Annotated in this window: 102 protein-coding genes and 8 pseudogenes (2 of these 110 only partly in view); 65 read left to right on the top strand and 45 right to left on the bottom strand. The window is 68.2% G+C overall.

Features of this window, described 5'->3' with window-relative positions:
- From fahA to Prum_RS06800, 8 genes and pseudogenes are all read right to left on the bottom strand, one after another.
- Nucleotides 1-94, bottom strand: partial view of a fumarylacetoacetase gene (gene fahA, locus Prum_RS06830; RefSeq protein WP_173074916.1) — the start only. 1,115 nt of this gene lie to the left of the window's left edge; only the first 94 of its 1,209 coding nucleotides appear in the window; it begins with the start codon at nt 92-94; its stop codon lies beyond the left edge, outside the window.
- A complete protein-coding gene (locus tag Prum_RS06825; protein ID WP_218577121.1) occupies nt 91-870 on the bottom strand; it encodes a hypothetical protein in 780 nt (259 codons plus the stop codon). The genes fahA and Prum_RS06825 overlap by 4 nt, the downstream gene beginning before the upstream one ends.
- Nucleotides 871-938: 68 nt before the next feature.
- Nucleotides 939-2,158, bottom strand: a pseudogene (locus Prum_RS06820) (homogentisate 1,2-dioxygenase).
- Between the two features lie 28 nt (nt 2,159-2,186).
- On the bottom strand, nt 2,187-3,809 hold the full coding sequence (locus tag Prum_RS06815) for an FAD-dependent monooxygenase (protein ID WP_173074912.1): 1,623 nt from the start codon (nt 3,807-3,809) through the stop codon (nt 2,187-2,189).
- 5 nt (nt 3,810-3,814) lie between these two features.
- Nucleotides 3,815-4,039, bottom strand: coding sequence for a hypothetical protein (locus Prum_RS49320; RefSeq protein ID WP_218577120.1), 225 nt, complete (start codon nt 4,037-4,039; stop codon nt 3,815-3,817).
- A complete protein-coding gene (locus tag Prum_RS06810) occupies nt 4,039-4,776 on the bottom strand; it encodes an MBL fold metallo-hydrolase (protein WP_218577119.1) in 738 nt (245 codons plus the stop codon). Before Prum_RS06810 ends, Prum_RS49320 begins: the two co-directional genes overlap by 1 nt.
- A gap of 47 nt (nt 4,777-4,823) precedes the next feature.
- Complete coding sequence (locus tag Prum_RS06805; protein WP_173074876.1) at nt 4,824-6,041, bottom strand: acetyl-CoA C-acetyltransferase; 1,218 nt, start codon at nt 6,039-6,041, stop codon at nt 4,824-4,826.
- 32 nt (nt 6,042-6,073) lie between these two features.
- Nucleotides 6,074-6,940 (bottom strand): ABC transporter substrate-binding protein, encoded by an 867-nt coding sequence (locus Prum_RS06800; RefSeq protein WP_173074874.1) that lies wholly within the window; start codon nt 6,938-6,940, stop codon nt 6,074-6,076.
- A gap of 140 nt (nt 6,941-7,080) precedes the next feature.
- Between Prum_RS06800 and Prum_RS53645 the strand changes: the two genes are divergently transcribed.
- The 3 genes from Prum_RS53645 to Prum_RS06785 are packed head-to-tail and all read left to right on the top strand — an operon-like array spanning nt 7,081 to nt 9,556.
- Nucleotides 7,081-7,731: an FAD-dependent monooxygenase gene (locus tag Prum_RS53645; protein WP_173074872.1), complete on the top strand. Its 651-nt coding sequence runs from the start codon at nt 7,081-7,083 to the stop codon at nt 7,729-7,731.
- Between the two features lie 23 nt (nt 7,732-7,754).
- Nucleotides 7,755-8,603, top strand: a complete 849-nt coding sequence (locus Prum_RS53640) for an FAD-dependent monooxygenase (RefSeq protein ID WP_173074870.1) — start codon at nt 7,755-7,757, stop codon at nt 8,601-8,603.
- A gap of 14 nt (nt 8,604-8,617) precedes the next feature.
- Complete coding sequence (locus Prum_RS06785) at nt 8,618-9,556, top strand: VOC family protein (protein ID WP_173074868.1); 939 nt, start codon at nt 8,618-8,620, stop codon at nt 9,554-9,556.
- 9 nt (nt 9,557-9,565) lie between these two features.
- Here Prum_RS06785 and Prum_RS06780 read toward each other — a convergent pair whose 3' ends face one another.
- The 10 genes and pseudogenes from Prum_RS06780 to Prum_RS49300 form a co-directional block, all read right to left on the bottom strand.
- Nucleotides 9,566-10,585 carry a dihydrodipicolinate synthase family protein gene (locus Prum_RS06780; RefSeq protein WP_173074866.1) on the bottom strand — a complete coding sequence of 340 codons (1,020 nt, stop codon included), beginning with the start codon at nt 10,583-10,585 and terminating at the stop codon, nt 9,566-9,568.
- A gap of 17 nt (nt 10,586-10,602) precedes the next feature.
- A pseudogene (locus Prum_RS06775) lies at nt 10,603-12,083 on the bottom strand (NAD-dependent succinate-semialdehyde dehydrogenase).
- 7 nt (nt 12,084-12,090) lie between these two features.
- On the bottom strand, nt 12,091-13,068 hold the full coding sequence (locus tag Prum_RS06770) for an ornithine cyclodeaminase family protein (protein ID WP_173074864.1): 978 nt from the start codon (nt 13,066-13,068) through the stop codon (nt 12,091-12,093).
- Nucleotides 13,065-14,033 carry a fumarylacetoacetate hydrolase family protein gene (locus tag Prum_RS06765; RefSeq protein WP_173074862.1) on the bottom strand — a complete coding sequence of 323 codons (969 nt, stop codon included), beginning with the start codon at nt 14,031-14,033 and terminating at the stop codon, nt 13,065-13,067. The genes Prum_RS06770 and Prum_RS06765 overlap by 4 nt, the downstream gene beginning before the upstream one ends.
- Before the next feature lie 21 nt (nt 14,034-14,054).
- Nucleotides 14,055-14,489 (bottom strand): hotdog fold thioesterase, encoded by a 435-nt coding sequence (locus Prum_RS06760; RefSeq protein ID WP_173074860.1) that lies wholly within the window; start codon nt 14,487-14,489, stop codon nt 14,055-14,057.
- A complete protein-coding gene (locus tag Prum_RS53635) occupies nt 14,486-15,628 on the bottom strand; it encodes an AMP-binding protein (RefSeq protein ID WP_218577118.1) in 1,143 nt (380 codons plus the stop codon). The genes Prum_RS06760 and Prum_RS53635 overlap by 4 nt, the downstream gene beginning before the upstream one ends.
- Nucleotides 15,577-16,464, bottom strand: coding sequence for an AMP-binding protein (locus tag Prum_RS53630; RefSeq protein WP_218577114.1), 888 nt, complete (start codon nt 16,462-16,464; stop codon nt 15,577-15,579). The genes Prum_RS53635 and Prum_RS53630 overlap by 52 nt, the downstream gene beginning before the upstream one ends.
- The gene (locus Prum_RS06750; RefSeq protein WP_173074858.1) at nt 16,452-17,066 is read right to left on the bottom strand and encodes a cupin domain-containing protein; all 615 of its coding nucleotides are present in this window, start codon (nt 17,064-17,066) and stop codon (nt 16,452-16,454) included. Before Prum_RS06750 ends, Prum_RS53630 begins: the two co-directional genes overlap by 13 nt.
- Nucleotides 17,063-17,671 (bottom strand): fumarylacetoacetate hydrolase family protein, encoded by a 609-nt coding sequence (locus Prum_RS49305; RefSeq protein WP_218577113.1) that lies wholly within the window; start codon nt 17,669-17,671, stop codon nt 17,063-17,065. The genes Prum_RS06750 and Prum_RS49305 overlap by 4 nt, the downstream gene beginning before the upstream one ends.
- On the bottom strand, nt 17,569-18,096 hold the full coding sequence (locus Prum_RS49300) for a hypothetical protein (RefSeq protein ID WP_218577112.1): 528 nt from the start codon (nt 18,094-18,096) through the stop codon (nt 17,569-17,571). The genes Prum_RS49305 and Prum_RS49300 overlap by 103 nt, the downstream gene beginning before the upstream one ends.
- 127 nt (nt 18,097-18,223) lie before the next feature.
- Between Prum_RS49300 and Prum_RS06740 the strand changes: the two genes are divergently transcribed.
- From Prum_RS06740 to Prum_RS06710, 7 genes are all read left to right on the top strand, one after another.
- Nucleotides 18,224-18,877 carry a TetR/AcrR family transcriptional regulator gene (locus Prum_RS06740; protein ID WP_173074856.1) on the top strand — a complete coding sequence of 218 codons (654 nt, stop codon included), beginning with the start codon at nt 18,224-18,226 and terminating at the stop codon, nt 18,875-18,877.
- Between the two features lie 168 nt (nt 18,878-19,045).
- Complete coding sequence (locus Prum_RS06735; protein ID WP_173074854.1) at nt 19,046-20,308, top strand: substrate-binding domain-containing protein; 1,263 nt, start codon at nt 19,046-19,048, stop codon at nt 20,306-20,308.
- Nucleotides 20,305-21,141 (top strand): ATP-binding cassette domain-containing protein, encoded by an 837-nt coding sequence (locus tag Prum_RS06730; protein ID WP_173074852.1) that lies wholly within the window; start codon nt 20,305-20,307, stop codon nt 21,139-21,141. The genes Prum_RS06735 and Prum_RS06730 overlap by 4 nt, the downstream gene beginning before the upstream one ends.
- Nucleotides 21,123-21,275 (top strand): hypothetical protein, encoded by a 153-nt coding sequence (locus Prum_RS06725; protein WP_173074850.1) that lies wholly within the window; start codon nt 21,123-21,125, stop codon nt 21,273-21,275. The genes Prum_RS06730 and Prum_RS06725 overlap by 19 nt, the downstream gene beginning before the upstream one ends.
- Before the next feature lie 319 nt (nt 21,276-21,594).
- The gene (locus tag Prum_RS06720) at nt 21,595-21,795 is read left to right on the top strand and encodes a hypothetical protein (RefSeq protein ID WP_173074848.1); all 201 of its coding nucleotides are present in this window, start codon (nt 21,595-21,597) and stop codon (nt 21,793-21,795) included.
- A gap of 78 nt (nt 21,796-21,873) precedes the next feature.
- Complete coding sequence (locus Prum_RS06715; RefSeq protein WP_173074846.1) at nt 21,874-22,881, top strand: ABC transporter permease; 1,008 nt, start codon at nt 21,874-21,876, stop codon at nt 22,879-22,881.
- Nucleotides 22,882-22,955: 74 nt separating this feature from the next.
- The gene (locus tag Prum_RS06710; RefSeq protein WP_173074844.1) at nt 22,956-23,912 is read left to right on the top strand and encodes an ABC transporter permease; all 957 of its coding nucleotides are present in this window, start codon (nt 22,956-22,958) and stop codon (nt 23,910-23,912) included.
- Nucleotides 23,913-23,922: 10 nt separating this feature from the next.
- Here Prum_RS06710 and Prum_RS06705 read toward each other — a convergent pair whose 3' ends face one another.
- Nucleotides 23,923-24,684 (bottom strand): TetR/AcrR family transcriptional regulator, encoded by a 762-nt coding sequence (locus Prum_RS06705; RefSeq protein WP_173074842.1) that lies wholly within the window; start codon nt 24,682-24,684, stop codon nt 23,923-23,925.
- Nucleotides 24,685-24,713: 29 nt separating this feature from the next.
- Complete coding sequence (locus Prum_RS06700; protein WP_246277678.1) at nt 24,714-25,289, bottom strand: TetR/AcrR family transcriptional regulator; 576 nt, start codon at nt 25,287-25,289, stop codon at nt 24,714-24,716.
- A gap of 76 nt (nt 25,290-25,365) precedes the next feature.
- Here Prum_RS06700 and Prum_RS06695 point away from each other — a divergent pair, with 76 nt between their 5' ends.
- Nucleotides 25,366-25,692, top strand: a complete 327-nt coding sequence (locus Prum_RS06695; RefSeq protein ID WP_173074660.1) for a rhodanese-like domain-containing protein — start codon at nt 25,366-25,368, stop codon at nt 25,690-25,692.
- A 96-nt stretch (nt 25,693-25,788) separates the two neighbouring features.
- Here Prum_RS06695 and Prum_RS06690 read toward each other — a convergent pair whose 3' ends face one another.
- Both Prum_RS06690 and Prum_RS06685 read right to left on the bottom strand, forming a co-directional pair.
- A complete protein-coding gene (locus Prum_RS06690) occupies nt 25,789-26,535 on the bottom strand; it encodes an SDR family NAD(P)-dependent oxidoreductase (RefSeq protein WP_173074840.1) in 747 nt (248 codons plus the stop codon).
- A 114-nt stretch (nt 26,536-26,649) separates the two neighbouring features.
- Nucleotides 26,650-27,114: a MarR family winged helix-turn-helix transcriptional regulator gene (locus Prum_RS06685; protein ID WP_173074838.1), complete on the bottom strand. Its 465-nt coding sequence runs from the start codon at nt 27,112-27,114 to the stop codon at nt 26,650-26,652.
- 96 nt (nt 27,115-27,210) lie between these two features.
- On the opposite strand from Prum_RS06685, the gene Prum_RS51050 reads away from it, so the two are divergent.
- The 5 genes from Prum_RS51050 (at nt 27,211) to Prum_RS49295 (ending at nt 31,676) form a co-directional block, all read left to right on the top strand.
- A complete protein-coding gene (locus tag Prum_RS51050) occupies nt 27,211-27,471 on the top strand; it encodes a hypothetical protein (RefSeq protein ID WP_246277700.1) in 261 nt (86 codons plus the stop codon).
- A gap of 8 nt (nt 27,472-27,479) precedes the next feature.
- A complete protein-coding gene (locus tag Prum_RS06680) occupies nt 27,480-28,355 on the top strand; it encodes an ABC transporter substrate-binding protein (protein WP_308785340.1) in 876 nt (291 codons plus the stop codon).
- A gap of 34 nt (nt 28,356-28,389) precedes the next feature.
- Nucleotides 28,390-29,457 (top strand): lipocalin-like domain-containing protein, encoded by a 1,068-nt coding sequence (locus tag Prum_RS06675; protein ID WP_173074836.1) that lies wholly within the window; start codon nt 28,390-28,392, stop codon nt 29,455-29,457.
- Between the two features lie 239 nt (nt 29,458-29,696).
- Complete coding sequence (locus tag Prum_RS06670; RefSeq protein ID WP_173074834.1) at nt 29,697-31,406, top strand: MFS transporter; 1,710 nt, start codon at nt 29,697-29,699, stop codon at nt 31,404-31,406.
- Nucleotides 31,407-31,430: 24 nt separating this feature from the next.
- Nucleotides 31,431-31,676 (top strand): hypothetical protein, encoded by a 246-nt coding sequence (locus Prum_RS49295; RefSeq protein WP_218577110.1) that lies wholly within the window; start codon nt 31,431-31,433, stop codon nt 31,674-31,676.
- Between the two features lie 174 nt (nt 31,677-31,850).
- Here the strand turns inward: Prum_RS49295 and Prum_RS06660 are convergent, their stop codons facing one another.
- Nucleotides 31,851-32,579: an IclR family transcriptional regulator gene (locus Prum_RS06660; RefSeq protein WP_218577109.1), complete on the bottom strand. Its 729-nt coding sequence runs from the start codon at nt 32,577-32,579 to the stop codon at nt 31,851-31,853.
- A gap of 127 nt (nt 32,580-32,706) precedes the next feature.
- Between Prum_RS06660 and Prum_RS06655 the strand changes: the two genes are divergently transcribed.
- Nucleotides 32,707-33,927 (top strand): FAD-dependent monooxygenase, encoded by a 1,221-nt coding sequence (locus Prum_RS06655; RefSeq protein ID WP_218577108.1) that lies wholly within the window; start codon nt 32,707-32,709, stop codon nt 33,925-33,927.
- A gap of 15 nt (nt 33,928-33,942) precedes the next feature.
- A pseudogene (locus Prum_RS06650) lies at nt 33,943-35,493 on the top strand (thiamine pyrophosphate-binding protein); the annotation flags it as partial.
- Here the strand turns inward: Prum_RS06650 and Prum_RS53625 are convergent.
- The 7 genes and pseudogenes from Prum_RS53625 to Prum_RS06615 form a co-directional block, all read right to left on the bottom strand.
- A complete protein-coding gene (locus tag Prum_RS53625; protein WP_281368853.1) occupies nt 35,436-36,596 on the bottom strand; it encodes a hydroxyquinol 1,2-dioxygenase in 1,161 nt (386 codons plus the stop codon). The pseudogene Prum_RS06650 and the gene Prum_RS53625 overlap by 58 nt on opposite strands.
- Before the next feature lie 11 nt (nt 36,597-36,607).
- Nucleotides 36,608-37,675, bottom strand: coding sequence for a maleylacetate reductase (locus tag Prum_RS06640; protein ID WP_173074828.1), 1,068 nt, complete (start codon nt 37,673-37,675; stop codon nt 36,608-36,610).
- A 2-nt stretch (nt 37,676-37,677) separates the two neighbouring features.
- On the bottom strand, nt 37,678-38,274 hold the full coding sequence (locus tag Prum_RS06635; RefSeq protein WP_173074826.1) for a nuclear transport factor 2 family protein: 597 nt from the start codon (nt 38,272-38,274) through the stop codon (nt 37,678-37,680).
- Between the two features lie 40 nt (nt 38,275-38,314).
- Nucleotides 38,315-39,786: pseudogene (locus Prum_RS06630) on the bottom strand (aldehyde dehydrogenase).
- Nucleotides 39,787-39,899: 113 nt separating this feature from the next.
- A complete protein-coding gene (locus Prum_RS06625) occupies nt 39,900-40,304 on the bottom strand; it encodes a nuclear transport factor 2 family protein (RefSeq protein WP_173074824.1) in 405 nt (134 codons plus the stop codon).
- Nucleotides 40,301-41,263 carry a PDR/VanB family oxidoreductase gene (locus Prum_RS06620; protein WP_173074822.1) on the bottom strand — a complete coding sequence of 321 codons (963 nt, stop codon included), beginning with the start codon at nt 41,261-41,263 and terminating at the stop codon, nt 40,301-40,303. The genes Prum_RS06625 and Prum_RS06620 overlap by 4 nt, the downstream gene beginning before the upstream one ends.
- 9 nt (nt 41,264-41,272) lie before the next feature.
- Nucleotides 41,273-42,568 (bottom strand): Rieske 2Fe-2S domain-containing protein, encoded by a 1,296-nt coding sequence (locus Prum_RS06615; RefSeq protein WP_173074820.1) that lies wholly within the window; start codon nt 42,566-42,568, stop codon nt 41,273-41,275.
- 284 nt (nt 42,569-42,852) lie between these two features.
- Between Prum_RS06615 and Prum_RS06610 the strand changes: the two genes are divergently transcribed.
- From Prum_RS06610 to Prum_RS55720, 7 genes are all read left to right on the top strand, one after another.
- Nucleotides 42,853-43,494: a TetR/AcrR family transcriptional regulator gene (locus tag Prum_RS06610; RefSeq protein ID WP_173074818.1), complete on the top strand. Its 642-nt coding sequence runs from the start codon at nt 42,853-42,855 to the stop codon at nt 43,492-43,494.
- Nucleotides 43,495-43,587: 93 nt separating this feature from the next.
- The gene (locus tag Prum_RS06605; RefSeq protein ID WP_173074816.1) at nt 43,588-44,010 is read left to right on the top strand and encodes a GlcG/HbpS family heme-binding protein; all 423 of its coding nucleotides are present in this window, start codon (nt 43,588-43,590) and stop codon (nt 44,008-44,010) included.
- Between the two features lie 6 nt (nt 44,011-44,016).
- Nucleotides 44,017-44,796 (top strand): thiolase family protein, encoded by a 780-nt coding sequence (locus Prum_RS54430; RefSeq protein ID WP_308785339.1) that lies wholly within the window; start codon nt 44,017-44,019, stop codon nt 44,794-44,796.
- On the top strand, nt 44,679-45,221 hold the full coding sequence (locus Prum_RS54425; RefSeq protein WP_308785426.1) for a thiolase family protein: 543 nt from the start codon (nt 44,679-44,681) through the stop codon (nt 45,219-45,221). Before Prum_RS54430 ends, Prum_RS54425 begins: the two co-directional genes overlap by 118 nt.
- The gene (locus tag Prum_RS06595) at nt 45,218-45,913 is read left to right on the top strand and encodes a 3-oxoacid CoA-transferase subunit A (protein WP_173074814.1); all 696 of its coding nucleotides are present in this window, start codon (nt 45,218-45,220) and stop codon (nt 45,911-45,913) included. Before Prum_RS54425 ends, Prum_RS06595 begins: the two co-directional genes overlap by 4 nt.
- Nucleotides 45,910-46,350, top strand: a complete 441-nt coding sequence (locus tag Prum_RS54965; protein WP_443094359.1) for a CoA-transferase — start codon at nt 45,910-45,912, stop codon at nt 46,348-46,350. Before Prum_RS06595 ends, Prum_RS54965 begins: the two co-directional genes overlap by 4 nt.
- A complete protein-coding gene (locus tag Prum_RS55720; protein ID WP_443094358.1) occupies nt 46,314-46,547 on the top strand; it encodes a sugar phosphate isomerase family in 234 nt (77 codons plus the stop codon). Before Prum_RS54965 ends, Prum_RS55720 begins: the two co-directional genes overlap by 37 nt.
- 155 nt (nt 46,548-46,702) lie before the next feature.
- On the opposite strand, the gene Prum_RS06585 is transcribed toward Prum_RS55720, so the two are convergent.
- The 9 genes and pseudogenes from Prum_RS06585 to Prum_RS06545 form a co-directional block, all read right to left on the bottom strand.
- On the bottom strand, nt 46,703-47,470 hold the full coding sequence (locus Prum_RS06585; RefSeq protein WP_173074812.1) for an enoyl-CoA hydratase: 768 nt from the start codon (nt 47,468-47,470) through the stop codon (nt 46,703-46,705).
- 17 nt (nt 47,471-47,487) lie between these two features.
- Nucleotides 47,488-47,894 (bottom strand): annotated as a pseudogene (locus tag Prum_RS55860) (FNR domain-containing protein).
- A 953-nt stretch (nt 47,895-48,847) separates the two neighbouring features.
- Complete coding sequence (locus Prum_RS06575) at nt 48,848-50,449, bottom strand: amino acid adenylation domain-containing protein (protein WP_173074810.1); 1,602 nt, start codon at nt 50,447-50,449, stop codon at nt 48,848-48,850.
- Entirely contained in the window at nt 50,376-51,365 is a 990-nt protein-coding gene (locus tag Prum_RS06570; protein ID WP_173074808.1) for a sensor histidine kinase, read from the bottom strand. Before Prum_RS06570 ends, Prum_RS06575 begins: the two co-directional genes overlap by 74 nt.
- 53 nt (nt 51,366-51,418) lie before the next feature.
- Nucleotides 51,419-52,057, bottom strand: a complete 639-nt coding sequence (locus tag Prum_RS06565; protein WP_246277698.1) for a response regulator transcription factor — start codon at nt 52,055-52,057, stop codon at nt 51,419-51,421.
- Nucleotides 52,058-52,330: 273 nt separating this feature from the next.
- The gene (locus Prum_RS54960; RefSeq protein ID WP_371871358.1) at nt 52,331-52,489 is read right to left on the bottom strand and encodes a CGNR zinc finger domain-containing protein; all 159 of its coding nucleotides are present in this window, start codon (nt 52,487-52,489) and stop codon (nt 52,331-52,333) included.
- 95 nt (nt 52,490-52,584) lie between these two features.
- The gene (gene dgoD, locus Prum_RS06555) at nt 52,585-53,580 is read right to left on the bottom strand and encodes a galactonate dehydratase (protein WP_246277697.1); all 996 of its coding nucleotides are present in this window, start codon (nt 53,578-53,580) and stop codon (nt 52,585-52,587) included.
- Nucleotides 53,581-53,681: 101 nt separating this feature from the next.
- Nucleotides 53,682-54,428: an SDR family NAD(P)-dependent oxidoreductase gene (locus Prum_RS06550; RefSeq protein WP_173074804.1), complete on the bottom strand. Its 747-nt coding sequence runs from the start codon at nt 54,426-54,428 to the stop codon at nt 53,682-53,684.
- Entirely contained in the window at nt 54,425-55,639 is a 1,215-nt protein-coding gene (locus Prum_RS06545; RefSeq protein ID WP_173074802.1) for an ROK family transcriptional regulator, read from the bottom strand. The genes Prum_RS06550 and Prum_RS06545 overlap by 4 nt, the downstream gene beginning before the upstream one ends.
- Before the next feature lie 119 nt (nt 55,640-55,758).
- On the opposite strand from Prum_RS06545, the gene Prum_RS06540 reads away from it, so the two are divergent.
- The 6 genes from Prum_RS06540 to Prum_RS06515 are packed head-to-tail and all read left to right on the top strand — an operon-like array spanning nt 55,759 to nt 64,035.
- Complete coding sequence (locus tag Prum_RS06540; protein ID WP_173074800.1) at nt 55,759-57,120, top strand: extracellular solute-binding protein; 1,362 nt, start codon at nt 55,759-55,761, stop codon at nt 57,118-57,120.
- Complete coding sequence (locus Prum_RS06535; RefSeq protein ID WP_218577105.1) at nt 57,117-58,118, top strand: carbohydrate ABC transporter permease; 1,002 nt, start codon at nt 57,117-57,119, stop codon at nt 58,116-58,118. Before Prum_RS06540 ends, Prum_RS06535 begins: the two co-directional genes overlap by 4 nt.
- Complete coding sequence (locus Prum_RS06530; RefSeq protein ID WP_173074798.1) at nt 58,115-58,927, top strand: carbohydrate ABC transporter permease; 813 nt, start codon at nt 58,115-58,117, stop codon at nt 58,925-58,927. The genes Prum_RS06535 and Prum_RS06530 overlap by 4 nt, the downstream gene beginning before the upstream one ends.
- A gap of 2 nt (nt 58,928-58,929) precedes the next feature.
- Nucleotides 58,930-60,444 carry an arabinosylfuranosidase ArfA gene (gene arfA / locus Prum_RS06525; protein WP_173074796.1) on the top strand — a complete coding sequence of 505 codons (1,515 nt, stop codon included), beginning with the start codon at nt 58,930-58,932 and terminating at the stop codon, nt 60,442-60,444.
- Complete coding sequence (locus tag Prum_RS06520) at nt 60,437-61,369, top strand: glycoside hydrolase family protein (protein ID WP_173074794.1); 933 nt, start codon at nt 60,437-60,439, stop codon at nt 61,367-61,369. Before arfA ends, Prum_RS06520 begins: the two co-directional genes overlap by 8 nt.
- Nucleotides 61,366-64,035: a beta-L-arabinofuranosidase domain-containing protein gene (locus Prum_RS06515; protein ID WP_218577104.1), complete on the top strand. Its 2,670-nt coding sequence runs from the start codon at nt 61,366-61,368 to the stop codon at nt 64,033-64,035. The genes Prum_RS06520 and Prum_RS06515 overlap by 4 nt, the downstream gene beginning before the upstream one ends.
- A gap of 554 nt (nt 64,036-64,589) precedes the next feature.
- On the opposite strand, the gene Prum_RS06510 is transcribed toward Prum_RS06515, so the two are convergent.
- Both Prum_RS06510 and Prum_RS06505 read right to left on the bottom strand, forming a co-directional pair.
- Entirely contained in the window at nt 64,590-66,101 is a 1,512-nt protein-coding gene (locus tag Prum_RS06510; RefSeq protein WP_173074792.1) for an arabinofuranosidase catalytic domain-containing protein, read from the bottom strand.
- Between the two features lie 81 nt (nt 66,102-66,182).
- The gene (locus Prum_RS06505; RefSeq protein WP_173074790.1) at nt 66,183-69,731 is read right to left on the bottom strand and encodes a ThuA domain-containing protein; all 3,549 of its coding nucleotides are present in this window, start codon (nt 69,729-69,731) and stop codon (nt 66,183-66,185) included.
- 374 nt (nt 69,732-70,105) lie between these two features.
- Between Prum_RS06505 and Prum_RS06500 the strand changes: the two genes are divergently transcribed.
- The 10 genes from Prum_RS06500 (at nt 70,106) to Prum_RS06465 (ending at nt 81,379) form a co-directional block, all read left to right on the top strand.
- A complete protein-coding gene (locus tag Prum_RS06500; RefSeq protein ID WP_173074788.1) occupies nt 70,106-71,617 on the top strand; it encodes a sugar ABC transporter ATP-binding protein in 1,512 nt (503 codons plus the stop codon).
- A complete protein-coding gene (locus Prum_RS06495) occupies nt 71,614-72,588 on the top strand; it encodes an ABC transporter permease (RefSeq protein WP_173074786.1) in 975 nt (324 codons plus the stop codon). Before Prum_RS06500 ends, Prum_RS06495 begins: the two co-directional genes overlap by 4 nt.
- A gap of 26 nt (nt 72,589-72,614) precedes the next feature.
- On the top strand, nt 72,615-73,562 hold the full coding sequence (locus Prum_RS06490) for an ABC transporter permease (protein WP_246277696.1): 948 nt from the start codon (nt 72,615-72,617) through the stop codon (nt 73,560-73,562).
- Between the two features lie 10 nt (nt 73,563-73,572).
- A complete protein-coding gene (locus Prum_RS06485) occupies nt 73,573-74,757 on the top strand; it encodes a substrate-binding domain-containing protein (protein ID WP_246277695.1) in 1,185 nt (394 codons plus the stop codon).
- 4 nt (nt 74,758-74,761) lie between these two features.
- Nucleotides 74,762-75,199, top strand: coding sequence for a sugar phosphate isomerase/epimerase family protein (locus Prum_RS53610; protein WP_281368851.1), 438 nt, complete (start codon nt 74,762-74,764; stop codon nt 75,197-75,199).
- Nucleotides 75,196-75,321 (top strand): hypothetical protein, encoded by a 126-nt coding sequence (locus Prum_RS53605; protein WP_281368850.1) that lies wholly within the window; start codon nt 75,196-75,198, stop codon nt 75,319-75,321. The genes Prum_RS53610 and Prum_RS53605 overlap by 4 nt, the downstream gene beginning before the upstream one ends.
- Nucleotides 75,300-75,653: a sugar phosphate isomerase/epimerase family protein gene (locus Prum_RS53600; protein WP_281368849.1), complete on the top strand. Its 354-nt coding sequence runs from the start codon at nt 75,300-75,302 to the stop codon at nt 75,651-75,653. Before Prum_RS53605 ends, Prum_RS53600 begins: the two co-directional genes overlap by 22 nt.
- Before the next feature lie 133 nt (nt 75,654-75,786).
- A complete protein-coding gene (locus Prum_RS06475) occupies nt 75,787-78,147 on the top strand; it encodes an RICIN domain-containing protein (protein ID WP_218577103.1) in 2,361 nt (786 codons plus the stop codon).
- A 261-nt stretch (nt 78,148-78,408) separates the two neighbouring features.
- Entirely contained in the window at nt 78,409-80,154 is a 1,746-nt protein-coding gene (locus tag Prum_RS06470) for a glycoside hydrolase family 6 protein (protein WP_173083465.1), read from the top strand.
- Nucleotides 80,155-80,296: 142 nt separating this feature from the next.
- A complete protein-coding gene (locus Prum_RS06465; protein WP_173074782.1) occupies nt 80,297-81,379 on the top strand; it encodes a glycoside hydrolase family 11 protein in 1,083 nt (360 codons plus the stop codon).
- A 12-nt stretch (nt 81,380-81,391) separates the two neighbouring features.
- On the opposite strand, the gene Prum_RS06460 is transcribed toward Prum_RS06465, so the two are convergent.
- On the bottom strand, nt 81,392-82,162 hold the full coding sequence (locus tag Prum_RS06460) for a FadR/GntR family transcriptional regulator (protein ID WP_173074780.1): 771 nt from the start codon (nt 82,160-82,162) through the stop codon (nt 81,392-81,394).
- A 136-nt stretch (nt 82,163-82,298) separates the two neighbouring features.
- Between Prum_RS06460 and Prum_RS06455 the strand changes: the two genes are divergently transcribed.
- The 11 genes from Prum_RS06455 (at nt 82,299) to Prum_RS06410 (ending at nt 93,816) form a co-directional block, all read left to right on the top strand.
- Entirely contained in the window at nt 82,299-83,570 is a 1,272-nt protein-coding gene (locus Prum_RS06455; protein WP_173074779.1) for an ABC transporter substrate-binding protein, read from the top strand.
- Nucleotides 83,571-83,726: 156 nt separating this feature from the next.
- Entirely contained in the window at nt 83,727-84,554 is an 828-nt protein-coding gene (locus Prum_RS06450) for a carbohydrate ABC transporter permease (RefSeq protein ID WP_246277694.1), read from the top strand.
- On the top strand, nt 84,554-85,381 hold the full coding sequence (locus Prum_RS06445; RefSeq protein WP_173074777.1) for a carbohydrate ABC transporter permease: 828 nt from the start codon (nt 84,554-84,556) through the stop codon (nt 85,379-85,381). The genes Prum_RS06450 and Prum_RS06445 overlap by 1 nt, the downstream gene beginning before the upstream one ends.
- A gap of 1 nt (nt 85,382) precedes the next feature.
- Complete coding sequence (locus Prum_RS06440) at nt 85,383-86,558, top strand: mandelate racemase/muconate lactonizing enzyme family protein (protein WP_173074775.1); 1,176 nt, start codon at nt 85,383-85,385, stop codon at nt 86,556-86,558.
- Between the two features lie 35 nt (nt 86,559-86,593).
- Complete coding sequence (locus Prum_RS06435) at nt 86,594-87,094, top strand: hypothetical protein (RefSeq protein ID WP_173074773.1); 501 nt, start codon at nt 86,594-86,596, stop codon at nt 87,092-87,094.
- Between the two features lie 82 nt (nt 87,095-87,176).
- Complete coding sequence (locus Prum_RS51040; RefSeq protein WP_246277693.1) at nt 87,177-87,392, top strand: hypothetical protein; 216 nt, start codon at nt 87,177-87,179, stop codon at nt 87,390-87,392.
- On the top strand, nt 87,389-88,567 hold the full coding sequence (locus Prum_RS06430; RefSeq protein WP_246277692.1) for an RNA polymerase sigma factor: 1,179 nt from the start codon (nt 87,389-87,391) through the stop codon (nt 88,565-88,567). Before Prum_RS51040 ends, Prum_RS06430 begins: the two co-directional genes overlap by 4 nt.
- Nucleotides 88,567-88,956 (top strand): AbfB domain-containing protein, encoded by a 390-nt coding sequence (locus Prum_RS51035; protein WP_246277691.1) that lies wholly within the window; start codon nt 88,567-88,569, stop codon nt 88,954-88,956. The genes Prum_RS06430 and Prum_RS51035 overlap by 1 nt, the downstream gene beginning before the upstream one ends.
- A gap of 286 nt (nt 88,957-89,242) precedes the next feature.
- Complete coding sequence (locus tag Prum_RS06420) at nt 89,243-90,658, top strand: endo-1,4-beta-xylanase (protein ID WP_173074770.1); 1,416 nt, start codon at nt 89,243-89,245, stop codon at nt 90,656-90,658.
- 254 nt (nt 90,659-90,912) lie between these two features.
- Nucleotides 90,913-92,205, top strand: a complete 1,293-nt coding sequence (locus Prum_RS06415; protein ID WP_173074768.1) for a CE1 family esterase — start codon at nt 90,913-90,915, stop codon at nt 92,203-92,205.
- A 99-nt stretch (nt 92,206-92,304) separates the two neighbouring features.
- The gene (locus tag Prum_RS06410) at nt 92,305-93,816 is read left to right on the top strand and encodes a non-reducing end alpha-L-arabinofuranosidase family hydrolase (RefSeq protein WP_173083461.1); all 1,512 of its coding nucleotides are present in this window, start codon (nt 92,305-92,307) and stop codon (nt 93,814-93,816) included.
- Here Prum_RS06410 and Prum_RS06405 read toward each other — a convergent pair.
- On the bottom strand, nt 93,800-94,024 hold the full coding sequence (locus Prum_RS06405) for an RICIN domain-containing protein (protein WP_173074766.1): 225 nt from the start codon (nt 94,022-94,024) through the stop codon (nt 93,800-93,802). The genes Prum_RS06410 and Prum_RS06405 overlap by 17 nt on opposite strands.
- Here Prum_RS06405 and Prum_RS06400 point away from each other — a divergent pair.
- From Prum_RS06400 to Prum_RS06370, 7 genes and pseudogenes are all read left to right on the top strand, one after another.
- Entirely contained in the window at nt 93,978-94,127 is a 150-nt protein-coding gene (locus Prum_RS06400) for a hypothetical protein (protein WP_173074764.1), read from the top strand. The genes Prum_RS06405 and Prum_RS06400 overlap by 47 nt on opposite strands.
- A gap of 439 nt (nt 94,128-94,566) precedes the next feature.
- Nucleotides 94,567-95,028 (top strand): cellulose binding domain-containing protein, encoded by a 462-nt coding sequence (locus tag Prum_RS54420; RefSeq protein ID WP_173074762.1) that lies wholly within the window; start codon nt 94,567-94,569, stop codon nt 95,026-95,028.
- Between the two features lie 22 nt (nt 95,029-95,050).
- A pseudogene (locus Prum_RS06390) lies at nt 95,051-97,899 on the top strand (glycosyl hydrolase family 95 catalytic domain-containing protein).
- A 27-nt stretch (nt 97,900-97,926) separates the two neighbouring features.
- Nucleotides 97,927-99,552, top strand: coding sequence for a cellulose binding domain-containing protein (locus Prum_RS06385; RefSeq protein WP_173074760.1), 1,626 nt, complete (start codon nt 97,927-97,929; stop codon nt 99,550-99,552).
- 32 nt (nt 99,553-99,584) lie between these two features.
- Complete coding sequence (locus Prum_RS06380; protein WP_173074758.1) at nt 99,585-100,817, top strand: poly(ethylene terephthalate) hydrolase family protein; 1,233 nt, start codon at nt 99,585-99,587, stop codon at nt 100,815-100,817.
- A gap of 101 nt (nt 100,818-100,918) precedes the next feature.
- Nucleotides 100,919-102,948, top strand: a pseudogene (locus tag Prum_RS06375) (family 43 glycosylhydrolase).
- A 15-nt stretch (nt 102,949-102,963) separates the two neighbouring features.
- The gene (locus Prum_RS06370; protein ID WP_173074756.1) at nt 102,964-104,328 is read left to right on the top strand and encodes a glycoside hydrolase family 10 protein; all 1,365 of its coding nucleotides are present in this window, start codon (nt 102,964-102,966) and stop codon (nt 104,326-104,328) included.
- A gap of 62 nt (nt 104,329-104,390) precedes the next feature.
- Here the strand turns inward: Prum_RS06370 and Prum_RS06365 are convergent, their stop codons facing one another.
- Both Prum_RS06365 and Prum_RS06360 read right to left on the bottom strand, forming a co-directional pair.
- The gene (locus tag Prum_RS06365; protein WP_173074754.1) at nt 104,391-104,756 is read right to left on the bottom strand and encodes an STAS domain-containing protein; all 366 of its coding nucleotides are present in this window, start codon (nt 104,754-104,756) and stop codon (nt 104,391-104,393) included.
- Between the two features lie 141 nt (nt 104,757-104,897).
- Nucleotides 104,898-105,608 carry a FadR/GntR family transcriptional regulator gene (locus Prum_RS06360; protein WP_173074753.1) on the bottom strand — a complete coding sequence of 237 codons (711 nt, stop codon included), beginning with the start codon at nt 105,606-105,608 and terminating at the stop codon, nt 104,898-104,900.
- Between the two features lie 212 nt (nt 105,609-105,820).
- Here Prum_RS06360 and Prum_RS06355 point away from each other — a divergent pair, with 212 nt between their 5' ends.
- The 6 genes and pseudogenes from Prum_RS06355 to Prum_RS53595 all read left to right on the top strand — a co-directional run.
- Entirely contained in the window at nt 105,821-107,116 is a 1,296-nt protein-coding gene (locus Prum_RS06355) for an alpha-L-fucosidase (RefSeq protein ID WP_371871196.1), read from the top strand.
- A gap of 333 nt (nt 107,117-107,449) precedes the next feature.
- On the top strand, nt 107,450-109,150 hold the full coding sequence (locus tag Prum_RS06350) for a ThuA domain-containing protein (protein ID WP_173074751.1): 1,701 nt from the start codon (nt 107,450-107,452) through the stop codon (nt 109,148-109,150).
- 45 nt (nt 109,151-109,195) lie between these two features.
- The gene (locus Prum_RS06345; protein ID WP_173074749.1) at nt 109,196-111,889 is read left to right on the top strand and encodes a ricin-type beta-trefoil lectin domain protein; all 2,694 of its coding nucleotides are present in this window, start codon (nt 109,196-109,198) and stop codon (nt 111,887-111,889) included.
- A gap of 158 nt (nt 111,890-112,047) precedes the next feature.
- Nucleotides 112,048-113,312, top strand: a pseudogene (locus Prum_RS06340) (ricin-type beta-trefoil lectin domain protein).
- A 118-nt stretch (nt 113,313-113,430) separates the two neighbouring features.
- Nucleotides 113,431-115,206 carry a family 43 glycosylhydrolase gene (locus Prum_RS06330; protein WP_173083457.1) on the top strand — a complete coding sequence of 592 codons (1,776 nt, stop codon included), beginning with the start codon at nt 113,431-113,433 and terminating at the stop codon, nt 115,204-115,206.
- Between the two features lie 24 nt (nt 115,207-115,230).
- On the top strand, nt 115,231-115,343 hold the 5' portion of the coding sequence (locus tag Prum_RS53595) for a hypothetical protein (protein ID WP_281368848.1). Its footprint extends 19 nt past the window's final position; only the first 113 of its 132 coding nucleotides appear in the window; the start codon lies at nt 115,231-115,233; the stop codon falls past the right edge of the window.

The raw sequence follows: 115,343 nt of genomic DNA, 5'->3' as shown, positions 1-115,343 counted from the left end.
CCACCCGCGGTGCGCGGCCGTCGGCGGAGAACACACCGTAGGGCAGGTTCTCGACCGGAAAGTCGGAGCCTGGTGGGACCGACGCCCACGTCATGCGAGCCTCGATTCGAGGAGTCCGAGGCCAGCGAGGTCATCGACGGGCTCGGATGTGCTGCACGATCCGTATGCGACGAAGAGTTGCCGGGCTCGTGTCGCGGTATGGTCGGGAACGCCGCGCGCCCGTGCCGCCAGCGTCGGGCCGTCGTCGATGAGCAGCGCGGCCTCAACCTCCTTCGGGTCGGCGCCTTCCACCGCGTGGCAGACCGCCACCAGTAGGTTGAGGAACCCGTGGTGCTTGAATCCGGTGACCGGATCCTGGTAACGCACCGCGTGGTGCAGTCCGGCGGTTGCTTTGAACGGCACAGCGAGTCCTACCGCGGCGAGGAGGAATCCGGCTAGTTGCGCGGCGGTGGGGAAGGCGGCCGCTGTCGTGCCGCCGCAGCGGATCTTTGCCCCGAAGCCCCGGTCGGCGCATGCGGCAAGCGTGTCCGGAACCGCCGGGGAAGCTGGGGCTAACTCGAGGTAGGTGGATGCGTCGGTTGAACCAAGGGGTGCGCGCGCCGCGTCAACCGCATGCGCCGGCCGATCTTTGCCCGGCAGGCGCAGTTCCACCGTTTCCAGTTCGAGCCGGGTATCGTGTGCCACCGCGTCGAGGACGTGTGGTAGGTCGCTCAGCTCGACGTCGACGATGAGCCCGAGCCGCCACGGCTCCTGCGGGCGGAGGCGGTCACGCAGGTTGGACACCGCGCTCGCTGGGCACAGGAACCGGTGCGTCAACACCGGTTCTCCGGCTTTCCCGTCGGCTCGATGCCGGTTCATCGCGGCCAGCATCGGTAGCTGCATTGGAGGAAACAGCCCTGCGTCGTCGACAAGCGCTGCAAACAAGCCGCCGCGGGTCGTCACTGCGTCGGCTCCGCGGGAGCGCGTCCTGACCAGCTCCAGGCATACGAGGTGTCCTCGCAGGCGAAGGCCGGCTCGCACAGTTCCAGTGGTCGAAATGTATCGATCATGATGGCGTACTCGGTGGTGCCCTCTTCGCCGATGCTGGCTTCTACCGAACCTGGCTGGGGACCGTGGATGAACCCGGCGGGGTGAAGGGTGACGGAGCCCATCTCGATGCCGGCGCCCTTGCGGGACATGAAGTCGCCGCCGACATAGAACAGGATCTCGTCGCTGTCCACGTTGGCGTGGTTATACGGGGCCGGGATCGCCTGCGGGTGGTAGTCGAACTTGCGGGGAACGAACGCGCATATCACCGCACCCGGCAGCTCGAAGGCCTGGTGCACCGGCGGCGGCTGGTGGATGCGCCCGGTGATCGGCTCGAAGTCGGCGATGTTGAACGCGTACGGGTAGTTGTTTCCGTCCCACCCGACGACGTCGAAGGGGTGCGTGGCGTAGGTGAACACCGTCCAGCCGTGCCGGTGCTGCACGTATACCTCCACGTCGGTACCCTCCACGAGGTGCGACTGGGTCGGGGCGCGCAGGTCCCGCTCGCAGTAGGGGGCGTGCTCCAGGAACTGCCCGTGCCGGGACAGATATCGCTTCGGCGGGTTGATGTGTCCGCCGCCGGCGGCCTCAACCACCAGCGTCCGCAGCGGCTCACCCGCTGTCGGCACCCACCGGTGGGTCGCCGACGCCGGGATCAGCACGTGGTCGCCCGGCCCGACGTTGATCGACCGAGCTGGATCCGCACGTCCTGGGCGGCCTCCGAAGATCGTCTCCAGAGTGGCCGCGCCCGATTCGATGTAGACACACTCGTCGCCAATGGCGTTGCGGTACAACGGCGAGGGCCGGTCGGCGGCCGCGTACGAGATGCGGAGGTCGGAGTTGGCCAACAGGTGCCGGCGGCCGAGCACCGGGTCGGTATTGCGGCCGTCCAGCTTGTGCGTTTTGAAATGCCGGGGCTTCAGCGGCTTGTTCCCGCTCCGCGGCCAGGCCGGACCGTCGAAGGCGACGCTGTCGACGATGGCCGTGGGCGGGTTGAGGTGGTACAGGAGGGCGGAGTCGTCGGAGAACCCCTCCTCTCCATCAGCTCCTCGTGGTACAGGGCTCCGTCCGGACGCCGGAACTGGGTGTGTCGCTTGCGGGGGATGTCGCCGACGGTGCGGTAGTGCGGCATGTGTCTCTCCTCGTGGACCTGGCTGAACTCAGGTGCGGATGGTCACGGGGCTGCCCAGGCATCGCTTGACCGCAGCGTGGAGGATGTCGGGCGTCGCGACTACGGCGGCTGCGATGTGGGCGTCGGGGCGAATGAGCCAGACCTCGCCCGGCTTCGCCTCGATCACGTCGGCGAGCGTGCCGTCGTCGATGTCGGCCAGCGGCAGCACGCGAAATGGCGCCGACGTGGCGGCGCCGATCACCGCAGACACCTCCGAGACGTCCACGCCGTTAGTGGTCAGCGCCAGTAGGCCGTCCCGGGCTATCTCGCGGGTACGGGAGATCCGCGCTGATCCCGGGATCCGGATGGGCACGTCGGGGAGGATGACCCCAGGCGCGATCGCCGGCGCCTGGCCGCGTGGCGGCCGCCCCGGAAACCGCCGTTCCGGGTTGGGGGTGGTCAACGGCGAGTCGACGTACCAGAACGGCTCGGCGAGCCGGCCGGAGTCGACAAGTGCGCGGGCGGACGGATCGTCGACCGCCCGCTCGAGCACGTTGCGCCGGTACGACCACGACTCGGTGCTCTGTGGGACGAGGAAGTCCATCGTGTCGCTGGTGACGTTGATGTTTTCGATCGCGGCGGCGAGCCGCTCGTCGTGGTAGCTCTCCAGTAGTCCGTCATCGGCCCAGCCGTTGAGCACAAAGGCGATTTTCCAGGCCGCGTTTTCGGCGTCCTGCACACCGGAGTTCAGCCCGCGGGCGCCGAACGGCGACACCAGGTGCGCGCAGTCGCCGGCCACGAGGACCCGCTCGATTCGCATCCGGTCGACGTGCCGGGCGTGGAACCGGTACACCGAGTGCCACACGAGCTGATAGTCGCGGTCTCCGATGACGTGCCGGATCCGGCGATCGAGGCCCCCGTTGGTCTCCTCGCGGGCCAGGTCGAAGTCGGGCGGCACCTGCCAGTCGATCCGAAACACCGAATCAGGGCACGGGTGGATCAGCACCTGCCGGCCCGGGTTCCACTCCGGGTCGAAGTAGAACCGGCGCTCCCGCTCCCAGCCCGGAAGCTCGGTGCGGATGTCGCAGATGAGGAAGTGGTCCTCGAAGGTACGGCCGGGGAACCGCAGGCCGAGCGCGGCGCGTAACGGGTCGCTGCGGGGGCCGCCACAGGCCACCACGAACGGCGCCCGGATGGTCTGCACCCCGTCCGGTGCCTGACAGGTGAGCGTCACGCCCGCGTCGTGTTGCGAGACACCGGTGACCTCCGTTGCCCACCGCGACTTGATCAGCGGCTCGGCGGCGATCCGCTCGTCGAGGATCTCCTCGGTTCGGCTCTGCGAGATGTTGACGAAAGGCGGGAAGGTCGACCGTCCCGGGTCGCGAAACTCCAGACAGAACAGCTCATGGTTCCTGTAGAAGGTGCGGGCGCGGGTCCAGGTGAGGCCCTCGGCGGCGATGTGGCGCCCCGCCCCGACGGACTCCCAGACGTCGAGGACGTCACGCTGCTGAACGATGGCCTTGGAGCCGACCGCCGACCGGGCCGGCCGGACATCGAGCAGCACGACCGGGATCCCCCAACGGGCGAGCAACAACGCCGTTGTCTGGCCGACCGGTCCATTCCCGATGACGGCCACTGCCTCACCGGCGTATCCGCCGGCCTTCTCTGCCATGCCCGTCACCCCTGCAGCTGGTCCCAGACCTCGCGGTCGCGCTGCGCGGTCCAGATCCGCGGCCAGTCGATTCCGTCGAGCTCGTCCCACAGACGCTGCACGTCGAACGGCAGGCAGTGCTCGAAGATCGGCCACTTGCCGTACTTCGGTGCGAGGGCTTCATGGGTCGCGGTGAAGGCGTCCTTCAGCGTGCCACCGCTGCCGTGGACGTCACCGACGATCCGGCGCATCACCAGCAGGAAGTCACGGGTCTGCTCGATCGCCGCGTCGACCGTGTCCCGCCCGCGGGCCACATCGCCCCGACCACCGACGAGGGCATCGGCGCCGAACGCCTTGACCCGGTCGAGCGTGCCGGTCGACCAGTCGGCGTGGAACGCGTCCCCCGTGTAGAGCGCGGCGTGCGCCTCCACCAGATCGCCGGCGAACAACACCCCTGGGACGGCAGCCAGGCGACCAGGTCGCCGGCGGTGTGGCCGCGCCCGCAGTGCTGCAACACCAGCTCGCCGCGGTTGCCGCCGAGGTCGATGGTCAACCGGTCGGAGAAGGTGAGGTCGGGCCAGGTCAGCCCCGGAATGGTGTCGGCGCCCTTGAACAACCGCGGCATGCGGGCTGCCTCGGAGTCCCAATCCTCCTTGCCCCGCTCGGCGATCAGCCTGCGCGTCGCCTCATGTGCGATGATCACGTCGGCGTCGAAGGCGGCCGCGCCCAGCACCCGCACCGCGTGGTAGTGCGACAGCACCAGGTACTTGACCGGCTTGTCGGTGTGCTCCCGCAATTTGTCCAGCCATTGCCGGGCCATCACCGGGGTGGCCCTGGCCTCGAACGCGACGACGAACTCTTCGCCCTCGATGGCGCCGACGTTGGGGTCGCCCTCCGCGGTCAGCGCATAGACGCCGTCGGCCAACACCTCCAGCGTTTCGGTCTTCACGCCGGTGTCGGCGGCAGAAGCGAACGGCTTCGCATTCATCGCGATGCGCCTCCTGATCAAGGATCTATTAGATGTCATCCGTTGTGTTAAGAGAGCCGCTCGATGACCATGGCCATGCCTTGCCCTCCGCCCACGCACATCGTCTCGAGGCCGAACTGGCCGTCCCGCTCCTGGAGGGCGTGGATGAGTGTGGTCGCGATGCGAACTCCGGTCATCCCGAAGGGATGCCCGAGGGCGATCGCGCCCCCGTACACGTTGAGCCGCTCCTCGTCGATGCCGAGTCGGCGCGCCGACGGGACGACCTGAGCCGCGAACGCCTCGTTCATCTCCACGAGATCGACGTCTGCGATTGACAAGCCGGCTCTGTCGAGAGCCCGCCTCGTCGCCTCTATCGGGCCCAGCCCCATGATCTCCGGCGATAGGGCGGACTGCCCGGTGCTGATGATCCGGGCGAGTGGCGTGATGCCGAGCTGCGCGGCCTTCGTGTCCGACATGACAATGACCGCCGCCGCGCCGTCGCTCACGGGGCACGCGTTGCCGGCCGTCACCGTCCCGTTCGCGCGGAACGCGGGCTTGAGCTGCGCGACCGATTTCAGGGTCACACCCGGCCGCGGGCTGTCGTCGCGGCAGACCACGGTGCCGTCCGGCAGCCTGACGGGTGTGAGGTCGCGCTCCCAGAACCCGTCGGCGATGCCCTTCTCGGCCCGGTTCTGGCTCCGGACAGCGAACTCGTCCTGTGCCTCCCGGCTGACGCCTTCGAGCTCGGCCACGTTCTCCGCAGTCTGGCCCATGGCCATGTAGATGTCCGGCAGTTCGCCGCTGTCCCGCGGGTCGGACCAAGCCCGGACCCCGGCCGCTAGCTGCCCGGTTCGCGCCTTCGCCGCGATGAAGGCCGGGTTGTCGGTATCTGGGTGGCTGTCGGCGTTGCCCTTGACGTATCGGCTCACCGCCTCCACGCCCGCGGCGACGAAGACGTCGCCCTCACCGGATTTGATCGCGTGGAACGCCATCCGGATCGCCTGCAGGCCTGACGCGCAGAAGCGGTTGACGGTGGTCCCCGACAGATGGTCCATCCCGGCGAGTACGGCAACGACCCGGGCGAGGTTGAACCCGGCCTCACCCCCCGGCTGGGCGCAGCCGACCATCAGGTCGTCGATGTCGCGTCGGTCGAGTTGGGGCACCTTGGCCAGTGCCGCTCGCAGCATCTGGACGGCGAGGTCGTCCGGCCGCATCTGGATCAGCGACCCCTTGTGGGCGCGGCCGATGGGTGAGCGGGCGGTCGCGACGATGACGGCCTCGGGCATGGCATCTCCTGGGGTTGGGCTTGCAGAGGGTTTCAGGAGGCCGGCACGAGGCCGGCGACCCGTAGCGGCCGCAGCTCCACGAAGTCGGCGGCGTCGGGCGCGCCCGCGACGGTCATGTCGAGCTCCTCGCGCAGTCTCGTCAACGCCTTGAGGCCGTCATCGGACGGCACCAAGCTGGTTGGCGCGGTCGCCAGTGCGGAGGCGACGGTGGAGGGCCCGAAACCCGCGGACCCGAGCTCGCGTGCGACCTCGTCCCTCGGCGCCTCGCGCAGCCAACGCCGTGCCGCGTCCAGCGCGTGCAGATAGGCCGCCACCTCGTCGAGGCGCGCCTCGAGCCTCGACCGGCTGGCCACCACGCCGAGGCCCGGATACGACGGCGTCAACTGATGGACACGAATGGCCACGGTCATCCCGCGCCCGCGACCGAGTTCGTCCAATGGCGGAGCAAGCAGCGAGGCGTCGACGGTCCCCTGGGTGAGCGCCTCGAACCGCTCGCGCACCCCGCCGACCTCGACCACCTCGTACTGCGCTGGCACGCGGCCCAGGCGGGACATCATCGCGTACGCCACGATCGCGAAACCGTTGGCAGGGGCGTCCACCGCCAGTCGGACGGGGTCGAGGTCGTCAAGCGAGGGCAAGCCCGGCCGGAGCATCAGCGCCAGATCTGTCGTCGTCTCGATCTGGGCCACCAGCGCGATGTCGGAACCGGCCGCGTTCCAGGCGAATAGGTTGTCGGTGGCCGTGATCGCCAGATCGACCCGGCCGTCGTCGAGATCCTGCTGCTGCGCGTGAGAGGAGGCGACGATCGCGGTGGTCACATCGATCCCGGCGGCCGTGAACAGGGCGCGGCGGCGGGCCACCTCCACGACTGCGGGGATAAGGAACACCGCCTGGCGCACGTTCAACACCGCACCTTCCTCGTGAAGCGGGCGGCGCCCCTACGAAGGCTCCGGGGATTGTGCAACGTCGCCGCTGGTCCTTATAGTAGAGCGGTCCAATACGATACGTCTAGTATAGGACCGGCTGAATCGGAGTTCAGGTGACCCGAAACTATGAAGTGGTTGTCATCGGGGGTGGGCCGGTCGGCACGGTGGCCCTGGCCCTGCTCGGCCACGCCGGCATCCACGCGGTCGGGATCGAGCGCGACGTGGACCTGTGGTCGCAGGCCCGTGCCGTACATTTCGACGGCGAAACCATGCGCGCCCTGCAGGGCATCGGCATCGGTGATCAGGTGCTCGCCCGGTGCCGGCCGATGACCAACGTGCGGATGGAGAACGAGGCCGGCGAGACGCTGATGGCACAGCCGACCGGTCAGCGCGGTCCGCAGGCATGGCATGACGACGTGATGTTCCACCAGCCGGAGGTGGACGCGCTGCTGCGCGCCGAGGTGGAGCGGCTGCCCGGCGTCGAGCTGCGACTGGGCACCACCCTGGTGGGGCTCGAGCAGGACGACCGGCGTGCGCACTGCCGTGTGCAGAACGCCGACGGCACCTCGGAGGTGCTCGCCGCGCGGTGGGTCATCGGATGCGACGGCGCGTGGTCGACGGTGCGTGGTCTGCTCGGTATCCCCTCGAGAGCCTGGGCACGGATGATCCGTGGCTGGTCGTCGACGGTTGTCTGCGCGACAGCCCCGGGATCCCCGGCGACATGGTCTTCCTCGGCCACTACACGCGCCCTGCCCTGTGGGTGAGGCTTACCGGTGACCGGGTTCGCATGGAGTTCAAGATCATGCCGGGCGACGACCGCAAGGAGATCGTGACGCCGGCGGCGATCGCACGGATCAGCCGCGGCGTGCTGACCCCGGAGAACTTCACCCCGGACCGGACGGCGGTCTACACCTTCCGCGCCCTCGTGGCCGAGCGATGGCGGGTCGGCAATGTCTTCCTCGCCGGGGACGCCAGCCACCAGGCGCCGCCGCTGTTCGGGCAGGGGCTGTGCGCCGGACTGCGAGACGTGGTCAATCTCGCCTGGAAGCTGCGGCTGGTAGCCACCGGCCGGGCGAGCGAGGACCTGCTCGACACCTACGAGAGCGAACGCCGCCCGCACGCCCGGTACTGGGTGGAGCGGGCGGCGACGATGGCCGGCCTCATACAGACCACCGACCCGGATACGGCCGCCGGCCGCGACGCCCACCTGCGCGCCAACCCGGCGGCCGCCGCGCCGCCGCCGGCACCCCCGCTCGGCCCTGGGCTGCACACTGGCGCCCGGGATGAGCGCGCAGGGCGCCTCTCGATACAACCCGTGCTCGCGGACGGGCAGCGCCTCGACGACCTGGTCGGCGTCCGCTTCCTGTTGGCGACCTCTCCGCAGCTGCTCGACGGGCTGGCACCCGACACGCGAGCCGCCGTCGAGGCCGACCCGGAGACCGTGGTCCTCACCGCGCCGAAACAGGTCGGCCAGCTGCTCGCCTCGGTCGAGGCCCCAGCCGTCGTGGTCCGTCCGGACCGTTACATCCTCGGCGTGGCGGACACGGCGGCCGACCTGGAGTCGCTGCTTCGGCTCCTGCCCATGACGTCGCCGCGAGGCGACGCGGCGGCCGTCCCCGTTCCACCGAGCCGGTAGTCCAAGGAGTTCCCGTGTCCGAACGTCCCATCACTCACCTGCGTCACGTCGACATCGCCGTCCCGGACTATGACAAGCAGGTCGCCTTCTACTCCCAGAAGTGGGGCCTGGCCGAGGTCGGCCGCGACAGTGGGGTGACGTACTTCGCCGCCGTCGGTTCCCCTGAGCAGTACATCGTGCGGGTCCGCCGCGCGCCGGAGAAGCGCCTGGACCTGGTCGCCTTCGGCGCAGCCGACCGGCAGGCGGTCGACGGCCTCGCCGCCCGCCTGGCGAGCGACGGTGTCCGGCTGGTCAATGAGCCCGGAAGCCTGCAGACTCCGGGCGGCGGCTACGGCTTCCGCTTCTTCGACGTCGAAGGACGCACCATCGAGGTCTCGACCGAGGTCGAGGACCGGGCACACCGCAGGGTCGAGGAGAGGGAGGATGTCCCCGTGCGCCTGTCGCACGTCGTCCTCAACTCGCCGGAACCGGAGAAGATGCTGGCCTGGTACGACAAGCACCTCAGCTTCCGGCTCTCCGACACCCTCGTTCACCCGCACCTCGGCGGGCTGATGTGGTTCATGCGGTGCAATCCGCAGCACCACAGCCTGGCCGTCGCCCGATGCCCGCACCCGGCTCTGCACCACATCTCGTTCGAGCTGCGTGGCATCGACGAGTACATGCGGGGCAGCGGACGCCTGATGCGGGACGGAATCCCGAAGATCTGGGGCCCGGGACGTCACCTCGCCGGCGACAACACGTTCACGTACTTCCACGACCCCAACGGCAACACGATGGAGTACACCACCGCACTCGAGGTCATCGACGAGGACACCTGGCACCCCAGTCTCCACGACACCAGCCGGCCCGAGGTCGCGGACCAATGGGGCACCGCCAACCCTATGAACGAGTTCGTCAGCAAGCAGATGTTCAACGACCCGGACAAGGGACTCTTCGCCGCTCCACCGGTCTAACCACGCGCGTCACGCCGGATTGCGACCGATGAAGAACTCGCGGAAAGGGTCCATGCTCGGCTCGAGCCGGGCGTCGACGAGGCACTTGCGCAGCGCGGCCATCTGGTTGTCCTGCAGGCGCATGGTTGGTTGACGGAGCGGGCCGCCGTTGTACCCCTGGAGCCAGCCCTGGAACTTCCATGCCTGGCGGTTGAGGACGGACCCGCCGTGCAGCCCCGGGAAGAGGGCGGCCTTGACCTTGCGGGCCGGGTGCAGCTGCCAGTAGATCTCGGTCGCGTCGTCGAACTTTCCGTCCCGGAGCAACCGCATGACGCGCGGGATCATCGGGCCGTAGAACTCGTGGTCGCTGGTAGCCGAGAGCTGGATGGGCATCACCTGCGACAACGGAATCAGGTCGCCCTCGATCGGCACCGAGATGACGACCTCGTTCCCGAAGAGCCGGTTGCATTCCACGGCGCTCTGGATATTGGGGTAGCCGCCTTCGGCCTTGATGACCGCGACGTTGGGTATGTCGTCGATCAGTCGACGGATCAGCCGGGTCGGGATGTCGGAGGGGTGGATGCGAGCACTGAAGTTCCAGATCGTCATCGGGAAGAGGATGATCCCGAGGCTCGTTGCGTCGCAGACGGCCTTCGTGTACCCGTAGACCTCCGGCTCGGACTCCGGGTAGAAGTTCGGCGGATAGGCGAGCAACACCAGGTCCGCCCCCGCCTCCTCGGCGCCACGGACCGCTTCGAGGTTCTGCTCCAGGTCGTTCCAGCTCGCGTGATGGACGACGTAGAAGTCCTCACCCGCCTCCTCCTTGCAGATCCGTAGGAACTCCAGGTACTCGGGCAGGCTGATGCTGACCTCCGACACGCCGAGGGTGCCGATGAAGCCGTGCTTTTTGGCGAGGCGGATGTCGTGGCGGATGGCCCTCTCGTTCATGCCCCGCAGGTCGTTGGTGAACGAGGGGATGGTGCAGTTAACGGCCCCGACGAGCTTCTCGCGCGCCCACTCACGGGCCTCGGCGCGGCTATACGCGGACATTCCAGTTCCTTTCGATGTCAGATGAGAGCGCCTTCCCAGGACAGGTACTTCATCTCCAGGTATTCGTCGATGCCGTAGACGGAGCCCTCGCGTCCGAGGCCGGACTGCTTGACGCCGCCGAAGGGGGCGACCTCGTTGGAGATCAGCCCGGAGTTGATGCCGACCATGCCGGCCTCGATCGCGGCGGCGACCCGCCAGATCCGCTGGGCGTCGCGGCTGAACAGGTACGCCGCGAGCCCGTACTCGGTGTCGTTGGCCATGCGGATCGCGTCTGCCTCGTCCTCGAAGCGGATGAGCGGGGCGATCGGCCCGAAAGTCTCCTCCCGGGTGATCAACATCTCGGGGGTGACGTCGGCGAGCACCGTGGGTTGGAAGAAGAGCCCGCCCCGCTCGTGGCGCGACCCGCCGCACAGAACACGCGCGCCGCGTTCGATGGCATCGGTGACGTGCCCTTCGGCCTTGGCGACGGCACTGCTGTCGATGAGCGGTCCCTGTGCCACGCCGGGGTCGAACCCGTCGCCGACAGACAACTCGCTGACGCGCTTGGCCAGCTCATCGGCGAAGCGGACGTAGATGCCGGTCTGGACGTACACCCGGTTGGCGGCGATGCACGACTGGCCGGTGTTGCGGTACTTGGCCGCGAGGACGCCGGAGACAGCCACGTCCAGGTCGGCATCGTCGAACACCAGGACGGGCGCGTTCCCCCGAGCTCCATGGAGACCTTCTTCACCGTCTGGGCCGATTGGGCGAGCAGGAGGCGGCCGACCTCGGTCGAGCCGGTGAAGCTCACCTTGCCTACGGCAGGGTTGCCCGTCAGCTCTGGGCCGATCTCGCGCGCATTGCCCAGGACCACGTTCAAGACGCCGGCTGGAACACCAGCGCGCGTGGCGAGCTCGGCAAGTGCGAGCGCGGTTAGCGGCGTCTGCTCGGCAGGCTTGACCACCATGGTGCAGCCGGCGGCCAGTGCTGGAGCGGCCTTGCGCGTGATCATGGCGGCGGGGAAGTTCCATGGTGTGATGGCGACACAGACGCCGACGGGCTCCTTGAGCACGAGGATGCGCCGGGACGGATCGGGTGCGGGGAAGATGTCGCCGCGCACGCGCTTGGCTTCCTCGGCGAACCACTCGATGAAAGAGGCCGCATAGGCCACCTCGCCGCGTGCTTCGGCGAGGGGCTTGCCCTCTTCGAGAGTGATCAGGCGGGCCAGATCCTCCGCGTGCTCGGCCACGAGGTCGAACCACCGGTGAAGGACCTGGGCTCGTTGCTTGCCGGACCGCGCGCGCCAGCCCGGCAGTGCCCGCCTGGCCGCGTCGATGGCTTCGACGACCTGGGCCCGGCTCAGTGCGGGTAGGTCGGCGATCTGCTCGCCGGTCGAGGGGTTGTGGACGCTGAAACGCCCCGATTCCCCGTGACCGACCCATGCGCCGTCGATGTACGCCGAGTCGCGCAGGAGCGACTTGTCATGAAGAGCACCCGCTGAGATGGTCGACGCGCTCATCGGGCCCTCACTTCCGGACCGGCTGGATGCGGATGGGCAGCGTCGCGCCGAGTCCGGATTCCCGAGCTCTACGCACGCACATCGCGGCAACGGCGAGGTCCTGGACCGCCGAGCCGACGGACTTGTATATGACGATCTGCTCCGTGTTCGTACGGCCGGGCGCGTGTCCGCCGACGAGGTCGGCCAAGGAGGCGATCCGGTTCGGGTCGACCCCTTCCTCTCGCGCCGCGATCAGGTCGCCGCTGTCGTTGAGCACCTCGTGGAGGACGTCGGCGATGATCACGTCGGCGCGGGCGATCACCTCGGGGTCGACCTCGCGCTGCTCCGTGACGGTCGAGCCGATCGAGACGACGGTCATGCCCGGCTCGAGCCACCGGCCGAGCAGGATCGGGGTCTCGTCGTAGGAACGTGCCGCGCAGATCACCAACGAGGTGCCCGCTACTGCTTTCGCGGGCGAGTTCGCCGGGATGATCGCCGTTTCCAGGTCGTCGAGGTCTCGGGCGAAGCGTTCCCGGCTCTCTGGTCGCGGGCTGAACACTTGCACCGAGTTCAGCTCACGTACCGCGGCGAGGGCCTGGACGTGCTTCTTGGCCTCGAAGCCTGAGCCGAGCATCGAGACCGTCAGCGGGCCGGGCGCCACCAGCATGTCGGCTGCCAGCGCCGACGTGGCGGCGGTGCGGTACCCCGTGATCGAGTTTCCGTCGAGGAGCGCCACGAGTTCAGCCGATGCCTGGTCGAACAGTGAGATCAGGTAAGTGAACTCGCGCACGCTCATCGCGCCGGCGATGGTCTTCGCCCCCATCAGCCCCCCGTCGCCCGGAACGCCGCTGAGCGTGCGCAGCCAGTTGCTGCCGCCCCGCGCGATGACCCGGGTGGGATAGCGGGCGTCATCGTCGGCCGCCGCGTAGGCGTTCCGCACCGCGTCGATGGCGAGTTTCCAGTCGAACACCGACTGGACGGTGGCGTCGTCGAGCAGGAGTGTCATGTCCGGGTCCTCCGAATCAGCCGCTGGCCCCCAACGCACCGCGTGCGCTGAACACCGAGCCCGTCGATCTCGCATTCCATGACGTCGCCCGGCTGCAGGTAGCGGCCCCAGTGCGAGCCGTTGCCGGGCGGAGAGCCGGTCAGGACCATGTCGCCAGGCTGCAGGATCGCGTGCCGGGAGATGTAGGAAATCAGCTGTGCCGGCCCAAAGATCATGTCCCCGCTGTTGCTCTTCTGCATGGTGGTGCCGTTGAGCCTGAGCGTGATGCCGAGGTTGAGCGGATCCGGGACGAAGCTCGCGGGCACCAGCCATGGCCCGGTGGGGAAGAACGTCGGAAAGTTCTTCGCGCGCATCCAGTCGGTGCCCATCATCGGAATGTCGTCCCGCGGCACGAGGCTGCGTGTGGTCAGGTCATTGCAAATCGTGTAGCCGGCCACGTAGTCCAGCGCTTCGGCCACCGGTACGTTGCTGGCTCGGCGCCCGATGACGACACCGAGCTCAACCTCCCAGTCGTGGTCGGTGCCGACGGCGGGCAGGACGACGTCGTCGTAGGCGCCGGTGACCGCGGATGGGACACCGCACCACACGTACGGCTCGCCGCGGGCCTGGCGTTCGTCGATGTCGCGGGCCGCCTGCTCGGCCAGCTCTTCCTCGGTGGCCCCGGGCGCGCCCAGCTTGTGCGCCACGGCCATCTGGACCACGTGCTCGCGGTAGTTGGCGCCGGCGGCGAAGATCTGGCCCGGAGGGGTCACCGGCGGCAGCACCCGGAGGTTGGCGAGCGGCTGCCCGGCGCTGCTTGGTGCGGCCGCGCTCGATTCAAGAGCCGGCAGCGTCGCCGCCCAGTTGTCGAGCAGGGCACGGCTGGTGGGGTGGGGCAGGACATCGCGGGTGTCGTGAACGGTATCGTCGATCACCAGTCCCGGGAATGGGCCGTGCCCGGCGTCAAACGTGCCGAGTTTGAACATCGCGTTGCTCCTCGATCTGGTTCATGCGCCGTCCTCGGGGTCCTTGGTCTCCGCGGGCACCGGTCCGAGGCGGGCGCTGCGGCCCCGGTACTCGGCGACCACACGATCGCCGCAGCGCACGGTCACGTCGATCAAACTCTGACGCTTGGTGGTGTGCCTGGTCTGCGCCTCCGCGGTCAAGGTCTCGCCCACGCGGGCCGGGCTGAAGTACACGATGGTCGCCGAGGCGGTCGCCGAGCCGGGAGCCTGGCTGTTGGCTGCACAGGCGAAGGCGGTGTCGGCCAGCGCGTAGATGAGTCCTCCGTGCGCGATGCCGTGGCCGTTGGCGGCGTTCGGGTGGACGGTCATGGTGGCGACGGCCGTGCCACCCTCGGCGGAGCGGACCTCGATGCCGAGGCCAGACAGGGTGCGGTCGGCCGCCAGCATCTGCTGAACGGGCCGGACGATGGAGCTCATGGCGTCACCGTGGGGTGGTGCCGCCGAGCCGAATCGCGGATCTCGGCGAGGACCGCGGCGTCGTCGACCAGGCCGGGGTCGACGACGGACTCGAGCGGCTGGCCCTGAATCAGTCGCTTCACAGGCACCTCGAGCTTCTTGCCTGTGCGGGTGTGCGGCACCCGGGACACCGGGATGATGGCGTCGGGCAGGTACCGAGGCGAAAGCCCCGACCGGATTGCTCTCTTGATGGCGTCGGTCGCCGCGACCGGGTCCACGCCGTCCCGCAAGTGCACGAACAGCGGCATGTAGTAGCCGTCGCCCTCCTCCACCCCAACGATCAAGGCCTCCTCGACCTCGGGTACGGCCTCGACGACCCGGTAGATGTCGGCAGGGCCGAGGCGGATCCCGTGGCGGTTCAACGTGGAGTCCGACCGGCCCAGGATCACCGAACTGAGGTCGCTGTCGAACTCGACGAGGTCGCCGTGCCGCCACACGCCCGGCCAGGTCGAGAAGTAGCTGTCGCGGTACCGGGAGCCGTCGGGGTCGTTCCAGAAGTACAGCGGCATCGAGGGCATCGGGGCGGTGACCACCAGTTCGCCGGGCTGGCCGATCACCGGCTGCCCGTTGAGGTCCCAGGCATCGGCCGCCACACCCAGGGCCGGCGGCTGCAGCCGGCCGATGCGCACGGGTTCGGTGGGGGCGCCGCCGAGGAAGATCGACGCGATGTCGGTCCCTCCGCTGACCGAGGCCAGCCACACGTCGCCGACGGCCTCGTAGATCCACCGGTACGCGTCGGGGGAGAGCGGGGATCCGGTCACCTGCACCTGGCGCAGCGCGGTGAGGTCGTGGTCCCGTCCGGGAGTCAGGCCGGCGCGCGTGCTGGCGTGGACGTACGCCGCTCCGAGGCCGAGCACCGTCACGCCTTCGTCCGCGGCGACCCGCCACACCCGGTCGAGGTCCGGGTGGGCCGGGTTGCCGTCCAGCAGGACGATGGTGCCGCCCCGCAGCAGGCCGGATACGAGCATGTTCCACACGACCCAGCTGGTGCTGCCGACGACGAACAGCTTCCGCCCGGGCCGCAGGTCGGAGTGGAGCGTGAGCGTCTTCAGGTGCTCGAGGACCACGCCGCCGTGGCCGTGGACGATCCCCTTCGGCACGCCCGTGGTTCCCGAGGAGTACAGCACCCACAGGGGTGGTCGAACGGCACCGCGTCGGCGGTCCAGGCCCGCTCCACCGCCACCACGTCGTCCCAGTCGTGGCTCCTGACCGCGCTCGCCGGCGTAAGCGCAGGGCGGTGGACCCAGACGATGTGGCGCAGGGTCGGCAGCTGGTCGAGTACCTCCCGCATGACGTCGCTGCGGTCGATCATCCGGCCGCTGTACCGGTAGCCGGGCGCGGCGAGGAGGACCACCGGCTCGAGCTGCTGGAGACGGGAGACGATCGCTCCCGCGCCGAACTCCGGCGCGACGATCGACCACACCGCGCCGACCGAAGCGGCGGCCAGGAGCCCGACGACGGCCTCGAACCGATTGGGCAGTACCGCGACGACCCGGTCGCCGTGCCGGACGCCGCTGTCGCGGAGGAAGCCGGCCAGCGCGCCAACCTGCCGTCGCAGCTCGACCCGGGTGAACGCGCGGCGTGCGCCGTCCTCGTCGATCGCGACGACGGCCTCGCCGTCGCCGGACAGGGCCGTGGCGGCGTAGTTGAGGGTCGTACCCGGAAACCAGCGGCCGCCGGGCATCGCGGTGGGCGCGACGGACTGATCGTTCGGGGTGTCGACGTCGATCCCGACATACGTCGCGAGCGCCCGCCAGAAGCGGTCCGGGTGCCGGGTCGACCAGCGCCACAGCTCGACGTAGCCGGCGACGTCGGCGTCGTCCGCCGTTCCGGTATCCCGCAGCCAGCGGGCGAACCGGATCAGCTCACTGCTCTGGACGCGCTCCTCGGTGGGCCGCCACAGCTCGTCTGTGCCGGTCGCGGTCATGCCGGCCATTGCGCGAATGTCTCTTCGTCCGCGGTTATGCCTGCCACCGGTAGGGCGCCGAGCAGCAGAAACGCGATGCGGCACGGCTTGCCGGACCGGTTGGACCAGGAGTGGGCGGTGCCCCGCTGGACGATGACGTCGCCCGCCCTGAGCAGGCACTCGCCCTCGTCGAGCAGCATCCAGATCTCACCCTCGAGGACGACCCCGAAGTCGATCGAGTCGGTCTTGTGAAACCAGAAGTGACGATCGCCGCTGTGCGTGGCGCCATCCCGGGCGTGCTCGCCGCCGATGTCGGAGAACAGCTGGTCCTTGCCGACCTCGCCGTAGGCGGTGTCGGGCGGGAAGTCTGCGACACGGAAGACCGTGCCGCCGAGCGGCGGATACATGGGGATCTCGACGTCCGCGCCGGCCGCGTCGGCGGCGCCGTCGTTGCGCACAGGGCCGGGTGCGGTGGTCCAGACCTGCACGGCGCCGAAGCCTGGCACGGTCGGGGACCGGAACACGTTGGGGGCCTCGCCGTCGCTGAGGATGACCGAGCGGCCCTGCTCGTCGATGCCGGTCACCACCCGCCGGACGCGCCCGGTGCGGACGTTCCCGTCACCGGCGCTCACGCCGCCGCCTCCGCTTTCCGCTCGTCGGTCGCGCCGAATGGATAGGGCTTTTCCTGCGGCCACCACCCGGCGCTCTCGCGACCGCCGATGCGGTTGCGGAGGACGCCGATCCCGTCCAGCTGCAGCTCAAGGACGTCGCCCGGGCTGAGCCTGCGGTCGATTTCCAGGCCCGAGCCGTTGCCGAGGGTGCCCAGGCCGATCAGGTCTCCGGGCTGCAGGTTGTCGCCGAGCGACACCCAGGCGATGAGCTCGGCCGGCGAGAAGATCCCGCCGTCCGCGGTGCATGACGACCACAGCTCCCCGTTGACCCGGATGGAACCGGACAGCTGCGCCAGCGGCGGCAGCTCGTCGCGGGTCACGATCCACGGCCCGATGCCGAAGGCGAAATCCTTGCACTTCTGTGGACCCATGCCCATGCCCATCTCCGCCGCCTGCAGGTCCCGTGCGGAGAAGTCGTTGAAGATGGTGAACCCGAACAGGCGGTCCTCGGCCTCTTCCGGGGTCAGGTTGCGGCCGGCTCCTCCGACGACCACTCCGATCTCGAGTTCGTAGTCGAGGAACTCCGTGTAGGAGGGGTACGGGACCTCGGCGTCGTGGCCGTACACAACCCCGTCGATCCCTTGAAGTAGGGCGGCGTCTTGAAGATCTGCGGGTTGGGCAGCCCCGCCCCGACCTTCTCGCTGAAGTGCTTCATGTGCACCGGGAAGGTCAGCCCGTCCCGGATCACCGGCGGGTCCACCGCTGCGACCCAGGTGACGTGCTCGATCGGCGTCGCCGCGTCGTCCGCCGCGCTCAGGGCCTGCTCGGCCGCCTCGCGTAGGGCCGGACCCGCGGCCAGTGCGGCGGCCATGCTCGCCGGGAACAGAGCCCGCGCCACCCGGGTCGCAGCCTCCGCCGTGGCACCCCGACGCTGGAGGGTGTGCGCATAGGCCCGTGCCAGGTCCACCACCCTGCCGTGCTCCGGCTGTGCCGCGACGATACGAACCTGGTTGCCGTCCGGTGTGGCGACCTGAATGCGTCCGAATTTCACGGGACCTCCAACCTATTCGATACGTCTCGTATAGTAGCGGCCGCCGGGGCCCCCGTCACCCCTTGCCCGGTGTGTGATTCGAGACGCATCGGCCAGGATGAGATCGCCGGTCCTGTACGGTTTAGCGATGGCCGTGCGGAGCGAGTCGAGTCGCGAGGCGATTCTGCGGGCGACCATCGACCTGCTCGGTGACCAACCGCCCGGCCCGGTGTCGCTGCAGAAGTTGTCCATCGAGGGGATCGCCCGGCAGGCCGGCGTCAGCAAGATGACGATCTACCGGTGGTGGCCGAGCAAGGCGGCTGTGGTCATCGACTCGTTCCTCGACAACCATGTGGCGCAGACGCCCGTCGAGGACACAGGTTCGCCGCTTGAGACGCTTCGCCAGCACATGGCGTCGCTGGCCAGCGTGTACGCCGGACCCGAAGGGCGGTTGGTCGCGCAGCTGATCGCCGAGTGCCAGTTCGATCCGGCGACGTTGCAGGAGTTCAAGCAGCGGTTCTGGCAGGGACGACGGGAAGCCGTCACACAGCTCATCGAACGCGCCATGCGCGAAGGGGACCTGCGCAGCGACGTCGAGCCCGACGAGGTCGCCGAGGCGCTGTACGCGCCAATCTATTTCCGTCTGCTGTTCCAGACCGGACCGCTCGACGCCGAGTCCACCGAACGACTCGTCGACGTCGCCTTGGCGGGCTTCGGCCCGAACGCGGCGCCTCGGGTCATCGGCAAGTCGAAGTCCGAGCGCCCGCAAGCTCGGCCCCGCTCCGCACGCAAAAGCGCATAGACGGCGTTACCCGGCCGATCCCTGACGCGGCGGCCCTTGCCGTCCCCTTTGGGTGGATCCAACCGGGTTCATTGCTGCCTGCGCTCAGATACTAGACGTATCGTATCGAGCGTGCTTTGCTGGAGCCGTTCAGCGACGCACGATCGCCCATCCCGAACGGAGCGCCCCATGTCGCCTTCCCTCTCCCGAGCACCGCGTCGGCTCGGACGTCTGCACCTGGCGGCACTCGCATCCGCGACGGCCGCACTCCTCCTCAGCGCGTGCTCCTCGGCCGACTCCGGCACGCCGTCGGCAGGCGGCTCGGAGGGAAGTCTGGCCGCGGCCGGAACCTGTGGCTCGGTCCCGACCGTGGCGCCCAAGGATCCGCAGAATCTCGTCGGCAAACTGCCGCAGAACGTCGCGGCCGCCTACAACGGCTACACGTCTGAGGTTCTCCCGTCGCATTGGACCAACTGGAAGCCGAGTCATCCAGGTCCGTACAAGGTGGGCATCGTCTGGGATCCGCCGGTCAACGCCTTCCAGACGGCTACCCTCGCGTCCTTGAAATCCACCCTTGAGAAGTCCGGCAACGTACAGATCGTTGCCAGCGTCGCACCTCAGTCGCAGGCCGACGTGCCGGGCCACCTGCAGCTGTTCAACCAGCTCGTCGCGAGCAAGCCGGACCTGATCATCGTCGAGCCGCTCGCCCCAGCGCCCTACGTCGGCGCGATCGATGCGGCGGGCAAGGCCGGAATCCCGGTCGTCGCTGCCTGGAGCCCGGTGCCCTCGGCGTACTCGGTCGGCGTCGGCATCAACAACTGGCTTCAGGCGGCCACGCTCGCATCGAAGGTCGCCGCGAAGATGGGTGGCAAGGGAACGGTGCTGATGGTCCACGGGATCCCGGGTGTCCAACAGGACTCAGACGCATTCGCCGGCTTCAAAGCCGCGCTCGCGCTGTGCCCGGACATCAAGATTGCCGGTGAAGTCACCGGCAACTACAACTCGGCCGCCACCAAGGCCGCCACGTTGCAGTTCCTCGCCACCCACCCCGGCCGTATCGACGGAGTCCTCCAGTCGGGTGTCATGACCACCGGCGTCATCCAGGCCTTCCAGCAACTCGGGCGCCCGGTGCCGGCGATCGCCGATGGCGGATCCACCGAGGGCAGCATCGCGTTCGCCTACCAGAACAAGGACACGTACACCCAGTTCGGCACCTCGACACCGGACGTCCACATCGGCCGCGTCTTCGCCGAAGTGGCCCTTCGGATACTCCGTGGCGATGGCCCGGTGCTCAACCAGATGATCACTCAGCCCAAGTACATCACCGCGGAGAACCTCGACACGGTCTACAAGCCCGGTTGGCAGCCCTCGAGCCCAGGTGACGCCGCCCTGCCGGACGACACGTTCATGACCGACCAGGAGCTCGCGGCCTTCTTCAGGGTGCAGGGATGATCGACCACACCGCCGCCGTGCGTGGCGGTGAACCCGAGGCGTCGACCGGGTCGCGGGTTGTCGCCACGGGCATCAGCAAGTCCTTCGGTGCGACGCAGGCACTCGTTCGGGCGGACCTCGAGGTTCGCCCGGGCGAGGTGCACACGGTCATGGGCGAGAACGGCAGCGGGAAGAGCACGCTGGTCAAGATCCTCTCCGGGGTGCATCGCCCGGACGCCGGCTCTCTGCTGATCGACGGTGTCACCGCCACCGGCCTGCGCACGCCTGCCCAGGCCCGGGTCCGGGGTATCTCGACGGTCTTCCAGGAGGTCCTCACCGTTCCCGGATCGTCCATTCTCGAAAACGTATGGCTCGGCGCACGCCGTTCCGGTGCAAGCGCCAGCGAGCGGAGACAACGCGCGAGCGACGTGCTAGAGCGGCTCCTCGGCGCCCCCGTAGACGTCGACCGACCGATCGGGAGTCTGTCCCTGTCCGGTCGGCAGGCCTGTTGCGTCGCTCGCTCGTTGGTGGCCGACCCGCAGGTCCTCATCCTGGACGAGTCCACGTCCGCACTCGACGTCGCGACCCGCGACCGTCTCTTCTCGGTCGTCCGGGAGTTGACGTCCCGCGGTGTCGGCGTTGTCTTCATCTCCCACCGGATGGACGAGGTGTTCGAGATCAGCACCGTCGTGACGGTGCTGCGCGCCGGCACGACGGTCGCCTCGCGACTCGACATCGGCAGCACCTCGGTGGCCCAGCTGGTACAGCTCATGGCCGAGGCGAGTGAGGGCGCCCGTGGGGGCACGGACGGACTACCGGCGGCCCTGTGCTGCAGGTGCGAGACGTTCGGCTGAAGAACGGTGCGCCGCCGGTTGACCTCGAGCTGCGCGCCGGCGAGCTGGTCGGCGTCGCGGGCCTGGAGGGCATGGGCAAGAGGGCTTCCTCAAGGCGTTACGCGGCCTCCGGCCGCCCGGCGGCGGCACGGTGACCCGGGTCGACGGCCCCAACGCTGTTGTCATCGACGATCCGGCGACGGCTCGAAGGCGCGGCATCGGCTACGTTCCGCGCGAGCGGCGCAGCGAGGGACTGTTCGAGCAGCTGTCGATCCGAGAGAACTACGGACTTCCCACGTTGCGCCGGGACACCGTCGCGGGCTTGATCCGGCCCGGGCGGACCGATCGCCGGCTCGCCCGCGACGCCGGCCCGCTGCGGTTGAAGATGCGCGATCCCGGCGACTCCATCACCACGCTGTCCGGGGGAATCAGCAGAAGGTCGTCATCGCCCGCACACTTGCCGATGGACCGTCGGTGCTCCTGCTCAACGACCCGACCCGTGGGATCGACGTGTCAGCCAAGCACGATCTCTACGACGTGCTGCAGGATCTGTGCGCCTCCGGGACCGTTGTCGTGATGCTCTCCACCGAGGTGGATGAACTGGTCGCTCTGATGGACAGGGTGCTCGTCTTCCGCGATCACGCTCTCGTGGCGGAAATCCCCGGGATCGGCTGACCCGTTCGGCGATCGTCAGCGCCTACTTCGGTTCCCCCGTAACCACCGAGGCGAACCAGACCTGAGAAGGAGGGCCGGATGTCGGTGAACACGCAGCCTCGGACGCGTGAGAGCGCCGTCGCGGCCAGGAGCGTGCTGGACGGCTTCCGACGTCGACCGTGGGCCTTCGCCCTGGTGCTGACTGTCGCTCTGCTCGCGGGCAACGTGGTGCTGCAACCGGCGTTCCTGGATCCATCGCATTGGCCGGTGCTTTTGGGGACCCTCGCGCCGTTGGTGTTGGTGGCGCTGGCGTCCACACCGCCCATCCTGGGTGGCGGCGGCGGAATCGACATCTCTGTCGGCCCGCTGGCGACGTTGGTCAACTGCGTGTTCGTCGTCCTGCTGATCCCGGCAGGCCTCGGTTCCGCTTTTGCGTCCATCCCGATCCTGCTCCTGATCGGGGTGGTCACCGGGCTGGTTAACGGCCTGCTTGTGGTGGTGGGCCGCCTGCAGCCGGTCATCGCCACCCTGACGACCTTCTTCGTCCTGAGCGGCATGTCGCTGAACCTGTCCGCGGTACCGACGGCGGCACCGCGGAATTGGACCACCGACCTGGCACGCAGCGTCGGCGGCGTTCCGGGCGGACTACTCACCATGGCCGCGGCGGCGGTGATCTGGCTGGCCCTGTCCCGGACGCCGTACGTACGGACGCTCCGCGCAGTGGGTGGCGACGAGGTAGCCGCCTTCTCGGCAGGCGTCAACGTCGCGGGGATACGCGTCGCCGCCTACGTCGTCGCAGGCGTCTTCGCCGCCATCGCGGGGATTGCACTCACGGCCGTAATCCAATCCTCGGAGTCGTCGCTTGCCACCACGTACTCACTGATCGCCCTCGCCGGCGTATCGCTCGGCGGCACCTCGTTTGCGGGTGGACGCGGCGGCCTGTTCGGCTCCTTCCTGGGCGCCTGCTCGATCTTCCTACTCCAGGAGATGCTGTCGGCGACTGGCGTCTCACCCAACTACGTGCAATTCGTGTACGGCCTACTCCTCGTCATCGGCGTGATTCTCGCAAGCCTGCTGGCCCGGACCCGATCGGAGGCTGCCCGGTGACCGATGCCTTGACTACCTCGCCGGCTCAGCCGAGGCAGTCGCCCGCCAAACCAGCGCAGACGGTGCGCGCCCGGGTGGCTGCCCTCCAGACGCGGCTGCCTGCGCTTCAGATCGCCGTCCTGATAGGCGTCTTCGGTTGGGGGGCCGTCGTCGTCGACGGCTTCGCGAGCGGTCCGGCCATCCGTGCGACCCTCGTCATCGCCTCACTATTGGCGCTCGCGTCGCTCGGGCAGACCTTGGTGGTGCTCATCGGTGGCTTGGACCTGGCCGTTCCCGGATACATCACGGTCGGCGCGGTCGCCGCGGCGGAGCTGGGTGGTTCGCGGAACTGGCCGCTGTGGGCGGTCGTGCTGTCAACCACGGTGGTCTGCGCCCTAGCGGGGGGCATCTGCGGAGCGATCTGTCACTACTTCGCGGTGCAGTCGCTGGTCGTGACCCTCGGCATGTACTCGATGCTGACCAGCGCGGTGCTCGTGCTGACCAAGTCGAACATCGTTGGTGCGCCGCCGGCGGTACTGACGCGGTGGACGTCGGTCCTCGGCACGACGTTCGGGTTGCCCGTGCCGCCCGTGGTGGTCCTTTGCGTCGTCGTGCTGGTCGTCGCGTCCCTCGTTCTGGCTCGCACCGCGCTCGGGAGGCGGCTGTACGCGACGGGTGCCAACCCACGTGCGGCGAGCGGGCTGCTCATCCGCATCGGGTGGGTGTGGACGGGGGTCTTCGCGGTGGCAGCGGTGACCGCCGGCCTGGCCGGCCTGCTCATCGCCGGCTTCTCCAGCGGGGCGACACCGTATTCTGGAGACCCGTACTTCTACTCGGGATTGGCAGCGGTCCTCGTCGGGGGCACCGCGTTGGGCAGTGCCCGTGGCGATTATCTCCGTACGGTGCTCGGCGCACTGATCCTGACCGAGCTCACCACGATCTTGAGTGGACTCGGCTTCCGCGAGGGCGACACGCGGATCCTTTTCGGAATCGCGATCGTGCTCGTGGTACTGGCCTACGGCCGTCAGCGGCGTCTGCGCGACCGCCTCTGACCTCTGGCCGTCACGCGCTTTTGCGTGCGGAGCGGGGCCGAGCTTGCGGGCGCTCGGACTTCGACTTGCCGATGACCCGAGGCGCCGCGTTCGGGCCGAAGCCCGCCAAGGCGACGTCGACGAGTCGTTCGGTGGACTCGGCGTCGAGCGGTCCGGTCTGGAACAGCAGACGGAAATAGATTGGCGCGTACAGCGCCTCGGCGACCTCGTCGGGCTCGACGTCGCTGCGCAGGTCCCCTTCGCGCATGGCGCGTTCGATGAGCTGTGTGACGGCTTCCCGTCGTCCCTGCCAGAACCGCTGCTTGAACTCCTGCAACGTCGCCGGATCGAACTGGCACTCGGCGATCAGCTGCGCGACCAACCGCCCTTCGGGTCCGGCGTACACGCGGGCGAGCGACGCCATGTGCTGGCGAAGCGCCTCCAAGGCCCGCCCGGTGGCCTTGACGGGCGTCTGCGCCACGTGGTTGTCGAGGAACGAGTCGATGACCACAGCCGCCTTGCTCGGCCACCACCGGTAGATCGTCATCTTGCTGACGCCGGCCTGCCGGGCGATGCGCTCGATGGACAGCTTCTGCAGTGAGACTGGGCCGGGCGGTTGGTCGCCGAGCAGGTCGATGGTCGCCTGCAGAATCGCCTGGCGGCTGGACTCACTACGCACGGCCATGCGTGCACCGTAGCCCATCGTGGCCCGAGCGTCTCGAATCATTCCCGGGGTACGCAGGCAGGGCAGCAGGATGACCAGATCGCCGCCGGCCACGCCGATCAGCACCACGAGTGCTAGACCCCGCCGTAGCCGTGCGCTCACCGCAGTTGACCGGCGATTCGGCGCAGCCCGGCGCGGATCCGCGGCTCGCCGAGTTCAGGTAGCAGCGCGGCCATGTGTTCGGCGGCCAGGGCGGCCAGGAGAACGTGTGCGGCATGATCCGGGTCGGGTACGCCGGCCAGCAGGATCGCCAGGTGCCGGTGCCAGAATCGGTAGGCCCCGATCCGGTAGCGGGCGCCGGGTGCGGCGGTCTCCGACATCCGTACCAGGTCCAGGTGCTCCAGTAGGTAGTCCAAATAGGCGTCGAGGAATGCGGTGAGCCGTTGGGCCGGGGGCGCCCCGGGGCCGAGTGGCGGCGGTCCGTGCAGGATGGCCTCCTGCAGCACCCGCTCGCGCGTGTCGAGCAGCGCAGCGGCTAACCCGGCCTTGTCTCCGAAGCGGCGGAACAACGTGCCCTTGCCTACCCCGGCAGTGGCCGCGATCTCGTCCATGGAGACCGTGGCCACACCGTGCTCGGCGAAGAGCCGGGCGGCCGCGTCGAGTACGGCCGCCCGGTTGCGCGCGGCGTCCGCTCGTTCCTTGGGCGGCGGGCTACGGAGCAGTTCCAGAGGCATTGCAGAACCGGACCGTGGTCCGCTACTGTCTCCAGGCATAACCGGACTATAGTCCGATCCCCTTGGAGGTAGCGACATGACCGCACTGATCACCCGAGACGAACTGAAGGCGGCGATCGGCGCCGGGACCGTCACCGTTGTCGACGCGCTGGGCGGCGAGTACCACGCCAAGCAGCACCTGCCCGGCGCCATCGCCCTGCCCCCTGCCGAGGTGGACGCGCAAGCCTCGGCCCTGCTGCCGGACCGCGACGCCGCGATCGTCACGTACTGCTCCAACCCGGCCTGCCCTAACAGCGGACAGGTCGCCGACCGGCTCACCGCCCTTGGCTACACCAACGTCCGCAAGTATCGCGAGGGCATCGAGGACTGGACTGCCGCCGGCCTGCCCACCGAATCCCTCTGAGGCCAGCCAGAGCCGTTGACCGCTGGCGGCGGCTGAGCAGCAATGCCAGCCGCCGCTGGTCGTCCTCGCCGGCGCCCGGACACCCACCTCACGCCCTTAGCGGCGGGTGCTGCCGCCGTCCGCGACGATGATCTGGCCCGTGATGAACGCGGCGTCGTCGGAGGCGAGGAACGCCACGACGCCCGAGACATCGGCCGGCATCTGCACGCGCTTGATGTTCTGGATCCGCACGGTCTGGTCGAAGAACGCCTCGCTCGTGTTCGCCGCGGCAGCGGCCGTACGGACCAGGCTCGCGGCGACGCCGTTGACGGTGATGTTGTGAGCGGCGAGGTTGGCGGCCAGGACGGAGGTGAATCCGTTCAGCGCGCCCTTGGCCGAGACATAGGAGACGAATGGAGGCGGCGGCGTCCAGTAGCTCGACGAGGTGATGTTGACGATCCGTCCTGACCCGGACTCCTTCAGGTCTGGCAGGAACGCCTTGGAGGCCAGAAAGGCGCCGTCCACGTTGACGGCGAAGGTGCGACGCCAGTCGTCGAGTGTCACGTGGTCGATATCAGCCAGCAGCACGACGGCCGCGTTGTTCACCAGGATATCGGCGGCCCCGAGCTCACTTCGGACCCGCGCGGCAAAGCGGTGGATCGCGTCCTGGTCCGAGATGTCGACCTTGTCGCTGAAGAATCGCCGGCCGGTCTCCGCAACGAGTTCCCGCGTCTCGTCGGCCGGATTGACGTCCGCGACCGCGATGTCCGCTCCCTCCGACGCGAGCCTACGGGCGATCTCCTGCCCGATACCGGCACCGCCCCCGGTCACGACCGCAGTCTTGCCGGCCAATCTTCCAGCCATGACTCTCCCTGGTTGACGCTCGAACGGCCCAGGTCAGGCCGTCACCCATCGGATTTTGCGCGTCGAGCCCGTGGTTGACCGGCGGCCTGTTCGTTCAACGAACAGAGTGCGAGGCTACGTCGTGCGCTCGACGATGCGGCGGTGGACCTCGGCGAAGGCTTCGTCCAGGACGTCGAGTTGCTGTGGGGTGAGGGCGTCGATCAGCAGTTCGCGGACCAGGGCGACGTGACCCGGCGCCGCCCTGCGCACGAGCTCCATGCCGAGTTCGGTGATGGTGGCGATCACCCCGCGGTCGTCGGTGGTGCAGGCTTCGCGAGCGACCAGGCCGTCTTTCTCCAGTTGTGCGACCTGGTAGGTCAGGCCGCTCTTGGTGACCGCTAGCGCCTCGGCGAGCGCCAGCATGCGCATCGACCCGTCGGGTGCGTCGGCGAGGCGGGTCAAGATTCCGTACTGCGCGTGAGACAGCCCGGCGTCGGCGCGCAGCTGCTGGTCGAGCACCCGGTTGAGCAGCGCGCTCGCGGTGACGAAGGTAATCCACGCCTGCTGCTCGTGCTGGTCCAGCCACTTGACCTTGCTCACAGGCTCACCGTACCACGTGTTGTTCAAACTCGAACCACGTGCTAGCGTCCGCGAGTAGTTCCAGTTTGAACAACATGTAGGGGAGAGGAGTTGCTGATGGCAACCATGAGCAGGCGCGGGGTGCTCGGCACGGGCGCGCTGGCCGGGGCGGCGGCGCTGGCCACATCGGTCGCGGGCCGGGCCGACGCGGCGACTGGGGGCGCGCGCGTCTCGGAGGAGACCAAGTCGCTGGAGGAGTTGTACGCAGCCGCGCGGCGCGAAGACGGCGAGCTGGTCATCTATGCCGGTGGGGACACCCCGACCAGCAGGACGGCACCAAACAGGCGTTCCTGGCCCAGTTCCCGGACATCAAGCTGACGCTGGTCGTGGACTACAGCAAGTACCACGACGTTCGCGTCGACAACCAGCTCGCCACCGGCACTCTGGTGCCGGACGTGGTGCAGTTGCAGACGCTGCAGGACTTCACCCGCTGGAAGAGCCTGGGGGTGCTGCGCCCGTACAAGCCGGCCGGGTTCGCCAAGCTGTACCCGGCCTTCAGGGACCCGGACGGCGCCTGGATCGCCACGTCGGTCGTCGCATTCAGCTACATGTACGACGACAGCCTCGGCGCCGGGGGACCCGCCTCACCGCGTGACCTGGTCGACCCGCGTTGGAAGGGCGCGATCGCGTCGTCCTACCCGCACGACGACGACGCCGTGCTGTACCTGTACAAGCTGTACACGCAGGCGTACGGCTGGGAGTGGGTGCGCCGGCTCGCCGCGCAGAACGTACAGTTCGGCCGGGGCACCCCGACCCCGGTCGTCGCGGTCGCCAGCAAACAGAAGTTGATCGGTATCGGCGGCTTTGGCTCGCTGACCGGACCCCTGGTACCCGGCGTGCGCTGGGTCGCACCGGACCGCCACCCGTTCATGGCCTGGGGACATCGTGCGGCGATCCTCGCCGGCGCCAAGCACCCCGCCGCCGCCAAGCTCTACCTCAACTGGCAGCTGTCCACGCCCGTACAACAGGCCGCTTTCGACGGCTGGTCCGTCCGCACCGACGTCACCCCCGCCGGCGGCCTCAAGCCGATCTGGCAATACCCCAACGCCCACCTCGACGGCTTCCCCGCTTCATGGCCGACCGCGCCGAAGTCGAACGTTGGAAGCAGACCTTCGCCCTTTACTTCGGCGAAGTCCAGGGGGCACCCACACCCGGCTGGCTCGGACTACACCCCGGCAGCTGAGCCCGGGTCTTGGACCTGAACCCACATCCAAATCCAGCGACGAGGAGCCATCCATGCACAGGGCATTCAAGGGCGGCGCCGCCGCCCTGGCGGCGGTCATCACCGTGTCCGCGGTCATCGCGCCGGGGCCCGCGACGGCCACCCCAACGAACGCACCCACCACCTCGAGCGGCGCCACCGGGCACGGGTTGAGCCAGACCAACCTTCCCGTTCTCGTCGACGCGGAAGCAGACCTCACCGCCAACCCCGACCGGAGCAACGAGTCCTGGTATCTCACCGCCCACGTCACCGCCGGCGGACACCGCTACGCATTCGTGGCGCACTACGTGGCTCTCGGGGACGCGGCACGCGGGGCCTCCACTTCGAAGGTGTCGATCACGGATGAGACCACCGGGTGGTACACCCAGTCGGTGCTCAACCTTCCCGCGCGAGTGGGCCTTTCCCATGCTCCGGGGGTGGACATCCGTACCCAGAACATCACCTGGACCGGCGACACGACCAAAATGACCCTGCACGCCACGGTTCCCGAGGGACAGATCGACGTGACGCTCCGCCCGCGCGGACCGGTCCTCTACAACATGGGCACCGGCTACTTCCCGATGTTCGCCGATGCCAGATACCCGAACTACGAGTACGCCCTGCCCACCATCGACACCTCAGGCACCCTCACCCTCAACGGACGCACACAGAAACTGCACGGCCAGTCCTGGCTGGACCGCCAGTGGGGCCCTCTACCTGCCTTGGGCACGGGACAGACCGGCTGGACCTGGATGGGACTGAGCCTGTCCGACGGGACCAGGATGAGCCTATGGAAGACCACCAGCACCACGACGAACACGTGGGTGACCGCCCTCGCGCCTAACGGTACCCAAACCGTCACCGAGGCCACCATCACACCCGACCTCTCCGGCACCTGGACCAGCCCGGCCACCCACAAGACCTACCCCACCCGCTGGACCGTCACCATCCCTGGCCTCCGCACCACGCTCAAGGTCACCGCGACAGCCAACAACCAGGAACTCGGATCCGTGCTCGAAGCCAGCGCCACCGTCGCCGGGACATATGACGGCCGACGCGCCACCGGCTCCAGCTACGTCGAAGTCACCAACAGCTTGCAGTAGCCGCCCGAGTCCGATCCCACCAGCCCTGACGGCCATCCCTTATGCGAGGGATGGCCGTTCGCGGTGACTGCTGAGCGGTGGCCTGTTCATCCAATGAACATGCCCGTTGAGCGTGACGGGAGCCACAACCTAACTTGTCGCTGCTCGGCGGTTCAGCCAGCACGCCGGGCGTCCTTCATTAGCAAGGTCCGTCGGCGGACGCCGGTCCGATAGCAGCGCTTGCGCGCAAGGAGTCGTCCATGGTCCAGATCGATTCATCCAGTGCGGCAAGTGGCGCCGGTGGGAGATACACCCTGAGAGCCGGCACTCTGGCGGCGGTGGTTCTCGCCGTCTGCCTTGCACAGATGGCCCTTTCCGTCCCCTCGCTTATCACGGGGCTGATCCAGCAGGATCTCGCGCCGTCCTCGGCCCAGCTGACGTGGATTCTCGACATCTTCATGCTTCCCGTCGCCGCGTTGGGCCTGGGCTTCGGCGTGTTCGGTGACCTGTTCGGTCGCAAGCGCCTCCTCATGGGGGGCGCCGCGCTCATTGTGGTGGGCTCGGCTCTCGCGATCCTGGTGCCAGGTGAAGGATCCTCGACCAACACCCGGGTGGGGTTGCTGATCCTCGCCCAACTCCTCAACGGCGTCGGGGCTGCGGCCGTCTTTCCGACGAGCCTCGCGATGGTGGCGGCCGGCACGCACACCATCGCCACCCGCGCGCGTGGCGTGGCGATCTGGGCCACTGCGCTCTCCGTCGGCGGCTTCCTTGGGCCGCTGCTGGCGGGCGTCGCCGGCAAGATGCAAAGCGGATGGGCGGGTAATGCGAACTGGCGCTGGGCCTACATCGGTGTCCTTGTCATCGCCGCGGTGAGCGTCGTCGTGTCGCTGATCCTCGCCCAGAACTCCGCCTCGCCCGCGGGCCGATCCATCGACTGGCCGGGTCAAATCACCGCCGCGCTCGGCCTGTTCGCTCTGTTGTATGCCGTGATCCAGGGCCCCGAGAGTGGCTGGGGGAGCCCGCAGATCGTCATCGCGTTCATCGTCGCGGCCGTCTTGCTCGTGCTGTTCGTCTTCGCCGAGAGGCGTGCGGCCGAGCCGCTCCTGCTCCTGAGCGTGTTCAAGAACCGGGCGTTCGCCATGAACTCGGTGGTCACCCTGATCGGTATGTTCGCCTTCCTCGCGATCATGTACTCCACCAGTATCCGCCTCACGGCCATCCAGGGATTCAGCCCGCTGCGGAGCTCCGTCGCCTACCTGTTCTTCGGAGGCATTGGCCTCGTGCAGCTGCCGCTTACCTCGAAGCTGCTTGAACGCTACAACCCCCGGTGGGTTCTCTTCGCCGGCCTGACCCTCATCGGCACTGGTGGGCTGTGGTTCGCCAGCGTTCCGGCGAGCAATCGGGCGCTGGGCGCCATCGTGGTGCCCTTAGTCCTCGTCGGCGTCGGCTCGGCGCTGGCCATCTCCGCTATCAGCGCGGTCGCGGTCAACACGTTGCCCAACCACCTCGCCGGCATGGCAAGCGGTGTCACGAGCACGATCCGGGACCTCGGGTTCGCCCTCGCCCCCGCGATCATCGGTGCTGTCGCGCTTGGCCAAGCCGCCAAGGAGATCGCCCGCAACATGGCCGGCAATCCCGAGCTGAGCAACGCTTATGCGGCTTTCAATGCCTCTGCGGCCAACGCTCCCGCGGATCAGAGACCGCAGCTCGAGGCGGCGGTTCACGCCGTAGCCTCGGGCCCGCTCGGCGCCAACTCGGTGCCGGCCAGCATCCCACTGCCGGATGGTCAGGTCATGCCCTTCAACCCACTTAAGGACGTCGCTTTCGACGCTCTCAGCCACAGTTACTCCACCGCGTACGTGATCGGCGGCGTGGCTGCTCTCGTGGCGGCGGCACTCACTCTCGCGGGTGGGCGCGGCGGTGTAGCCGAGGCCCATCTCGACGACGACCCGCACACCCTCAACGGCTGACCGCACCCGGAAAGGAGTCCAACGATGACCACCGACGTCCGCGTGCCGGACACGGTCGCTCAGGCGGAGGCGGCCTGGCTCGTCGCGATCACAAAGGGCAGCGAGGAGCGGCGTGAACTCATGCTCCCCGACTGTGTGGTCGTTCACGGCCCGGTCGGGAACGTCCATGACCGCGAGCGCTTCCTCAGTTACGACGCATCAATGGGACCCATCGTGGAGGCCGAGACCAGTGCGGTGACGTGTCTGGAGCGAGGGGACGGGCTATCGTGACGTGCTTTCAGAAAATGCGCGTTCGGCGCTCGCCTGACCTGCCGCCGTTTCTGGTTCAGGCGGTGGCCACACGGTTGTGGTTCTCGACCGACGAGGGATGGCGCCTCGGGCACATGCAGCTGTCCCGGCGGCAACCGCCGGCATGACGCGCCGGTTTCCTCGCCCCGCCAAGGGTTACGAGGTGCGAATGGGAATGCCGGGCCTCCAGCCGAGACGCCTGGACAATCCCAGTCCGCTCGCGACCAGCGAGGGAACGGCCGCCTGCAGTTCGATCGAGCCCGCAGCTACCACAACAGACAGGGCCGCGACGACGTTGCCGCGGCCATCGATGATGCGCGTCGCGACCGACTCGGCCCCTTCGCTCAACTCTTCCTTGACGACCACCGTTCCGGTCGCGCGACAGGACGCCAGTTCGCGACGCAGTTCGGCCGGGTCCACGATCGTCTTGGGGGTGAAGCGCTGCAGCCCTCCCGCCAACACCTCATCGATGAAGGCGGGGCTGCTGTGGCTCAGCAGCACCTTGCCGATACCTGAGCAATGCAAAGGCAGATGGCCGCCGATCTGCGACCTCAGACCAACGGCGTTGACCGCTGACAGTCGTTCGATGATCACGGCTCGGTCGCCCTGGAGGACGGCCAGCTGCACATGCTGGCGAAGTGCCGTGTATAGGTCCTCCACAAACGGCTGCGCGGCGCTACGAAGCGTCTCGGCGCGCGGTGCGAGAGTGCCGAGACGCCACAGCGGCAAGCCGATCACGAACCGGTTGTCGCTGGTGCGTTCCAGCGCGCCGGCCTCGACAAGTTCGAGCGTGAGGCGCCTGGCGGTGGCGTGCGGCATGCCAGTACGTCGGACCAGATCAGCGAGGCTCAGCTCGGTGTGGTTGGGGTCGAAGGCAAACAGCAAATCCCACAGTCGGGAGCTGACGGAGCGTCCTGGCTCGTTCGCGCGAGGCATGGCTCACTCTAACTTCAATGTTCGTTGGATGGATGAAGTGGCCCTTACAACGGTTTGCCGGGGGTACAAGAGCATGATGAGTACGGAAGACGGCCCTAAGTTCGCGATCCTCGGTGGCGGCATCGGGGGCCTGGCTGCCGCGGCGTTCCTTCGGGCCAAGGGCTTGGACAGTGACGTGTACGAGCAGGCGGACGCCCTGACTGAGGTGGGTGCCGGCCTGGTGATCGCGCCCAATGCCGCCCGCCTTCTCCGACGCCTCGGCGTGCTGGATCGGTTCATCGAGCGCGCGGTCCAGATGGAGATCGGTTGGGAGTTCCGGCGCTGGGACAACGGCGCCGTCCTCTCCGCCGAGAGCTTGGAGGAGGAGTGCATGCGCCTGTACGGCGAGCACACCTACACCGCCCACCGCGCCGACCTGCTGGACGCCTTGAGGTCAGCTGTCCCCGAGCACTCGATCCACCTCGGCAAGCGCTGCGTTTCGGTCGAGTTCGAAGACGACCAGGCGGTTCTTCAGTTCCAGGATGGCGAGACGGTTCGCCCGGACATCCTCATCGGCGCAGACGGAGTCCACTCACGAGTGCGTACCGCCATCGTCGGGCCGACTCACGCCGGGGAGTCAGGCATCTGCGCCTTCCGGGCTCTTGTGCCGGCGGAGAAGGCACCCGACTTCGCCAAGCGGCGCGCCCAGACCCTCTGGATCGGCCCCGACCACCACCTCGTGCATTACCCGGTCTCCGGCGAGATGTACGTCAACCTGGTGGCCTTCGCACCTGCTGGGGCCAACAGCGTCGAGTCGTGGACGGCCACCGCGACGGTCGAGGAACTGCTCGACGAGTTCGCCGGTTGGGATCCGCGTCTGGTGGAGCTGATCCGGGCTGCCGACACGCCAGGGCGCTGGGCGCTGCTCGACCGCGAGCCCCTCGACCGCTGGAACCGTGCAAACGCGACCCTGCTGGGTGACGCAGCCCACCCGATGTTCCCGTTCTTCGCCCAAGGCGCTGCTCAGGCGATCGAGGACGGTGCTGTCTTGGCCCTCTGCCTCGCAGCGGACCGGGACAACCCGGTCGCGGCGCTGAGGCGCTACGAACAGCTGCGTCGACCCCGCACGGCACGCCTGCAGCAGGTGTCGCACGGAAGGTCTCACATCAACCACCTTCCCGACGGCCCTGAGCAGCAGGCGCGCGACCTGGCGTACTCGAAGGCCGACCCGCTCGAAGCGAACGGCTGGATCTACGAGTACGACCCCGAGGTCGCTGTCGCAGCGTCAGGCAATGAGCCATCCATCGAACATTCTTAGGAGGCGGTGCAGCGAATGGTTGCCGCGACCGGTAGTGGGCTCGTCGTGCGAACACTGCGGCGAGCTGGAGTCGACGTGGCCTTCGGCCTGAACGGAGCACACGTCGACGGCATCTTCCAGGATGCCGTGGACGCCAAGCTTCGGATCGTCGACGTGCGTCACGAGATGAACGCCGGCCACGCGGCCGAGGGCTATGCGCGGGTCACCGGAAATCTGGGTGTCGCCGTCGTCACGGCCGGTGGCGGCTTCACCAACGTCTTGACCTCGGTCGCCAACGCCTATCTGGACCGGACCGCGGTGCTGTATATCGCGGGCTCCGGTCCACTGGAGATGGACCAGGTCAACGACCAGCAGGCCGGGTTCGACCAGATCGCCATGGCAGCCCCGGTGACCAAGTTCGCGCACCGCATTACCCGTGCCGAGCTGATCCCTCGCCTGCTCGCCCAGGCGATCCGCATCGCACAGTCCGAGCCCAAGGGCCCGGTGCTGCTCGACATTCCCTGGGACGTCCTTCGCCAGCCGGTCGACGTCGACGAGGTCGAGGACTACCGCCTCGAGATCGACGGCACCGGCATCGCCCCCGCCCGTGGCGTCGATCAGATCCTCGAGGCGCTCAGCGCTGCCCAGCGGCCGATCGCGCTGGTCGGCAAGTCGTTCGTCACCGCCGAGGCACGGGCACAGTTGCATGAGTTCGCCGCGCGCACCGGAGTGCCTCTCTTCTCCGACTATGAGGGCCTCGGGGCGATCGTCGGCTCCGAGCAGCACGTCGGTCTCGTCCAGACCCTGGCCACCGTTCCGGAGGACGAGCGGCCCGACGTTGTCCTTCTGCTCGGGCTGCGCTTCGGATTGGCCACCCAGTTCGGCACAGGCCGACTGCTCCCGAAGAGCGCGCGGATACTCCAGATCGACCCCGACGGCCGTGAGCTCGGCCGTCTGCAGGATGTCGAGTTCGGCATCCAGGCCGACCCGGTCGGCACGATCGGCCTCCTGAACGAGCGCCTAGGCGACAGCCCCGTGCCCTCAGGGCGTGACGACTGGCGGAGGAGCCTACGGGACGTCTCGGCCGCCCGGCGGTCCGCACTCGCCACCGAGGCGGAGAAGGATGAGGACGCGATCCACCCGTACCTCGCGGTCCGCACGATTGCTGAGTGCGTCCCCGACAGGGCCACCGTGGTCGTCGACGGCGCTCTGACAGAGCTGTGGCTGTCCGAGACCATCGCGCTCGCGCCGCTGGCCCACTACCTCGGGCACGGCTACCTCAGTTCGATGGGCAGCAACTTTGGCGTGGCTCTGGGAGCGCAGTACGCGGCCCCCGACAAGGCGACGATCCTCGTCACCGGCGACGGCGCTGTCGGCTACAGCCTCGCCGAGTTCGACTCCCTCGTCCGGGCGGGACTTCCGGTCGTTGTGATCGTCCTCAATAACCGAGCCTGGGGCGCCACCTTGCACACGCAGGAGTGGCTCTTCGGACGGGATCGCGTCACCAACAACCGCCTGGAGAATGGCTCCTACAGCGGCGTGGCACGAGCTCTCGGTGCGGACGGCGTCGACGTCACGGAACTGGACCAGCTTCGCCCGGCGATCGAGGCCGCCCTCGCGGCCCGGCGACCGACGTGTATCGACGTGCGAGTGAGCCTGGCGCCCGTTCCTCCGGAGGAGCGTGTCCTGATGGGCGGAGGTCCGTTCGGCGGCATCGAGATCGATGCATGAGCACCGCTGCGGCAGGCGCAGTCACACGCCCGCGGGGCGAGGACGATGTCGAAGCGCACCCGGCTCCACGTGCGGTCGATGACGCGTCCGTCGGGCGTTGGCGTGCCGGCGGGCTGCCGCTCGAACCGTTTGATTAGTGAGTCCTTCACGCCGAAGACGGTGTCCTTGCGGCCGATCGGGTCGCCCTCCGGGAAGATGTGGGTCACCAGCGTGCGCGCCCCCTCGTGGGACACCATGAAGTGCAGGTGGCTGGCGCGCAGTGGTGAGCGGCCGACCGCGTCGAGCATCTTGCCGACGGGTCCGTCGTTGGGGATGGGGTACGGCGTCGGAGTGAGGCCCCAGAAGCGGTAGCTGCCGTCGGCCGCGGAGAAGAGATGGCCGCGGCCGGCGCGCTTATCAGCGTCGTACTGCACGTCGTAGAGCCCGTCCTCGTCAGCCTCCCAGACCTCGATTCGGGCGCCACCGAGCGGGTTGCCGTCGGTGTCGGTGACGGTCCCCTCGACCCAGCAAGGCTCGCCGGGGGCACCGAAGGCCACGTCACCGCCGAACTCGATCTGCGGGGAATCCTCGACGAAGAACGGCCCGAAGACGGTCGCCTCGGTGGCGCCCTGGTATGCCTGGTTGCTCACGTTGATCGTCTGCATGCTCGCGCCGAGGGTGTCGGACAGCAGGATGAACTCCTGCCGGACGTCGTCGGTGATGTGGCCGGCCTTGGTGAGGAAGTCGATCGCCGCCCCCCACTCCTTCTCGGTCAGCCGGACCTCGCGGATGAAGGAGTGCAAGTGCTTGACCAGGCAGACCATGAGCTCCTTCAGGCGCGGGTCGGCGCAGGCGTCGAAGGAGGCCACGACGTTGTCGACGAGCCGCTGCTCGACTGCCTGCTGCTGCGGCGACACCTCGCGGTAGATCGTGCCGTGGACACCCGCCTCGGCCGCGCCGGGGTTGACGTAGGTAGCCATGACGGGCTCCTTCAGCTGATCGGGTCGCCGGCCCACGCCGCCTCCAGCAGCGCGGTCAGGTTCTCCTCGGTGACGGGGCTGGGGTTGTTGGCCGGGATCGCCGTCATGATCGGCCCGAGCGCCTTGGCAATGCCGACCTTCGGCATGCCGTAGTCGCGCAGCGCCCTCGGCGCGTCCAGCACCTGGCGCAGGGCGGCCAGGCCGGCGCTGGCCGTCTGGGTGCCGAACACCGCGCCGAATGCCTGGGCGATACGCGCCTCCGCCTCGGGGGCGTGCGAGGCGTTGAAGGCCAGCACGTAAGGCAGCACGACCGCGTGGGTCTGTGCGTGCGGGAGGTTGAACATGCCGCCGAGGACGTGGCAGATCTTGTGATGCATCCCGGAGCCGGCCGAGGCGAACGCGACAGCGGCGAGGTAGGCGCCGTACAGCGTCTGCTCGATGCCCTCGACGCTCGTCGAGTCGTCGGCCACCGCCGGCAGGCCGGCCGCCAGTGCGCGGATGGCCTCGTGCGCCAGCGCCCGGTCGATCGGGTCGGTCCGTGGCCCCCACATCGAGTCCACGCAGTGCGCCATCGCGTTCAGGCCGCTGGCCACGGTCATCTCACCGGGCAGCGTGGTCAGCAGACTGGCGTCGTACACGACTGACGCGGGCAGCACCTTGTTGTCCATGCCGGTGGTCTTGGTCTCGCCCTCGGTCAGGCCCCACACGTTGGTCGCCTCGGAGCCGGCGTAGGTGGTGGGTACCGCGACGATCGGCAGCCCGGTGGTCATCGCCACCGCCTTGGCCAGCCCCGTGGTCGAGCCGCCGCCGACGCTGACCAGGATGTCCGCGCCCGCGCCGGCCGCCGCATGACGGGCTCGTCGCGCGACCTCGACCGGCACGTGCATCACGACCTCCTCGTGACGCAGCACGACGGGGATCTGCTTGGCGATGGGGTCGGCCAACTCCTTCTCGCGGTCCGACGCGATCAGTATGACCTTGGAACCGCCGAGCGCCTGGACCTCGGCAGCCACGGCGGCGGGCGACGCCCCGGCCGCGAACACCACCCGCTGGGGAAGGGTCTCGTGAGTGAACCTCATCGTCATCCTCCAGCCAGCCATTGCGCGCCGTCGGCATAGAGTTGCTCGACCGCCCCGCCGGTGAGGCCGGGAAGCCCTTCCCGCACCGTAAAACCCGCCTTGGTCTGCAGGTAGGCCAAGTGGCGATATCCGGTCGGAAACCGACCCAGGAGTTCCGGATCCAACGTCAGTGTGGCAGCGGGGTCGACGACGTCGAGCCGGTCCTTCTCGTAGATCGGCTGCCGGCGCACGATCGTCCAGCGCCCCTCGTGGCGGGAGAGGAAGTCGTAGAAGCGGCCGGTGCAGACGACATCGACCTCGACGCCGTCGATGCTCGCGCGCTGGTTGATAGTCATTTTCGTCTGGGCGATGGCTCGGTCGCCGGCGATGTCCGCGGCGTGGCCGCCCAGGAAGTGGAGGATGCTGACTCCGTTCTCGAAGCCTTCACGGCTGGCCTTGATGAAGTCGGTGGCGCTTCCGTGGAACCAGGTGGCGCTCATCGAGCCGTCGCGCGGATGCCAGACCGTGGCGAAGCGGCTCCACTGCCCGGCATCGCGCCACAGCGCCCAGTCCTCGATGAGCTGCCGGATCTCGTGGCGGTCGTCGTCGGCCTGCGACATCGTGCGATCTCCGATCTGGTCTTCGACAGTCGCCGCATCATCAGATGGGGTAGTGGCGGGATCCGGACTGGATGGTGATCCAGCGCAGCTCGGTGAACTCTTCCAGCGCGGCGCGGGAGCCGAATCGGCCCCAGCCGCTGGCGCCGACGCCGCCGAAGGGCATCTGGGGCTCGTCGTGCACGGTGGCGCCGTTGATGTGGCAGATGCCGGACTTGATGCGGCGGGCCACGTCGAGCGCGGCGGCCGCATCCCTGCCGAAGACCGCGGCGGAGAGCCCGTACTCGGTGTCGTTGGCGACCGCGACGGCTTCGTCGGTGGAGTCCACCTCGATGATCGAGACGACCGGTCCGAAGGACTCCTCGCCGTAGATGCGCATGTCCGGCGTGACACCGCGCAGCACGGTGGGCTTCACGAACAGGCCGTCGGCCGTGCCACCGGTCAGGATCTGCGCACCCTTGTCACGGGCGTCCTCGATGAGCGCCATCACGTGGTCGCGGGCGCGGGCGTGGACCAGCGGACCGATCTGAGAGGTGGGATCGCTCGGGGGCCGACGACAAGCTTGGCGGCACGCTCGGCCAGGCGGGAGGAGAGATCGTCGGCGACAGCGCTGTCGACGATGACGCGCTCGGTCGACATGCAGATCTCGCCCTGGTTCATGAAGGCGCCGAAGCTGGCCGCGGCGGCGGCCTCCTCCAGGTCCGCGTCGGGAAGGACCAGGAGAGGCGCCTTGCCGCCGAGCTCGAGGACCACCCGGGTCAGGTAGCGACCGCCGAGTTCGCCGACGATACGGCCGACCCGGCTCGATCCGGTGAAGTTCACACGAGTCACGGCCGGGTGGGCGATCAGCGCCTCGACGACGCTCGGACCGTCTTCGGGCGCGTTGCTGATGAGGTTGACCGCTCCGGCGGGCACGCCCGCATCGTGCAGCACCTGGACGATGGCGGCCTGGGTGAGTGGCGTCTGCTCGGATGACTTCAGCACCACGGTGTTGCCCCACACCAGCGGCCACACGACGGCGCGCACGCCGAGGATCAGCGGTGCGTTCCACGGTGCGATGCCGACGACAACGCCGACCGGCTGGCGCACGCCGAGGGCGGTCAGGCCGGGCACGTCCGACGGGATGACCTCGCCGACGGCCGCGTACGCCTGGGCTGCCGCCTCGACGAGCATGCCCTTCGCGACGTGCACGTTGAAGCCGCACCAGGGGAGCGTGGCACCCATCTCGCGGCTCATCGTGGCGACTATCTCGCCGGTGCGTTCGCCGAGCAGGACGGCCGCACGCTCCAGCACCGACCGCCGTGCAGCCGGCGGAAGGCTCGACCACTGCGCAAGGGCAGCCGCCGCGGCGTCCACGGCAAGGTTGACATCGTCGACGGAGGCTGCCGCGACCCGCGCGATCGGTTCGCCGGTCAGGGCCTCGGTCGTCTCGAAGTAGCGGCCGTCCTTGGCCGCGACGTGCTCGCCTGCGATGAGGAGGTCGCAGGTCCGGACCTCGGTCTCAGTAACTGACATGTGTCGCCTTACCTCCACGACGGCGGCGATCGCCGCACGAACCCAGTTGTGTCGAACTCTCTGTGGCCGGCGTCAAGCCTTGAACCCCGTTGTTCATTGATCGGACAGCGGTGTCAGCCCGGCGGCATGCGCTTGGCCTGGTGCATGTGCGCCAAGCGCCAGCCCTCCGCGGTCTGCTCCCAGACCCGAGTCACTGCCTCTTGGATCGGGAACGGCGGCAGGGTCTCGTCGAAGACGATGTGCATCTCCTGGAGGCACGTGGTGATCGCGGTATTGCCCCGCACGGTGATGCCGAGCTCCTCGGCCTTGGCGAAAACGGTGCGGCGGCGGGTCGACGCGAAATGGGCGAAGCTCTCCCGGCCGTCGATCTTTCCGACCGGGCCATGGACGACGTGGCTGTCCTCCAGCATGAGGGCGGTCATCGCTTCTTCGCCCTCGGTGAGAGCCACGAGCCAGGCTGCCTCTGCCTGCTCGATCGCCTGGACGGTCGTGGTGGTCGCGGTCGTCGCGGTTGTCATAGGTCGAGCTCCAGAATCGGTGAGTGTGCTCGCGATGAGCACGGGGTGAACATGCCGTCGGCGCGCTCACGATCGGTCAGGATGTCGTCGCGGTGGTCCGGCTCTCCGGCGAGTACGCGCACGATGCACTCACCGCAGATTCCCTGCTGGCACGAGTAGGGGGCGTCCACGTCGTTGGCGAGCAGGACGTCGAGGATGCTCTCGCCTTCCTTGATCTCGTACTCGCCGCCGGTCTTGGCAAGCCGCACGGTGAAAGTCCCGCCGGCAGCCTTTGGGGTGGCGTCCTGCACGGGCGTGAAGCGCTCCTTGTGGATCGCTTCGGCGCGCCAACCCGCTTCGAGCGCGGCGGAGATCACGAAGTCCATGAAGCCGCCGGGGCCACAGACGTAGATCGCCGTCTCGGGGTCGGGCGGGCCGATGTCGGTGGCAGTGCGGAACCGCTGCTCGTCGGGGCCATCATCGAAGTGGAGCCGAATGTGCGGGTTGTGCTCCAACTCGGTCAGGAACGCTGAGTCTGCCCGGCTTCGAGCGCAGTAGTGCAACTCGTACTCCGCGCCGCTGGCTTCGAGCGCGTGCGCCATCGCCAGCAGGGGAGTGATGCCGATACCGCCGGCCACCAGCAGATGGCGACGTGCCTCGTGCGAGAGTCCGAACCTGTTCCGCGGGAGGGAGATCCGCAGCCGGTCGCCCTTGCGGAGTCGATGCATGCCCAGCGAGCCGCCGCGCGACGCCGTCTCGGCCAGCACTGCCAGCCGATATCGGGTGCGCTCGTGCGGCGGCCCGCACAGGGAGTACTGGCGGACCAGACCGGCGGCGCCGTCCACCAGCACGTCGACGTGGGCGCCGGCGGCGAACTCCGGCAGCTCGACCTCGTCGGGACTGACCAGGTCGAGCACCACGATCCGGGCAGTCGCGTCGTACCGGGCGTCCACGATGGTGTCGAGCCACTCGGTGCCCATCGTTCCTGCTCAGACTCCAGCGGTGGCCGCGGCGTCAGCGCTGTCGACGGCCCGCCGCTTGCCGATGGTGAACAGACCCGACTGCGTGTGGTGGACCTCCGACGGATCACGGATGATGTTGATCGGGTCGCGCCCGGCCTCGACGTCGTCGGCCATCGCGAGAAGCATGCGACGCAACATGACCACGCCGCGGTCGCCGGTGGCCAAGGTCTCCTCGGAGTCCAGGGTGATCGCTCCCTGCGAGCCTTGAGCCTCCGCATCACCGGGGAACCGGTGGCGCTCCTCGTCGGTCAGCTCGAAGTTCTGCTTGCCGTTCTGCGTAATGCCGATCACGAAGCGGACCATTCGCTCGGGATCGTTCGTGCGGATCGAGAAGAAGAGCCGGTGGCTGGTGTCGTCGGAGGGTACGACCCACAGCAACTGGTCCGGTCGCCCATCGGGAGTCACCTTCACGTAGTCCGGCAGGCCGAAGACGTTGGGTAGCTGCTGCTCGACCGCGAAGCCGTACTCGGTGACCTCGCCGGCCTCGTCCTCGACCTCGAATCGCTGGGTGTACTTCAGGCCGTGGTCGGTGCGCTCGTACGTCAAGCGCTCGGCGATGGTGGCCGGGTCGAAGAAGTTCTCGGGGTAGCCGAAGGTGCCGGTGCCCATCATCTGGTACCCGCTGTGCGTGGAGTGCAGCCAGGTGACGTGCGTGGGGTCGGCGGAGTTCTCGTAGATGTTGAGCCAGCTGAAGTCCGCCGGCATGCCGGTGACCGCGGCGTGGGGGACAGGCCAGCTCGCGAAGTACCTTTCGTCCTCCGCGGGGTTCTCCAGCGCGTCGTAGCGGGGCAGCTCGGGCTTGAGCGCGGGCGGGCCCATGTAGACGAAGACCAGGCCGTACCGCTCCGCGGCCGGGTACCACGGCTGGCGGGCGGCGTCGCGCTTGCGCCCCAACCCCGGCTCGCACGCCTGCTCGATGCAGTGGCCTTGGACGTCGAACTTCCATCCGTGGTAGCAGCAGCGGATGCCGTCGTCCTCGACGCGGCCGTAGTAGAGGCTGGCCCCGCGGTGGGCGCAGCGCTCGATCACGACACCGGGCCTGCCGTTGCCGTCCCGGAAGACGACCAGGTCCTCGCCGAGCACGCGGGTCTTCTGCGGCAGGGCACCGGCGATGAGCGCTTCCGAGCTGGCGATCGGGTGCCAGTAGCGACGCAGCGCCTCGCCCATGGGTGTACCGGGCCCGACCTCGCGCAGGCGGGCGTTGTATGAGGGTTTCGGGCGGCCGTAGCCCGTGCCGGTGTCGACCTCTGAAGTGGTGGTCATCGTTCTGTCTCCCGGGCAGCCTGGCGCACAGCCGGCGGCGTGGGCAGGTGCTGCGAAACGGTCACCCGCGAGGGCCGGTCATGCGCTCAAATGAAATGCGGAATTCACATTCGCATTTTGCTTCGTGGCGTGTCAAGGGTCACTTCCAGGCGTTCGTTGGCTGGCACGGGACGCCCTGACCGGGCCGTCCTCGGCCCCGCGTCGTCGGCTGAGCAGCGCCGAGACGGGGCTGCCGGAGCGGACGCTGGCGGCCAAAGGCGCCGGTCTGCCTCTACGCTGAGGCCGTGAGTACCGAAACGTCGCTCGATCTGCCGCCGGCGCAGCAGGCGCGCAGCCGGGTAACCCAGCAGCGGATCCTGGAGGCCGGTACGGCCTTGCTTGAAGAGGGCGGCACCGAGGGGCTCACCATCGCCGCCGTCGCTTCTCGGGCGGGCGTCTCGGTGGGCAGCGTCTACCGGAGGTTCGGCGACAAGGATCGCCTGACCGCGGCCTTGCAGCACGACATGATCGACAAGTTTCGCGCTGACATCATTCGCCGCTTCAAGCCGTTGCGCGCAGATCCGACCGGGCTGGTCGCCTCGGCGGTCGCCGGGATTACCGGGACGTTTCACGCGCACGAGCGCCTGATGCGGGTCTTCGTCACCGCGGCCACCACCGATCCCGCGGTGGCTCGGGTCGGGTCCGAGGCCAGCGTCGATGCCGGTCACGTATTCCGGCAGTTCCTGGAGCCGATCGTGCCGATGATCGACGATCCAGAGCCGGAGTTGCGCCTGGATGTCGCCTATCGCTTGGTGTACGCGGCCTGTATGAACCGCGTGCTGCACGGCGAACGATTCGAGTCCAAGCGGCCTCTGTCGTGGCGCCGACTCACCGACGAGCTCGTGGGCGTCGCCTGCCTGTACCTCCTCGGCACGCCAGCGCGGTGAGCCTCGGTGATGCGAATGTAAGTTCCGCTTCACATCTACGCCGCGACGCGACATACTGAGCGGGCTCCTAGCGTGAAGGGAAGGAACCGCTCCATGCGAGAGCCGCTCAGCTACGAGATCGCGCACGGCGCCGCGCTCGCCGCTCTGCAAGCAGCAAGGGCCGAGGGGCACAAGGTGTGCGCTGTCGTGGTCAACCGAAGTGGCGTCACCAAGATCCTTCTCAGTGACGACGGCGTCGGCCCTCTCGGCGTGGAGACCGCGCGACGCAAGGCATACACCTCGGCCGTGAGCGGTGTCCCAACGGCAAAGTTCGCGGCCTTCGCCGCGTCGCCCCAGATGCGGGTGGCGCCTCCCCACCTGGTCGATGCCAACCTCCTGCCGGTCGCCGGCGGCGTGCCGATCGTGACCGCCGATGGGGAAGTCATCGGCGCCATCGGCGTGGGCGGGGCGGACGACGTCACCGACGACCGCATCGCGAATCAGGCGCGCGATGCGGTCGCGGAGATCGTTGCCTAGATCCCAATGAGCGCTTTCCTGTACGCCGCGACGCGGACGCCGTTCGGCCGCTTCAACGGTGCGTTGGCCGGGGTCCGCCCTGACGACCTGGCTGCTGCCGCGATCACCTCGACGCTCGCCCACGTGCCGGGCCTCGACCACGCCGCGATCGACGACGTGGTGTGGGGCAACGCCAACGGCGCCGGCGAGGAGAACCGCAACGTCGGCCGCATGGGGGCGCTGCTGGCCAGGCTTCCGGTGAGCGTGCCAGGCACCACGGTCAACCGGCTCTGCGGCTCGAGCCTCGACGCGGCGATGATGGCTAGCCGGATGATCGAGTCCGGCGATGCCGAGGTCGTGTTGACCGGCGGAGTCGAGTCCATGACGCGTGCGCCGTGGGTGCTGCCTAAGTCGGCGAAGCCGTACCCGGCCGGCGACGTCACCGCGGTATCCACCACGCTCGGCTGGAGGCTGGTCAACCCGCGGATGCCGAAGGAGTGGACGGTCAGCCTCGGCGAGGCCAACGAGCAACTCCAGGAGCGCTTCGGGATCTCTCGCGAGCGGCAGGACGAGTTCGCCGCGCGCTCCCACCAACTCGCCCACAAGGCGTGGGAGTCGGGCTTCTACGACGAACTGGTGACGCCGGTCGAAGGCGTCGACCTGACCCGCGACGAAAGCATCCGGGCCGGATCCACGCCGGAGGTGCTGGCCGGGCTCAAGCCGGTCTTCCGTACACCAGAGCATGGGGCACCATCACCGCGGGCAATGCCAGCCCGCTCAACGATGGTGCCTCCGCGGTGCTGCTAGGCAGCGCGAGGGCCGCGGCTACGATCGGGGCCAACCCGATCGCCCGCATCGCCGGCCGCGGCGTGATGGCGCTGAAGCCGCAGGCATTCGGCTACGCCCCGGTCGAGGCCGCCAACCGTGCGTTGGTCCGGGCCGGGATCGGCTGGCAGCAGGTGGGCGCGGTCGAGCTCAACGAGGCCTTCGCTGTGCAGTCACTCGCCTGCCTCGACGCGTGGAAGGTCGACCCAGACATCGTCAACCAGAAGGGCGGCGCCATCGCGATCGGGCACCCGCTGGGCGCGTCGGGCGGTCGCATCCTCGCCACGCTGGCCAAGGTGCTGCGCGAGACAAAGCAGCGCTACGGCGTCGCCGCGATCTGCATCGGGGTCGGTCAAGGGCTGGCCGTCGTACTCGAGAACTGCGACGCTACGGAGCCGGCCCAGTGAGCAGGGCGAAGATCGTCGAGAGCGCCGATGCGGCGGTCGCCGGAATTGAGGATGGCTCCACCATCCTCGTTGGTGGCTTCGGCTTGGCCGGGATGCCGTTCCATCTGATCGACGCGTTGATCCGGCAGGGTGCGAAGGACCTCACGATCGTGTCCAACAACGCCGGCAACGGCGACGTCGGGCTGGCCGCGTTGCTGGCTGCCGGCCGGGCGCGCAAGGTGATCTGCTCCTTTCCGCGCCAGGTCGACTCCTGGATCTTCGACCGACTCTATCGAGAGGGGAAGATCGAGCTTGAGGTGGTGCCGCAGGGCAACCTCGCCGAGCGGATGCGCGCGGCTGGTGCCGGTATCGGTGCGTTCTACTGCCCGACCGCGGTCGGCACGCCGCTGGCCGAGGGCAAGGAGGAGCGTGAGATCGATGGTCGGAAGTACCTGCTGGAGTATCCCATCAAGGGTGACTACGCGCTGATCGCCGCGCACGTCGCGGATGCGATGGGCAACCTCATCTATCGAAAGACCGCCCGCAACTTCGGACCGGTCATGGCCACGGCCGCGACGACGACCGTCGTTCAGGTCGAAGCGGTCGTCGAGGCCGGGATGCTCGACCCCGAGGCCGTCGTGACCCCGTCTATTTACGTCGACTGGGTCGTCCAGGTGGAGGCCCGTCACTACACCGTGCAGGGGGCACGATGACCACCGCCGACCGTAAGCGCTCGATGGACGAGCTCGCCGCCGTCATCGCACGCGACATCCCGGCCGGTGCCTTCGTCAACCTCGGCATCGGCCAGCCCACCAAAGTCGCCGACCACCTGCCGGCCGACTCCGGGGTCGTGCTGCACACCGAGAACGGCATGCTCAACATGGGTCCGAAGGCCGAGGACGACGCGGTCGACCCCGATCTGACCAACGCCGGCAAGGTCCCGGTGACCGAGTTGCCGGGGGCGGCGTACTTCCACCACGCCGACTCCTTCGCAATGATGCGCGGTGGGCACCTCGACGTCTGCGTACTCGGGCATATCAGGTTGCCTTCAACGGCGACCTCGCCAACTGGCACACCGGTAAACCCGACGACATTCCTGCCGTCGGCGGCGCCATGGACCTCGCCATCGGCGCCAAGGACGTCTACGTGATGATGGCGCTCTTCACCCGCGCCGGTGAGCCGAAACTCGTGCCGCAGTGCACCTACCCGCTCACCGGCGTCGGCTGCGTCAGCCGCGTCTACACGGACTGCGGCGTCTTCGACGTCGGGCCCAACGGCGTACGGATCCGCGAGACGTACGGCGTCAGCGCCCACGAGCTCGCGGAGCGACTCGGCATCACGCTGTAACTACGTGAGCGGTGCACCAGATCCTCGCCGCCCTCGGCGGCGACGACGTCCCGGAGCCGCTGCACGTCCGTGCGGAGTTCGTGCGGCGGGGATCGACGGCGGCGCCGGTCCGCTGACGGCCGCGGTGATCGGTGCGATCCGGCACCCCGTGCGTGTCACCGGCCGGTGAATCGGGCGGGCCGCTTTTCCAGGAACGCTTGCATACCCTCGGTTTGGTCCTCGGTGGCGAACAGGGCGTGGAACACGCGCCGCTCGAACAGCAGGCCCTCCCGCAGGCCGACCTCCAGGGCGCGGTCGACGGCCTCGCGGGCCGTCATCGCGGCCAGCTTGCCGTAGGCGGCGATCATCTCGGCCGCGGCCATCGTCTGCGGCAGCAGCTGGTCGGCGGGAACCACCCGAGCGACCAGGCCGGACCGCTCCGCTTCGACGGCGTCCATCAACCGTCCGGTGAGGATCATGTCCATCGCCTTGGCCTTGCCGACCAGCCTGGTCAGGCGCTGAGTCCCTCCGATGCCCGGGATGACGCCGAGCGTGATCTCCGGCTGCCCGAAGCGGGCGGTGTCGGCGGCGAAGATGATGTCGCACATCATGGCCAGTTCGCAGCCGCCGCCGAGCGCGTATCCGGCCACGGCGGCGATCTTCGGCGTACGCAGCGCGGTGAAGCCGTCCCAGCCGGCGAAGAAGTCCTCGGCGAACATTTCGATGGAGGACTTCGGCGCCATCTCGCGGATGTCGGCACCGGCGGCGAAGGCTCGTTCGGAGCCGGTGATGACGAAGCAGCCCACCGCGGGGTCCCGGTCGAGCGGTCGGAGCGCGTCGACCAGTTCCGTCATCAGCGCGGTGTTGAGCGCGTTCAGCACCTCGGGCCGGTGCAGGTGCACGGTGACGACCCGCCCACGCTGCTCGATCTTGATGTATTCCATAGCGGTTTCCCTTTCACTCAGGAGTCCCAGATGGCGCCGTACGCCGGGATTCCCCGGCGCTCCAGGCCGTGGACGACCTGCCAGGTCAGCTTCTTGTTGGAGATGCAGATGACGGCCTCGGCCCGAACGCTGCGTACGCGGCGTAGGCCAGCCGGACCATGTCGGGCTTGCCGTGCGTGGCGGTGTCCCAGACGGTCGCGTCGGGCTGACCGGCCAGGATCTCGTCCACCAACGCGTCGCCGTAGGTGGCTCGTGGGCTGCGGGTTGCCCAGACCAGCCGGGATGGCACCTTCCGGGCCAGCAGGTGCGGCAGCACCGGGCCGATGCCGCTGCCGGTGGCGACGTAGACCACCTTGGTGAACAGGGTTTCGATGTTCGCGACGCCTGCGGTGGTGATGCCCTTGACCCAGACGTGCGCTGGCATGTCGTCGATGAACGATCCGGTCCAGTCGCCGGCGCGGGAGATGGTGAGACGGAAGCCGGACTCGCCGGGAGCGGGCACGTTGGCGAACGAGTGCCATTCCCGCAGTGGGTGGCGGCTGATCGCGGTGGACGATCCGGCGAACGGAGTCACCCCATGGTTGAAGCGGGCCACCGCCACATGGTTGGAGGGCCGGGTGACCGCCACGGGCACCTTGCGCAGGCGCAGCCAAGGCAGCGCGACGCTGAGGGTGAGAAGGGCGAGTACCCAGATCTGCGGCGCGGCCAGCAGGCTCCCATCCCCTGTCTGTACGAACAGGACGGTCTGGGTCCAGAACAGGACCAGCGCGGTCCAACCACCGAACCGATGCATCCGCTCGAACCGGTCGTGCTGCCTGGCCCGGTAGCCCGGTCGCGCGGTCAGCACGATGGCGGCCAGCAAAGCCAGCAGCGCGTACGAAACCACCAGTAGACCGATGGAGACCGGCGGGGCACTTCGCAGGGTGTCGAGGGTGATCGACGCGGTGAGGACGACGAACCACAACGTTCCGGCGAGCGCACCGCCGACGTGCAGCCCGCCAAAGTGGTACACCTTTCCCAGGGTCCACCGGATCCGCAGTGGCCAGTGGGTGGGCGCCCGGGTGGCGAGCCAGAACAGCAGGTTGATGACGTACTGCTGGCGAATGAGGATGGCGAGCGCGAAGTTCGCCAGGACGGCGGCGGAGACGGCCGCGAGGTCGATGCGGTCGCCGGACCACCAGCCGCCACCGGTGAGGGCGTGCCCGAGCAGTGCCAGGTTCGCGATGAGGACGAGGGCGGCGAGACGGTTGTGATGCATCAGCCGTGGATGTTTGAGGATGCGCCGGAGAGGTGACGACGACGGCGGCGGTGGCAGGGCGACATGCTCGACTGCGAAAGCGGTGGGCGCTGTCGACGTGTCGACGGGACTGATTACGCTCATGCCGTCCGCTCCAGCCCGTTGGTGGCGCGGTTTGCCAGTGCGATGTGTCGCAGCGCCGCCTTGTCGACTTTTCCGCGGCTGGTCTCGGGCAGGGCGGCCAATGGGTGGACGGCCGTCGGGACGCAGTAGTAGGGCAGGGCCGAGGCGACGGCCTGCCTCGCCATCTCAGGGTCCACCTGGTTGGGAGCCACGAAGGACACGAGGCTGCGGTCGTCGAGCTTGAGGGTGACGGCCCGCCGGCAGCCGGGTACCGACTCGAGGATGGCCGAGACCGAGTCCAGTTCGACACGGAATCCGCGGATTTTGACCTGGTCGTCCGTCCGGCCGAGGTGCTCCAGTTGGCCGTCCGGGGTCCAGCGGCCGAGGTCCCGGGTACGGAACATCACTCCGCCGCCGCCCAGGAACGGGTCCGGGACGTAGCGTTCCGCGTTCAGCGCCGGGTTGTCCAGGTAGCCGGCGGAGACGCAGTCGCCGCCGGCCCACATCTCGCCGGTGGCGCCGATGGGGCAGGGATGCCCGGTTTGGTCGAGGATGTACACGGTGTTGTTGGGGGTTGGCCGCCCGATGGTGAGCCGCGCGGCGTTCGGGTGGTGGCGATGCATTGTGTTCACGATGGTGGTCTCGGTTGGTCCGCATGCGTTGTAGAAGGTGCACCGGCGGGCCCACCGGTCGGCCAGTGGTCGCGGGCAGGGCTCGCCGGCCACTGCCACCACCTTCACCGATCCGCACCGCTTGGGGTCGAGGGCGCTCAGGATGGTGGGGGTGGCGATGATGACGTCCACGTGCTGAGCGGTCTCGGCGATGTCCTGCCCTCGGATGACGAGGGTGGCGCCGTGGCTGAGGCAGCCGAGGATCTCCCACGCCGCCATGTCGAACGCCACATTGAGCACCTGTCCCACCCGCCACCCCGGGCGGATGCCGAGGTCTCCGGGCGCGGTGAGCAGGATGTTGCAGACGTTGCGGTGGGTGACGGCGACGCCGTTGGCGCGTCCGGTCGTGCCGGAGGTGAAGAGTATGTAGCAGTTCTCGCCGGCGTCGCCCGGCCGTTGCGGGCGGAACCGGTCGTCGGAGGGGCCGAGAGGCTGGGTCATCAGGGTGTCGATGGCGATGAGGTGATGGCCGGTCGGCACCGGTATCCGGTCCGCGACGTTGGACGTCGTCAGGATGACCCGGGTGGCCGCGGCGCCGATGACGTGGCGGAGGTGGGCGGACGGGGCCAGGCCCGCGTCCTGCGGCACGTACGCGGCACCGGCCTTGAGCACGCCGAGGATTCCGACCAGCATGGGGATGCCACGCCGGACGAACACCGCGACGTTGTCGCCGGGGTGGACGCCGTGACGGGCGAGTTGTGCGGCGAGCCGGTTCGCCTGGCGGTTCAGTTCGCCGTAGGTGATCGTCTCGTCGTGATGTTCGGCGGCGGTGGCGTCCGGGCGGATGGCCGCGTGCCGCTCGAACGCGTGGTGGATGTGGGTGTCCGGTACCGCCGCGACCGGCCCCTGTCCAAAGAGCTGGAACCTCCGGCGGTCATGGCCAGAGAGGTGGTCCAGCAGGGGTGTGGACCACGCTGTCGAGGTCCGCTCGATCAACTGCTGATGCATCGCGGCAGGTCCCTCCGATCGACGCGTGCGCGGCAACCGCCGCACACCTACATCGATGGTTGTGGACAGATCTCAGAATGTTCTTAGAAGGTCTGCGAGGGGGTGCCGCAGGCAACCTCACGATGAATCGCGCGCCCCGCCCAGGCTGGCCGACGCCGGCGATCGTCCCGCCGTGGCTTTCGACCACCTCCCGGGTGAGAGCGAGCCCGATACCGAACCGCTGACCCTGACCAGCGGCGCCCCGGCTGAACCGGTCGAACATCGTGCGGTGTTGCACCGGATCGAAGCCGACGCCGGTGTCCCCGACGACCAGTTCCACCGTTCGGCCGTGGTCCACGGTCGCGATGGAGACCGTGATCCGACCCTGGGGTGGGGTGTGTCCGATGGCGTTGTCCAGCAGGGCGGAGAGCATCCGTCGTAGGGCGGGCTTGACTCCCAACACGACGAGCGGCTCAGGCCCGACCCGCAGGACCGCGACCAGTTTTCGCTCGGCGAGGCGCCCCGCCTCCGCCGCTAGCAGGTCCGTGGCGACGGCGTCCAGGTCGACCCGCTCGCTCCCGGGAGCATCCGACCATAGTCGGGCGGTGCGCAGCATGTCATCGAGGACCTCACCGAGTTCGCGGGTGCCCGCTACCATCCGGCGCAGTTCGGTCACGAGCGGCTCGGGCAGTTCTTCCGCCCGGCGCAACAGAAGCTGACCTCGAACGTGCAGGCGGGTAAGCGGTGCCCGCAGTTCGTGGCTGGCGTCCGCGACGAACCGCCGGCGCCGGTCCAGCAGCTGCACCATCGGATGCAGCGCCCGCCAGGCGACCAGAACGCCGAAGGTCGATGCCACGACGAGGCCGACGAGGAGGCACGCCAGACCGCCGACCATTAGGACCGTGCCGCTGACCGCGGCGGCGAGGCTCGATGCCACTACCAGTCGGACCCGGCACAGAATACGCCTTTCCCGATTGTGGGGTGCTCCGATCATAGGGCGCCGATCTGATAACCCAACCCGTGTACGGTACGCACTATGGTGGGTCCCAGCTTACGTCGCAGATAGTGCACATACGTATCCACTATGGACTCGGAGTCGGCTCCGCGGAATACCCTGCCGCGCAGCTGGGTGCGGCTGTGCACCACCCGGGGGCGCGTCGCCAGCGATCGGATCAGTGCGAACTCCCGGCCGGACAGACTGACGAATTTACCGCTGGCCAAATGGACTCCGCGTAGTGTCACGTCGAGCCGCGCCGAACCCAACGGAATCACCTCGGCGTCGTCGACCGCGCGTCGACTCAAGGCCCGCGTTCGGGCCAGCAACTCCGCTACCTCGAATGGTTTGGCCAGGTAGTCGTCGGCGCCGGCGTCGAGCCCTTCGACCAGGTCGGCGGTGCCGCCGAGCGCGGTCAACATGAGTATTCGGGCGCTGACGGCCTGCTGACGCAACCGTACGACGACGTCCAGGCCGTCCATTCCCGGCAGCCCTCGATCTACGACGATCAGCCGGTACGACCGGGTCAGTCCGAAGTGGAGTCCGCGTTGACCGTCGGACGCATGGTCGGTGGGGTAACCCTCGGCGGCGAACACGTCAACCAACATTCCCGCAAGCTCACCGTCATCCTCCACAAGGAGAAGTCGACGCGAGTCGACGGTTGAACCCTCATCCACTCCAACATCATGACAGCAGTTGGCGTGATTGTCATGAAGGCGGAACCGAAAAAGAAACCGAAAACATTGGAACCAGTAAATACTTTTGAAGGATTCCAAATTGGACGGAGTGTGGCGCGGAGACCGGTACTGACCATGATGTCGATGATCTGTCCACCATGGTCGATCGTGCGCCCTGTTCAAGTGGCAAGGCTACGCTCAGCGCGTCGTGACCGGGGGCCACCCGGCGCCCTACGCCTGCCTGGTCGAAGCGGCGTGGCGTTGGTAATGCCACGCCACGCGGGTGCGGTTGCCGCAGCAGGCGCCTGAACACCAGCGGCGGCGCGGGTGGGCGGGCAGGAACAGCATGACGCAGTCGTCGGCCTCGCACTGGCGGACCTTGACACGCAGCTGTCACCATTCGGCGAACGAGCCGTCGGCGTGGCGCCAGATCTCGTTGCGCCACCGGTGGCCGTCGCGGGCGGCTTGGCGTACCGCGGCCTCGTCTACGTCGATGCCGAGCCCCGGTCCGGTGGGACGGTCGACGTAGCCGTTGGTGAACCGGAAGACGGTTGGGTCGACGAGATAGTCGAGCAGGTCGTTGCCCTTGTTGTTGTGGATGCCGAGGCTCTGTTCCTGGATGAGGAAGTTGGGGTGGCGAGGTCGACCTGGATGCTCGCGGCCAGAGCGATCGGGCCGAGCGGGCAGTGGGGGGCGAGGGCGACGTCGTAGGCTTCGGCCATCGCGGCGATGCGCCGCACCTCGGAGATGCCGCCGGCGTGTGACAGGTCGGGTTGGGCCACGGCGATGCCGGTGGGCAGGACGTCGCGGAAGTCCCAGCGCGAGTAGAGCCGTTCGCCTGCGGCGATGGGGATCGCGGTGCTGTCGGTGATCCGGGCTAGGTCGCGGGAGAACTCCGGCAGGACCGGTTCTTCGACGAACAGTGGCAGCAGCGGTTCGAGCAGCGGCAGGACGCGCCGCGCCATGGCGGTGGAGAAGCGGCCGTGGAAGTCGATGGCGATGTCCACCTCGGGGCCGACCGTTTCGCGCAGCGCGGCCAGCCGGTCGACGATCCGGCAGATCCCGGCGGCGTTCTCGATGGGCGCGAGGCGCCGGGTCGCGTTGTATTTGACCGCGTCGAATCCTGACTCGGCGGCGCGCAGCCCGTCCTCGATCAGCGCGGCGTCGCTGTCGCCGCTGATCCACCGGTAGACGCGGATCTTCTGCCGCACCGGCCCGCCGAGCAGTTCGTGGACCGGTACGCCCAGAGCCTTGCCCTTGATGTCCCACAGTGCCTGATCGATGCCGGCCAGGGCGCTGGACAGGACTGGGCCGCCGCGGTAGAAGCCGCCCTTGGCAAGGATCTGCCAGTGATCCTCGATGGGGGCCGCATCTGCGCCGAGCAACTGCTCGGCGAGTTCGCCGACCGCGGCGGCGACGGTCTCGGCGCGCCCTTCCACGATCGGCTCGCCCCAGCCGACGATGCCCTCATCGGTCTCCATACGCAGGAATAGCCATCGCGGGGGACGAGGAAGGTTTCGACCTTGACGATCTTCACGTACTCAACTCTCTCTGTGCCGGTGTGGCTTGCCCGAAGGGTCGGCTATCGGTGGCGGATGCTCCACCCGCCGTCGACGACGAGCGCTGCGCCGGTGATAAAGCTGGCCTCGTCGGACGCGAGGAACGCGATGGCGGCGGCGACCTCGTCCGGCCGCCCCATCCGGCGCAGGATCGTGGCCTCCGCCTGCGCGCGTTCGACGGTGTCGGGTAGTTCTCCCCACTGGCGGGTCACGATCGGTCCCGGCAGCACGGCGTTGACGCGCAGGTCGGGTCCGTACTCGGCGGCCAGTTGCCGCACCAGCGCGTTGAGGCCGCCCTTGGCTGCGGCGTAGGCGGCAAAGCCGGGCAGGCTGGACAGTGAGTGGACGGAGGACACCGCCACGATCGCACCTCGCGCCTGCAGCAGTGGTTGCGCCAGTACTTGTACACCGAGGTAGGTGGCCTTGAGGCAGACGTCGACGGTGCGGTCCCAGGCGGCCTCCGGCAGCTCGTGTGTCGGGGCGACGTGCATGGCGTACGCGTTGCTGACAAGCACGTCGACGCCGTCGTGGTCGGCGAGCGTGATGTCGGCGAGGCGGCGCCAGTCCTCGGCGCTGGCCACGTCGCACTCGACGAACCGTCCAGCGCCTCCTGCGGTGTTCAGCTCCGCGACGACCTGCTCGCCGCCGGCCGCGTCTATGTCAGCGATGATCACTGTGGCGCCTTCTGCGGAAAGCCGGCGGGCGCAGGCCGCGCCGATGCCGTTGGCGCCGCCGGTGACCACGGCGACCTTGCCGGCGAAGCGGTTCATGTGGCCTCCTTCGTCGCCAGGCGGTCCAGCGCTGCGGCCAACGACGGCGTCTCCGTGAGTACCAGTGCGGCGCCACCGACCGCGCCGGCCCGGGCACCGAGATCCAGCGCGCTGGGCACCACGTCGACGTCACGGACAAGCGACAGCGCGTATCGCCGGACCGCGTCCCGGATCGGCGACAGCAGCGCCTCTCCGGCGCGCGACAGTTCGCCGCCGACCACGATGCGTTCCGGGTTGAGCAGGTTGCACAGGTTGGCCAGCACGCGCCCGACGACGGTGCCGACGTCGGCGAGGACGCCCAGGCACGCGCGGTCGCCGGCGGCGGTCGCGGCGAGCACGCGCTCGATGGTGACGTCGTCGCCCAACGCGGGGCGCAGTGCGGCGAGCACGGCCGGGATGCCGGCGTAGCCGACCAGGCAGCCGCGGTTGCCGCACGGGCAGGCCGGACCGTCGATGTTGACCGACACGTGCCCCAGTTCGCCGGCGGCTCCGATCGCACCACGGTAGACGCGGCCGTCGAGGACGAGTCCGGAGCCGATGCCGCTGGACAGGCCGAAGTAGAACAGGTTGGACACGCCGCTTCCGGCGCCCCAATGGGCTTCGGCGATCGCCTCCAGCCGGGTGTTGTTCTCGATGAAGACCGGCACCCCCAGCCGGCGGCCGAACTCCTCGGCAGCATGCACGTGCGACCACGGCTGTCCGGGCAGGGAGACGCCAACGACGCCGGTGGCCCGGTCGATGGGGCCGGGCACCCCGATGCCCGCGCCGATGACGCGGCCGCGATCGAGGCCGTGCTGGGCGAGCAGGCGGTCCAGCAGGGTTATGCCGATGTCGATGCGCCCGGCCGGGGTGAGGGCGGGATCGAGGGGCGCGCCGCCACTGGCGATCTCCTGGCGGCCCAGGTCGCTGACGTGCACCCAGACCGCGTTGAAGGTGAAGTCCATGCCGGTGACGGCGGCGGCGGTCGGGTTGACGGCGAGCATCTCGCGGGCGCGCCCGTCGTGGTGGATGCCGGAGTCCCCATCGGACTCCACGACCAGGCCGTGTGCCATCAGCTCGGTGATGATGGTCGAGACGGTGGTGCGGGACAGGTCCGCGCGCCGGGCCAGTCCCGCACGGTGCATCGGTCCGTGGGTCAGCAGCAGGCTAAGAAGACGCTCCTGGTTGATCATGCGCAGCGACCGCAGCGATCCGCCGGTGTCCCGATCCATGGCGATGAGGATGTCAGGCCCCAACAAACTTCGTCAACACTCTTGACATACTTAACGCGCTGGGAACAAACTCTGTCCACTCATCGCCCAAACTCCTGGTAGAAGGGTGGGCATCCCCCATGACGACTCCCCATTCCGGCGCCTCGATGTCGCGCCGCCGGTTCCTCACCACTTCGACCGGTCTCGCGGCCACGGTCGCCGGTGGCGGCTTCCTCTCCGCCTGTGCGAGTTCCGTCTCCAGCAGCGGCGCGGGCTCATCGGGTCAGGCGACCCTCACCGTGATGACCGTGACCAACGACTTCGACGACGCCGCGCGCGCGGCGGCTGAGAAGGCGACCGGCACGAAGGTCAACGTTGTGGTCTACGACATCACCAAGCTGACGGCCATGCTCGCCAGCGGCTCGCCGCCGGACATCGTCCGCGGCTTCGGCGCCCTGGACACCCCGTACATCGCCGCGCGCGGCATCGCGGAGGACCTTGACCCCTACTTCGCCAAGAGCCAGGTGCTCAAGGTGGACGACCTAGACCCGGTCAACGACGTCTGGCGCTTCGACGGCACGAAGCAGGGCGCCGGTCCCCGGTACGGCATGGCCAAGGACTACTCGCAGGACACCATGGTCTGGTACAACACCGCCCTGTTCGACGCGGCCAAGGTCGCTTACCCCAGCGACACCACTCCGTTGAGCTATGCCGAGTGGCTCGCGCTGGGCAAGAAGCTCACCAAGACCAAGGGTGGCAAGACCATCCAGTACGGCATGAACGCCACCGGCCTTGGTTTGTTCGTGTCCTTCATGAACATGGTCACCTCCGCCGGCGGTCACCTGTTCAGCGACGACCTGGCCACGGTCGACTTCACCAGCCCGGAGGCGCAGGCGGCCCTCGCCTGGTACTTCGACTACGCCAAGGCCAACGTCGGGCCCAGCGTCATCAACCCCAACCCGGACGGCTGGGACTGGCCGCCCTTCCAGGCCGGGCGCATGGCGATGGCCCAGGACGGCTACTGGTTCGGCGGCGCCATCGCCGGCGACGCGAAGATCGCCGCGACCTCCCGCTTCGCTCCGGCCCCGCAGCTCGGCAGCAACCGGGTCAGCCCGTGCTTCGGTGCGACGGGCTATTGGATCCCCAAGGCCAGCAAGAACAAGGACGCGGCCTGGAAGTTCTTCGAGTGGTACTTCGGCGGCGAACCGGCCCAGCAGCGTGCCGCCAGCGGCTGGGGCATCCCGTCGCTGAAGTCACTGCGGACGAAGATGCCGCAGGACAAGCCGTATCAGAAGCAGGCCTACGCGGTGCAGGACGCCGAGCTTTCGCACTTCTCGGTGCTGTCGTTCACCCCGTACGTACGGGTCGAGGCCCTCGACGCCATCCTCAACCAGCAGCTTCCGGGCGCCATCAAGGCTGGCACCTCGGTCGCCGCCCTGGCGGACACGTTGAACGCCGAAATGAACAAGCAGCTCAAAGCGGGCAAGGAGCTCGTGCGGTGACCGCGAGTCCGCTGACGGCCACCGCCGGTGCGCCCAGCCGGGTGCGCCCGGCTGCGGCCTCGCCCACGACCAAGCCAGCGCGGCGGGGCTGTCGGCGGGCCGGCGCGTTCTACCTGTTTGTCGCCCCATGGCTCGTCGGTCTCATCGGCTTGACGGTGTTCCCCCTCGGGTACGCCCTGTGGCTGAGCATGACCAACTCGGACGGCCTGTCGCCCAATGCGCGCTTCGTCGGCCTGCGCAACTACCGTGAGCTCCTCAGTGATCCCCAGACGCTGCAGGTGCTCGCGCGTACTGGACTGTTCACCGCTGTGACCGTGCCCGCGACGATCGTCGGCGGTCTCTTCCTGGCGCTGCTGGTCAACCGTCCGATACCCGGACGGGCCGTGTTCCGCACCCTGCTGTACCTGCCGGCGGTGGTGCCTCCGGTCGCCGCGTCCCTCACCTTCAAGCTCATCTTCGACCGGGACACGGGCGCCGCCAACGCCCTCCTGGAGGCGGTCGGGGTCAAGCCGGTGACCTGGTTGACCGACCCGTTCGCCCGGTACGTGCTGGTCATGCTCGTCCTCTGGGGATGCGGCAACTGCATGATCATTTCATTGGCCGGCCTGCAGGACGTGCCGCGGGAGCTGCACGAGGCCGCGATGGTCGACGGCGCCAGCACGTGGCAGTCGTTTCGCCGGATCACCGTGCCCATCATCTCGCCGGTGCTGTTCTTCCAGGTCGTCACCGGCATCATCGCCGCCCTGCAGACCTTTCTGCCACCGGTCCTGCTCGCACCCACGGCCGGCGCCACCAGCGATGTCAAGGCCCTCCCGCAGGGCAACACCCTCTACATGGTTCATGTGTACGCGCAATACTTCAACAGCGCCCGCTTCGGCTATGCCTCGGCGCTGCTGTGGGTCCTGTTCGTCATCATCCTCATCGTCACCGCGCTGATCTTCAAGGTCGGGGCGCGAACCGTCTTCTACGGCGTCGACCCCAAGGAGGGCGACCGATGAGCACTCGCCGGTTCGCCCTGTTCATCCTGCTTGTCGCCATCGTCGGGCTGTTTCTCAGCCCGTTCGCCTGGCTGGTGATCGTCGCACTGAAAGACCCGTCGGAACTGGCGGCGCTGCACTGGCTCCCGGAGCATCCGCGGCCCGGCAACTTCGTCGAAGCGGTGACCTCCATCCCGTTCCTCGGGTACGCCCGCAACTCGCTGATGATCGCGGGCATCTACTCCGTACTGGTCACGCTCACCTCGGCCTGGGTCGGGTTCGGCTTCGCCCGGCTGAGCGCCCCGGGAAAGCGGATTCTCTTCACCATCCTGCTGGCCACGATGATGCTGCCGCAGATCATCACGCTGATCCCGACCTACTTGATCTTCTCGAAGCTCGGCATGGTCGACACCTACTGGCCCTGGGTCCTGTGGGGACTGTCCGGAGCCGCGTTCCTCATCTTCCTGTTCCGGCAGTTCTTCGCGAACATGCCCCGGGAACTGGAGGAGGCCGCGGTCCTCGACGGCTGCAGCTACCCGCGCATCTTCTGGAGCATCTTCGTCCCGCAGTCCTGGCCCGTGCTCGCCGCCAGCCTGGTGCTGTCGTTCACCTGGAGCTGGGGCGACTACGTCGGACCGGTGTTGCTGTTGAGCGCCGACCGCACCACCCTGCCCGTGGCGATCGCGACCCTTTACACCAACCCGCAAGGCATTCCCTCCAACAACCTGCTCGCCGCCGGGTCGATCATCTACATCGTGCCCGTCCTCGCCCTGTTCCTGTTCGCCCAGCGCGGCTTCGTCGCCGGCTTCTCCACCTCGGGACTGAAATGACCATGTCCGCCACCGCACGTTTCACTCTTGACCCGGCCTTTCGGGTAGCGCCGGTCTCACGACGCACCTTCGGGACGTTCGTCGAGCACCTGGGCAGGTGCGTCTACACCGGCATCTTCGAGCCGGAGCATCCGGCAGCCGACGAGGACGGCCTGCGTAGCGACGTGCTCGCACTGACGCGAGAGCTGGGCATCAGCACCGTGCGCTACCCGGGCGGCAACTTCGTCTCCGGCTACCGCTGGGAGGACGGCATCGGGCCGTTGGCCGACCGCCCGACCCGGCTCGACCTCGCCTGGCACAGCACCGAACCGAACACGTTCGGCCTGGAGGAGTTCATCCGCTGGACCCGCAAAGCCGGGGTCGAACCCATGATGGCCGTCAACCTCGGCACCCGCGGCGTCCAGGAGGCGCTCGACGTCCTCGAATACTGCAACATCGCCTCCGGTACGCGCCTGTCCGACCTGCGCATCGCCAACGGCGCCAAGGAACCGCACGGCGTACGCATGTGGTGCCTCGGCAACGAGATGGATGGGCCCTGGCAGATCGGCCACAAGAACGCCGACGAGTACGGCCGGCTCGCGGCGCAGACGGCCCGGGCGATGCGCATGGTCGACCCCGACCTGGAGCTGGTGGCCTGCGGTAGCAGCGGATCGGCGATACCAACCTTCGGGCAGTGGGAGGCCACGGTCCTCGAGCACGCGTACGACGTCGTCGACTATGTGTCCTGCCACGCCTACTACGAGGAGAAGGACGGCGACCTCGGCAGCTTCCTGGCCAGCGCCGTCAACATGGAGAACTTCATCGCCGACGTCGTGGCCACCGCCGACCACGTACGCGCGAAGAAGCGTTCCCAAAAGCGGATCAACATCTCGTTCGACGAGTGGAACGTCTGGTACCTCAGCCGGCTCGCCGACGAGCTCCCGAAGGGGCAGGACTGGCCGGTCGCGCCGCGGCTGCTGGAAGACCATTACAACCTGGCCGATGCCGTCGTAGTCGGCAGCCTGCTGATCACGCTGCTGCGGCACAGCGACCGGGTGACCTCGGCGAGCCTCGCCCAGCTGGTCAACGTGATCGCACCGATCATGACCGAGCCCGGCGGGCGGGCCTGGAAGCAGACCACCTTCCACCCCTTCGCGCAAGCATCCCGGCACGCGACCGGCGACGTGCTCCGGGTGGAGCCGACCTCACCGACTTACAAGACCACGGAGTACGGCGACGTGCCGGTGCTGCACGCGGTCGCCACCCACGACGAGCAGACCGCCACGACGGTAGTGTTCGCCGTCAACCGCTCAACCGACGCGCCCCTGTCCCTCGAGATCGACACCCGTGCGCTCGGCAAGACACGGGTCACCGAGGCGTACACGTTGGCCGGAGACGACCCGTATGCGCGCAACACCGCCGACGAGCCCGACCGGGTGTCCCCACGGCCGAACTCGTCCGCCGTCGCCGACTCGGGCTCGCTGCGCGCGACGCTGCCGCCGGTGTCCTGGAACGTGATTCGGCTTTCCCATGCCTGACCGTTTCGCCGCCGATCCGCTCTACCGGGACCCGATCCTCGACGGTCCCACCGACCCGATCGTGGTGTGGAATCCCCAGGTCCGGCGCTGGTGGATGTTCTATACGAGCCGGCGGGCGAACGTGGCAGGACTGCCCGGCGCCTCATGGGTGCACGGCACCCGCATCGGCATCGCCGAGTCGGCCGATGCCGGTGCGACCTGGACCTACGCCGGCACCGCCGAGATCGACGACGGCACCGGCCTCGGGAAACAGGTCACCCACTGGGCACCGGACGTCGTATTCGACGGCGACACGTTCCACATGTTCCTCACCGTCGTGCCGGGCATCTTCGACAACTGGGCACACCCGCGCGCGATCGTGCACCTGACCAGCACCGACCTTCGTACGTGGGGCGACCCCAGACCGCTTGACCTCGCATCGGGACGGGTGATCGACGCCAGCCTGCTGCGTCTTCCCGACGGCACCTGGCGGCTCTGGTACAACGAGGAAGACGACAACAAGTCCATCTATTTCGCCGACAGCCCGGATCTGCGTGGCTGGACCGACCGCGGCAAAGCCATCGGCGACCAGCCCGGTGAGGGGCCGAAGGCGTTCCACTGGCGTGGCCAGTACTGGATGATCACCGACGTCTGGCAGGGGCTGGCCGTCTACCGTTCCGACGACGCGTTGCGCTGGGTACGCCAACCCGGCAACCTGCTGGCAGAACCGGCGAGAGGTGGCGCCGCCGGTATCGGTCACCACGCCGACGTCGTGGTGAGCGGTGACCGGGCCTTCCTGTTCTATTTCGCAGCCATCGGGGCGGGGCGCGAGGAGCGTCGCAGCGCCGTCCACGTCACCGAGCTGGAGTTGCGCGACGGCACCCTGCACTGCGAGCGCGACCGCCTCACTCAAATCACCATGTCGCCACCGGAGGCAGCACCGTGAGCGTGCAGCCGTTCGCGCTGCAGGATGTGGCCTTGGGCGACGGCGTTTTCGCCGCCAAGCGCGCCCTCATGCTCGACTACGCGCGAGCGTATGACGTGGACCGGTTGTTGCAGGTGTTCCGGGCGAACGCCGGCCTTTCCCCCCACGGCGCCGTCGCACCCGGCGGTTGGGAGGGCCTGGACGGCGAGGCGAACGGAAACCTGCGCGGGCATTACACCGGTCACTTCCTCACGATGCTTGCCCATGCCTTTGCCAGCACCGGAGACGTGGTCTACGCCGAGAAGATTCGCTACATGATCGGTGCCCTGATCGACGTCCGTGACGCGCTCCGCAAGGACCCGGCCGTGCTCAGCGTTCCGGGCAGATTCGGCGTGGCCGCGGAGAACGTCCGCGGCTCCTACCAGTACATCGAGTTGCCCACCAATATCGTGAACACGTCGGCCGCCGTCACCCTGGCGGTCTGGGTGAAGCCGACACACGCCGCCGGCGGCGCACGGGTGATCGAGTTCGGCGACGACTCCGGTCGTTACGGCTACCTCGCCGCCAACAACGCGGACGGCGTGCCGCGCTTCGCCATCACGGTGGACGGCGCCGGGAAGGAACAGGGCGTCAACGGCACCGAGCCGCTGCCACCGGGAGAATGGAGTCACCTGGCGGTGACCATCGAGGGGACCACCGGCACGCTTTACGTCAACGGGGTCCCGGTCGGCGTGCACACCACCATGACCCTCAACCCGGCGAAGCTGGGCTTCGTCAGGACCTGGCTCGGGCGCTCCGCGTTCGCCGATGCGGTCTTCGCCGGCGCCTTCGCCGAGCTCAACCTCTGGTCGCGAGCACTTACGGCGGCCGAGATCGCCGAACTGCAGAAGACCACGGCCCGCGAGACCTCCGCAGGCGTCGGCGACCTCGCCTCCTACGCCTTCGACGAGACCGGCGGTGGCGCCTTCGCCGACGCCTCCGGCCGGAAACGGGATGCCACGCTTCGGCGTACCTGGGGCGGGCCAAGCCATCCGGGCTTCCTTGCCGCATACCCGGAGACCCAGTTCATCGCCCTGGAATCGATGAACAATGGTGACTACACGGTGGTGTGGGCACCCTATTACACCGCTCACAAGATCCTGCAGGGTCTCCTCGACGCCTACCTGGCCACGGGTGACGAGCGAGCGCTCGACCTCGCTTCCGGCATGTGCGACTGGATGCACTCACGCCTGTCGAAGCTCCCGGCGACCACCCTGCAACGAATGTGGGGCATTTTCTCCAGCGGCGAGTACGGCGGCATCGTCGAGACGATCTGCGACGTCCACCGGATCACCGGCAGGCCGGAGCACCTGGCACTGGCCCGCCTCTTCGATCTCGACAAACTCATCGACGCCTGCTTCTTCGGCGCCGACGTCCTCGATGGCATGCACGCCAACCAGCACATCCCGATCTTCACCGGCCTGCTCCGGCTCTTCGACGAGACCGGGGAGCAGCGCTACCTCACCGCGGCGAAGAACTTCTGGACAATGGTGGTGCCGACCCGGATGTACAGCATCGGCGGCACGAGCAGCACGGAGTTCTGGCGCGCGCCGGGCGTGATCGCCGGGACGCTCAGCGACACCGACGCGGAGACCTGCTGCGCGTACAACATGCTCAAGCTGAGCCGCATGCTCTTCTGCCGCGAGCCGGACCCGAAGTACATGGACTACTACGAGCGTGCCATGTACAACCAGATCCTCGGCTCGAAGGCGGACCAGCCGGATGCCGAGAAGCCCCTTGTCACGTACTTCATCGGGCTGGCGCCGGGCCACGTCCGCGACTACACACCGAAGCAGGGGACCACCTGCTGCGAAGGCACGGGCATGGAGAGCGCGACGAAGTACCAGGACTCGGTGTATTTCGCGCAGTCCGACGGCAGCGCCCTGTACGTCAACCTCTACGCCCCGTCCACCGTGACTTGGGCGGACAAGGGCATCACGGTCACGCAGACGACCAGCTTCCCGGTCGAACAGCACACCGAGCTCACCTTCGCTGGCACCGCCACCTTCGATCTGCAACTGCGGGTCCCCCACTGGGTACGCGACGGCTTCAACGTGACCGTCAACGACCAAATCGTGGCGCAGGACGGCGTCCCCGGCACCTATCTCACCATCTCCCGGAGATGGCGGACCGGAGACACCGTACGGATCACCATGCCTTTCCGACTGCGGGTCGAGAAGGCGCCCGACGACTCGGCGATCCAGACGCTGTTCTACGGGCCGGTCAACCTGGTAGCCCGCCACAGCCGGCGCACCTACCTGGAGCTTGGGCTCTACCGCAACGCCGCACTCTCCGGTGACCTGCTACTCACCTTGACCCCCGTGCCCGGCAAGCCGCTGCACTACCTGCTCGACGGAGTCGAGATTGCGCCCTTCTACGAAGGAACCGGAGATCCGACGCACGTCTATTTCCGGCGATCGGAGCCAGAGGTCGTCTTCGGGAACCTCCGCTCCGGTGTAACGAACCCGATGAACAGCGATGTCAGCCTGCTCGATGAGATCTGGGCGGCCGCGCCGTTCAAGAACAAGGCTCAGCTGCTGCTCCACGTCCACGACACCGTGAACGCCTGGGCAGACGCCGGTCTGCTGACCCCGGCTGACAGCGAGACGATCCTCAGCACCGCCAAGCGCGCCACCTACCTCCCCTGAGCCAGACGGAACGGACGGTCAGTCCTAGGATGCCGCAGCAACGTCGGGCTGGATCACGACTTTGAGTGCGGAACGAGGCCACGACGCCGACCGATGGAAGCGACCCCTTTACTCGGCCGGTTTATGCTTGCAGCGAACTGGGCAAACGTGCGTGAGCATGCCGCTGGGCCACCGGAGTACTGGGGGTCAAGGGGAGCGGCTGGGGTAACGCGCGTCGCCTGGGAACAGGTCGTTTCTGCAGCTCAACATCGGGTCTCGTGCGTTGTCGAAGCTGCTGAAGTTCGGTTTCTCACCCCCGCGTGGCGTTTGTGGACCGCTTAACTCGCGAAGTCCGTCGGGGCGGCGCAGCCACTGGGCTCAGCCTCCCGTGGGGCGACAGGCGGGGCCTGTACCCGTACGATGGCGACTTCCCGCTTGCCGGACAGTACCGGTGGAGGCCGAAGCAAACCCCCGACCTCGACACCACCTGACCCGAGGCCGCACCAGACACCGGCCCGCGGCTATGCCGCGGGCCGGTGCGGGGCTCTTGCTCCCGATCTCTCGGGGTGTGCGGTTCAGCGGTAACCGGCGGCGATGACGTTGGCCTGCACCGCGTTCTCGGTGGCGTCGGAGGGGTAGCCGGCGACCATGGCCCCTTCGTAGAAGGTGCCGGCGCTGAGGTTGGCGCCGCCGCCGGGCTTGCAGCAGTCACCGCCGCTGCCGAGGATGATGGCTCCTTGCTTCTTCATCGGGCTGTAACCGGGCGGGAGCGAGCCGTCGTAGAGCGTGAAGAGGGTGCCGGATTGGGCGTTGCTGCCCTTGATGGCGAAGCGGGACGTCCCGTTGTTCTTGAGCGTGGCCGTCACGAACTTGCTGTTGAAGGCGCGCTGGTTCGGGTTCCAGGACTGGCTGCCACCGGGGTAGAGCCCCCACTCGAGGTCCGCCTGGACCCACGGGCCGCTGCCGGAGCAGCCGCCGAACCAGCACTGTGTGCTGAAGTTGATGGCGTCCATCGCTCCGGCGGCGTCGGCCGAACGGGTGGTCTCGCTGTTGCCGTAGTCGAAGCAGCAGCCGCCGTTGACGTGCGTGCCGCTGGTCACCATGTACATGCCCTCGGGGGCACTGCCGGTCGGCACACCGGTCAGATGGCCGTCCCGCCAGTAGCTGTTACCGGGGTTGATGTAGAGCGAGTAGGCCTTGTTGCCACCGACTGTCAGCGACTCGGTGGTCGCGACCGCCGGGCGGCTCTGGGTCGAGCCGGGTACCACGGTCGATCCCTGGTACCACAGGTCGTTTCCGCGCCCGGACTGGTCGTAGACGACGGTGATGACGCAAGCGGTGCCGGCGCAGAACGAGTCCTGCGTCGCCGCGTTGGCTGCGCCGCCCGCGCTCAGCACGGCGATGTTGCGGGTGGTGTTGTCGGACGAGCGCCGCACCTGGTAGAGGTTGCCGCTGTAGGCGCCGTAGAGCGCGCGCACCGTGCTGTGTGCGGCGACGCAGGGCGTACCGCCGGAGGCGTAGACGTCGCACGGGCCGCCGCCGGTGGGCGGCGGTGTGGTCGTCGGGGGTGTCGCCGTCGGTGTGGTGGTTGGCGAGTTCCACTGCTGGTTGCTCTGGCCGTGACAGTCCCAGAGGATGATGTTCGTGCCGTTGGCCGTGCCCTGCCCGTTGGCGTCGACGCAGCGGCTGGACTGCACACCGCTGATGCTGCCGTTGGCGTTGACGTTCCACTGTTGGTTGGGTTGTCCGTTGCAGTCCCAGATGATGACTGGGGTGCCATTGCTGGTGCCGCGGCTGGAGGCGTCGAGGCACTTGTTGCCGTAGACCGTCAGCTGTTTGCTCGACGTGTAGGTCCAGATCTGGTTGGCGGCCCCGGTGCAGTCCCACAGCTGGGTCTGCGTGCCGTTGCTGGTGCTGGAGTTCGGTACGGCCAGGCAGCGACCGGACTGTCCGCCCACGAGCGGGGCGCTCTGCCCCGGCTGGATGGTGGCCGCCACCGCGGTGCCGGCGGCGAGGACGAGGATGACCGCGGCACCCAGCACGGACAGCCGTCCGTACCGGTGACCGCGGATTTTCGGAACTACCATGACGGCTCCTTACGGGTCGCGGGGAGAGCGGGGCGCTCCGGTGCGTGGTGGCGCACCGGAGCGTTCCCCCACCGAGGTGGGCTATACGGCGCTGAACCGCCACTGTTGGTTGGTGCCGCCGTGGCAGCTCCATTGCAGGAGTCGCGCGCCGTCGCTGGTCGAGGCGCCGTTGACGTCGACGCAGAGTCCACTGGGGACGCTCTTGACGGTGTACACGCCGGAGGTGGCGGTCGCGGTGACGAGGAACTTCTGCTGGTTGCTGTTGTTGCAGGTCCACTGCTGCAGGAACGCCCCTTGGGCGGTGGAGCCGCCGGTGAGGTCGAGGCACTTGTTGCTGTGCACCGCCTTCAGGTAGACGGCGCCGCTACCGGCGTCGACGGCCTGCCACTTCTGGTTGTTGCCACCGGTTGCCGCCCACTGGACGATCTGTGCACCGTCGGCTGCGGACACTCCGCTGACGTCCATGAGCTTGTTGCTGTGTTGCGCCGCCACGGTCCAGGTCCGGCCGGCGATACCGCCGCCGGTATTGGGCGTGCCGACGCCGTTGCCGCCAAAGGTGAACGAGTCGAGGTCGAACCAGTTGGTGGCGCTGCCCTTGAACACCACGTAGAGCGCGTGGCTGCCGGAGAGGGCCGCGGTGTTGACCGCCGGCGTCGACTGGTAGCTGTCGAAGCCGCCGGTACTGGGCACCGGCGTCGTGGCGAGCAGGGTGCCGGTCGGTGAGTCGGCGCGCAGCTCGATGGATCCGCCGCCGCTCGGCGACGACAGCCGGTAGCTGATGCTGCTGATGCCCGACAGGTTCATTGGGTTGAACGCCACCCAGTCGTTGTTGGAGATGTCGCCGACCCGCTTGCCGCTCTCCGCGGCGGCCTGGTCGACCACCCGGACTCCCGACTGGTTGGTGTAGTACTCGGCCTGCTTGTGCTTGGGCTGCAGCAGCACGTGCGCGTAGCCGGTGAGCGGAGACGCGCCGCCGGCACCGCCGCTGTCGGTGTACCTGGCGTTGAGCACGTAGTACAGGTTGGCGCCGTCCGGGTGCCCGCCGAGCAGGTCGGTGGAGATGGTGCCCGAGCACCCCGGATAGTCGGTGGTCTCGTGCACGTGGTCGTCGTGGCCCAGGCCCGGGTTGACGAAGACCTTGGTGCAGTCGACGGTCCCGCCGTCCGGGTCGGTGACACTGACCGTGTACGAGACGCGGTCGCCGAAGTTGAGCATGCCGCCGTCGGGTGGAACGGTGACCGTGACCACCGGTGCGGTGTTGCCGACCGTGATCTGCACGTTGGCGAAGGCGGAACGGCCGGTGTTGTCGGTCACCTTCAGCTGCGCCGTGTAGTTGCCGTTGGCGGTGTAGGTGTGCGACGGGTTGGCCGCTGTGGAGGTGGTGCCGTCGCCGAAGGTCCACTGGTAGCTGAGGGTGTTGCCGGCGTCCGGGTCTGTGGTGCCGGCGCTGCTGAACTGCACGGTCAGCGGCGCGTTCCCGCTTGTGGGCGTACCGGCGGCCTTGGCGACCGGCGACCGTCCACCATGGATGTAGTCGATACGGTAGAGACCGGAGTCGTTGTTGCCGCCACCGAATTGAGTGCCCCACTCCAGCAGATACAGCGAGCCGTCCGGGCCGAACTCCATGTCCATCGGCTTGTTGAAGTTTCCCGCCGGCAGGAACGGGTTGGTCCGGGTGACCGCCGTCGCCGAGTCGAAGTGCACCTCCTTGAGGTAATTACGCATCCACTCGTAGAAGAAGTGGACGCCGTCGTAGTACGGCGGGAACTTCGTCGCGGACGGGTTCGCCGCGTCGTAGCGGTAGACGGGGCCGCCCATCGGGCCCGCGCCGTTGGCGCCGAGCTCAGGGAAGTTCGGCGAGGTGCCGTACCCGTACCACATGTTCGGTGCGACGATCGGCTTGAGGCTGGTCAGGCCGGTGTTGTTGGGCGAGTTGTTGACCGGTGCGTTGCAGTTGAACTTCGCCCCGACGGCGCCGGTGTCCGGGTTGAACGGCGCGTAAGGCTGGTTGTCGCCGTGGCAGAACGGCCAGCCGTAGTTACCCGCGGACTTGATGACGTTGAGCTCGACAAGCCCTTCAGGGCCGCGGTTGGTGGTGGGGCCGCCGCGGTCGGGTCCGTAGTCGGCGAGGTAGACCCACCCGTTGGCCGGGTCGATCGAGAAGCGGAACGGGTTGCGGAAGCCCATCGCGTAGACCTCAGCCCGGGTCTGCGCCGTCCCTTGTGGATAGAGGTTGCCGGCCGGGATGGTGTAGCCGCCGCCGGCCGAGGGCCGGATGCGCAGCAGCTTGCCCCGCAGATCGTTGGTGTTGCCGGCGGTCCGGGCGGCGTCGAGGTTGGACTTGCCGGACCGCCAGTCCAGCGGGGCGTAGCCCTGCCAGTTGGGGTCGAGGTTCGGTGGGGTGTCGTCGCCGGTGCCGATGTAGAGGTTTCCGTCGGGGCCGAACTCGATGTACCCGCCGGTGTGTCCCGGCTCGGGGAAGGTGCGGTCCCGGTAGGCGGGGACGTCGATGACGGTGACAGGGCTGGACGTGTTGAGGGTGTCGCCGGTGAGTGTGAACCGGGAGACCCGGTTGATGTCCGTCGTGCTGCTGGCCGGCGAGTGGTACAGGTACACGTAGCCGTTGGTGGCGAAATTCGGGTCGAGCGCGATCCCGGTCAGCCCGTCCTCACCGCCGGTGTAGACGCTGAGCGTGCCCGCCGTGACGGTGGAGTTCGTGGCCGGTTTGAAGATCTTTACCTGCCCGGCTCGCTGGACGTAGATCACGCGTCCGTCCGGTGCGACCGCGAGGGCCATCGGGTCGGCGGTGTTGTCGTCGAGGGTCCGCTTCTCGAAGTTGCCCCACACCGTGCCGCCACAGTCGCCTGGCTCGTTGCCGGCGGCCCACTTGACGCCACCGAGGACGTGGTTGCGGAAGTTGGTCTCGCTGTAGGAGGCGATGGCGTGACCCATCGCGGTGGCCCACACCCGCCCGCCCGCGGTGTTGCGGCACCAGGAGATCGGGTGGTCGGGGCCCATCGCGCGGGAGCCCGGGTTGTAGGTGCGCTCGTCGGCGGTGACCAGGACGTGGACGTCGCCGCGCGGGTTGCGGTCGAAGTTGTACCACTCCTCGCTGCGGCTCCAGCGGTCTGGCAGGCCGGCCGTCGACGGATGCTTCTTGTCGGCGACGATGGCGGTGCCGGGCAGCACGCCGGGGGAGTGCTCCGGCATGTGCGCGCCGGCGTTGATGGTCTGGTCCCACCACGGGTACTCGTTCTCGATGCCCATGTCGGTTGCGTTGTGGACGGCGACGATGCCCTTGCCGCTGGCGAGGAATCCCTCCACCGCCTGGCGCTGGGCCGCCGCGGTCCACACCATGCCCGAGGTCTGGAACATGATGAGAACGTCGAACGTGGCGAGGTTGGCCGGGGTGAAGACGCTCGAGTCCTCGGAATGGACCAGCTCGAAGTTGTTGGCCGCCGCCTGCTCCTGGAACATCGCGACACCGGCGGGGATCGAGTCGTGCCGGAAGCCGGTCGTCTTGGTGAACAGCAGGGCGCGGAAGGCCGGGGCCGCTGACGCCGGATGGACGATCGCGAGCGACAGTAACAGACCCGTGATCGCCCCCATGATCAATGTGCTGCGACGCATGCCGTCTCCTATTTCGGCGGAACGAGGCTGCGACCACGGGCACGCGTTGGCCACACCTCCGATGTGCCAGGCTTGCCGAAGGCGTGCGTATGCCAGTCAGATCGTCATGCCGTCCGCCGCGACGGGCAGTCAGTTTCCTCCGGGACGTAACGCAGCGTCACATCAGATGCCACCTTGTCCCGTGGTCTGCCCGGTCAGCATGCGGGCAGGCATAGCGGGAAGTCAATACGACTTCGGCGGGATCGATTCGATAACACATTTCCGTGCATCAGTTTGCTATTGCAGGCTCCCGTCGAATGCCCTTACTCTCGGCATCCCGGCCGGACGAAACGATTCGACCGCGCACGGCTTTACCGTTCAGTGGGGGCTTTCTCATGTCCGACGATCCGCCGTCGCCGTTGCTCACCCTCCGTGGCATCGGCAAGTCGTTCCTCGGCGTGCGGGTGCTCGAAGGCGTCGACCTCGACGTCCGGCCGGGCGAGGTGCACGCCGTCGTCGGCGAGAACGGGGCCGGCAAGTCCACGCTCATGAACGTGGTGTCCGGGGTGTACGCGCCCGACGAGGGCACGGTCGCGCTCGCCGGCACGCTCCGTACCTTCCGCGGTCCACGCGACGCCCAGCGGGCCGGCATCGGCATCGTCCATCAGGAGTTCAACCTGCTGCCCGAGCGCACCGTCGCGGAAAACGTGTACCTGGGGCACGAACCCGTGCGCCGCGGGCTCGTCGACCGCAGGGCGATGCTCAGTCGTACCGCGGCGTTTCTCGACTCGGTCGGGGAGAGCGCGTTGCCGCCCGACGCCCTGGTCGGACAGCTCCGCGTGGCGCAGCAGCAGGTCGTCGAGATCGTCAAAGCCCTCGCCCTCGACGCACGACTGCTCATCATGGACGAGCCCACCGCGGCCCTCGCCGACCACGAGGTCGAGCAGCTCTACGCACTCGTGCGGCGGCTGCAAGGGCAGGGGATAGGCATGCTCTACGTCTCGCACCGCCTCAAGGAGGTCTTCGACCTGTCCAGCCGGATCACCGTGCTCAAGGACGGCAGCAGGGTGACCACATTGGACACTGCCGAGACGAGCGCCGACGAGCTGGTGCGGCACATGGTCGGCCGCGAGCTGTCCAGCTACTACCCCGACCGCGCGAGACCGGAGGAGGTGGGCTCGGTCCGGCTCACCGTCCGCAATGGAGGCTGCCGGAAGCTGCGCGGGATCGACCTGAGTCTGCGCGCCGGCGAGGTGCTCGGCATCGGCGGCCTGCATGGCTCCGGGCGGTCGGCGCTGGCCCGCGCGCTGTTCGGCGTGTCGCCGTTCACCACCGGTGAGGTCACGCTCGACGGTGTGCCGGTCCGGCTCCGTTCGCCGCGCGCCGCGATGCGAGCCGGCATCGCCTACGTCACCGAGGACCGCAAGGGCGAGGGCATCGTCGCCGGGCAGTCGGTGCTCGACAACGCGCTGCTGGCCAGCCGCGCCGTCCTGCCGGGATGGACCGCCCGCGGCGCGCGGGCCATGCGCGTGCGGGAGCTGCTGGCCGCCGTCGACGTGCGTGCCGCCGGGGAGGACCAGGAGATCCGCTTCCTGTCCGGCGGTAACCAGCAGAAGGTCGTACTGGCCAGGTGGCTCGCGCTCGCTCCCCGGATCCTGCTCTTCGACGAGCCGACCCGCGGCATCGACGTGGGTGCCAAGTCGGCGATCCACGATCTCGTCCGCGAGCTCGCCCGCGACGGCGCGGCGGTGCTGATGGTCTCGTCCGAGCTGCCCGAGCTGCTCGGCATGAGCGACCGGATCGCGGTCATGCGCGACGGCCGCATCGCCGGCGAGCTGCCCGCCGGCGCGACGGAGCAGGACGTCGTCGCGCTGGCGGTCGGCGCCGCGCCGGAGGCGGCCGCATGAGCGGCGTGCTGACGTTGCCAGCCCGCCGGGCCTCGTCGGGCGTGTTCCTGGCCCTGGCGCTCACCCTGGCGATCGGTTGGCTGGTCGTCACGGTCGACGGCGGCCAACTGTTCAGCCTGCCGACGACGGTGAGCCTGCTGCATGTCGCGGCCGGCCTCGGGCTCGTCGCCGTCGGCCAGACCCTGGTCATCATCGGCGGCTCACTCGACCTGTCCGTGGCGTACGTGGTCAGCCTCAGCACCCTCGTCGCGGCCGAGACCATGAACGGTGACGACGGCGCACTGGTCCCGGCGATCGGCCTGGCACTCGCGGTCAGCGTCGCGATCGGCCTCGTCAACGGGCTGCTCGTCACCAAGGCACGGATCAACGCGTTCATCGCCACCGTCGGCGTCGGCCTGCTGCTGAAGGGATACCTCGACAACGGCTACGACGGCCCGGCCGGCAAGACTGCACCCGCCCTCGTGCAAGGCCTCGGGTACCAGCGCGTCGGACCGGTGCCCGTGTCGTTCCTGCTGCTTCTCGCCGTCGCCGCCGCGGCCTGGTTCGCGCTTGCCCGCACCCGCTTCGGCCACCACCTGATCGCCGTCGGCGGCGATCCGGAGGTGGCCCGGCTCTCCGGCGTGCGCAACCACCGGGTGCTCGTCACCGCCCACATGCTGTGCTCGCTCTGCGCCGGCGTCGCCGGGATCTACCTCGCCAGCCGGCTGGGCTCGGGTGCGCCGCGGGTGGGCACCGAGGGCCTGTACGACCTGGAGTCGATCGCCGCGGTGGTGCTCGGCGGCACCGCTCTGGCGGGTGGGCGCGGCGGCGTCGCCGGCACCGTCGGCGGCGTGCTGCTGCTCGCCAGCATCGACGCGATCTTCAACCAGCTCGAGGTCGACGCCTTCTTCAAGCAGGTGATCCGCGGCCTGATCATCATCGCGGCGGTGGCCATCTACGCCCGTCGGGCCCGGCGAAAGGCGGCGGCCTAGCCATGCGAGTCGCCGAGCTTCGGCCGTTGCCGCGGGTTCGCCCCGGCAGCGTCGTACCGATCGTCGCCATCCTCGCCGTGCTGGTGGTCCTGCTCGCCATCCGCCAGCCCGACTTCCTCTCCCCACCGTCGCTGATGTCGTTCCTCGGCCGGTCGGCGCCGATCATCCTGCTCGCCGCCGGCCAGTACTTCGTCGTCGTCTCCGGCGAGTTCGACCTTTCCGTCGGCTCGCTGGTCACCGCGCAGGTTGTCGTCGCGGCCCGACTCATCGACAGCGAGCCGTCGCGTACCTGGCCGGTCGTCGTGCTGTTGCTCGCGTTCGGCGCGATCGTCGGCCTGGTCAACGGTATCGTCACGACGCGGCTGGGGGTGCCGTCGTTCATCACCACCCTCGGCATGTTCCTGATCCTCGTCGGCGCGGTGTACCTGTGGTCCGACGGCGCTCCGAAGGGTGGGCTCTCCGAGGCGTTCCGCCGGTTCGGCCGGCGCGCGTTCGAGGACGTGCCCGGGTTGGGTCGCGTACCGTACGCGCTGCTCGTCCTGCTGGCCGCGGCCGGGCTGGCCGTGCTGCTGACCCGTTCCGACTTCGGCCGCACCCTGGTCGCGGTCGGCGGCAACCCGCGGACCGCCGAGCTGAGCGGCGTGCGGGTCTGGCGTGCCAAGACGATCGCTTTCGTCCTCAGTGGACTCGCGGCGGCCCTCGCCGCGATCCTGCTCGGTGGGTACAGCGGCGTGTCGTTCCAGGCCGGCGCCGGTCTGGAGTTCGGCGCGATCACCGCGGTGGTGCTCGGCGGTGTCGCTCTGGGCGGCGGCCGCGGCTCGGTGTCCGGCGCGATGCTCGGCGCGCTGACCCTCGAGACGCTCTTCGCCCTCATGAACTTCTACGGCGTCTCCGGCGCCCTCAAGTCGACCGTCCAGGGCGCGATCATCCTGCTCGCCGTGGCGGTCTCATCCATGCGTTCATCGTCGAGGTAAAGGGGATCTCGTGAGACGTGCCATAGCCGTCGTGGCCACCGCCGCCCTGCTGGCGCTCGCCGGCTGCGCCACCGACGAACCGACCGCCACCCCGTCGAGCACGGCGTCCCAGGCCGCCGGGTCGGGCACGGGGGAGCAGTCGAAGTTCTTCGTGCAGGCCGACTACGACAACGAGCTCGCGCTGCTCGACGCCACGCCCACCGGGCCGGCCGGCAAGCCGTGGGAGCAGGTGCTCAACCCGAAGATGGTGGAGACAGCGAAGTTCAAGAAGTCCGGCCCGTACAAGGTCTGCTTCTCCAACGCCGGTCTGAACAACCCCTGGCGGCAGGTCGGCTTCAAGACCATGCAGGCCGAGGTCGCCACGCACCGGAGCCAGATCAAGGAGTTCGTGCACGTCGACGCCGAAGGCAAGGACCAGAAGCAGATCGCGGACATCAACGACCTGCTCGGCAAGGGCTGCCACGCGCTCATCGTCTCGCCGAACACCACCGCCACGCTCACCCCGGCCGTCGAAGCCGCCTGCCAGAAGGGCCTGCCGGTCATCGTCTTCGACCGCGGCGTCGACACGACCTGCCCGGTGACGTTCATCAACCCGATCGGCGGCTACGGCTTCGGCCACGTCGCCGCGGAGTTCGTCAGCCAGAAGATGAAGCCCGGCGGCAAGGTGCTCGCCCTGCGCATCCTGCCCGGCGTCGACGTGCTGGAGACGCGCTGGTCCGCGGCGAAGGTCGCTTTCGACAAGGCGGGCGTCGACGTCGTCGGGGTCGAGTTCACCGACGGCGATCCGGCCAAGACCAAGAAGATCGTTGGCGACTACATCCAGCGGTACGGCACGATCGACGGCGTCTGGATGGACGCCGGTGCGGTCGCGGTCGCGGCGGTCGAGGCGTTCCTGGACGCGGGCAAGCCGGTGCCACCGATCAACGGCGAGGACCAGCTCGACTTCCTGAAGCTGTGGAAGGAAAAGAAGCTCACCGCGATCGCGCCGACCTACCCGACGTACCAGTGGCGCACGCCGATCATCGCGGCTTTGAAGGTGCTCGGCGGAGAGCAGGTGTCCAGCCCGTGGAAGCTGCCGCAGCCGACCATCACCGAGGACAACCTGGACGGGTACGTCGACGCCGACATGCCGCCCCTGCACTACGCGATGTGCGGCTGTACGGATCTGCCCGGCTATCCGCAGCGGTGGAAGTAGGTCCGTGTACGCCATCGGTGTCAATCCGTGGGTGTGGGCCTCGCCGGTCGACGACGAGGCCCTGGCGGAGCTGGTTCCGCGGATCGCCGGGTTCGGCTTCGACGCGGTGGAGCTGCCGATCGAACGGCCCGGCGACTGGGATCCGGTCCGCACGCGCGACCTGCTGGCCTCCCATGGCCTGGCCGCGGCCGCCGTCTGCGCGGTCACCCCGCCGGGACGCGACCTCGTGGACGCCCCACGGGAGGTGGTCGAGTCGACCGCGGCGTACCTGAAGACCTGTGTCGACAGTGCCGCGGCCGTCGGCGCTCCCTGCGTCGGCGGCCCGGTCTACGCCGCGGTGGGCCGCACCTGGCGCATGTCACCGGCGGCCCGCAGCGCCTGCTACACGGACTTCCGCCGCGCCCTGCGGCCGGTGGCCGACTACGCGGGGAGCGGGGCGTGAACCTCGGTGTGGAGGCGCTCAACCGGTACGAGACGAGCGTCGTCAACACCGTGGCACAGGCGGTGGAGCTCGTCGACGGCCTGCCCCGAACGTCGGGCTCATGCTCGACACCTATCACATGAACATCGAGGAGGCCGACCCCTACGCCGCCGTCACCGTCGCCGGAGCGCACATCAAGCACGTCCAGGTCAGCGGCACCAACCGCGGCGCTCCCGGCGCGGACCACTTCGACTGGCCACGCTTCTTCGCGGCTCTGGCGACGACCGGCTACAGCGGTGCGATCTGCATCGAGTCGTTCACCGCACAGAACGAGACCATCGCGACCGCCGCGTCTATCTGGCGCCCGCTCGCCCCGTCGCAGGACGCGCTCGCCCGGGACGGACTGTCCTACCTCCGCCCAGTCATCAGACGAATCGACGCCGCTCACTTGACTCCAAGGCGGCGAGGCGCTTAAAGTGCGCTCTGGAACATCATACGTCATATGAATGTCCCTCCGCCGATAGGGACGCTCTCGGCATCGAGGTCGGCACCACCTCGATGCCGCACTGCGGGATCGCCCGCGCCACCCCACGTTCAGGAGGAACCCCGTGCCGCGAAGACACCTGCTGGCCGGAGTCGCCACGGTGGCGCTCGTCGCCGGCGCTGTGCTCGCCTTCGCAGCCCCCGCCTCGGCGGCCCCCACCACCCTCTACGCGTCACCGTCCGGCACCGGCACCGCATGCTCCAGCGCGCAACCGTGCTCGCTGACGGCGGCGCAGGACGCGGTGCGGTCACTCAACGACGCGATGTCCGACGACATCGTGGTGCAGTTGGCCGACGGTGTGTACCGGCTGTCAGCACCGCTGCGGCTGACCGCTGACGACTCCGGCACCAACGGTCGCACGGTCGTGTGGCAGGCGGCGCCGTCGGCCCGGCCGGTCATCAGCGGCGCCCGGGCGGTCACCGGATGGACCGTGGCCGACGCGGGCCGCAACATCTGGCGGGCCAACGTTCCGACCGGGCTCGACGCCCGGCAGCTGTACGTCGACGGCGCGATCGCCACCCGGGCGCGCACGCAGGTCAACAGGGCCGACTTCACCGCCTCCAGCACAGGCATGAGGTTTACCAACGGCGCCCTCAGCTACCTGAACAACCTGGCGAACCAGAGCCGCGTCGAGATGGAGAGCGTCAACTCCTTCACCGACCGGCACTCGCCGGTGCAGAGCATCAGCGGAAACCTCATCACGATGCAGCAGCCGGCGTGGAACAACAACAACTTCGGCTATGACACCTTCACCAGCCCGCACCGGGCCGGTCCGCTCTACCTGACCAACGCCTACGAGTTTCTGGACTCGGCCGGTGAGTGGTACCTCAACCCGGGCACCGGCGTGCTGTCCTACATCCCGCTGGCCGGGCAGAACATGAGCAGCGTCAGCGTGGAGCTGCCGGCGTTGCAGTCACTGCTGAACATCGGCGGCACCTACGGCGCACCGGCGCACCACATCACGTTGAGCGGCATCACTTTCACCGGCACGAGCTGGCTGGGCCCCAGCAGCAACCAGGGCTACGTGGACCAGCAGACCGGCGCCTACATCGCCGGCAACTGGAGCTGGCCCAGCTTCACGTCGTGCCACAACGGCTGCACGCAGTTCGAGGCGACCCGACCGAACTGGTTCCAGATGCCCGCCGCCGTGCAGATCTCGGCCGCCAACACCGTCACCTTCAGCGACTCCCAGTTCGTCAACCTGGGCCAGACCGCCATCGGCATCGGCAACGACGCGAACGCCCATGCCAGCGGCGTCGGCCTGGGGGCCAGCAACATCACCATCACCCGGTCGGAGATCGCCCGAAGCTCAGCCGGCGGCATCGTGGTCGGCGGCGTGCGCGCCGACGCGCACCACCCCAGCGACCAGCGGATGGTCAACCGGGACATCACCGTCAGCAACAACCACATCCACGACCTCGGCGCGGACTACCGGGGCATCGTCTCGGTCGTCAACACCTACGTCACCAACGCCACCGTGTCCCACAACGAGGTCTACAACCTGCCGTACACCGGCATCTCGATCGGGTACGGCTGGGGCGCCAACGACGCCGGCGGCAACAACAACTACGCCAACCGCGGGCTGTACAACTACCAGCCGCGCTACACCACGGCTACCACCGCGTCCAACAACCGGCTGATCGGCAACTACGTCCACGACGTCATGCAACAGATGAACGACGGTGGATGCATCTACACCCTCTCGTGGAACCCGGGCGCGCAGATCAGCGAGAACTACTGCCTGCGGACCAACGGCTACTACGGCCTGTACTTCGACGAGGGCTCGAAGTACTACACCGCCACCAACAACGTCTTCTCCAACACCGGTACGTGGGCGACGGCCAACTACTGGGGTGGCGAGAACATGGGCAACTGGACGCTGACCAACAACTGGTCGACCAACGGCAGCACCAACGTGACCAACGGCGACCGCGGCAACGCGGTCTCCGGAAACGTCACGGTCACCAACGGCAACTGGCCCGCGGGTGCACAGGCCGTGATGGCCTCGGCCGGCCCCGGCGGCACCACCCCGACCCCGCAGGGCGCGCAGATCGTGGGTGGGCAGTCCGGCCGGTGCCTGGACGTGCCGGGCGGCACCACCACCAACGGCACGCAGACCCAGCTGTGGGACTGCACCGGTGCCGCGCAGCAGAAGTGGACATACACGTCGGGCAAGCAGCTCATGGTGTACGGCAACAAGTGTCTGGACGCCAGCGGGCGGGGCACCAGCAACGGCACGGCCGTCATCATCTGGGACTGCAACGGGCAGAACAACCAGCAGTGGAACGTCAACGCCAACGGCACCATAACGGGTGTCCAATCCGGACTGTGCGTGGACGCCAGCGGCGCGGGCACCGCCAACGGCACCAGGATCCACCTCTGGGCGTGCCACGGTGGCACCAACCAGCAATGGAACCGTCCATGATCAGATCCGACCAGCGCCTCGACTGAGGCGTCGCACCAGGGAGCCGACGCGAGTGTGCTCCGCCAGGGCATGTGGGTCGGTGCGAGCCGACCCACACGGCGGGGCACTTCCCTGGCCTTCACGGCCAGGGGTCACGACACCAGCACGCTCACCATCCGGGCCGGCGAGCGAGCTACCCGTCAGGCGCGTGCGCGCCGCGACGAACTAGGAGAAACAGCAGTGAGACTCGTGTCGAGTCGTACCCGGAAACAGCGCTTGGCGATGGCCGCCGTCGCGGCGCTTGGGTTGGGCGGCCTCTCGGTGGTACAGGCGTTGCCAGCCAGCGCCGCCGCCGGTTGCAGTGTGACGTATTCGGTCAGCGGTCAATGGAACACCGGCTTCCAGGGCAGCATCGCCATCCGCAATGTGGGCGACCCGTGGACGTCGTGGACGCTGAAGTTCTCGTTCGCCAACGGCCAGCAGGTGACGCAGGGGTGGACCGGCCGGTTCACGCAAAGCGGCAGTGCTGTCACGGTGGCCAACGAGTCGTGGAACGGCAACGTGCCCACCGGCGGCACGGTTACCCCCGGCTTCATCGCCAACTGGAGCGGCACCAACGCCGCCCCGACGTCGTTCTCGGTCAACGACGTGGCCTGCACCGGCTCTCCGGTGACGACCAGCCCGACCGGCAGCACCAGCTCGCCGACCGTGTCTCCGACGGTCTCCGTGCCGCCCACCGTGCCGCCCACCGTGTCGCCGACCGTCAGCCCGACCGGCACCACGGGCCCGAAGGCCGACAACCCGTACGCGGGCGGCGGCGGCTATGTCAACCCGGAGTGGAAGGCCAAGGTGGAGGGTGTCGCCGGCGGCAACCGGATCTCCGGCAACTCGACCGCGGTGTGGATCGACCGGATCGCGGCGATCGAAGGCACCGCGGGCAGCCAGTCCAACGGCCCCATGGGCGTCGAGGACCATCTGCTGGAGGCGGTGCGCCAGGGCGCGTCGTACATCCAGTTCGTGATCTACAACCTGCCCGGCCGGGACTGCTCGGCGCTGGCGTCCAACGGTGAGCTCGGCCCGACCGAGATCGACAGGTACAAGACCGCGTACATCGATCCGATCGCGGCGTACCAGAGCGACGCGCGGTTCCGGAGCCTGCGGATCATCAACATCGTCGAAATCGACTCGCTGCCGAACCTGGTCACCAACGTGTCCGGCGGTACCTCGCCGAAGCCGGTCTGCGACACGATGAAGGCCAACGGCAACTACGAGAAGGGCATCGCGTACGCGCTGCAGAAGTTCGGCGCGATCCCGAACGTGTACAACTACATCGACGTGGCGCACCACGGCTGGCTCGGTTGGGACAACAACTTCCGCCCGGCCGCCCAGTTGATCGCCAACACGGTGCGGCTGTCGGGGAGCATCAACAACGTGACCGGCTTCATCAGCAACACGTCGAACTACTCGGCGCTTGTGGAGCCGTACATCACGGTGAACGACCAGACCCGCCCGTCGAAGTGGATCGACTGGAACCGCTACAACGACGAGACGAGCTTCGTCCAAGCGTTCCGCACCGAGCTGATCACGCAGGGCATGCCGAACAACATTGGCATGCTGATCGACACGTCCCGCAACGGGTGGGGCGGCTCGGCTCGCCCGACCGGTCCGAAGACCACGGGCACGTTGGATGAGCAGATCAACGGCTCGCGGGTCGACCGCCGTATTCACAAGGGCAACTGGTGCAACCAGTCCGGCGCCGGCATCGGCGAGCGGCCGCGGGCCAACCCCGGGCCGGCCGGCATCGACGCCTACGTGTGGGTCAAGCCGCCGGGCGAGTCCGACGGCTCCAGCCGGCTGATCGACAATCCGGACGGCAAGGGCTTCGACCGGATGTGCGACCCGACATACACCGGCAACGACCTCAACGGATTCAACATGACCGGGGCGCTCGACAACGCGCCGATCTCCGGCGCGTTCTTCCCGGCGCAGGTCACCCAACTGATGCAGAACGCCTACCCGCCCCTGTAGGCGGAGAGCTGGCGGTGGGGCCTGTCTGGTCGCGCGGCGCAGGCCCCACCGCCTTCAAGCACTATCAACGCTTTGGAAGGAAAGCACACATATGAACGATGCACCCGCTCACCGGAATAGCCGCAGACGCGGCCGCTCCAGGATGCTCATCGGTGCCGCCTGCGCCGCAGTGCTGGCCGTCGGCGGCACGCTCACGGCCACCGCTGCGAACGCCGAAGCCGACCGGCAGGTCTGCTCGAACACCACCGGCACGCACAACGGGTTCTACTTCTCGTTCTGGAAAGACAGTGGCGACGCCTGCATGGTGCTGCGCGAGAACGGTCGGTACTCCAGCTCTTGGAGCAGGAGCACCAACAACTGGGTCGGCGGCAAGGGTTGGGCCACCGGTAGCCGACGGACGGTCAGCTACTCGGGCACCTACAACCCGGGCAACAACAACACCTATCTCGCCCTGTACGGGTGGACGCGGAACCCGCTCATCGAGTACTACGTCGTGGAGAACTTCGGCAGCTACAACCCGAGCAGCGGAGCGCAACGGATGGGCACCGTCACCACCGACGGCGGCACCTACGACATCCTCCGCAGCCAGCGGGTGAACCAGCCGTCGATCGACGGTACCGCCACCTTCTACCAGTTCTGGAGCGTCCGCCAGCAGAAGCGGAGCAGTGGCACCATCACCACCGCCAACCACTTCGACGCCTGGGCCCGCGCCGGCCTCAACCTCGGCAGCAGCTGGGCCTACCAGGTCATGGCCACCGAGGGCTACCAGAGCCAGGGAAGCTCTGACATCACGGTCCGGGAAGGCGGTGGCACCAACCCCACCACTGGTCCTCCGCCGGGCGGTACCGGCCAGATGATTGCGGGTCAGCAGTCCGGCCGGTGTATCGACGTACCGAACGCGAGCACCACCAACGGAACCCAGGTGCAGTTGTACGACTGCTGGGGTGGCTCGAACCAGCGGTTCACCTACACGTCGAGCAAGCAGTTGACGGTGAACGGGAAGTGCCTGGACGCCTCGGGTCAGGGCACCACCAACGGCACGGCAGTGATCATCTGGGACTGCAGCGGCCAGGCCAACCAGCAGTGGAACGTCAACTCCAGCGGCAGCATCACCGGAGTGCAGTCAGGGTTGTGCCTCGACGCCGGCGGCACTGGTAACGGGACGAAGATCCAACTGTACGGCTGCTGGGGCGGGGCAAACCAGCAGTGGAGCCTCCGCAACTGAGGCCGAAGGTCTCTAGCGCTGCAGCCGGGTCGGCTTGCCCGGCCCGCTGCGGCGCACCACCCACGCCTCGGTGATGTGGGTGAACATCGCCTCGGCCGCGCCGTCTGGGTCGTGGGCGGCGATCCGCTCGTAGATGCGCCGATGGCCTTGGTTGGACGCTACGCACAAGGCGCGCTCGGTGCGGCCCATGTACCGGGCCGTGTTGACGACCTGGCTTTCCAGGGCGCGTACGACGGCGCGGGCGATGCGGTTTCCCGACGCCTGCATGATCGTGTCGTGGAAGGTCCGGTCGTGATCGTGGTAGGAATCCGTGTCATCGACGAGCTTGTCCATCTCGTCAACCAGCCGGCGCAGCCGGTCGATAGTCTCGTCGTCGGCCAGCCGGGCGGCGACGTTGGCCATGTCGGATTCCAGTACGCGGCGGGTCACGACCAGGTCGTCGAGGATGGCCAGGCTGTCGTCTTGCGCGATGGTGGCGCCGAGGACGAGTTCGTCGAGCATGTTCCACGTCGCGGGTGGGGTGACGATGGTGCCGGTGCCTTGGCGGACCTGCACCAACCCCTTCTCTTGAAGGATCTTCACCGCCTCGCGGACGACGGTGCGGCTGACCGAGAAGGTCGCGCAGAGCACCGGCTCGGGCGGTAGCGGCGTACCCGACGGGTGGATTCCGCGGACGATCCGCTCCACCAGCTCGGCCGTGACCGCCGTGGCGAGGTTGGCCGGGCGTCGAGTCCAGGCAGGGGGCCCGGGGACGCCCGCGGTCGGCTGCGCTGCTGCCGTCATATCACCCTCCGTCACCCGCCAGGCCGTGTTCACTATATACGCGACTGTGTTGACGTCATACGTCATACGAGTTACGTTCCCGTGTGATCCTCCGCCAACGGCCGCTCAGCCGGCCACCTCAGGAGAGTGAGCAGCAATGAAGCAGCGAGCACGGTGGTCGGCGGTCCTGATCGTGGGGCTGGCCTTGGCCGGCTGCGGAAGCGCCTCGGACTCCGGCGACAAGCCGTCCGGTGGTGCGACTGGCAAGCTCGTCGTCTGGGACTGGAAGTCCGGCGACGCGACCGCGAAGTCATACATCGAGAAGGCGAAGGCCGACTTCGCCAAGAAGCACTCCGGCGTGACGGTGGAGTTCGTCGCGCAGCCGTTCGAGCAGTACTACACGCTGCTTGGGGCGGCCATCCAGGCCGGCAAGGGGCCGGACGTCATGCTCTTCAACGGCGGCGGGCAGATCCGCGACCGGGTGGACGCACTCCTGCCACTGGATCAGTACGTCGGTGAGGACAAGCAGCGGCTGGCGGGGTGGGACGCCTTCACCAAGGACAGCAAGATCTACGCCGCCCCGGTGACCCTGCAGGGTCATCCCATCTACTACAACAGGTCGCTCTACAGGAAGGCCGGACTCGACCCGGAGCAGCCGGCCACGACCTGGGACACGTTCGTGGCCGACTGCCAGGCGATCACCAAGGCGACCAAGGCCAAGTGCTTCGCGCAGGGCAACAAGGAAGGCATCGGCATCCAGTTCTTCCTGTCCGGCCTCGGGTCGGGCATCCTCACGACGCAGGAGTACGACGACTGGATCGCCGGCAAGCGCAACTGGAACTCACCGAACGTCAAGCGGGTCTTCTCGCTCTGGAAAGAGGTCAACGACAAGGGCCTCAACAGTGACGGGGCCAACTCGACGGCGATGTTCAACGACGCGTTCGCGGTGTTCCAGTCCAGCAAGGCCTCACACGTCATCGGGCTGATGTCGGACATCGGGCACTGGAAGGACTTCGCCGAGTTCCTGGAGGCCGACAACGTCGGCGTCATGAAGGCACCGGTCGTGACCCCGGGTACCACTCCGAGCCTGCCGTACGACGGCGGCATCGGCTACGCGGTCGCGAAGTGGACCAAGGATCCCACGGTCGCCGCCGACCTGGTGCGGTCCCTGACCTCGACCGACGCGCTGAAGGCGTTCTACGCCGACGCGGGGGCCATCGCCTCGGACACCACGATCGACGTGTCCAGCGCCGGCCCCGCGGTCGCCGCGATCGTGTCGGACCTCAAGGAAGGCAAGCCGGCGCTGCACGTGGCGCTCTCCTCCAAGACGATCGAGCTGATGGGGCGGTTGTCGCAACAGCTGCTCAGCGGGTCGATCACCGTTGACAAGGCGGTGGAGCAGTTGGCCAAATCCGACCAGGCGGGTTGAACTCGTGCCGCTGGGTAGCTCGTCGTCGGTCCGCCCCGCCGCCGAAGCGGGGCGGGCCGACGGGACAAGGACCGGTCGCCCGGCAGGCGGCCGGGTGGGAGCCCCCGCCGGGCCCGCGACGGCCGCCGGGCCGAACGCCTCGCCCCCTACGTCCTGGTGGCCCCCGCCGTCCTGATCATCGTGGTGTTGCGGCTGTGGCCACTGCTGCTGGGCGTCAACTTCTCCTTCACCGGCGACGGCGAGCGCAACGGCGCCATGGTGGGCCTGGACAACTACCGGGACCTGCTCGACGATCCACTGTTTCGCACCGCCCTGCGCAACGTGGGTCTGCTTGTCCTGCTGCTACCGATAGCGGTCGCGATACCGGGACTGCTCGCCACGTTCATCTACCTGCGTGTACCGGGACATCGGCTCTTCCGCAGCGTCTACTTCTTCCCGGCCGTGCTCTCACCGGTGATCGTCGGCGCGATCTTCAACCTGCTGCTGGCCTTCGACGGCCCGCTGAACGAACTCCTCGGTGGGGTCGGTATCGGCCCGGTCGACTGGCTCGGCGACCCGAAGGTGGCCATCTTCGCCGTCGTCGGTGTGCAGATCTGGGCGACGTTCGGCATGGCGCTGGTCGTGTTTTTGGCCGGGTTCGCCACCCTGGACCCCGCGCTCCTGGACGCCTCGCGGGTGGACGGTGCCTCGCTGGCGCAGACCATCTGGCACGTCATCATCCCGGGCCTGAACCGCACCATCCAGTTCGTCTTCGTCACCACCATGATCGGGATGCTGACCTCGATGTTCGGGCTGCTCTACATCATGACCGGCGGCGGCCCGGAGGGGTCGACCTACCTGCCCGAGTTCTACATCTGGGTCCAGCAGGGACAGATGAACCGCCCGGCACTGGCGTCGGCCGCCTCGACGGCGCTGTTCCTGATCATGCTGATCGTCGGCTTGCTGCAGATCGGCCTGCTGCGCCGCGCGGGGAGGGAAGACTGATGTCCCGCATCCGACTGGGTAGGTGGCTTGTCGCGGTGCCGATGGCGGCCCTCGCCCTGGCGACGATCTACCCGCTGCTGTTCACCGCCAATGTCGCGATGAAGACCCGCCGCGAGTACATCCTCGACCGGTTCTCGCTGACGAACACCCTGCACTGGGAGAACATCACCACGGCGTGGAACAGGGCCGGCATGGCCCGGTACTTCCTCAACTCCCTCATCGTGGTGACCTGCGCCGTCGTGCTACTGCTGCTCATCGGGTCGATGGCCGGCTTCGCGCTGAGCAAACTGCGGTTCCGCGGCTCGTCGGCGCTGTTTCTGGTCTGCCTGGCGGCGCTGTTCATCCCGTTCCAGGTGATCATGGTGCCGCTGGCGCGGATCATGGCCGACGTCGCCCTGATCGACACCTATCCGGGGCTGATCCTCGCCTATGTCGCGCAGTGGCTGCCGTTCACCGTCTTCCTGATGACCAGCTACTACCGGGCCGTGCCAGCGGAGATCATCGACGCGGCACGGATCGACGGAAACACCGTCTACGGCGTCTACCGGCGGATCATGCTGCCGATGGGCAAGCCGGCCCTGCTGTCGGTGGGCATCCTCAACGCGCTGTTCTGCTGGAACGACGTGCTCATCTCGCTGCTGATGATGCCGTCGGCCGACCACCGCACCCTGATGGTCGGCGTCACCTCCCTGCGCGGCCAGTACTCCGACGACATCCCCACCTTCGCGGCCGGCGTCCTGATCGCCGCGGTGCCCGTGTTGGTGACCTACCTGTTCCTGCAGCGCCAGATTGCCGACGGCGTGACCGCCGGTGCGACGAAGGGCTGACATGCGCATCACCGGATACCGGACCCTGACGACGGCACAGGAATGGGGCCGACCCGTCGGCGATGCCAACGGCGTCTACCCGGACGGCGTCATGCCCGTGCGGGTCATCATGGTCGACACCGACGAGGGGATCACGGGCGTCGGCCTCGGATCGCACGTGGAGGCCGAGAACATCTTCGCCGCGATCGACGGTCAGGATCCGCGCGCGGTGACCGCTCTCTACGACCGGATGCTGCGCCAGACCTTCAAGGCCGGCCACGCCGGTGTGGTGTTCGGCACGATCGGCGCGTTCGACACCGCCTTGTGGGACATCAAGGCACAGGCGGCCGGCGAGCCGCTGTGGCGCCTGCTCGGTGGCCGCGACCGCAGGGTGCACGCCTACGCCTCCGGCCTGGACATCGGCCTCACCGACGAGGAACTCGTCGCCACCTACGAGATCTACGCGCAACGCGGACTCCGGGCGGCCAAGCTCAAGGGCGGCCTGGATATCGAGCGGGACCGGCACCGGCTGACGCTCGTACGCGACGTGTTGACCGAGGCGGCGCACGGGATGCGGCCGGGGCTGATGCTCGACGCGAACGAGTGCTGGAGCCGCAAGCAGGCGGTCCGTCACGTCGGTGAGCTCGAACGCACCCTGGACCTGACCTGGATCGAGGAGCCGGTCCGGCGCTGGGACGCCGACGGCCTGGCCGCCGTCAGCCGAGGCGTCCGCGCGGCGGTGGCCAGCGGGGAAAACCTGACCGGCCTCGAGCAGTTCCGTCCGCTCATCGCCGCGGGCGGCCTCGACATCGTCCAGACCGCCGCGGTCTGGGGCGTCACCCATTTCCTGCGCGTCGCCGCTCTGGCGCACGCCTTCGACCTGCCGGTAAGCCCGATCGGCAACACACCTGTCGCCCTGCTGCACGCCGCGACCTCGGTGCCCAACCACCTCGCCAGCGAGCTGCAGGACCTCCGGCCACCGATCGGTGTGGCCATGGACCTGCACGTCGAGGACGGCGACTTCGTCCTCGGCGACTCGCCGGGCCTGGGCATCAAGGTGGATGAGACGGCGATCGCCGCCGCCCATAACGGCAAGGCACCCGCAGCGGGCGGACCTCACGTACGACCGGAGCAGGCCGGCCGGCGGTTGCTCGCGGTCGCCGACCGCGGCGCCGTATACGAGGTTGCCCGGAGCTGACCTGCGCCGAACCCCACGAAGGAGAGGAAGTCGCTGTGCGCCCCTCGAGAGCCGCCGTGGCGGTGGCCGCCACCCTGACCGCGACCGGAGTATTCGTGCCGTTCACACCCCCCGCACAAGCCGCTCTCAAAAGACACGTGATCGTGGTAGCACCTGCCGGCACCACGAATGCCAGCGACCGGGGCCCGGGTACCTTCGCCGGCACCTACCGGTTGAATGAGCCGCTCCGGTTCGACGCCGCCGACTCCGGCCGCGGCGGCCACACGGTCACCTGGCGCGCGTCGGGCGGAGCGACCATCCTCAGTGGAGCGCAGCCGGTCACCGGCTGGGCTCTTGACGACGCCGCGACCGGCATCTACAAGGCACACGTCGGCACCGGCTTCGACGCCCGCCAGCTTTACGTGGACGGAGCGCTTGCGCAGCGGGCCCGGATCCGTCTCGCCCGCACCGACATCACGCTCAACCTGATCGCCACCTCACACGCCGCCGGGGTGACCGGCCAGTTCAGCTTCACCGACTTCGCCGTGACCCCATAGCGCGAACCCCGCCGCGGAGGGCATCGCAGGCACCCGTTGCCCTCCGCGGCGGCCTTGTCGACATCGCTTGGACGGAGGATCGATGGAAGCCGTCGTGGACGCGCACCATCATCTATGGAACCGCGCCCGCCACCGGCAGCACTGGATCGACCCCCAAACGATGGCGGCGACCGCGGGTGTCACGCAGACCGTCGTCGTGCAGGCGGTCAGCTCACTGGAGGCGGACCGCGCAGCAGGTCTACCGGCTGGCATGGACATGAAAGCCAGGCCACCGCGGTGCCGGCCCGCAGGCTCGTGACGCGAGCCGGTAGCACCGACGAGACGAGCCTGGTCGTCGCCGCGCAGGCCGGCGATCCACGGGCGCTCGACGAACTGGTCGCCGCCTACCTGCCCCTGGTGTACACCATCGTGCGCCGGGCGCTGGGCGTGCTGCCCGATGCCGACGACGTCGTGCAGGACACCATGCTGCGGGCCCTGCGCGAGCTGCGGACGCTGCGCACCCCGGAGAGCTTCCGGCCGTGGCTGGCGACGATCGCGACCCGCCAGGTCAGCACCCACCTGCACCGGCTGCGGGCGGACGCACGGCGGACCGTGCCCCTCGACGAGCTGACCGATCCGCCCGACGCCGACGCGGAAAGCCTGGCCCTGGCCCATGTGGAGCTGTCCAGTCGCCGCCGGCGGGTGGTGCGTGCCAGCCGATGGCTGGACCCGGACGACCGCGCCCTGCTGTCGCTGTGGTGGCTGGAAGCCGCGGGCCAGCTGACCAGGACCGAGCTCGCGGCCGCGCTGGGCACGAGCGTGGCGCACGCCGGCGTGCGCGTCCAGCGCATGCGCCACCAGCTTGACCTGAGCCGGTCACTCGTCGCCGCCCTCGAAGCCAGTCCCCGGTGCGCGCAGCTGAGCGCCGTTCTGGAGGACTGGGACGGCATACCGAGCCCGCTGTGGCGCAAGCGCATCACCCGGCACACCCGGTCGTGCCCGGTCTGCTCCCACACCGAACCCGGCGAACTGGTGCCCCTCGAGCGGCTCATCGTCGGCCTCGCACTGCTGCCCGTGCCGCTGGCGCTGTCGGCCGCGGTGCTCGCCAAGGGCGGAACTGCCGCGGCTGCCGGCTCGGCGGCGACCGGCTCCGCGGTCGCCGCCGGCGTGAAGGCGGGACTGCTCGGCCAGCTGGCGCAAACGATCGGGACGCACCCCTTCGCCGCGATGTTCGCGGCCGCCACGCTCGTCGCCGGTACCGCGGTCACCACGGCGACGTGGAGCACGCCGGCATCACCGGACCGGCCGGCGGTCGCGGCGCCGACATCCGCGCCGGCCCCGGTAGCGTCGGCCCCGGCGGTGGCACCGGAGCCGTCGGCCGCGCCCAAGCCGCCCAGCCCGCGGAGCCCGAGCGTCGCCAGCCCGTCCACCCCGGCACAGACCCCTTCGCGTCAGGGCGGGCGTCGCTGGAGTCGGTCAGCGCCGCGGGATTGATGGTCACGACCGCCGCCGACCTCGGCGTGCTGGAACAGGTCGCCGCGGGCAGCGACACGGAAGGCCGCAAGCGTGCGACGTTCGCGGTGGTTCCCGGCCTGGCACAGCCGAGATGTGTCTCGTTTCGTGCCCAGGACGGCAGGTATCTGCGCCACTCGTCCTGGCGGCTGCGACTGAGCCAGGACGACAGCACCGAGCTGTTCCGCGGGGACGCGACGTTCTGCGTACGTGTGGGCGCGGTCCCTGGCTCGGTGTCGTTGGAGTCGTCCAACTACCCCGGCGCGTTTCTGCGCCACCGCGGGACGGAGCTCTGGGTGGATCCGCCGGACGGCAGTCCCGGGTTTGACGCCGACGCATCCTTCCGCCCTCGGCCACCACTGGCCGGATAGCGCCGAGCCGGGGACCATCTGGCACCGGCGCCGATAACAGAAACCACGGTGTCCTTTCTCGCCTCCACCATTTCAACCAGTGTCGAGAATGCGTTATCGGCGGCGGTCTTCGAAAGTCCCGAGGCTCGATCAGGCGAATTCGCCATCGTATCGACGGTTGCCTCTTGAACACCCCGAAACAATCTGGCAATCTCGCACTCATCAATGCGTAGCGCGAGCGAAGCCCAAGCGGCCGACCAATGTTAGCGATAACGCTGCGCTGACGCGACCTCGAAAGGTACTGACGATGAGAGACCTCGTCCATTTGACCAGTCCGCCTCGGCGACGGCGGACCAGAGCAACACTTCCGTTGCTGTTGGCCGGTTTGCTCGCGGCCGGTGCGGCGTTGGCGTTCGGCGGCACCGCCAACGCGGGCACCACGTTGGGCGCCTCGGCGGCGGAGAAGGGCCGGTACTTCGGTGCCGCGGTCGGCACGTACAAGTTCGGTGACGGCACCTACATGTCGGTGCTCAACCGTGAGTTCAACAGCCTGGTCGCCGAGAACGAGATGAAGTGGGACGCCACCGAGCCGCAGCGGGGAGGCTTCAACTTCGGCGCTGGCGACCGTATTGTGAGCCACGCGCGCGCCAACGGCATGAGCATGCGCGGCCACACCCTGCTGTGGCATGCCCAGCAGCCCGGGTGGGCGCAGGGCCTGTCCGGCGGCGACCTGCGGAACGCAGCGATCAACCATGTCACCCAGACCGCCGCCCACTTCCGGGGGCAGATCTACGCGTGGGACGTGGTGAACGAGGCGTTCGCCGATGGTGGCAGCGGTGGCCGGCGGGACTCCAACCTGCAGCGCACCGGCAACGACTGGATCGAGGCGGCGTTCCGGGCCGCCCGCAACGCGGATCCGGGCGCGAAGCTGTGCTACAACGACTACAACACCGACGGGATCAACGCGAAGTCGACCGGCGTCTACAACATGGTCCGCGACTTCAAGTCCCGCGGCGTGCCGATCGACTGCGTGGGCTTCCAGTCCCACCTGGGCACCTCGATCCCCGGCGACTACCAGGCCAACCTGCAGCGCTTCGCCGACCTCGGCGTCGACGTGCAGATCACCGAGCTCGACGTCACGCAGGCCAACCCGAGCGTTTACGCGGCGGTCACCCGCGCCTGCCTGGCGGTCTCCCGGTGTACCGGCATCACGGTGTGGGGCGTGCGCGACTGCGACTCCTGGCGCGGCAGCGACAACGCCTTGCTGTTCGACTGCGCCGGCAACAAGAAGCAGGCGTACAACGCCGTCCTCGACACCCTCAACGGCGGCACGAACCCGAACCCCAACGGCAACCGGCTGCGCAACGAGGGGGCCGGCCGCTGCCTGGACGTCAACGGCGCGAGCACCGCCAACGGCGCACAGATGGTCATCTGGGATTGTCACAGCGGCGCGAACCAGCAGTTCACGCAGAACGGCCGCGCGCTGCAGGTGACAGGCAAGTGCCTGGATGCCCCGCCCAATGCCAGCGCCGGTACCCGGGTGCAGATCTGGGACTGCAGCAGCGGCGCGAACCAGCAGTGGGTCTTCAACAGCAACGGGACGATCAGCAACGCGCAGACCGGGTTGTGTCTGGACGTCAACGGCGGCGCCACCGCCAACGGCTCGGCGGTGATCGTGTGGAGCTGCCACGGCGGAGCCAACCAGCGCTGGGCGAGAGCGTGACGGTGCCCAGCTCCACCTGCTAGACGGGCGGCCGGGCAACGCCCGGAGCGCGCCTTCCAGGTCACGACGGCGGTGGATGGCGCCGACATGCACGACAGCCGGCGTGACCTGGAAGGGGCCGGTGCGGAGCTAGCCGACTCCGCACCGGCCCGCCCGACGACCGCGCCATGAGGAGTAGCAGTGAAGCAAGCGACGTTCGGGGGCCGTGCGCCAGTGTTGCCAACCAGAGCTGGACAACAGAGGGAGTTTTCGTGATGCCAAGACATCGATCGTTGCCGGGGCCCGTCGCCGCGGTGGCGATGCTCGCCGTGGCCGCGGCCGGCGTCGCGCTGGCTGGTGGCCTCGGCAGCGCCTCAGCCGGAGACTTCACCGTCGCCGCCGCGACCGCGGGATGCGGTAGGGCGCCGGCGCTGCAAAGTGGTACGCACACCATCCAGAGCAACGGAAAGAGCCGCAGCTTCATCCTGCGACTCCCCGCGAACTACAACAACAGCAACCCGTACCGGCTGATCTTCGCGTTTCACTGGCGGGGCGGCACCGCCAACGAGGTCGACTCGGGCGGCACCAGTGGGCGGCCGTGGTCCTACTACGGCCAGCTCGAGCAGTCCAACAACACCGCCGTCCTCGTCGCACCGCAGGGCCTCGGCAACGGCTGGGGCAACTCCGGCGGCGAGGACGTCACCTTCGTCGACGACATGATCCGGCGGCTCGACGCCGACCTCTGCATCGACACCACGCAGCGCTTCGCCACCGGCTTCAGCTGGGGCGGTGGCATGAGCTACGCGCTCGCCTGCGCACAGCCGACCGTCTTCCGCGCCGTCGCCGTCATGTCCGGCGGCCAGATCAGTGGCTGTAGCGGCGGCACCCAGCCGATCGCCTACTTCGGACTGCACGGCATCAGCGACAACGTGCTGAACATCTCCCAGGGGCGGTCCCTGCGCGACACGTTCGTCAGAAACAACGGCTGCACCCCGCAGAGCCCACGCGAGCCGGGGGCTGGCAGTCGCACGCACATCACCACCGCCTACACCGGCTGCCGGGCCGGGTATCCGGTGCAGTGGGCCGCGTTCGACAACGGACACATGCCCGGCCCGGTCGACGGAACGTACGCCGAAAGCGGCATCACGACCTGGACCAAGGGGGAGATCTGGAGGTTCTTCGCCCAGTTCCAGAACACCTCACCGGGCCCGACGACACCTCCGCCCACCACGACACCCCCGCCTTCCTCGCCTCCGCCCTCCTCGCCTCCTCCGGGTGAGGGCTGCTCGGCGTCCGTGGCGTTGAACCAGTGGACGGGCGGTTTCGTGGCGACCGTACGGGTGACCGCCGGCTCGGCCGGTACCAACGGATGGACGGTCAGCATGACGCTGCCGAGCGGCGCCAGCGTGACCAACACCTGGAACGCGTCGGCGAGCGGCAGCACCGGCACGGTCCGGTTCGCCAACGTCAGCTACAACGGTCGGCTCGGGTCGGGCCAGGTCACCGAGTTCGGGTTCCAGGGCAGCGGCAGCGGTGCCGGCATGGCGCCCACTTGCACCGCAAGCTGAAAGGACAGGTTTAGCCGGTCTGTGCGGGTGCCGGCCGCGTCCGCACCGATGCGGCGCGCTTCATGTCGGAGATTCCAGATGAGTGAAAGGAGAGATGCCATGCCGGTTGGGTTTGCGCGCACCGCGAGGTGGCGTCGTGGGTGGCGGTCGGGGTTGGCCGCCGTGACTGCCGCGGTGGTCGTGGGCGGCGCGCTGGTGATGGTGGCCGCGACGTCGGCGTCGGCGGCCACGGTGGATACCACCGCCTGGTATGTGCTGGTGAATCGGAACAGTGGCAGGGCGTTGGACGTGTACAACCTGGCCACCAACGACGGTGCGCGGATCACGCAGTGGGCGCGTCATGACGGCACCAATCAGCAGTGGCAGTTCGTCGACTCCGGGGGCGGATACTACCGGGTCAGGTCCCGCCTTTCGGGCAAGGTGCTGGACGTCTACAACTGGTCGACAGCCGACGGTGCCGCGATCGTGCAGTGGGCCGACGGTAACGGTGCCAACCAGCAGTTCCGGCTCGCCGACTCGGACGGCGGCTACGTGCGGTTGATCGGCCGGAACAGCAACAAGGCGGTCGAGGTGCAGGGTGCCGCGACCAACGACGGTGCGAACGTCGTGCAGTACACGGATTGGGGCGGCAGCAACCAGCAGTGGCAGCTGGTCCGCCTCGGCGGGACGACGCCGACGAATCCGACGACGCCACCGCCCGGTGGGTGTTCCCTTCCGTCGAGCTACCGGTGGTCGTCGACGGGTCCGTTGGCGAACCCGAGGTCGGGTTGGGTGTCGTTGAAGGACTTCACTTATGCTCCGTATAACGGTCGGCATCTGGTTTACGCCACGACGCATGACTTTGGTACGAGTTGGGGTTCGATGAACTTCAGCCTGTTCTCGAACTGGTCGGACATGGCCTCGGCCAGTCAGAACGGGATGTCGTCGGGTACGGTGGCGCCGACGTTGTTCTACTTCGCGCCGCGCAATATTTGGGTGCTCGCCTATCAGTGGGGTGGGCCGGCGTTCTCGTACCGCACCTCCAGCGATCCGACCAACCCGAACGGGTGGTCGGCGCCGCAGACGTTGTTCTCCGGGAGCATCTCGGGTTCTGGCACCGGGCCGATCGATCAGACGGTCATCGGTGACAGCAGCACCATGTATCTGTTCTTCGCCGGTGACAACGGGAAGATCTATCGGGCCAGTATGCCGATCGGGAACTTCCCGGGTAGTTTCGGCTCGTCCTCGACGGTGATCATGAGCGACTCGACGAACAACCTGTTCGAAGCGGTCCAGGTGTACAAGCTTCAGGGCCAGAACCTGTACCTCATGCTCGTCGAGGCGATCGGCGCGCAGGGTCGCTATTTCCGCTCGTTCACCTCGACCAGTCTGGGCGGTTCGTGGACACCCCAGGCCGCCAGCGAGAGCAACCCCTTCGCCGGCAAGGCCAACAGCGGCGCCACCTGGACCAACGACATCAGCCACGGCGAGCTGATCCGTTCCAACGCGGACCAGACGATGACTGTTGATCCGTGCAATCTGCAGTTGCTCTACCAGGGACGTGCCCCCAACTCCGGCGGCGACTACGGCCTGCTGCCCTACCGGCCAGGCCTACTCACCCTGCAGCGCTAACGACACAGATCCCATCGCAACGGAAGCGGCGGGCTCGGCACAAGGCCGAGCCCGCCGAGCCGCGGCAACCCCCGACCCCGCAAGGCTCTCCAACTGGCGTGCTCCACTGCTGATTGGCGCCACCGTGGCAGGCCCAAAGTTGGATCCTGGTGCCGTTGTCGGTGCCCCGTCCGTTGGCGTCCAGGCACTTGTTGCCGTACCGCGCCATCTACGATGCCCTCCGCGCCGGTGACCCCTTCCTGGCCCAGTCGGCCGCTCCGCTGCACGTCAACACGTCGGACGCCTGGTTGCGCGCCATCCTCCACGCCTGATCCCCACCCTGGCGTGGACCGCTTCCGCCTTGTTTCCCGGGTCCGCGCCAGCTGCGGACCGCTGCTCCCGCCGGAGACCGCGGCGGTCGGCGGCTCGCGGGGGCGAGCCGAAATCCCCGACCCCCGCTGCCACGTCCGCGTTGCAAGACCAGACCGCGCTGCTGTCGCTGTGGTGGCTCGAGGTCGCCGGCCGGCCAACCAGGCCTGAGCTGGCAGCGCCGAGCTGCGGTTGGACCAGGCCGATAGGAGCGGCGCATTCCAAGTGGACGCCTCCCGCCACCCCCCGCCCGCCACTCGCGCGGTGACCGACACGACCAAGTCGCGCAGGTCGAGATAACAAAAAGTTCTATCTCATGTGCACCACTCGCTAATTCTGCTCGATAGCAAGAATGTGTTATTCACGACGGTTGTCGAAAGTCCTCAATCTAAAAACGCGTTTATGGGTACGCGTTTGGCGGTGCCCCTTGAAGGAACGGAAACAATCTGGCAATCTCCCAAGCATCGATGGGGAGCGCTCCCATATGTCGATGACTACCGTTCTCCGGTACCCCCAACCGGGGCAAGCGGTCAGCTCGAATCGAGGACTGTTAGCGCTAACATGCGCGGCGGCCGGGCCCTCGACTCGCCAGAGAGGCAGACCACGATGTTGAGACGCAGATTCATCGCCAGGCCCATCGCGGCCGCGGCGCCTCTCGTCGTAGCCGTGGGAGGAAGCGACGTTGGGCGGCGGCGTCAGCGGCAGCGCGGGGTCTGGAACGGGACGCTGACCACCAGCGGCTCCGCGGCGACCGTGAAGAACGTCGCCTGGAACGGCACGCTCGGCGCGGGAGCCTCGACCACGTTCGGCTTCATCGCCGACGGCACGCCATCGATCCCATCGCTGACCTGCACTAGCCCCTAACCGTCCAATTAGGAGAGCCGCGATGCCTGAAGTGACACGAAGGAAGCTGCTCAGGGCCGGGGCGGCGGGGGCCGGGGCCGCGCTCGTGCCGGCGGCCTGGACCGCGGTCGCCCGTGCCGACTCGGCGGCACCATCGCAGGTGCTGGCCGCGGGCGACCTGGCGCTGTGGTACGACGAGGCCGCCGGCGCCGATTGGTTGCGGGCGCTGCCGGTCGGCAACGGCCGGCTGGGCGCGATGGTGTTCGGCAACGTCGACACCGAGCGGCTGCAGCTCAACGAGGACACCGTCTGGGCGGGCGGCCCCTACGACTCGGCCAACACCCGGGGTGCGGCGAACCTTGCGGAGATCCGGCGGCGGGTCTTCGCCGACCAGTGGACCCAGGCGCAGGATCTGATCAACCAGACCATGATGGGCAGCCCTGGTGGTCAGCTGGCCTACCAGCCCGTCGGCAACCTGCGGCTGGCCGTCGGCTCGGCGAGCGGGGTTTCGCAGTACAACCGGACGCTCGACCTGACCACCGCCACGGTTACCACCACGTATGTGCAGGGCGGTGTGCGGTACACGCGTGAGGTGTTCGCGAGCGCGCCGGATCAGGTGATCGTGGTCCGGCTGACCGCCGACCGGGCCAACTCCATCACGTTCAGCGCCACGTTCGACAGTCCACAGCGGACGACGGTGTCCAGCCCGGACAGTGCCACGATCGGCCTGAACGGCATCTCCGGCAACATGGAGGGCGTCACCGGGCAGGTCCGCTTCCTCGCTCTGGCCAACGCCGCGGTCACCGGTGGCACGGTGAGTAGTTCCGGTGGCACGCTGCGGGTCTCCGCCGCGACGAGCGTGACCGTGCTGGTCTCGATCGGTTCCAGCTATGTCAACTTCCGCACCGTCAACGGCGACTACCAAGGGATCGCGCGCACCCGGCTCAACGCGGCCCGAAACGTGGCCATCGACCAGCTGCGCAGCCGGCACCTCGCCGACTATCAGGCGCTGTTCAACCGGGTGGCGATCAACCTGGGCCGCACGGCGGCGGCCGACCAGCCGACCGACGTGCGGATCGCGCAGCACGCGAGCGTGAACGATCCGCAGTTCTCCGCGTTGCTGTTCCAGTTCGGCCGCTACCTGCTGATCTGCTCGTCGCGTCCGGGTACCCAGCCGGCCAACCTGCAGGGCATCTGGAACGATTCGATGGCTCCGCCGTGGGACTCGAAGTACACCATCAACGCCAACCTGCCGATGAACTACTGGCCCACGGACACCACGAACCTGTCCGAGTGTTACCTGCCCGTCTTCGACATGGTCAGAGACCTGACGGTGACCGGCGCCCGGGTGGCTCAGGCGCAGTACGGCGCGGGTGGTTGGGTGACCCACCACAACACCGACGCGTGGCGGGGTGCCTCGGTGGTCGACGGGGCGTTGTGGGGATGTGGCAGACCGGTGGTGCGTGGCTGTCCACCCTGGTCTGGGACCACTATCTGTTCACCGGCGACGTCGAGTTCCTCCGCGCAAACTACCCGGCGATGAAAGGCGCGGCCCAGTTCTTCCTCGACACGCTGGTCGCCCATCCGTCGCTCGGGTACCTGGTCACCAACCCGTCGAACTCGCCGGAGCTGCCCCACCACGCCAACGCCAGCGTGTGCGCGGGGCCCACAATGGACAACCAGATCCTGCGCGACCTCTTCGAAGGCGTCGCCCGGGCCAGTGAGGTGCTCGGTGTGGACACCACCTTCCGCACCCAGGTGCGCACGGCCAAGGACCGGCTGGCGCCGATGCGGGTCGGCTCGCGCGGCAACATTCAGGAGTGGCTGGCCGACTGGGTGGAGACCGAGCGGAACCACCGGCACGTCTCGCACCTGTACGGGCTGCACCCCAGCAACCAGATCACCCGGCGCGGCACACCGCAGCTGTACGAGGCCGCCCGCCGGACCCTCGAACTGCGCGGTGACGACGGGACCGGGTGGTCGCTCGCCTGGAAAATCAACTACTGGGCGCGGATGGAGGACGGCGCCCGCGCCCACAAGCTGATCCGTGACCTGGTGCGGACCGACCGGTTGGCGCCGAACATGTTCGACCTGCACCCACCGTTCCAGATCGACGGCAACTTCGGCGCCACGTCCGGCATCGCGGAGATGTTGTTGCAGAGCCACAACGGCGAGCTGCACCTGCTGCCCGCCCTGCCGTCCGCCTGGGCGACCGGGCAGGTGGCCGGGTTGCGAGGAAGGGGCGGCTACACCGTCGGCGCGGCGTGGACCAGCGGTCAGGCCGACGAACTCCTGGTCCGGGCCGACCGCGACGGCACGGTGCGGCTGCGCGCCCGCCTGTTCACCGGCAGCTTCACACTCGTCGACGTGGGCGACGGCGGCACACCGGCCACCACCCGGCCAGAGACCGACGTCGTGCAGCTCACCGTCAAGGCTGGACACACGTACCGCGCCGCGCGGCTGGGAGCCACGGCGTCGCCAACCGTGAGCGCCACCGTCTCCGTCTCGCCGACGGTTAGCCCGACCGCTTCGGTTTCGCCGACGGTCAGCCCGACAACCTCACCGCCGCCCACTAGCTCACCGCCGCCGTCCGGCGCGCGGGCGACGTACGCGGTGACGAGCTCGTGGCCGGGCGGCTTCCAGGCGGAGGTGACGGTCACCGCCGGGTCGTCGCCGATCCGGGGCTGGACGGTCAGCTGGACCTTCCCTAATGGACAGGTCATCAACCAGATCTGGAGCGGCACGTACACCCAGAGCGGCGCGAACGTGACGGTGACCAACGCCGCCTACAACGGCGCGCTTCCGGCCGGCGGTTCCACCACATTCGGGTTCATCGCCTCGGTGAGCGGCGCCAACAACCCGCCGGCCAACATCACCTGCACCACGACCTGACCCGGCACCGGGAAGGAACGAGAAGCAATGAGACATCACGCTCGCGGTCGCCGCCTCGCGACCGCATTGGCGGCCGGCCTGCTGGTGGCGGCGGGGGCCGCGACCGCGGTGCTGCGGACCTCCGACGCGCAGGCGCTGGAGAACGGCGTGGCTCGCACCCCACCGATGGGCTGGAACAGCTGGAACACGTTCGGCTGCAACATCAACGAAACGCTCATCCGGCAGATGACCGACGCGATGGTCAGCTCGGGCATGCGGGACGCCGGCTACCAGTACGTGGTTGTCGACGACTGCTGGATGAACCCCAACCGTGATGGCGCCGGCAATTTGCAGGGCGATCCGAGCCGGTTTCCCAGCGGGATGAAGGCGCTCGGCGACTACATCCACGCCCGGGGCCTGAAGTTCGGCATCTACCAGGGCCCGCTGGACCGGACCTGCGCGCAGTACTTCGGCTCCTACCCGGGCCGGACCGGCGCGCAGGGCCACGAGGCCCAGGACGCCCGGCAGTTCGCGGCGTGGGGTGTCGACTATCTCAAGTACGACTGGTGCTCGCCCGCCGGCAGCATCGACGACCAGGTCCGCACGTTCGCCATCATGCGTGACGCGCTGCGCGCGGCCGGCCGCCCGATTGTGTTCAGCATCAACTCCAACAGCGTGCACTCCAAGACCGGACCGCAGCGCAACTGGGGCGACGTGTCGAACATGTGGCGCACCACCGAAGACATCACCAACGCGTGGAACACCGGCCAGACCAACGGCTACCCCATGGGTATCCAGAACATCGTCGACGTCACGGTGCCGCTGGCCGGCTACGCCCGGCCCGGCTCGTTCAACGACATGGACATGATGGAGGTCGGCCGGGGTGGCATGACCGACACCGAGATGCGCAGCCACTTCGCACTATGGGCCGTTATGGCCTCGCCGCTGATCGCCGGAAACGACCTGCGAAACATGAACGCGGCCACCCAGACGATCCTGAAGAACGCGAATCTCATCGGCATCAGCCAGGACTCGCTGGCCCTCCAGGCCAGCCAGGTCTCCTTCGACGGCACCCGCCGGGTGCTCGCCAAACGACTGTCCAATGGCGACGTCGCGGTGGCGCTGTTCAACCAGGGCACCGGCACCACGACGATTAGCACCACCGCGTCCGCACTCGGGCTGTCGGGCAGCTCCTTCACCCTGCGGGACGCGTGGACGAACGCGACGAGCAGCACCTCCGGCGCCATCTCGGCCAGCGTGCCCGGCCATGGCACCGTCGTCTACCGGCTCAGCGGCGGATCAAGCAGCCCCACCGTCACACCCACGACGACGACCCCGACGACTGCGCCGCCCACGACCGGCCCCTGCCGTGTCACAGCCACCGTCAACGCCTGGAACACCGGCCTGACCGAGGACCTCACCATCACCAACAACGGCAACACGGCCATCAACGGCTGGTCCCTGGTATTCACCCTGCCGGGCGGGCAGGCCATCACCAACGGCTGGAACGCCAGCTACACACCCACCTCCGGGCAGGTGACCGCCCGGAACGTCTCCTACAACGGCTCCATCGCACCTGGCGCGTCGGTCAGCATCGGCTTCCAAGCCACCCACACCGGCAACACCGCGAAGCCGACCTCGTTCACTCTCAACGGCGAGGCCTGCGCAAGCTGACCGCCGCACATCTGGAAGGGAGCCAGCGAACCATGAATAGACCATTCAGGCGGGTCATGGCCGTGATCGCGGTCGTACTCGGGCTTGTCGCGGTGACCGTGGCGGCGCAGTCGGCGTCCGCCGCGGACAACCCGTACCAGCGGGGTCCGGACCCCACTCTCGCCAGTGTCTCCGCCCAGCGGGGCACGTTCGCCACGGCCCAGGTGGCCGTGCCGGCCGGAGACGGCTTCGGCGGCGGCATGATCTACTACCCGACCGACACTAGCCAGGGCACGTTCGGCGCTGTCGCGATCGTGCCCGGCTACACCGCCCGGTTCTCCGTCGAGGAAGCGTGGATGGGGCATTGGCTCGCCTCCTTCGGCTTCGTCGTCATCGGGGTCGAGACCAACAGCACCAACGACTTCGACACAGCCCGCGGCACCCAGTTGCTTGCCGCGCTCGACTACCTGACCCAGCGCAGCAGCGTGCGCGACCGGGTCGACGCCAGCCGGCAGTCGGTCGTCGGCCACTCCATGGGCGGCGGCGGCGCACTTTACGCCGCGGGCCAACGCGCCTCACTCAAGGCCGCCGTCGGCCTGGCGCCTTACAAGCCCTCGGGAAACCCGACCAACGTCCGCGTGCCGACGATGATCATCTCTGGGCAGAACGACACGGTGGTCACCCCCTCCTACGCGACCGGCCTCTACAACACGTTGCCGGCCACTACGGAGAGCGCCTACATGGAGTTCACCGGCGCCGACCACCTCTTCCCGACCCGCGCCAACACGCTCGAGATGCGGATCCTGATCCCCTGGCTCAAGATCTTCGTCGACAGCGACAACCGCTACAGCCAGTTCCTGTGCCCGTTGCAGGACTCCACAGGCATCCGTGGCTATCGCAGCACCTGCCCCTTCCTGCCGAACCCGACGACCAGCCCGTCCACCACCGCCCCAACCACGCCACCCACGACACCGCCGACCACACCCCCGACCGGTGCCTGTAGCGCTACCTACCGGACGGTCAACTCCTGGCCCGGCGGCTTCCAAGGCGAGGTGACCGTGTCGGCCGGCTCCACGCCGGTCGACGGCTGGGCGGTCCGCTGGACCCTCGCTAGTGGACAGGCAGTCACGCAGGTCTGGAACGGCGCACTGAGCGTCAGCGGATCCGCCGTGACCGTACGAAACACCACCTACAACGGCTCGCTCGGCGCGAACGCCTCGACCACCTTCGGCTTCCTCGCCTCGGGCAGCCCCACGCCTGTCTCCCTCACCTGCACCAGCCCGTAACCACCGACTCCACCTGTTAGACCACGTCCCGCACGGCGGCGCGGGGTCCGGGCGACCCCGCGCCGCCACCCCTCCTCACTCGGGCGCACCGGAGGAACCACGTGCAGAACAAACGCTTTCGACTTGGGCTGGCCGCGACGCTCGTCGCCGCGGTCAGCGCGGTCGGCGTCGTCACGGCCGTCTCGGCCCAGGCGGCGGCCGGTTGCCGGGTCACCTACACGGTGACGAACTCATGGCCGGGCGGATTCGGCGCCAATGTCGTCGTCGACAACCTCGGCGACCCGATCAACGGGTGGCGGCTGTCCTGGTCGTTCGGCGGCACGCAGACCATCACCCAGCTGTGGAACGGCAGCCACACCCAGTCGGGCCAGGACGTGACCGTGACGAACGCCAGCTGGAACGGCAACGTACCGACCAGCGGCAGCGCGAACTTCGGCTTCAACGCCTCGATGAGCGGCGGCACCAACGCCGTCCCGGCGAGCTTCTCGCTCAACGGCGCCGCCTGCAATGGATCCACCGGACCGACAACCGGCCCGCCCACGTCATCGCCCCCGACCTCGGCGCCGCCGACCTCCGTGCCGCCCACCTCGCAGCCACCGACGAGCCCGCCGCCGGGCGACTGGCCGCCATCGTCCACGTTCAACAACCCGGTGCTGTGGCAGGACTTCGCCGACATCGACATCATCCGGGTCGGTGACGCGTACTACTACTCGGCGTCCACGATGCACTACTCGCCGGGCGCTCCGATCCTGCGCTCCTACGATCTTGTCAACTGGGAGTTCGCCGGACACTCGGTGCCCAGCCTGGACTTCGACTCCAACGCCTACAACCTTTCCGGCGGACGGGCCTACGTGAAGGGGATCTGGGCCTCGGCGTTCAACTACCGACCGAGCAACCGGACGTTCTACTGGATCGGGTGCACCGAGTTCAACCGCACCTACGTGTACACGGCCACCAGTGTGGAAGGCCCGTGGGCGAAGCGGTCCCGGATCAACGGCTGCTACTACGACGCCGGCTTGCTGGTCGACGACAACGACACGATGTACGTCGCCTACGGGAACTCGAGTATCAGCGTCGCCCAGCTGTCCGCGGACGGGCTGTCGCAGGTGCGTAGCCAGCAGGTGTTCCAGACCCCTCCAGTGTGGGCACGCTGGAGGGCGCGCGGTTCTACAAGCGCAACGGCAGCTACTACATCTGGCTGACCCGGCCGGCCAACGGGCAGTACGTGCTGAAGGCGAACAACCCGTTCGGTCCGTACGAGATGCGGCAGGTGCTATTGGACCTGCCCGGCCCGATCTCCGGTGGGGGAGTGCCGCACCAGGGCGGCCTGGTGCAGACCCAGAACGGCCAGTGGTACTACATGTCCTTCGTGGACGCCTACCCAGGCGGCCGGGTGCCCGCGCTCGCTCCGGTGACCTGGACCGGCGACGGCTGGCCCGTGCTACAGACGGTCAACGGCCGGTGGGGCGCCTCCTACCCGTACCCGAACGTGCCCCGTCCGCCCCGGCAGGTCAAGCCGATGATCGGCACCGACACGTTCACCGGCACCACCCTGGGCCCGCAGTACGAGTGGAACCACAACCCGGACAACACCCGGTGGTCGGTCAACAACGGCCTGCGCCTGCAGACCGCCACCGTCACCAACGACCTCTACGGAGCGCGCAACACGCTGACCCACCGCATCCAAGGCCCGTCCTCCACCGCGACGATCGAGCTGGACTACGCGGGCATGGCCAACGGCGACCGGGCCGGCCTGGCGATGCTGCGGGACTCCTCGGCGTGGATCGGCGTCCGGCGGGACAACGGCGCCACCCGCGTCGTGATGACCAACGGCCTGACCATGAACTCCAGCTGGCAGACCACCGGCACCGGCTCCGAACAGGCCAGCGCCGCCGTCGCCGGCGGCCGGATCTGGCTACGGGTCAACGCGGACGTCAGACCCGGCTCCGGCCGGCAAGCCCGCTTCTCGTACAGCACCGACGGCACCAACTTCGTCAACCTCGGTACGGCGTTCACGCTCAACAACGCGTGGCAGTTCTTCATGGGCTACCGGTTCGGCATCTTCAACTACGCCACCACGGCCCTCGGGGGCTCCGTGACCGTCAACCGCTTCGCCATCACCACTCCCTGAAAGGCGCAACGTCACATGAGGAGCACGAAACGACTACGGGCCGGGCTGATCCTGGCCGCCGCCGGCGCCATAGCCGCGACCTTCGCCATGATCCTTTCGTCCTCGGCCACCGCGGGCACCACGCTGGGCGGGTCAGCGGCGGAGAAGGGCCGCTACTTCGGCGCCGCCGTAGGGACGTACAAGTTCGGCGACAACACCTACATGACGGTTCTCAACCGTGAGTTCAACAGCCTGGTCCCCGAGAACGAGATGAAATGGGACGCCACCGAGCCGCAGCAGGGCCGGTTCAACTTCAGCGCTGGCGACCGGATCGTCAGCCACGCCCGTTCCCGCGGCATGTCGGTGCGCGGCCACACCCTGCTGTGGCATGCCCAGCAGCCCGGGTGGGCGCAGGGCCTGTCCGGCGGCGACCTGCGGAACGCAGCGATCAACCATGTCACCCAGACCGCCGCCCACTTCCGGGGGCAGATCTACGCGTGGGACGTGGTGAACGAGGCGTTCGCCGATGGTGGCAGCGGTGGCCGGCGGGACTCCAACCTGCAGCGCACCGGCAACGACTGGATCGAGGCGGCGTTCCGGGCGGCCCGCAACGCGGATCCGGGCGCGAAGCTGTGCTACAACGACTACAACACCGACGGGATCAACGCGAAGTCGACCGGCATCTACAACATGGTCCGCGACTTCAAGTCCCGCGGGGTGCCGATCGACTGCGTCGGGCTCCAGTCGCACCTCGGCACCGGCATCGACTCGTCGTACCAGGCGAACCTCCAACGGTTCGCCGACCTCGGCGTCGACGTGCAGATCACCGAACTCGACGTCATGCAAGGCGGCAACCAGGCCAACATCTACGCCACGGTCGCGCGCTCGTGCCTGGCCGTCTCGCGGTGCACCGGCATCACGGTGTGGGGTGTGCGGGACTGTGACTCCTGGCGCGGCTCGGACAACGCCCTGCTGTTCGACTGCGCGGGCAACAAGAAGCCTGCCTACGACGCCGTGTTGCGAGAGCTCAACCAGGGCAACCCGATCCCGACCACCCCGAACACCTCACCGCGCACCACCCCACCGACGACACCGCCGACGATCGGTCCGGGCGGCTGCACCGCCACCGTGTCGGTGAACCAGTGGAACGGCGGCTTCGTCGCGAACGTACGCGTCACGGCTGGGTCGTCGGCCATCAACGGCTGGCGGGTCACGCTCGCCCTGCCGTCCGGCGCCACGGTCACCGGCGCGTGGAGCGCCAACCGTAGCGGTAACACCGGCACGGTCCAATGGACCAATGTGGACTACAACGGTCGCGCCGCCGCCGGCCAGTCGACGGAGTTCGGCTTCCAGGCAACCGGCACAGCAGGTGTTCTCAACCCGTTCTGCGCCGCGAGCTGAACCACCACCTCCATGGGGAAAGCCGGTGCGGGGTGGGCAAGCCCCGTACCGGCGCCATGGTCCTAAGCGGACGCCGCTGGCGGCTCCGTCTCGTCCACCGATTCTCCGCCGACGGCCAGGTCGAGGCCGAGCAGCTCGAGTCGCCGCCGCACTGCCGGGCTGGGCAGCATGGCGACGGCGGCACAGATCCCGGCCGCGCGGTGCAAGCCGTCGACGAGCGCCGCGGTGCCCTGCGCCGAGATGAACCGCACCGCGGTCAGGTCCAGGACGAGCGAGCCCGGGGCGCCGGTGAGCACGGCGCGCACCGCGCAGTCGAAGACGTCGCACGTGTGGTGGTCGAGGTCTCCGGAGACGATCAGATGTACACCGTCCGCACATACCTCGACGTGATACGACAGTTGCCGGTCACGAAACGATCGATGGTCCATCGACGGCCGCCCAAGGGATCGAGGTTCTGCAATCTACAAAGATTAGATCTATCGTGTCAACCGTCGACGTTGGACCGTATGTGGCTAGGAAGTTGCCTCAGTTTGAGGCCCGAATCATCTGACCTATCGACGGGGTGGTGGTCAGCCCCTCGCGCGCGCCTGATCGTCTGGCAAGGCGTGCAGGGACTCCTCGACGCCGATCAGATGGTTGGCCATCCTGATCCGCGCCCGCTCGGGGTCGCGCGCGGCGAGCGCTTTCCAGATCGCCAGATGCTCCCCGTGCGTGCGCAGGTCGGCACCCTCCTCGTGCAGGCTGCGCCACAGCCGCGCGCGCACCGTGCGGCCCGCGAACGCGTCGATCAGACCGACCAGCACCGGGTTGCCGGTGTGCGCCGCGATGATCCGGTGAAACCGGATGTCGATCTCGATGACCCGCTCATGGTCGTGGGGCGTCTCGCCAGCGATCCGGATGGCCTCGTCGAGCAGCCCGCGCGCCTCCGCGAGCGCCTCGTCGGTGATCCTGGACGCCGCCAACCGGGCCGCCTCACACTCCAGCACCCGACGGATGGCGTGGACATGCCGCGCGTCGCCCCTGCCCTCGAGGTCGACGACGAAGCCCATGGGCGCCAGCAGTTGCGCCACGTCGAGCCTGGTGACGTAGGTGCCGTCTCCCTGGCGCGTGTCGACCACGCCAAGAATCGACAGTGCCGAGATCCCTTCACGCAGCGAGCCGCGGGAGACGCCGAGCGACTCGGCGAGGTCCTTTTCGACGGGGAGCCGGTCACCCGGGCGGAACACCCCGTCGAGGATCATCCGCTTGATGCTGTCGATCACTACGTCGGCGCGAGACATGCCACCCATTCCCTACGTCGGTCCCAGGGTGCGACACGAACCGGCAGCTCCCCCGCGGGCCGAGTCAGCTTATCTCACCTCACCTGCCCTGATGTCTGGCGCTCCTGCGCCACCGGGCACCCATCTCGAGAGGATCCACTCGCGATGTCCTCGTCAATGTTCACGTTCACACGGCGCAGGCTCGTGGCCGCGGCCGGCTGACCGGTGCCGCCATGGCCACCGGCCTCTGGAGGGGCGGTGTCGCCTTCGCCACCGACGGGCCCTCCAGCTACACACCGACCTGGGCGTCGGTCGACCAGCACCCGCCGGCGCCGGAGTGGTTTCAGGACGCCAAGTTCGGCATCTACTACCACTGGGGTGTGTTCAGCGTCCCGGCGTTCGTGAAGGAGTGGTATCCGCGGAACATGTACTTCAGCGGCTCGGCGGAGAACAACCACCATCGCAGTGCCTATGGTGAGCCGTCCGCGTGGCCGTACCACAACTTCATCAACGGGGCCAACGACAGGTCGGGCCGGTTCACGCAGTTCGCGCCGCGGCTGCGGTCGGCGGGTGGCGCCTTCGATCCGAACGAGTGGGCGCAGCTGTTCGCCGACGCGGGCGCGAGGTTCGCCGGGCCGGTGGCTGAGCATCACGACGGCTACTCGATGTGGAACAGTCGGGTCAACGAGTGGAACTCGGTGGCGACCGGCCCACGGCTCGACTTGTTGCGCCTGCACGCCGACGCGATCCGGGCCAAGGGTCTGAAGCTGATCGTGTCGCTGCACCACGCCTACAACTTCACCGGTTTCTACGAGCGGGTGCCGGGGCAGCCCACGGCGAGCCTGCGCAAGCTGTACGGCCAGCTGAGCGGCGCCGAGCAGCAGCAGCTCTGGTACGACAAGCTCCGCGAGGTCATCGACGGCTACCAGCCCGACATCATCTGGCAGGACTTCAACCTGCCCCGGATCGACGAGTCGCGGCGGCTGAACTTCCTCGCCTATTACTTCAACCAGGCGGTCGCCTGGAACAAGGACGTGGTCGCCACCTACAAGGACGGCCTGAACAACCGCGGCTCGGTCTTCGACTACGAGCGGGGCGGCCCGGCCGGCGTCCAGGTCCCGTACTGGCTGACCGACGACAGCATCTCCAGCTCCAGTTGGTGCTACACGGTCGGCATCGGCTACTACTCGCTCGAGGCGATGCTGCACTCGCTGATCGACCGGGTCAGCAAGAACGGCAACATGCTGCCGAACATCGCGCCCATGGCCGACGGCACGATCCCGTCCGGGCAGCGGACCATCCTGCTGGGCATCGTTGACTACCTTACGGCTGGCCCGGCTGGTGCACGGCCGCGGACACCGGCGCGGACCTGCTGTGGCGTATCAGCGTCGGCGGCAGTTGCGACATCGACCTGCCCGTCGTGCGAACCCTGCCCGACGGCTCGTACCTCACCGTGCTGTACGCCTCCCGCACGCGCACCCCCGAACGCGCCCGGATCCTCGCCGCCGCCCGCACCGACACCGCATTGAGTCCAGACCGCTGCTCCCGCAGCCTCACCCTCCGCGCTACACAACCAACCACGTATTGACTGTCTCCTATTGAGTCGTCTAACGTATGACGTCTTACGAGAGCGTGCCCGAAGACCCGAGAGGATCCCACGATGCCTCGGCGATGCTCATGTTCACGTTCACTTGACGCAGTCTCGTCGCCCCACGCCGAAATGTGGCGCCGAGCTCGGCAAGATCGGGTCGGTACGTCCGGCGGTTGAGCTCCGACCTCGGCTTCGAGCCGGACGAACCCATTTCTGGAGCTGTCACGGCGGCGCAACCAACGCTGGACCCTGCCCTGAGAGGAACCTGGTCATGAGACGACCAATGCGCGACATCCTCGGCGTCACGGTGGCGGCGTTGGCCATCCTGGCGAGCACCGGCGGCTCGCCGGCGGGTGCCGCGGACGCGCCGTACGACGTGCTCGTGTTCTCCAAGACCGCCGGCTTCCGGCACGACGCGATCCCGGCCGGCATCCAGATGATCCGAGAACTTGGCGCGACCAACAGCTTCACGGTGACCGCGACCGAGGACTCGAACCAGTTCAACGCCGCCAACCTGGCCCAGTTCGAGGCGGTTGTCTTCCTCAACACCACCGGCGACGTGCTGAACGCCACCCAGCAGACCGCATTCGAGAACTACATCCGAGCCGGCGGCGGGTACGTGGGCGTGCACTCGGCCGCGGACACGGAGTACGACTGGCCGTTCTACGGCGAGCTCGTCGGCGCGTACTTCGCCTCGCACCCGGCCATCCAGCAGGCCACCATCCGGGTGGAGAACCGGGCGCACGCGGCAACGGCCGGGTTGGGTCCGACCTGGCCACGCACCGACGAGTGGTACAACTTCCGGACCAACCCACGGTCTTCGGCCCGCGTACTGGCCACATTGGACGAGTCGACCTACTCCGGTGGCACGATGGGCGCCGATCACCCGCACACCTGGTGCAAGACCCTCCAGGGTGGACGATCCTTCTACACCGGCAGTGGCCACACCCAGTCCAGCTATACCGAGGTGGGCTTCCGGTCGCTGGTGCTCGGCGGCATCCGTTACGCGGCAAACCGGACCAAGGCGGACTGCCGGCCAGAGACCGGCTACACAAGCCTCTACAGCGGCGCGACCACGGGCTGGTCCCAGGCCGGGCCGGGCGGGTTCGCCAACAGCAACGGGACGCTGACGTCGTTCGGCGGGCTCGGCATGCTCTGGTACAGCGTCAAGGAGTTCCGCTCCTACTCGCTGAAGCTCGACTGGACGATGCCGGGCGACGACAACTCCGGCGTGCTCGTCGGGTTTCCGGCCAGCGCCGACCCGAACTCGGCTATGAACAACGGGTACGAGGTGCAGATCGACGCCACCGACACCTCGGACAAGACCACCGGCGCCGTGTACGGGGTCAAGTCGGCGGACGGCGCCGCCCGCGACGGGGCGCTGAACCCACCCGGCGAGTGGAACACGTATGAGCTGCTCGTGGAGGGCGAGCGGCTTCAGGTGTTCCTCAACGGCGTGAAGATCAACGATTTCACCAACACGGATCCGGTGCGGTCGCTGACCTCCGGGTACATCGGTATCCAGAACCATGGCGCCGGCGACGACGTGTCGTTCCGCAACATCCGGATCAGGGAGCTGGGCGGCACCACGCCACGCGTCGGCCCGATCACCGCGGCCAGCGGGAAGTGTGTCGACGTCAGCGGGTCCAGCTCCACCGACGGCACCAAGATCCAGCTGTGGAGCTGCCACGGTGGCACCAACCAGCAGTGGACCGTCAATGGGAGCACGCTGAGGGCGCTCGGCAAGTGCATGGGCGTCGCCGGTGGCAGCACCGCGAACGGTGCCCTGGTGCAGCTGTCTACCTGCAACGGATCCGGCGGGCAGAACTGGACCGCTGGACCCAACGGGTCCCTTGTCAACTCACCGTCGGGCAAGTGTCTCGACGCCAACGGCGGCAGCTCGGCCGACGGCACCCAACTCATCATCTGGACCTGCCACGGCGGCACCAACCAACGCTGGACGCTGCCGTGAGCCGCCGGACGAGCTGATCCGCCGGACGAGCTGAAAGGAAAGTTCGTGAAGTCAGCCGTTTCTACCACCGGAAGGTCGCTGCTGGCGGTCGCGGTGTTCGTCGCCGCCGCGCTGACCGCCACGGTGACACATCAAACGCCGGCTTCGGCCGCGACCCAGGCAAACTACTACGTCGCTCCCGACGGCAACGACGCCAACGCCGGAACGATCGCGTCACCCTTCAGGACCCTGCAACGCGCGCGGGACGTCGTCCGCACGATAAACGCGAACATGACCGGTGACATCTACGTGTACCTCCGCGGCGGGAACTATCCGGTGGCCAGCACGATCGAGCTCGGGTCGGGCGACTCCGGCACGAACGGCTACCGGGTGATCTATTCCGCGTACGAGAACGAGACGCCAGTCCTCAGCGGCGGCGTTCAGGTGACCGGATGGACCCAGCACAGCGGCAACGTCTGGAAAGCCCCGCTCGACCGCGCCAACAAGCTGCGGACGCTCTACGTCAACGACAAGCGGGCGTTCATGGCCACGAAGACCGTCAACTCGGCGGGATGCTACGGGACATACAACATCACAGCCGGGCAGGCCGCGTGGGCATGGGAGTCAGGCTCACAGTGCGACGGCGCCAGGTACAGCCTGTCCGACTTTCCCGCCATCGCCCGCAACCAGGACGACATCGAGATCGAGACGGCGACCACCTGGACGACGGCCATCGTGGGAGTCCGCCAGGTGACCACGACACCGGACGGCGCGAACCGCCTCGCGCTGTTCCAACAGCCGGGCGCGGCCATCGCCCAGGGCGCGTACAACGGCAACGCCCAGGTCGGCGGCAGCCACAGGCTCATGAACGCGTACGAGTTCCTGGACGCGCCGGGCGAGTTCTACTTCGACAAGTTCAGCCGGACGGTGTACTACTACAAGGCCAGCTCGGAGAACATGGCGACCGCGACGGTCGTCGCGCCGAACAACGTGTCTACTGTCCTGCGGATCGCGGGCTCCTCGACGAGCGGCCACGCTCGCAACATCACGATCTCCGGCCTCACGGTGCAGCACTCCGACTGGAACCTGTTCAATGTGGCCAGCTCCGCATTCAAGCAGGCCCAGCAGGGCAACCTGGGCGCCCTCGCGTACGCGAAGGGTAACTTCCACGTCTACTACTACCGCAACGTCGACGTCGCTCCCGGCATCGTCCAGATCGAGAACGCCGACGGGCTGGTCCTGCAGCGCAACCGGATCCAGCACACCGGTGCCGATGGGATCAACATGGTCAACGACGTGCAGGGCACGCAGTTGATCGGCAACTACACCAACGACATCGCCGGATCCGCTGTCACGGTGGGACATCCACAGCACGTCTACATCGGCGACCACACGTTGACCAACCGGGAAAAGTACTCGGTGCAGGCCGAAGGACTGTCGAAGAACATCGACATCAAGAACAACTACATCTACGACAGCGCCGTACTGTTCAACGGCCACAGCCCCATCTCGGCCTACTTCGCCGACACGCTCACGATCCAGCACAACCGGATCGAGAAGACCCCGTGGTCGGGTATAACGCTCGGATGGGGATGGTGGAACTTCGACGGGTCGTCGGGCTCCGTCGCACCCAACAGGCCGACAACGACCGCGAGAAACAACAACATCAGCTACAACCACATCGTCGACACGGTGCAGCGGCTCAGCGACACGGCTCCCATCTACACGCTGGGCAGCCAGCCGGGCACCACGATCCAGAACAACTATCTCCAGGGTGTCCCGTCCGGCCACAAGTACGGACTTCATCCGGACGAAGGCTCGGCGTACCTGACCTTCCGGGACAACGTGCTGAACGTCGACAAGAACGTCACGTGGCTCATCAACTCCGACGACTTCGGCCGCAAGCACGATCTGAGCATCACGCAGACCTACGGCCCGATCAACAAGGTCTCCAACAAGAACCTGCCGAACAGCACTGTCCAGGACATCCTCGTATCCTCCGACTACGTCTGGCCGGCGGCGGCGTATGGCATCGCCGTGAACTCGGGACTCGAGGCTCCATATCAAAGCATCGTCCCGCAGAGCAATCTGTCGCTGCCGGACCACGTGTTGCCCGCCAGCACGTTCGTCAACGGCGGGAGTGCGTCGATTCCGGTCCGGAGCACCGGCGACGCGACCAGGACGATCTGGCTGGCCCCCTCCGGCACCACCGTCTTCGCCGCCGGGCCGACGATGACAAGGGCGGACGGTACAGCCACGTCCATAGCTGTTCCGACGACGCAGGGCGAATACCGCCTCTTCGTCCTCGACGCTCAAGGCAATCGGTCCGCTGAGTCCCGGTCGATCGTCAGGCAGCAAAGCGGCGGCGGCAGTCAGCAGGGCGTCCAGATCGTGGGCGGCCAGTCCGGCCGGTGCGTGGACGTGCCGGGCTCGAGCACGTCGAACGGCACTCAGGTGCAGCTGTGGGACTGCCACGGCGGGACGAACCAGCGCTGGTCCTACACCGCCAGTCGGCAGTGGACGGTCTACGGCAACAAGTGCCTGGCGGCTAACGGCACGAGCAACGGCGCCGCGGTGGTCATCGGAGATTGCGGTGGCCAAGCCAGCCAGCAGTGGAGCCTCAACTCCAACGGCACTGTCACGAGCGTCCAGTCCGGACTGTGCGTGGACGCCAACGGCGCCGCCACCGCCAACGGCACGAGGATCATCCTCTGGTCCTGCAACGGCGGTGCCAACCAGCAATGGAGCCAGCGCAACTGATCGACCACATCCCCGGGCCGGGGACGCCATCATCCAACTGATCACCTACAGGAGTCGCAGTCGTGAAAGTTCCCAAGATACGACACGTGGCAACCCGCTGGCTGGCAGTGCTCGGTGCCGCCGCCATCGTCGCCGTGGGCACATTGGTAATAACGACAATGACCGGCCCGTCCGCGTCCGCGGCGCCGACCGCCGGGTGCGGCAAGAGCCCGACGTTGCGCAACGGCACGTACAACATCCAAAGCAGTGGACAGAACCGCAGCTTCATCCTGCGGATACCCGACGGCTACAGCAATACGCGCGCCTACCGGTTGATCTTCGCGTACCACTGGCGGGGTGGCACCATGAACGATGTCTCCTCGGGCGGCTCCAGCGGCACCGCGTGGTCGTACTACGGCATGCAGCAGCAGTCCAACAACAGCGCGATCCTTGTCGCACCGCAAGGCATCGGCAACGGCTGGGCCAACAGCGGCGGACAGGACATCACGTTCACCGACGACATGATCCGGATGATCGAGAACGATCTGTGTGTCGACACCACGCAGCTGTTCGCCATGGGGTTCAGCTACGGCGGCGGCATGAGCTACGCCATCGCGTGTAGCCGGGCGACGGTCTTCCGCGGCGTGGTCGCGTACTCCGGCGCCCAGCTGTCCGGTTGCAGTGGCGGCACCCAGCCGATCGCCTACTTCGGCATCCACGGCATCTCCGACAACGTCCTCAACATCTCGTCGGGACGTGCCCTGCGCGACACGTTCGTGCGCAACAACGGCTGCGCCGCGCAGAACCCGCGCGAACCCGCTCAGGGCAGCGGGACACACATCACGACGCTCTACTCGTGCCGGGCGGGATACCCGGTGCAGTGGGCCGCGTTCGACGGCGGTCACGGACCGGGTCCGGTGGACGGATGCTCCGGCTGTGAGGACGGGGTCAGGACCTGGACCAAGGCAGAGGCGTGGCGGTTCATCTCGCAGTTCGACTCCACCCAGCCGACTTCTCCTCCGCCGAGCACCCCGCCGCCGAGCACCCCGCCCCGGGCCAGTCGAACGTGATGATCGTCGGTCAGCAGTCCGGCCGGTGCGTGGACGTGCCCGGCTCGAGCACGTCGAACGGCACTCAGGTGCAGCTGTGGGACTGCCACGGCGGGACGAACCAGCGCTGGTCCTACACCGCCAGTCGGCAGTGGACGGTCTACGGCAACAAGTGCCTGGCGGCTAACGGCACGAGCAACGGCGCCGCGGTGGTTATCGGGGATTGCGGTGGCCAAGCCAGCCAGCAGTGGAGCCTCAACTCCAACGGCACTGTCACGAGCGTCCAGTCCGGACTGTGCGTGGACGCCAACGGCGCCGCCACCGCCAACGGCACGAGGATCATCCTCTGGTCCTGCAACGGCGGTGCCAACCAGCAATGGAGCCAGCGCAGCTGACCCGACGACCGGTGGCGCCGGCATACCCGTGCCGGCGCCACTCTCGAGGTTTCTACCGGATGGGGGAGCGACTGTGAGAATCGCATTTCGATCGCCATCGCGGCGGGCGCTCGCCCTGATGGCAAGTATCCTTTGCTTGGCCGCGTTGCTTCCGGGCGCCGCCAAGGCGGACAACCCGATCGTGCAACAGGTCTACACCGCCGACCCGGCACCGCTGGTGTACAACGGCCGGGTCTATCTGTACACCGGACATGACGAAGATGGCTCGACCTACTTCACGATGCGCGACTGGCGGGTCTGGTCATCGGCCGACATGGTCAACTGGACCGACCACGGCTCGCCGATGAGCCTTTCCACCTTCAGCTGGGCGAGCTCAGACGCGTGGGCCGGGCAAGCCATCTACCGCAACGGCAAGTTCTACTGGTACGTCCCGGTGCGGATGTCCAACGGTGCCAACGCGATCGGAGTAGGGGTTTCGGACAGCCCGACCGGGCCGTTCCGCGATGCCCTCGGCCGCCCGCTGATCCAGAACGCCGAGATCGACCCCACCGTCTACATCGACGACGACGGGCAGGCGTACCTGTTCTACGGCAACCCGCGGCTGTGGTACGTCAAGCTCAACGCAGACATGATCTCGTACTCGGGCGGTCCGACCCAGATACCCCTTACCACCGCGGGATTCGGCACCCGCACCGGCGACGCCAACCGGCCGACCCTGTACGAGGAAGGTCCCTGGTTCTACAAACGCGGCGGCCTGTACTACATGGTGTTCGCGGCGAAGTGCTGCTCTGAGTTCATCGCCTACACGACCGCGCCCGGCCCGACCGGACCGTGGACCTATCGGGGCACCATCATGCCCACGCAGGGCAGCAGCTTCACGAACCACGCCGGTGTCATCGACTTCAACGGCGGCTCGTACTTCTTCTACCACAACGGCGCGTTGCCGGGCGGCGGAGGCTTCACCCGCTCCGTCGCGGTGGAGAAGTTCAGCTACAACTCGGACGGCTCGTTCCCGAGCATCAACATGAGCACGGCGGGGGTGCCCCAGGTCGGCACGCTCAATCCTTACGTGCGCCAGGAGGCCGAGACCATCGCCTGGGGGAGTGGCATCGAGACCGAGCCGTCCAGTGAGGGCGGAATGAGCGTCGGCTGGATCGAAAATGGCGACTACATCAAGCTCAAAGGCGTGGCTTTCGGCACCGGCGCCAGCTCGTTCAACGCCAGGGTGGCCTCCGGGGCCAGCGGCGGGCGGATCGAGGTGCGCCTGGACAGCGCCACCGGGACGCCCGCGGGGACATGCAACGTCGCGGGTACCGGTGGGTGGCAGACCTGGAGCACGGTCTCGTGTCCGGTCAACGGCGCGACCGGCACTCACGATCTATACCTGCGGTTCGCCGGCGGCAGCGGATCCCTGTTCAACGTGAACTGGTGGCAGTTCAGCACGGGCCAGTCGGGCGGCGGCTTTCCGAGCGGCTACCACCAGCTGGTGATTGGCAACAACAGTTTGTGTCTCGACGTGAGTGGCGCGTCGACGGCGGCTGGCGCGGCGGTCACCCAGTGGACGTGCGGCGTGCAGACGAATCAGCGTTTCCAGTTCGTACCCGTGTCGGATGGCTATGGCCGTTTGCAGGCCCAGCATTCGGGCTACGACGTGGCCGTGGCCAACAGCTCGACGGCGGCTGGGGTCCCAAACATTGTCCAGCAGGCACCCAACAGTGCTTCGAACAGCCTTTGGCTGCCTGTCCAGCAGTCTGATGGCTCCTACTCGTTCCGAAACCGGAACAGTGGCCTCTGCCTGGACGTGTACGGGGCCAACAGCACTCTCGGGCAGCAGCTCGACCAGTGGCAGTGCAAGAACGCTCCGGGCAACAACCAGGACTTCACGCCTCGCTGATCGCGGTAGGAAGGAGTGTCAATAGTGGACACCTTACGAGGTGGCCGCGCGAAGCGCCGCGGCCTGGCGGCCGTTCTCGCGGCCGCTCTCCTGACCGGCGGAGCCGCCGTCACCGCGGTCCAGCCCGCCTATGCCGC

Origin of the sequence: Phytohabitans rumicis, assembly GCF_011764445.1 — a bacterium.
Taxonomy (GTDB): Bacteria; Actinomycetota; Actinomycetes; order Mycobacteriales; family Micromonosporaceae; genus Phytohabitans; species Phytohabitans rumicis.
The sequence above is the reverse complement of the archived record's forward strand: the minus strand, read 5'-3'. Positions and strand labels throughout refer to the sequence as shown.

What these genes read in the sequence shown, in the direction of transcription:
- dgoD (WP_246277697.1), bottom strand. Translation starts at nt 53,580, where the DNA reads ATGGAGACCGATGAGGGCATCGTCGGCTGGGGCGAGCCGATCGTGGAA.
- Prum_RS06510 (WP_173074792.1), bottom strand. Translation starts at nt 66,101, where the DNA reads ATGGTAGTTCCGAAAATCCGCGGTCACCGGTACGGACGGCTGTCCGTG.
- Prum_RS06805 (WP_173074876.1), bottom strand. Translation starts at nt 6,041, where the DNA reads ATGCCCGAGGCCGTCATCGTCGCGACCGCCCGCTCACCCATCGGCCGC.
- Prum_RS53630 (WP_218577114.1), bottom strand. Translation starts at nt 16,464, where the DNA reads ATGGCCGGCATGACCGCGACCGGCACAGACGAGCTGTGGCGGCCCACC.
- Prum_RS06700 (WP_246277678.1), bottom strand. Translation starts at nt 25,289, where the DNA reads ATGCCTCTGGAACTGCTCCGTAGCCCGCCGCCCAAGGAACGAGCGGAC.
- Prum_RS51035 (WP_246277691.1), top strand. Translation starts at nt 88,567, where the DNA reads ATGGTCACGACCGCCGCCGACCTCGGCGTGCTGGAACAGGTCGCCGCG.
- Prum_RS06815 (WP_173074912.1), bottom strand. Translation starts at nt 3,809, where the DNA reads ATGGCAGAGAAGGCCGGCGGATACGCCGGTGAGGCAGTGGCCGTCATC.
- Prum_RS53625 (WP_281368853.1), bottom strand. Translation starts at nt 36,596, where the DNA reads ATGGCTACCTACGTCAACCCCGGCGCGGCCGAGGCGGGTGTCCACGGC.
- Prum_RS54430 (WP_308785339.1), top strand. Translation starts at nt 44,017, where the DNA reads ATGAGCGCTTTCCTGTACGCCGCGACGCGGACGCCGTTCGGCCGCTTC.
- Prum_RS06625 (WP_173074824.1), bottom strand. Translation starts at nt 40,304, where the DNA reads ATGACAACCGCGACGACCGCGACCACCACGACCGTCCAGGCGATCGAG.
- Prum_RS06640 (WP_173074828.1), bottom strand. Translation starts at nt 37,675, where the DNA reads ATGAGGTTCACTCACGAGACCCTTCCCCAGCGGGTGGTGTTCGCGGCC.
- Prum_RS06670 (WP_173074834.1), top strand. Translation starts at nt 29,697, where the DNA reads ATGGTCCAGATCGATTCATCCAGTGCGGCAAGTGGCGCCGGTGGGAGA.
- Prum_RS49320 (WP_218577120.1), bottom strand. Translation starts at nt 4,039, where the DNA reads ATGCGCCGGATCGTCGGTGACGTCCACGGCAGCGGTGGCACGCTGAAG.
- Prum_RS06445 (WP_173074777.1), top strand. Translation starts at nt 84,554, where the DNA reads ATGTCCCGCATCCGACTGGGTAGGTGGCTTGTCGCGGTGCCGATGGCG.
- Prum_RS06455 (WP_173074779.1), top strand. Translation starts at nt 82,299, where the DNA reads ATGAAGCAGCGAGCACGGTGGTCGGCGGTCCTGATCGTGGGGCTGGCC.
- Prum_RS06405 (WP_173074766.1), bottom strand. Translation starts at nt 94,024, where the DNA reads ATGGCGCGGTACGGCAACAAGTGCCTGGACGCCAACGGACGGGGCACC.
- Prum_RS06810 (WP_218577119.1), bottom strand. Translation starts at nt 4,776, where the DNA reads ATGAATGCGAAGCCGTTCGCTTCTGCCGCCGACACCGGCGTGAAGACC.
- Prum_RS06460 (WP_173074780.1), bottom strand. Translation starts at nt 82,162, where the DNA reads ATGACGGCAGCAGCGCAGCCGACCGCGGGCGTCCCCGGGCCCCCTGCC.
- Prum_RS06550 (WP_173074804.1), bottom strand. Translation starts at nt 54,428, where the DNA reads ATGAACCGCTTCGCCGGCAAGGTCGCCGTGGTCACCGGCGGCGCCAAC.
- Prum_RS06695 (WP_173074660.1), top strand. Translation starts at nt 25,366, where the DNA reads ATGACCGCACTGATCACCCGAGACGAACTGAAGGCGGCGATCGGCGCC.
- Prum_RS06655 (WP_218577108.1), top strand. Translation starts at nt 32,707, where the DNA reads ATGAGTACGGAAGACGGCCCTAAGTTCGCGATCCTCGGTGGCGGCATC.
- Prum_RS54420 (WP_173074762.1), top strand. Translation starts at nt 94,567, where the DNA reads ATGGGTACGCGTTTGGCGGTGCCCCTTGAAGGAACGGAAACAATCTGG.
- Prum_RS06415 (WP_173074768.1), top strand. Translation starts at nt 90,913, where the DNA reads ATGCCAAGACATCGATCGTTGCCGGGGCCCGTCGCCGCGGTGGCGATG.
- Prum_RS06530 (WP_173074798.1), top strand. Translation starts at nt 58,115, where the DNA reads ATGAGCACTCGCCGGTTCGCCCTGTTCATCCTGCTTGTCGCCATCGTC.
- Prum_RS51040 (WP_246277693.1), top strand. Translation starts at nt 87,177, where the DNA reads ATGGAAGCCGTCGTGGACGCGCACCATCATCTATGGAACCGCGCCCGC.
- Prum_RS06495 (WP_173074786.1), top strand. Translation starts at nt 71,614, where the DNA reads ATGAGCGGCGTGCTGACGTTGCCAGCCCGCCGGGCCTCGTCGGGCGTG.
- Prum_RS06635 (WP_173074826.1), bottom strand. Translation starts at nt 38,274, where the DNA reads ATGTCGCAGGCCGACGACGACCGCCACGAGATCCGGCAGCTCATCGAG.
- Prum_RS06675 (WP_173074836.1), top strand. Translation starts at nt 28,390, where the DNA reads ATGCACAGGGCATTCAAGGGCGGCGCCGCCGCCCTGGCGGCGGTCATC.
- Prum_RS06585 (WP_173074812.1), bottom strand. Translation starts at nt 47,470, where the DNA reads ATGGAATACATCAAGATCGAGCAGCGTGGGCGGGTCGTCACCGTGCAC.
- Prum_RS06780 (WP_173074866.1), bottom strand. Translation starts at nt 10,585, where the DNA reads ATGTCCGCGTATAGCCGCGCCGAGGCCCGTGAGTGGGCGCGCGAGAAG.
- Prum_RS54965 (WP_443094359.1), top strand. Translation starts at nt 45,910, where the DNA reads ATGACCACCGCCGACCGTAAGCGCTCGATGGACGAGCTCGCCGCCGTC.
- Prum_RS06715 (WP_173074846.1), top strand. Translation starts at nt 21,874, where the DNA reads ATGTCGGTGAACACGCAGCCTCGGACGCGTGAGAGCGCCGTCGCGGCC.
- Prum_RS06545 (WP_173074802.1), bottom strand. Translation starts at nt 55,639, where the DNA reads ATGGATCGGGACACCGGCGGATCGCTGCGGTCGCTGCGCATGATCAAC.
- Prum_RS06380 (WP_173074758.1), top strand. Translation starts at nt 99,585, where the DNA reads ATGAATAGACCATTCAGGCGGGTCATGGCCGTGATCGCGGTCGTACTC.
- Prum_RS06470 (WP_173083465.1), top strand. Translation starts at nt 78,409, where the DNA reads ATGGCCGCCGTCGCGGCGCTTGGGTTGGGCGGCCTCTCGGTGGTACAG.
- Prum_RS06350 (WP_173074751.1), top strand. Translation starts at nt 107,450, where the DNA reads ATGAGACGACCAATGCGCGACATCCTCGGCGTCACGGTGGCGGCGTTG.
- Prum_RS06355 (WP_371871196.1), top strand. Translation starts at nt 105,821, where the DNA reads ATGGCCACCGGCCTCTGGAGGGGCGGTGTCGCCTTCGCCACCGACGGG.
- Prum_RS06765 (WP_173074862.1), bottom strand. Translation starts at nt 14,033, where the DNA reads ATGTTCAAACTCGGCACGTTTGACGCCGGGCACGGCCCATTCCCGGGA.
- Prum_RS06740 (WP_173074856.1), top strand. Translation starts at nt 18,224, where the DNA reads ATGGCCGTGCGGAGCGAGTCGAGTCGCGAGGCGATTCTGCGGGCGACC.
- Prum_RS53640 (WP_173074870.1), top strand. Translation starts at nt 7,755, where the DNA reads ATGGAGTTCAAGATCATGCCGGGCGACGACCGCAAGGAGATCGTGACG.
- Prum_RS06330 (WP_173083457.1), top strand. Translation starts at nt 113,431, where the DNA reads ATGGCAAGTATCCTTTGCTTGGCCGCGTTGCTTCCGGGCGCCGCCAAG.
- Prum_RS53600 (WP_281368849.1), top strand. Translation starts at nt 75,300, where the DNA reads ATGCTCGACACCTATCACATGAACATCGAGGAGGCCGACCCCTACGCC.
- Prum_RS06370 (WP_173074756.1), top strand. Translation starts at nt 102,964, where the DNA reads ATGAGGAGCACGAAACGACTACGGGCCGGGCTGATCCTGGCCGCCGCC.
- Prum_RS06760 (WP_173074860.1), bottom strand. Translation starts at nt 14,489, where the DNA reads ATGAGCTCCATCGTCCGGCCCGTTCAGCAGATGCTGGCGGCCGACCGC.
- Prum_RS06520 (WP_173074794.1), top strand. Translation starts at nt 60,437, where the DNA reads ATGCCTGACCGTTTCGCCGCCGATCCGCTCTACCGGGACCCGATCCTC.
- Prum_RS06440 (WP_173074775.1), top strand. Translation starts at nt 85,383, where the DNA reads ATGCGCATCACCGGATACCGGACCCTGACGACGGCACAGGAATGGGGC.
- Prum_RS06825 (WP_218577121.1), bottom strand. Translation starts at nt 870, where the DNA reads ATGCTGGCCGCGATGAACCGGCATCGAGCCGACGGGAAAGCCGGAGAA.
- Prum_RS06575 (WP_173074810.1), bottom strand. Translation starts at nt 50,449, where the DNA reads ATGCATCAGCAGTTGATCGAGCGGACCTCGACAGCGTGGTCCACACCC.
- Prum_RS06615 (WP_173074820.1), bottom strand. Translation starts at nt 42,568, where the DNA reads ATGACCACCACTTCAGAGGTCGACACCGGCACGGGCTACGGCCGCCCG.
- Prum_RS49295 (WP_218577110.1), top strand. Translation starts at nt 31,431, where the DNA reads ATGACCACCGACGTCCGCGTGCCGGACACGGTCGCTCAGGCGGAGGCG.
- Prum_RS06690 (WP_173074840.1), bottom strand. Translation starts at nt 26,535, where the DNA reads ATGGCTGGAAGATTGGCCGGCAAGACTGCGGTCGTGACCGGGGGCGGT.
- Prum_RS06410 (WP_173083461.1), top strand. Translation starts at nt 92,305, where the DNA reads ATGCCGGTTGGGTTTGCGCGCACCGCGAGGTGGCGTCGTGGGTGGCGG.
- Prum_RS06540 (WP_173074800.1), top strand. Translation starts at nt 55,759, where the DNA reads ATGACGACTCCCCATTCCGGCGCCTCGATGTCGCGCCGCCGGTTCCTC.
- Prum_RS06505 (WP_173074790.1), bottom strand. Translation starts at nt 69,731, where the DNA reads ATGCGTCGCAGCACATTGATCATGGGGGCGATCACGGGTCTGTTACTG.
- Prum_RS55720 (WP_443094358.1), top strand. Translation starts at nt 46,314, where the DNA reads ATGGACCTCGCCATCGGCGCCAAGGACGTCTACGTGATGATGGCGCTC.
- arfA (WP_173074796.1), top strand. Translation starts at nt 58,930, where the DNA reads ATGTCCGCCACCGCACGTTTCACTCTTGACCCGGCCTTTCGGGTAGCG.
- Prum_RS06385 (WP_173074760.1), top strand. Translation starts at nt 97,927, where the DNA reads ATGAGACATCACGCTCGCGGTCGCCGCCTCGCGACCGCATTGGCGGCC.
- Prum_RS06365 (WP_173074754.1), bottom strand. Translation starts at nt 104,756, where the DNA reads ATGGACCATCGATCGTTTCGTGACCGGCAACTGTCGTATCACGTCGAG.
- Prum_RS06360 (WP_173074753.1), bottom strand. Translation starts at nt 105,608, where the DNA reads ATGTCTCGCGCCGACGTAGTGATCGACAGCATCAAGCGGATGATCCTC.
- Prum_RS06500 (WP_173074788.1), top strand. Translation starts at nt 70,106, where the DNA reads ATGTCCGACGATCCGCCGTCGCCGTTGCTCACCCTCCGTGGCATCGGC.
- Prum_RS06420 (WP_173074770.1), top strand. Translation starts at nt 89,243, where the DNA reads ATGAGAGACCTCGTCCATTTGACCAGTCCGCCTCGGCGACGGCGGACC.
- Prum_RS06770 (WP_173074864.1), bottom strand. Translation starts at nt 13,068, where the DNA reads ATGACACTCCTGCTCGACGACGCCACCGTCCAGTCGGTGTTCGACTGG.
- Prum_RS06605 (WP_173074816.1), top strand. Translation starts at nt 43,588, where the DNA reads ATGCGAGAGCCGCTCAGCTACGAGATCGCGCACGGCGCCGCGCTCGCC.
- Prum_RS51050 (WP_246277700.1), top strand. Translation starts at nt 27,211, where the DNA reads ATGGCAACCATGAGCAGGCGCGGGGTGCTCGGCACGGGCGCGCTGGCC.
- Prum_RS06465 (WP_173074782.1), top strand. Translation starts at nt 80,297, where the DNA reads ATGCTCATCGGTGCCGCCTGCGCCGCAGTGCTGGCCGTCGGCGGCACG.
- Prum_RS06735 (WP_173074854.1), top strand. Translation starts at nt 19,046, where the DNA reads ATGTCGCCTTCCCTCTCCCGAGCACCGCGTCGGCTCGGACGTCTGCAC.
- Prum_RS06620 (WP_173074822.1), bottom strand. Translation starts at nt 41,263, where the DNA reads ATGGGCACCGAGTGGCTCGACACCATCGTGGACGCCCGGTACGACGCG.
- Prum_RS06730 (WP_173074852.1), top strand. Translation starts at nt 20,305, where the DNA reads ATGATCGACCACACCGCCGCCGTGCGTGGCGGTGAACCCGAGGCGTCG.